Below are 115,089 nucleotides of genomic sequence, written 5' to 3' on the forward strand. Positions count from 1 at the left end.
GTCATGCTGGAGGAGAAGGGCCTGTTCGTGGGCGACCTGGGCGAGCAGCGCCGGCATATGCAAGACGTCGTGGGACGCATCGGCTCCGACATGCGCCTGCTTGAGGAAAAGGGCCGCAACATGGTCGCCCGCCTCTCCGAGATGCGCGGGACCCTGTCCGGCTCCGAGCATCAGCGCCGCCGCACCGTCGAGGAGCTCTCCGATGTCAACCGCCAGCTCGATGAGGAGCGCGCGGCGGCAACCGTCGCCTCCGATGACGTGGCCGCCCTCGAGCCCGCCTCCGATGAGCTGCATGCGCGCCGCGTCGAACTGGACGAGGCGATCTCAGCCCTCGTCCGCGAGCAGCGGGAGGTGCAGCGGACGGCCGATGCCGCCTCGCTCGACCTCGTCAAGGTCAAGGAGACGCTTTCCAACGCCGAGATCGAGGACGGCATGTACGCGCGGCGCCTCGAGCAGATCGATGAGGAGGCCGACGAGCTGCAGGCGTCCCTCGATTTTCGACGCACGCGCGTCGAGGAGCTGGAGGCCGAGCTCGAGAGTGCGCGCGACCGGCGCGATGAGGCGAAGGGTGCCGTCGATGTGGCGCTCGCCGCCCTCGATGATCTGCGCGACAAGGAGGCGCGGGCGCGCGAGAAGCTCGCGGACGTGCGGTCCGAGCTCTCCGGCCTTCGCAAGGTCGACGCGAGCCTGAGCGACGCCTCGCCGCTGACGGCGCGGGTGGTGAGCAACCACCCCGATGCGATCGCGGCGCGCCTGGGCGACGTGATCGAGGCGCCCGTGGAGCTCGAGGGCCTGGTGGAGCAGCTGCTCGCCGGCGATATCGACGCGCTCGTGTGCATGAGCGGTCCGGCGTTGGCGCGCGCCGCGTCGTTCGCGCTCGAGGCGGGCGACGCCACCGGCGAGGCGCTCCTGCTCGCGCGCGACGTCGACGCCCCCGCCGCGTGCGATGGCGCGCCGGGCTATCGCCTGGTCGAGCGCCTTCAGGTGCGGGACGGGTACGCGCCCGCGGTGGCTGCGCTGTTGGGCCACGTGTACGTGGTGGACACGCTTGACGAGGCGCTTGCGGCGCCCGCCCTTCCCGGCGTCCTCTACGTCACGCCCCAGGGCGCGCGCGTGCGCGACGGCGGCGTGGTGCGCGTGGGCGCCTCGAGCGGCGCCGCGGCCGGATCGCTCGAGCGCAAGCGCCGCATCCGCGAGCTTGAGCGGTTCGAGCCCGAGCTCGTGGCGGTGTTCGACCGGGCCGTCGAGCGCGTCGCCGAGGCTGCCGACGCCATCGAGCAGGCCCGCGCGGCCGAGCGCGACGCGGCGGGCTCCATCTCCCGCCTGGAGGGCGAGCGCTCCTCGCTGCTCTCCGAAGTCGGGCGCATGGAGCACTCGCTGTCCGTCAAGCTCGGTGAGCGCTCAAACCTCGCGCGGCGGCGCGAGGAGGCCGCCGCGGCCGTGCGCGAGGCTCAGCCGCGCGTCGACGAGCTCGAGCAGACCCGAGACGAGGCGCGCGAACGCCTCGATGACCTGGGGCGGCGCATAGCAGAGGCGCAAGACGACCTCGAGCGCGTCCGACGCGATGACGCCGAGGCCGGCTCAAAGCTCGCCGATGCCAAGGTGCGCTTGGCGCGCGCCAACGAGCGCGTCAAGAGCCTCTCGGCCCGCGTGCCCGAGCTCGAGCGCCGGCTCGAGGGGATCGACCGGCGCATTCGCGGCACTGAGCAGTCCGCCCGCTCGCTCGAGGTGCTCCGCCTGCGCGTCGACCCGCTGCACGACCGCTACCAGGCGCTGTCCGAGCGCGCGATGGACTGGGCGGCGCGCCTGCGTGATCGCGCCTCGCTCGAGGAGGCCGATTCGGCCTCGCTCAAACGCACCATCGAGGACGCCAAGGGCGAGGTCGCCCGCGCCAAGGTCGAGGTCGATCTGGCCACCGCCGCCGTCAACGACGCCAAGGTCGCGCGCGGCAAGCTCGAGGTGCAGGTCGAGGCGGCCGTGCGCGCCATCACGGCCGATGGGACCACCGTGCTCGAGGAGGCGCTGCAGCTTCCCGCCCCGGACGACCGCGCGGCCGCCGAGCGGGAGCTCAACAGCCTCGTGCGTCAGATCAACAACCTCGGCCCTGTGAACCAGGTGGCCATGGAGGAGTACGAGACCCTCAAGCAGCGCGCCGATTACATCGCGACGCAGCTGGAGGACCTCGAGAGCGCGCGCAAGGCGCTCACCAAGATCACCGCGGCGATCGACCGCAAGATGCGCACGAGCTTCCTCACGACCTTCGAGAAGGTCGACGAGAACTTCCGCGAGGTCTTCTCCATGCTCTTCCCGGGCGGTCAGGCCCACCTGGAGATGACCGACCCCGAGCACCCGGCCGAGACGGGCATCGAGGTCGTCGCCCAGCCGCGCGGCAAGCGCATCACCAAGATGATGCTCATGAGCGGCGGTGAGAAGAGCCTCACGGCGCTGGCGCTGCTGTTCGCCGTGTATCGCACGCGCACCGTGCCGTTCTACGTGCTCGATGAGGTCGAGGCGGCGCTGGACGATTCCAACCTCTCCAAGCTCATCGGCGCCATCGACTACCTGCGCAAGACGACGCAGCTGCTCGTCATCTCTCACCAGCGCCGCACCATGGAGGACGCCGACGTCCTCTACGGCGTGTCCATGCAGGCCGACGGCGTGAGCCGTGTGGTCAGCCAAAAACTCGATCGCGAAACCGGAAAGGTCGTGAATGCCTAATGGGATTGTTCGATTCGCTTAAGCGCGGGCTCGAGCGCAGCCGCGAGGCCCTGAACGAGGTCTTCTACTTTGGCGGCGAGGTGGACGAGAGCTTTTGGGAGGAGCTCGAGGACACGCTCGTGATGGGGGACATGGGCGGCGAGATCGCCATGCGGGTCACTGACGACCTGCGCGAGACGGCCGCCCGCAAGAACCTCAAGACCGCCGACCAGCTCCGCGCCGCCCTCGCCGAGCGGCTGCGGGAGTTCTTCGTCGAGCCCGAGAGCGACATCTTCGATGACACGCCGAGCTGCGTGCTCTTCGTGGGCATCAACGGCGCCGGCAAGACCACCACGGTGGGAAAGATCGCGAGCGCCGAGGCCGAGGCCCATGCGGGCAAGCGCGTCGTCATCGGCAGCGCCGACACGTTCCGCGCCGCCGCCATCGAGCAGCTGGACGTGTGGGGGCAGCGCGCGGACGTGCCGGTCATCAAGCGCGACCGCGGCAGCGATCCCGCGAGCGTGTGCTACGACGTCCTCGACGAGGCCGACAAGCGCGGCAGCGACCTCGTGCTCATCGACACCGCGGGGCGCCTCCACTCCAGCCCGGAGCTCATGCGCGAGCTCGCCAAGGTCGTCAAGGTCACGCGCAAGCGCGCCGAGTCGTGCGCGGCCGGTCCCATGCCCGTGCACGTGGTGCTGGTGATCGACTCCGCGACCGGCCAGAACGGGCTTGTCCAGGCTGAGGAGTTCAACGATGCGCTCGGTCTTGACGGCATCATCATGACCAAGCTCGACGGCACGGCCAAGGGCGGCATCGCGCTCGCCGTCGCCGAGAAGCTCAAGCTTCCGATCTACCGCATCGGCGTGGGCGAGCAGGTCGAGGACCTGCAGCGCTTCGACGCCGCGGACTTCTGCCGCGCGCTCGTGGGGCTGGACTGAGCTTCACGTCGTCGGCCTCAGATTAGGGACAGGCGCTAATCTGAGGTCCTCATCGCCGTTGTTTTGTCTGACCTCAGATTGGTGCCTGTCCCTAATTTGAGGTTTGTGAATGTTGGGAGTATCCATGGCAGCTTTCGGCTCGCTTTCCGACCGCCTCAACGACACCTTTGACCGCCTGCGCGGCAAGGGCAAGCTCACGGAGGCCGATATCAACGTCGCTATGCGCGAGATCCGCATGGCGCTGCTCGAGGCCGACGTCAACTACCGCGTGGTCAAGGACTTCGTGACGCGCACCAAGGAGCGCTGCCTCACCGCCGAGGTCCTCGAGTCGCTCACGCCGGCGCAAAACGTCGTCAAGATTGTGCTCGACGAGTTGACGGAGCTGCTCGGCGGCACTGAGAGCAAGCTCGTGCTCTCGAGCCGCATCCCCAACGTGATCATGCTCGTGGGCCTGCAGGGCTCCGGTAAGACCACCGCGGCCGTCAAGCTCGCCTACATGCTCAAGAAGCAGGGCAAGAGCCCGCTTCTGGCGGCGTGCGACGTCTACCGTCCCGCCGCCGCCGACCAGCTCGCCACGCTCGGCGGCGAGATCGGCGTTCCCGTTTTTCGCGGCGACGGCGCGCATCCGGTCGAGATCGCCCGCGCGTCCATCCGCGAGGCCGTCGACACCATGCGCGATGTGGTCATCGTCGACACCGCCGGCCGTCTGCAGATCGACGAGGAGATGATGCAGGAGGCCGTCGACATCAAGAAGGCGGTCAAGCCCGATCAGGTCCTCATGGTCGTCGACGCCATGACGGGCCAGGACATCGTCAACGTGGTGTCCACCTTCGCCGAGCGCACCGACTTCGACGGCGTGATCATCTCCAAGCTCGACGGCGATGCCCGCGGCGGTGGCGCGCTCTCCGTGCGCGAGGTCACCGGCAAGCCCATCAAGTTCGTCTCCATGGGAGAGAAGCCCGATTCCCTCGAGGTGTTCAGCCCCGAGCGCATGGCCAAGCGCATCCTCGGCATGGGCGACGTCATCGGCATCATCGAGAAGGCCCAGGAGGCCGCGACCGCCGAGCAGCTCGCCTCCGCCGAGCGCATGCTGCGCGACGGCTTTACCATGGACGATATGCTCGAGCAGATGAAGGCCGTCAAGAAGATGGGCGGCATGAAGGGCATCCTGGGGATGCTGCCCGGTGGCCAGCGCGCGCTCAACCAGATGGGCGGCAACCTCGATGAGGCGGTCTTCGACCGCAACGAGGCCATCATCCTCTCCATGACGGCCGAGGAGCGCCGTCGCCCCTCCATCATCAACGGCCAGCGCCGCGCCCGCATCGCGCGCGGTTGCGGCCTCACGCCCACCGACGTCAACGCCCTCATGAAGCAGTGGGGCGAGATGAACAAGATGATGGGCAAGGTGCGCGCCATGGCCCAGCAGCAGACCGGCGGCAAGAAGGGCAAAAAGGGGAAGAAGGGCAAGAAGATGCGCATGCCCGGCATGGGCGGCATGAACATGAACCAGCTCATGAACCAGATGGGCGGCATGGGCGGTATGTCCGATATGGACAAGCTCATGCAGATGAACGAGCAATTCAAGCGTAAGTAGGTTGCCATGAGCAAGGCCGACAAGCTATTTGTGACCATGTGCCGCGACATCTTGGATCACGGCACCACGACGGAGGGGGAGAAGGTCCGTCCGCGCTGGGAGGACGGCACCCCCGCCTATACCATCAAGAACTTCGGCATCACGAATCGTTACGACCTGCGCGAGGAGTTTCCCGCGCTCACGCTGCGCCGCACGGCGCTCAAGTCCGCCATGGACGAGATCTTGTGGATCTACCAGAAGAAGTCGAACAACATCAACGACCTCAATTCCCATATCTGGGATCAGTGGGCCGACGAGACCGGCTCGATCGGCAAGGCGTACGGCTACCAGATCGCGCAGAAGTCGCACTACAGGGAGGGCGACTTCGACCAGATGGACCGCGTGCTCTACGACCTGACGCACACGCCGTACTCGCGCCGCATCATGACGAACATGTACACGTTCTCCGATCTCTCGGAGATGCACCTGTACCCGTGCGCGTATTCGGTGACGTACAACGTGACCTCCGAGCCCGGCTGCGACAAGCCCGTGCTCAACATGGTGCTCATGCAGCGCAGCCAGGACATCCTCGCCGCGAACAACTGGAACGTGTGCCAGTATGCGATCCTGCTCATGATGGTCGCGCGCCATTGCGACATGATTGCCGGCGAGCTGCTGCACGTGATCGTGGATGCGCATATCTACGACCGTCACGTCGACATCGTGCGCGAGCTCATCGAGCGCCCGCAGTTCCCCGCGCCCAAGGTGTCGCTCAATCCCGAGGTCACGAACTTCTACGATTTCACGACCGACGATCTCATCGTCGAGGACTACAACCACGGCCCGCAGGTCAAGGGCATTCCGATCGCGGTGTAACCTTTATGCGTTGCCTCTGCGCCGCCCCATATCATCCCGTGCTCGAACAGCCCTGCTCGCACGAAGGCCACATGAGGTGGCCTTCGGCTCGTGCGGAACTGCGCGCGGGACGATATGGGGCGGCGCAGAGGCAGCGTGCAGTCGGCACGTGCTTGGTGAAGGAGTGAATATGACCTGTCAATTGAAGGCGATCGTCGCGGTTTGCGACGACTGGGGGATCGGGCGCGATGGGGACATGGTCGTGTCCAATCGCGCCGATATGCGTCATTTCGTGGCGTGTACCAAAGGGCATCCCGTCATCATGGGCCGCAAGACCCTGGAGAGCTTTCCCGGCGGCCGTCCGCTCAAAGACCGCCGCAATATCGTCCTCACGCGGGACGGCTCGTTTGCGCGCGAGGGTTTCGAGGTCGTCCATTCGGTCGATGAGGCGCGTGCCGCGGTCACGGACGAGGAGGTCGCCTGGGTCATCGGTGGGGGAGCCGTGTACGAGCAGTTCCTGCCCTATTGCGTCGAGGCCGAGGTCACGCGCAACCATGTGGTGCACCCCGCAGACACCTTCTTTCCGAACCTCGACGAGGACGCCGCGTGGAAGGCGGCCGAGCGCCAAGGCGAGCGCACGATCGAAGAGGGTCAGGGAGACGCCGGCCTGCGCTATGAGTTCGTCACCTATCGCAAGGTGTCGTCGTAGCTTGTTGGTTGCGTCGGGGCGTCGCGGGGTGGACGGTGCGTGCTTCGCCTTGGTGGTCGCTCTGATTGGTTTTCGGCTTATGTAAGGTTCCCATCGCCAGGGCGCTTGTTCGCCCGTGGCGCTCACCATAGGAAAGGTGCATGATGAATTTCAAGATGGCTCATACGGAGATCCACGTGCTCGATCTTGACGCGTCGCTCAATTTTTACGAGCGGGCGCTCGGCCTTGTGCCCGTCCGCGAGAAAGGACCCGAGGACGGGTCGTGGAAGCTCGTCTTCCTGGGCAATGACTCGTCCGATCATCTTTTGGAGCTCACGTGGAACCGAGGTCGCGTGGAGCCGTACAACCAGGGCGGTCGCGACATCCACCTCGCCTTCGAGGTCGATGACATCGACGCAGCGCATAAGCTCCACGAGTCCATGAGCTGCATCGTGAAGGAGAACCCCTCCATGGGCATCTACTTCATCGAGGACCCGGACGGGTTCTACATCGAGATCGTCCCCGCTCGATAACGATGGGGCATATCGACGTCATTCATGTCGCCAGCCTCGATGATCCCAGGTTGGAGGCCTACACGAAGTTGACCGAGCGCCAGCTTCGATCGGTGCTCGAGCCCGAAAAGGGGATTTTCATCGCGGAAAGCGGAAAAGTTATTGAGCGCGCCGTTGAGGCGGGTCTGGAGCCGGTGAGCTTTTTGCTGGGGGAGCGGTGGCTCGAGCACATGACGCCGTTGTTCGACGTGGTCGCTCGGGAACATCCCGGTTTGGAAGTTCCGGTCTTCGTGGGAGCCATGGAGCTTCTCGAAGAGCTGACTGGCTTTTCCGTTACACGTGGCGCGCTGGCCGCCTTCCGGCGGCCGCCAATGCCCGATGCCCGCGCGTTTCTCGATGGTCTTGTCGATCGTGCCGCCGGACGCCCGGTTCGCGTATGCATTCTCGAGGGCATCGTCGATCACTCCAACGTCGGCGCCATTTTTCGCTCCGCGGCAGCCCTCAACGTTGACGGCATCTTGGCGAGCCCCACGTGCGTCGACCCGCTGTATCGTCGTTCCGCCCGTGTCTCCATGGGAACGGTCTTCCAGGTTCCCTGGACGCGCATTGGCACAGAGGCGAGGACTTGGCCTCGCGACGGCTTGGCGGTTCTGCATGACGCAGGCTTCACGTGCGCCGCGATGGCGCTCTCCGACGACTCGGTTTCACTGGATGACCCTGCGCTCCAGAGCATCGAGCGCCTTGCGGTGTTCATGGGCACCGAGGGCGCAGGTCTGCAGCCAAAGACAATTGCGGGCTGCGACAAGACCATCCGCATTCCCATGGCGCACGGCGTCGACTCCCTGAACGTCGCCGCCGCGAGCGCCGTCGCGTTCTGGCAGCTCTGTCCACATGTGGATAACGGCTATACCTATAAGCCGGGCATGTTCGCATAGCTGCGTCTTGCCTGCGGGTCCTACTCGGGTGGTCCGGGGCCGGCATATTCTCGCAGGGCGTTTTTGTGGAGCGAATCGCAACCGCGCCCGAAGAGATCATGCCGGCCCTGGACCGAGGTGCAGGTCGAGCTATTTTCTTGGCAGATTCCTAGAGTGCGGAGGGGCGCATGGCAAAACGAGCCGCTAACGGGTCAATCGACGTCACGCAGGGCGTGATCTGGCGGCAGCTGCTCGCGCTGTGCGTACCGATCTTCTTCAGCTCTTTCTTCCAGCAGGCCTACGCCCTCATCAACACCTATATCGTCGGTCAGTTCGGTGGAAAGATCGCGCTGGGCGGTATCCAGTCGACGCTCTCGCTCTCCGAGCTCGCCATCGGTTTTTGCGTCGGTCTCGGTGCCGGCTGCGCCGTCATCACCGGGCAGTTCTTTGGGCAGCGCGACGATGAGCGCCTATCCAGGTCCGTGCATACCGCCATGACGCTCGCGCTCGTTGTGGGGGCGCTCATCTCGGTCCTGGGCGTCATGTTTCTACCCGCCATCCTCACCCTCATGGGCACCCCGCGCGAGCTCATGTGGGAGGCCTTGGCGTATTCTCGCTGCTATTTTGGGGCCATGGTGTTCTCGCTCGTGCTCAACATGGGGACGGCGCTGCTCCGTGCCGTCGGCGACACGCGGGCGCCCGCCCTCATCATCGCATCGGGCTGCGTGTTCAATGTCACATTTGATCTCATTTTCGTCGCTGGGTTCAAGATGGAGGCGCTCGGGTGCGGTATCGCCACGGCGCTCACCATCACCATCAATGCCTCGATGGTGATGGTGAGGCTCATGCGTGTCCAAGGCGCGTGGAGGCTCGATCCCCGGCGACTCGGCATCGATCGCTCCATCTGCCGAAGCATGCTCGCAACGGGCCTTCCGCTGGCGGTCCAGTCGTCGTTGTACTCGATCTCCAACATCATCGTGCAGTCGACGGTGAATTCCTTCGGTGCGGATGCGGTGACCGGGTGGGGGCTCGCCGCCCGTTTGGACGGGATCGTCTGGATGGTCACCGAGGCGCTCGGCGTCGCCATGACGACGTTTTCCGCGCAGAACTTCGGAGCGCGCAACTACGAGCGCATGCGGCGCGGATACCACGTCTCGCTCGTCATCACGGTCGGGGTCATCGGGAGCATGGCGCTGTTCCTCCTCGCGTTCGTCGAGCCCCTTGCGCGCTTCTTCATCGACGACTCGGCGGTCGTGTCCTACACCTCCACGATGATTCACTTCATCGCGCCGTTTTACCTGTTCTACTCGATCGTCGACAACACGTCGGGCGCCATTCGCGGGTCCGGCGAGAGCCTGCGCCCCATGCTCCTCACGGTTATCGGTACGGTCGTGTTCCGCGTCGCGTGGCTGCTCGTGGTGGTGCCGTTGCACCACACGCTGCAGACCATGCTGCTGGTCTATCCGGTCACGTGGATCCTGACCGCGGCCCTGTTCGTCGCGTATCATCACTTCGGGCATTGGCTCGCCCATGCCGAGACGCGGCGCGATCGCCTGGAGCTGGACATTTAGCGTGGCTACATGGCTGCTGAGCCGATCTCGCGCCCGCGCCCTCGAGACTCGTGTGGACGGGTGCGGCTCGCGCCCGCGGCAGGGTGTTCGCAATTCCTGCGTTTAGCCGGGGCCTCTCGCGGGTATCCTCTGAGCATTACTGAACGTACGGACGGAGTATCCCCCATGGAGATGGACGACCATAAACGCAGGAGGAACCTTATCCTCTATGTGCTGATCGCTTTTGCGGTCTACCTGGTCTTGAGCAGCGTGCTTTTCCCCAATTTCAAGAACGGCGGGCTCGAGGTCAAAGAGGTGACGTATTCGCAACTGCTCAAGGACCTTGAGAACAAAAAGGTCGATGAGATCAGCTATACCACCGACGACGCGCAGGCGCTCTACACCCTCAAGGGCGAGGAGGACAAGGCGTATCAGACGACGACCATGCCCACCGATGTGGATCTGACCAACCGCATCGAGGAGGCCGGCGCGACCCTCAAGGTCACGATACCCAAGCAAGATTCCGGCATGTGGACGTACCTGTTCATCACGGTGTTCGCGCCCATGCTCATCTTCTTCCTGCTGGGCTGGTGGCTCAACCGTCGCATGAAGAAGGCCATGGGGGACGACAACCCCTCGATGGACTTCTCGGGCGGCGGATTCGGCGGCCTGGGCGGCGGCAACTTGGGCAAGTCCGGCGCGCGCATCGTCGCCTCCAAGGACGTGGGCGTGACCTTTAAGGACGTCGCGGGCCAGGAGGAGGCCAAGGAGTCCCTCAAGGAGGTCGTCGACTTCCTCGAGAAGCCCAAGCGCTATGAGGAGATCGGCGCCAAGCTGCCGCGCGGCGCCCTGCTCGTGGGTCCTCCCGGCACCGGCAAGACGCTGCTCGCCAAGGCGGTCGCCGGCGAGGCGGGCGTTCCGTTCTTCTCCATCTCGGGCTCTGAGTTCGTCGAGATGTTCGTGGGCCGTGGCGCCGCCAAGGTGCGCGACCTGTTCAAGCAGGCCAAGGAAAAGGCCCCCTGCATCGTCTTTATCGACGAGATCGACACCATCGGCAAGAAGCGCGACGGCGGCGGGTTCTCGGGCAACGACGAGCGCGAGCAGACCCTCAACCAGCTGCTCACCGAGATGGACGGCTTCGACAACCAAAAGGGCATCGTGGTGCTCGCAGCCACGAATCGCCCGGACTCCCTCGACGCCGCGCTGTTGCGCCCGGGCCGCTTTGACCGCCGCGTGCCCGTGGAGCTGCCCGACCTCGCGGGACGCAAGGCGATCCTCGAGCTTCATTCCAAGGACGTGAAGACGGAGCCCGGCATCGACCTCACCGCGATCGCCCGCGCCACGCCCGGCGCGTCCGGCGCCGACCTTGCCAACATCATCAACGAGGGCGCGCTGCGCGCGGTGCGCCTGGGACGCACCCGCGCCACGCAGGAGGACTTCGAGGAGAGCGTCGAGGTGGTCATCGCCGGCCAGCAGCGCAAGTCCACGGTTCTGTCCGACCATGAGAAGCAGGTCGTCGCCTACCACGAGATCGGCCACGCCATCGTTGCGGCCCGTCAAAAGGGCTCCGCGCCGGTGACCAAGATCACCATCGTGCCGCGCACGAGCGGTGCGCTCGGCTACACCATGCAGGTCGAGGAGGACGAGCGCTTCCTCACCACCAAGCAGGAGGTCCTGGACAAGCTCGCGGTGTACTGCGGCGGCCGCGCCGCCGAGGAGCTCATCTTCGGCGAGATGACCACCGGTGCCGCCAACGACATCGAGCAGGCGACCAAGCTGGCGCGCAACATGATCACGCGCTTCGGCATGTCCGACGAGTTCGGCATGATGGCGCTCGGCACGGTGCAGAACGCCTACCTCAATCAGGACACGTCGCTCACCTGCGCCCCCGGCACCGCGGAGCGCGTCGACGCGGCGGTTCGCAAGCTTATCTTCGAGGCGCATGACAGCGCGTTGCAGATCTTGCGCGAGAACAAATTCAAGCTGCACGAGCTCGCCCATTACCTCTACAAAAAGGAGACCATCACGGGCGATGAGTTCATGAGCCTGCTCACGCGCGAGAACCCGCTCATGCCCAAACCCACGCAGGAGTAGCGCGATGTCAGGTGCCCAGCGCCTGTCGAGGACCCCGTCGGCGCCAGTCGTTGACGGGGTCCCGGTGTGATGACACCCCCTCCACGCAGAAAGGACCCTATGTTCGAATCGACTTCCGAGCTTCGCTTCGCCGTGCTCATCGATGCCGACAACATCAGCGAGAAGTACGTCAAGGTGGTGCTCGACGAGATCTCCAACGCGGGCGTCGCCACCTACAAGCGCATCTACGGGGACTGGACGAGCCCTCGCTTGGCGAGTTGGAAGAGCTGCCTGCTCGACAACTCGATCATCCCCATGCAGCAGTACAGCTACACCTACGGCAAGAACGCGACCGATTCCGCGATGATCATCGACGCCATGGACATCCTGTACTCGGGGACCGTCGACGGCTTCGCCATCGTGAGCTCCGATTCGGATTTCACCCGGCTGGTCGCCCGTCTGCGCGAGAGCGGCATGGTGGTGATCGGCATGGGCGAGCAGAAGACGCCCAAGCCCTTCATCTCCGCATGCAATCAATTCAAGTACCTCGATCTTCTGTATGCCCAGCAGGTCGAGGCCCCCGAGGAGCCGGCGTCCGCCGCGGCAGACGACGGCGACGAGCAGGCCGGCAGATCATCCCAGCGCAAGCGCCGTCGGCGCCCGGGCGATGCCGGCGGCGTCGCCGCAGAGGCCTGCGCCTGCGATGACCTCGAGGACGACGGCGAGGGGGAGGTCGCCTTTGGCGAGATGAGCCGCGCCGACAAGCGCCGCCACCTGCGCGCCATCCGGTGCGCCATCAACGCTGTCATCGACTCCTTCGCCGACGAGGACGGATGGGTGTCGCTCGGGCAGCTCGGCGATCAGCTCTCAAAGCGCCTGCCCGATTTCGACGTGCGCAATTACGGCTACAAGCGGCTGAGACCCTTCCTCAAATCGCTGGGCGTGTATGAATTCGACGAGCCCACCGGGGAGTCCGGCAAGCGCCAGATCTACCTGCGCGCCCGCGACGCCTAACGGTCGGGTGCCAAGGTGTTGCTCGCGTCGCGATGGAGGCTGGCGGGGTTCGACCGCTTTCGCGCCTGACCGCGCATAGCGCGAACGGGGTATGTGGCCCATGACATGCGCAGGGCTTGTGTAAAAGGGCAACGGCCCACTTTTACGTATCATGCACCGGGTTTCTTGTGTATACTCTCAAACGTTTGTTCAACCTATGTGCCGGCGTACGCGTGCGGCACCTCTAGAAGAGTAAGGAATCTGTCATGGATTACATCCGCGCAATCGAGCGTCAGCAGATCCGCGAGGACATGCCTCGCATCCTCGTCGGCGACAACGTCAAGGTGCACTACCGCATCAAGGAGGGCGACCGCGAGCGCGTCCAGGTGTTCCAGGGCGACGTCATCCGTCTCCAGGGCGCCGGTTCCCGCGAGACCTTCACGGTCCGCAAGGTCTCCTACGGCGTCGGCGTTGAGCGTACCTTCCCGGTTCACTCCCCGAAGATCGCCAAGCTCGAGGTCGTTCGTCACGGTAAGGTCCGTCGCGCCAAGCTCTACTACCTGCGCGACAAGGTGGGCAAGGCTGCCCGCATCCCCGAGAAGCGCTAAGCGCGGCCTCGAGGCTCACAGATCCGTACGGAAGGCGGGCCGCTCGCAAGGGCGGCCCGTTTTTCTTTGAGACGCCGCTTGGGGCGTCTTGCTTGCAGCGCGCCAGAACTTGAAGGGGAGTCGCGTATGGCCAATATGACAAGTTCCGCTTCCGCCGCCCAAGTGGCCGCGGAGCTCGCGAGCGCCTCCTTCGAGGAGATCGACGCGCTCATCGCCCGATACGCGGACGACCCGCGCATGCAGGTCCAGAAGGCCTGCGAACGCGCCCGTCGCCGCATGGACAAGGAGAGGGCCGAGCGCGAGCGCGTCGAGGGCATGTACGAGGCCATGCGCGAGTTGGGAGGCGAGGGCGTCGTCGTGGGCGTCGACGAGGTCGGCAGGGGGTCGGTGGCCGGCCCCCTCACCGTGTGCGCCGTGTGCCTGCCCGATGAGCCGCGCTTGTGGGGGATCAACGACTCCAAGCAGCTTTCTCCCGCTAAGCGCGAGATCCTCGCGGTCCGCATCGCCGAATGCGCCCGCGCGGTCGGCATCTGCCACATTCCGCCGGAGCGCATCGATGAGATCGGCATGGCGCGGGCGCTTCGCGAGGCCGTCGCGGGCGCGGTGGCTGATACCGGCCTGCAGCCCGATTGCGTGCTGATGGACGGCAACCCCTTGGGCGCGGTCCCCCATGAGCGCGATGTGGTGAAGGGCGACGCGACGGTCGCCTGCATCGCAGCCGCGTCGATCGTCGCCAAGGTGACGCGTGACGAGCTGATGGTCGAGTACGATGCGGAATACCCCGGCTACCATCTCGCGCAATCAAAGGGCTACGCGTCCGCCGAGCACATACAAGCCATCAGGGAACGGGGCTTGAGCCCCATCCATCGCGTGAGCTTTTGCGGTAATTTCCTGGAGACCGCGCGCCTTTTCTGACGAGGGCGCCTGCCTTGGCGTCTTGCGACAGGCGCGCTGCCAGCGGGCCTTCTCGCGTGTCAGAAAAGCGCGGAGGATGTGCCCGAGAACGCGGCGACGACGCGCGGTTGTCGTCAGATGCGCCGTGACACACTCCTTTCGTCACCGACGAAGGGAGCATGAGATGGGTGCGGACAAGAACCGGAAACGGGTCGGGGAGATTCTCGACCGAGCCATGGAGGGCGAGCCCGAGCTGCTGGACGCCCGCCATGTGGAGGAGATGCCGCCCAAGGTCCTCGGCGCACTGGGGGAGGAGCTCGCCGCTCGATACCTGGAGAGCCGTGGGTACGAGATCGTCGAGAGGAACTACCGCTGCTGCGAGGGGGAGGCCGATCTCGTCGTGTACGACCCCTCATCGGAGGAGGTCGTTCTCGTCGAGGTGAAGGCCAGGAGGGGCCACGAGGCGGACTGCTATCCCGAGGAGGCCGTGAGTCGCTCCAAGCGGAGGCGGTATCGCAGGATCGCCCATCAGTTCATCGCCGACCACTATCCGTGCCCCTCGATCCGATTCGATGTCATAGCCGTGTCCTTCGACACGGTGAGCGTAGGGGAGATACGCCACCTGTACGGCGCGTTCGACTGGGAGGCAGGTCAGTGAGCGCGCGGTGCGCCACGTTCGCCGTCCATGCGGCGTGCCTGAGGGGCGTGGAGGCCTTCGGGGTGACCGTCGAGGTCTCCGCCTCGGGAACCATACCGAGCCTGACCATCGTCGGCATGGCCGACGCCGCGGTCATGGAGGCGCGCAGCCGCATACGGTGCGCATTGCGATCGAGCGGGTTCGATGTCCCGCGCTGCGCGCTTACCGTGAGCCTTGCGCCGGGAGACATCCGCAAAACCGGGTCGGGCCTCGACTTGCCGATCGCCGTGGCGATCCTCGCGCTCACCGGGCAAATTCCCGTCAACGGGCTCGATGGCTGCCTGTTCGTCGGCGAGCTCGCGCTGGACGGCGGCATCTGCTCGGTTCGCGGCGAGGTCGCCTATCAGCTGCTCGCGCGCGAGCAGGGGTTGGCCTACATCGGCGGTGCCACCGATGGGCATGTGTCTATTCAGGGAACGGACGCATGGCGCCTCGACGACCTCGCGCGCCTTAAGGATGGAATCGAGCAGGCGAGGCGGCCCTATCGCGCGCCCGCGCCCCGCCCCGCGCCGGAGTTGATGCTTGATTTCTCAGACGTCTGCGGACAGGAGATCGCGAAGCGGGGCATCGCGGTCGCGGCGACCGGCGAGTTGGGCCTCATGATGATCGGCGCCCCGGGCTCGGGCAAGACGATGCTCGCCAAGCGCATGACGGGGATATTGCCCGCCATCGAGGACCGTGAGCTCCAGGAGGCCCTGTGTGTCCATTCCGTCGCCGGCGAGCCCGTTGACGGGCTCTTGCGCGGGACGCGCCCCTTTCGAAGCCCGCATCACAGCATCTCCGCCGCGGGCCTCGTGGGAGGGGGCCGACCGGTGAGGCCCGGGGAGATCAGCCTGGCGCACGGTGGGGTGCTGTACCTCGATGAGCTCGGCGAGTTTCCCTCAAACACGCTGCAGATGCTCCGGCAGCCGCTCGAGGATGGGTCGGTCCGCATCGTGCGCGTCGACGGCGCCTACCTTTTGCCCGCGCGTTTCCAGCTGGTGGCGGCGAGCAACCCGTGCCCCTGCGGGTATCTGGGCGATCGCGACGTCGCCTGTCGCTGCTCGGATGCGGCCATCGAGCGATATCAAGCCAAGCTCGGTGGCCCCCTCGCGGATCGCATCGATATCGTGCTGCATATCGCGCGCCCCGATCCCAGCCTCATCATCGAGGGTGCGGAGGGGCTCTCGACCAAAGAGCTTGCCGACATGGTCCGTCGGGGGCGTGCGTTCAGGGCGTCTCGCGAGCGGGCGCGGGGCGGGCCGGCGCAAGGGAGCCTCTCGCTCGAGTCCTCGCTGGCCCCCGCACTCATCGATAGCGAGGCGCGCGAGGTCATGCTCGAAATCGCGAAGCGCACCAACCTGACGGGTCGCGGCATCGCGCGGCTGGCGAGAATCGCCCGCGCCATCGCGGATTTGGAGGAGGCCGATCGGGTGGACGTCGCGCACGTTCTGGAGGCGTCGCAACTGCAAGGGAGGCGAGATGTCGGAGGCGGCTATGGACAGGTTTGAGATCAGGCTCGGCGAGGAGGGCTACCCTGAGAGCGTGGCGGAGCTGCCCGATCCCCCGAGCGTCCTATACGGGAGGGGCGACCCCTCGGCGCTCTCGACGCCGGCGCTATCCGTCATCGGGTCGCGTCGCGCCTCCCCCTACGGTATCGCGGTCGCGGAGCTCACCGGGCGCATAGCCGCCGAGTCGGGCGTCACCGTCGTCTCCGGAGGCGCGCGCGGGTGCGATCAGGCCGCCGGCAGGGCGGCGCTCGATGCGGGCGGCAGGCACGTCGTGGTTCTCGGAACGGGAGCCGACGTCGTGTACCCCGCCACCTCCAGAACGCTTATCGACCGCGCGATCGACGCGTCGGGATGCGCGCTCTCGATCGAGCCCTGGGGGACGCCGCCGCAAAAATGGGCGTTTCCCAAGAGGAATCGCGTCATTGCCGCTCTGTCGAGGGCGACGCTGGTGGCCGAGGCGGGGATGCCTTCGGGGACGTTCTCCACGGCGGAGACTGCCAACGCGCTGGGGCGCGAGGTCCTCGCCGCGCCCGGCTCGATCTTCTCGCCCGAGTCGCGGGGGTCGAACTATCTCATCGCCAACGGGGCGTGCTGCATCGCCGACGACGAGTCCCTCGAGGTGGCGATCTCGAGGATCTACGGAACGTTGCGCTTTTGCCGGGGCGGGGCTCCCGGCCTTTCGGGGCTCGACGGCGCCGAGCGCAAGGCCATGGACATGCTCGTCGCGAACCCCCTGCGTCCCGAGGAGCTGGCCGCGCACTTGCGACTCGACGCCATCGCGTGCCTCACGATGTTGAGCTCCCTTGAGGTGGCGGGTATGGTGACGAGGCTCTCCGATGGGCGGGTTTCGCCGTCCAAGTCGGCTCTTCACGCGCTATCTCGCTTGGGGCACAATAGGTGAGTTAGATCACGAGAGTTGGGAGTCCCGATGACGTTTGAGCGCGTGACGGTTGTGGGTGGAGGCCTGGCGGGGTGCGAGTGCGCTTGCCAGCTTGCCGACCGTGGTGTTTCGGTCCTGCTGCGCGAGATGCGCCCCGCCGTATCCTCGCCGGCGCACCGCACCTCGCGCCTCGCCGAACTCGTCTGCTCCAATTCCCTCAAGTCGACTCGCGTCGATTCCGCGGCGGGGTTGCTCAAGGAGGAGCTGCGGCGCATGGGGTCGGTCCTGCTCGCCTGCGCCGAGCGTGCCGCGGTTCCCGCCGGCGGTGCGCTCGCGGTCGACCGCGAGGTGTTCTCGCGGGAGGTCGAGGACGAAGTCGCCTCTCGTCCCCTCATCGAGCAACAGCGTGGTGAGGTGACCTCCATACCCGACGGCCCGTGCGTCATCGCTGCGGGGCCGCTTTGCTCCGCGGCCCTGTCCCGGCAGGTGCTCGACCTGGTGGGCGGCGATGCGCTGTCCTTCTTCGACGCGGCGGCCCCCATCGTCGACGCGACGACCATCGACCGCGACGTCGTCTTTGCCCAGTCGCGCTACGACGAGCGAGGGGGCGGCGACTACCTGAATGCCCCCTTCACCAAAGACGAGTACGATGTCTTCATCGATGCGCTCGTGAGCGCGGAGCGCGTGGTCCTCAAGGATTTCGAGAGGCGCGAGCTCTTCCAGGCGTGCCAGCCCGCCGAGGAGGTCGCGCGCACCGGGCATGACGCCATCAGGTTCGGCGCGATGAAGCCCGTGGGCCTCATCGACCCCCGCACCGGAAAACGCCCCTGGGCCGCCGTCCAGCTGCGCGCCGAGAACGCGGAGTGCACCGCGTACAACTTGGTGGGATTCCAGACGAATCTCACGTTCTCCGAGCAAAAGCGCGTGTTTCGCATGATTCCCGGCCTTGAGCGCGCCGAGTTCTTCCGATACGGCGTGATGCACCGCAACACGTTCGTCGACGCGCCCCGCGTGCTCGACAAGACGTTTGCGGTGCCGGGGACGCGCATCCGCCTTGCGGGGCAGATCACGGGGACGGAAGGCTACACCGAGGCTATCGCATCCGGTCTGCTCGCCGCGCTGAACACGTACGCCGATCTTTCGGGCGCGCCTCGGGTGGAGCTTCCCGTCACGGGGGCCCTCGGCTCGCTCGTCGCCTACGCCACCGACCGCGCGACCGAGGACTACCAGCCCATGCACGTCAACTTCGGCGTCGTCCCGCCGCTTTCCGATGGGGTGCGGCGCAGCAAGCGCGACCGCTACGCCGCGTACTCGTCTCGCGCCCTGGGCGACCTCGATGCGTACCTCGCGTCCCGGGCGGAACTGTTCCCGTCCAGGGGCTGACGCGCCGTGCAAGGGCGTCTGCGAGCGGCCGCATGAGGGGAGGCGGACACATGGACGACGAGAGCGCCCGCCTGCTGGGGCTCATCGACGACTACATCGCGCACCTCTCCCGCTTCGAGGGCGCCTCGTCCGAGACCGTTCGCGCCTACACGCAGCATCTGGAGGCGTATGCGCGTTGGGCGGCGCGCGCGGGCCGCGATGGTCTTGCGCCCTCGACGCGCGATGTGCGCGCATATCTATCGGAGCTGCGCGCGGCGGGCTACGCGGCGCGGACCGTCGCCGCCCACCTCTCGTCGATCCGTTCGTTTTTCCGCTGGCTCTCGGATGAGGGCCTGGCGGGCGCGGACCCGGTCACCGCGATCGCGAGCCCCAAGCTCGATCGCCCGCTTCCTCACGTCCTGGCGCCCGATCAGCTCGCGCGCCTCATGGACGCGCCCGACCTCGCGAGCGCCGGCGGCAAGCGCGACGCCGCGATGCTCGAGCTGTTCATAGCCACGGGCGCGCGCATCTCCGAGCTCGCCGCCTTGGACCTGGCCGACGTCGACGTCTCCCGCGCCTCGGTGCGCCTGTTCGGCAAAGGCTCCAAGGAGCGGTTGGTCCCCCTGTACGACCGCGCGTGCTCCGTATGCGCGCGCTATCTCGAGGAGGGCAGGGGGGAGCTGCTGGGGCGGGGAGCCGCGTCGTCTCGCGAGGCGAGCTTTTTCATATCCGATAGGGGGCGACCCATGAGCGCCTCCTCGCTGCGCCATCGCTTCGACGCCTTGAAGCGCCGCGCTGGGATCCCCGCGGACATCACCCCGCACGCCATGCGCCACACGTTCGCCACCGAGCTGCTGATCGGGGGAGCCGACCTGCGCAGCGTCCAGGAGCTTCTGGGCCACGCGAGCCTGTCCACCACGCAGATCTACACCCATCTCACGCCCGACCGCCTCAAGTCGGCCGTGCACCAGGCCCATCCGCGCGCGTGATGCGCGGGCCGCTTGACGCTGAGTTTGTGAAGGCTTGGCAATGCGTGCGCGACCTGCTATTATTCATCAGGTTGCGAACACGCAACATTCCATCACACACGCACGGCTACGCGCCGGCCGCGGTGCCCGGGCACTGGTAGCCCTTGCTCGGGTGGTCGACGCGGACGACACCGTGCGAAAGACAAACCGGGAGGTAAACATGGCTACCAAGATCAACATCCGTACCCTGCTCGAGGCTGGCTGCCACTTCGGCCACCAGACCCGCCGCTGGAACCCCAAGATGAAGCCGTTCATCTTCGGCGAGCGCAACAACATCTACATCCTCGACCTCAAGCAGACCATCGTCGAGGCCGACAAGGCGTACACCTTCCTCAAGGAGACCGCTGCCAAGGGCGGCAAGGTCCTGTTCGTCGGCACCAAGAAGCAGGCTCAGGAGGCCGTGAAGACCGCTGCCGAGCGCGCCAACATGCCCTACATCAACCAGCGCTGGCTCGGCGGCATGCTCACCAACTTCGTGACCATCCGCTCCCGCATCAACCGCCTCGAGGAGCTCGAGGGCATGGTCGCCGACGGCTCCATGGCCCTGCGCGGCAAGAAGGAGCAGGCCGTCCTGGGCAAGGAGCTCGCCAAGCTGCAGGCCAACCTCGGTGGCGCCCGTGAGCTCAAGAGCACCCCTGCTGCCCTCTTCGTCATCGACACCAAGCGCGAGGAGAACGCCATCAAGGAGGCCAAGCGCCTCGGCATCCCCGTGGTCGCCCTCATCGACACCAACTCCGACCCCGACGTGGTCGATTACGGCATCCCCTGCAACGACGACGCCATCTCCGCGATCCAGCTCATGAGCGAGCTCTTCGCCGATGCCTGCCTCGCCGGTTCCGGCAAGGAGCAGATCTCCGAGGCCGAGATGGCCGCCGCGGCTCCTGCCACCGAGGCCGCTGCCGAGTAGCATCCCCTTCGACCCCATTGGTTATCCTCCTTCGAAAGGAATGAACATGGCTCAGATCACCGCCGCTATGGTCAAGCAGCTCCGCGAGATGACCGACTCCCCGATGATGGAGTGCAAGAAGGCTCTCGTCGAGGCTGAGGGCGATATGGAGGCCGCTGTCGACATCCTCCGCAAGAACGGCCTCGCCGCCGCCGCCAAGAAGGCCGGCCGCGACACCAACGAGGGCGCCGTCGCCGCCTACATCTCCGAGGACGGCACCAAGGGCGCCCTCGCCGAGATCGCCTGCGAGACCGACTTCGTCGCCTCCAACCCCAAGTTCACCGGCTTTGCCGCCGAGGTCGCCCAGGTCGTGTGCGACAACGAGCCCGCCGACACGGACGCGCTGCTCGCCCTCGACATGAACGGCGAGACTGTCGAGGCCGCCCTCACCGAGATGATCCACATCATCGGCGAGAACATGAAGATCTCCCGCACCGTCGTGCGCAAGCCCGCCTCCGGTGCCGTCGCCAGCTACATCCACATGGGCGGCAAGATCGGCGTCCTCGTCGAGTTCTCCTTCGAGAAGCCCGAGACCGCTTCCGCCGAGGCCTTCAAGACCTTCGCTCACGACGTCGCCATGCAGGTCGCCGCGACCGCTCCCATCGCCGCCGTGCGCGAGGACGTGGACCAGGACGTCATCGACCACGAGGTCGCCATCTACAAGGCCCAGGCTGCCGAGTCCGGTAAGCCCGAGGCCATCCAGGAGAAGATGGCCGTCGGCCGTCTCGAGAAGTTCTTCAAGGGCTTCGTCCTGAACGAGCAGGAGTTCATCAAGGATTCCAGCCTCACCATCAAGGGCTACGCCGAGAAGGTCTCCAAGGAGCTCGGCGACACCGTCAAGGTCGTCGCCTTCGACCGTCTGGTCTGCGGCGAGTAAATTGGCGCATTAGCATGAGAGCAGGTCGTGGGGTGCAGCCTCACGGCCTGCTTTTTCATGTGCAACGCAGGCGAGTATGCGCGGGGTGCACAACCCTGTTAGAATAGGTGAAATTGCGTCATAAGGAGGATTCCTTGTCTGAGTACCAGTACAAACGCGTTCTGCTCAAGATTTCCGGCGAGGCCCTCATGGGCAACGCGGAGTACGGCATCGATCCCGACGTCGTCGAGCGCATGGCGATCCAGGTCAAGCAGTTGCACGATGAGGGCATCGAGGTCGCGGTCGTCGTGGGCGGCGGCAACATCTTCCGCGGAGTCGCGGGTTCCGCCAAGGGCATGGAGCGCGCGCAGGCCGATTACATGGGCATGCTCGCCACGGTCATGAACGCCCTCGCCCTGCAGGATGCCATCGAGCGCATCGATTGCCCCTGCCGCGTGATGAGCGGTATTCAGATGAACGAGGTCTGCGAGCCCTATATCCGCCGCCGTGCCATGAGGAGCCTGGAGAAGGGCGACGTCGTCATCTTCGCCGCCGGTTCGGGCAACCCGTATTTCACCACCGACACCGCCGCCGCGCTCCGCGCCTGCGAGATCGGTGCCGACTGCCTGCTCAAGGCGACCAAGGTCGACGGCGTCTACGACATGGACCCCGTCAAGAACGAGGACGCCGTGCGCTTTGACAGCATCAGCTATCACGAGGTGCTCGTGCGCGGCCTGCAGGTCATGGATTCCACCGCTACGGCCCTGTGCCAGGATAACCACATGCCCATCATCGTCCTCAACATCGATGGGGACGACAACATCAAGCGCGCTCTGGCCGGAGAGCCGGTGGGCACCGTCGTCATGGAAGAGGAGTAAGACATGTCCGACATCCGCGAGAACATGGACAAGGCCCTTGAGAGCCTGAAGCACAACTTCGCCAAGGTCCGCACCGGCCGGGCGAACGCCAATGTCCTGTCCGACATCACCGTCGACTACTACGGCGTGGCCACCCCCATCACGCAGGTCGCCGCCGTCAAGGTTCCCGAGGCGCACATGCTCGTCATCGAGCCCTGGGACAAGGCGCTCGTGAACGCCATCGTCAAGGCCGTCACCGCGTCGGATCTGGGCATCACCCCCAACTCCGACGGCATCGTCGTCCGCCTGCCGTTCCCCGCGCCAACCGAGGAGCGCCGTCGCGAGCTCGTCAAGGAGTGCCGCGAGCTCGCCGAGCACGCCAAGATCGCCATCCGCAACACCCGCCGCGATGCCAACAACAAGCTGGAGCGCGATGAGGAGCTGACCGAGGACGAGGTCCGTCGCGAGCAGGCCAAGGTCCAAAAGGCCACCGACGAGTACGTCTCCAAGGTCGACGAGATGCTCAAGGCCAAAGAAGCAGAAGTGATGGAGATCTAGCCCATGCGTTATGACGTGGAAAAGCTCGGCGAGTTCTTTGCCGAGCATCCTGCGGACATATCTCTCGACGACATCGACATGGCGCGCATCCCGCGCCATGTCTCTTGCATCATGGACGGCAACGGCCGATGGGCGACGGCGCGCGGCCTCGGCAGGGGAGAGGGGCACAAGGCGGGCATCGTCGCGTTGCAGGACGTCATCACCGCCTGCGTGCGCTTGGGCGTCGACGTCTTGTCCGCCTACGCGTTCTCGACCGAGAACTGGAACCGCCCGCAGACCGAGGTCAACCTCCTCATGCACCTGTTCGCCAAGACCTTCGTCGACGAGCTGCCGCTGCTCAAGCGCGAGAACGTCCGCGTCGAGTTCCTCGGCGACATCTCCGTGCTGCCCAAAAAGACGCGCGAGGTGTTCGAGTACGGCCTGGAGCAGACGAGCGACCATACGGGCATGACGCTCGCGCTCGCCGTCAACTACGGGGCGCGCGCCGAGCTCGCGCGCGCCGCGCGGCTGCTTGCGAAGGAGGTCGCCGCGGGCCACCTGTCGCCGGACGATATCGACGAGTCCGCGATCGCCGACCACCTGTACACCGCGGACCTGCCCGATCCCGAGTTGGTCATCCGCACCTCCGGCGAGATGCGCCTCTCCAATTACCTGCTGTGGCAGGTCGCGTACGCGGAGTTTTACCTTACCGACACCTATTGGCCCGATTTCGATCGGTGGGGCCTGCTGCGCGCCATTGCGGCGTTCCAGGGCCGCGATCGTCGCTTTGGAGGCCTTTCCGCTCGATAGCGAGCGGACTGTTGAGGAGATTCTTGATGAGTTCCCAGGTACCCGTTACACCCGATTCGCAGGAAGGGGCGCCGGCTGGACGGGCGCACGCCTTCTTGGTCCGGTCCATCGCCGGAATCATCTACGCCGTCCTGTTCATCGGGTCGCTGCTGCTCGGCGTCGTTCCCACCGCCCTGTTCACCGCCGCGATGGCCGGGCTTTGCTGCTATGAGTTCTACCGCATGGTGCGCATCGACGGCAAGGTGCCCAATGAGTTCGTGGGCCTCGTCGCGGCGGTCCTGTTTCCGCTGTCGGCGCTCGTCGACGCCGTGTGGCTCACGGTCCTCAACTTCCTCATGGTGCTCCTGGTGGGCCTGTGGTACGTCCAGAACCCCCGCACCCGTATGGCCGACGTCGCCGTCACCGTCTTTGGACCGCTGTATACCGGCTACATGCTGTCGGCTATCGTCCTGCTGCGCGAGGCCATTCCCGGCATGGAGGGCGCCCTGCTCTCCATCGGCGTCTGCGCCTCGCTGTGGCTCTCCGACTCCTTCGCGTACATGGTCGGAAGCAAATTCGGCAAGCACAAGATGGTCCCCAAGATCTCGCCCAAGAAGAGCTGGGAGGGCTTTTTTGGCGGGCTGCTCGGCTCCGTCGCCGTCTGGCTCGTTCTCTGGTCGACCGGGCTCTATGAGATGAATATCTGGTTCGCCGTGCTATGCGGCGTCGTCATCTCCGTCATGGGCGTCTTTGGCGACCTGATCGAGAGCCGCATCAAGCGCGGCGTAGGCGTCAAGGACTCCGGCAACCTGATTCCCGGGCATGGCGGCATGCTCGACCGCTCCGACTCCCTCATCATCGGCGTCATCACCGCCTATCTCATGCTGCACCTGGGTGGTGTTCTGTAATGCGGAAGCGCATCGACTCTCACGCGCGCACGCCCGTCGCCATCCTCGGCTGCACCGGCTCCATCGGCACGCAGGCGCTCGATGTCTGCCGTCAGCATGCCGACCGGCTCCAGGTCGTCGCGCTCTCCGCGCACAGCAGGACCGAGGAGCTCGTTCGCTACGCCCGCGAGTTCGACGTCGCGCACGCCGCCGTCACCGATCCCCGCCATGCGGCAGACCCGATTCTCTCCGAGCTGCCGCACGGCTGCGATTTGTTGACGGGCGAGGACTCGGCCGCCGAGCTCGCGTGCATGGATGATTGCGATGTCGTGCTCGTCTCGATCGTCGGGGCCGCGGGACTCGCCGCCAGTCACGCGGCGCTCACGAGCGGCAAGCGCCTCGCCCTCGCGAACAAGGAGTCCCTCGTGGTGGGCGGCGATCTTCTCATGCCGCTCGCGCGCCCCGGTCAACTCCTGCCCGTCGACTCGGAGCACGGCGCGATCTTCCAGTGCCTGATCGGGGAGGACGCGCGCGAGGTCCATTGCATCTGGCTCACCTGCTCCGGTGGCCCCTTTTACGGCCGCAGCCCGCGTGAGCTCGAGTCGGTGACGCGTCGCGACGCCCTGGCTCACCCCACGTGGAACATGGGGGCCAAGATCACCATCGATTCGGCGACGCTCATGAACAAGGGCCTCGAGCGCATCGAGGCCATGCATCTCTTTGGTATGGGCCTTGACCGCATCAACGTCCTCATCCAGCGCGAATCCAAGATCCACTCCATGGTCGAGTTCGTGGACGGGTCCGTGATCGCGCATCTGGGCGCCTCCGACATGCGCATTCCCATCCAATATGCCCTCTCGTATCCCGAGCGCTGGGATTCCCCCGCGCCACGCGTTGATTTTCGAGAGCTCGGGTCCCTTTCCTTCGGGGCCCCGGATATGGATGCCTTCCGATGCCTCAAGCTCGCCGAGATCGCCGGCGAGATGGGTGGGACGATGCCATGCGTGCTCAACGCCGCCAATGAGGTCGCGGTCGACGCCTTCCTGCACGATCGCCTCGGATTCAACGACATCGCCCGGGTCGTCGATGCCTGCATGAACGCCCATGAGCGCCTCGATGTCGTCTCGTTCGAGCAACTCGCAGACGTCGATGCGTGGACGCGCCGTCGCGCCGCGCAGGCGATCGCGTCGCTCGCATAACGTGGATTAGGGATATATGGACTCCGTCATCGCTTTCATCGGCCCCTTGTTCTGGGGCCTCGTGCTTCTTTCCGCTCTCGTCTTCGTCCACGAGGGCGGACATTTTCTCGCCGCGCGCGTTTGCGGCGTTCGCGTGCTCGAGTTCTTCCTCGGCATGCCCTGCAGATTCAACCTGCATCACGTCTCCAAGCGCATAGGGACCAAATTCGGCGTGACGCCCATCCTGTTGGGAGGCTACGCCGAGATCTGCGGCATGGACCCGACCGACGTCGCCTGCGCGCCGCGGGTCCTCGGCTCCATCCATCGCAGCGGCGTCGCCCGCGTCTCCGACCTCGCAGCCGAGCTCGACGTTTCCCAGTCCGAGATCGAAGACGCCTGCTCGCTGCTGTACGGCTGGGGATCGATCGTTCCCTGGGACGTCGAGCCCATGCAGGGCGAGGAGGGGTCCCAGGGCTCCAAGGGCTTCCCGACGGCATTCGCCGCCGTCGCGCGCGATGCGGCGGGCAACACCCTGTACGATGGGCGGGCCTTCGACCGCGCGCATGCCACCAAACAAGGTGAGCCCTGGAACCCGCCCATGGACGATCAGGCGTTCTTTGATGCCGAGCGGTCGCATACGTATGTGGGAAAGGGTTTTTGGAAGCGCGCGCTCATGCTCGTCGCCGGTATCGCCGTGAACATCCTCACGGGGTTCCTGCTGGTAATCGCCGTGTATTCGGTGCTCGGTGTTTCAACGCCGGTCGACGCCAACGTGGTGGGCGGCGTCGTCGAGGGCTCACCTGCCGACGAGGCGGGGCTCAAGGTCGGTGACCGTATCCAAGGTGTCGATGGAACGTCCGTCGACTCGTGGATGTCCCTGCTTGAGGCGCTTGATGCCCACGGCGACCAGGACGCGATCTCGCTGGAGGTATGGCGCCCGCGCGATCAAGCCGATGCGTTCGAGCACGTCATGCCCGACGATCTCGACAGGGCCGACGCTTGGTTCGACGAGCATGGCGATTTCAAGACGATCGAGGTCTCCTTTGATGAGGACGGGATGCTCGGCATCAACGTCCCGACGCAAGTCGTGCGGCTCGATCCCCTCCAGTCGTGCCAGATCGCCATCGACAACATCGTCGCGACGGCTCAGTCCGTGATGAACCTGTTGAACCCCCGTCACACCATGGAGGTCCTTGATAACTCAACGTCCGTTGTCGGCATCTCGGTCATGTCTGCTGAGGCGGCGGCTGCGGGCCCGGCGACCTTCCTCAACCTCGCCGCGCTCATCTCGTTCTCGCTCGGCTTCATGAACCTCCTGCCCATTCCGCCCCTCGATGGCGGCAAGCTGCTCATCGAGGTGATCCAGGCGGTGACGAGGCGCGAGGTCCCCATCAAGATCCAAAGCGCCATCTCGGTGGTGGGTATCGTGCTGTTCGGCTTGCTGTTCATCTACATGCTGCGCGCCGATTTCCTGCGGTTCTTCTAGAAGGGAGAGGGATATGGCTCCATGCGCCCGTGAGCTCACGCGTCCCGTTGTAGTCGGAGATGTCCAGATCGGCGGGGGCGCCCCCGTCGTCGTGCAGTCCATGACGTGCACGCCCACCACCGATGTCGCCTCGACGCTCGCCCAGGTCCGCGCGTTGGCGGAGGCCGGATGCGACATCGTTCGCGTGAGTGTTCCCACCAAAGAGGCCCTCGGCCCCTTCGGTGTGGTCTGTCGCGAGTCGCCGGTCCCTATCGTCGCAGATATTCATTTCGACTATCGCCTGGCGATCGGGGCCGTTCAGGCCGGGGCCGCAAAACTGCGAATCAACCCCGGCAACATCGGCGATTGGGATCGCGTCGACGCCGTGATCGATGCGGCGGGGGAGGCGGGAGCCGCCATTCGCATCGGCGTGAACGCCGGCTCGCTCGACCGCACCATCGCCGAGCGCGATGACTTGACGCAGCCCGAGAAGCTCGTCGCCTCCTCTCTTGAGTTCATCGAGCATTTCGAAAACCGCGGCTTTGCCGATATCGTGCTTTCCGCCAAGGCCCACAGCGTCCTCACCACGCTCGACACGTATCGCGCCCTTTCCCGCGAGATCCCGCATGTGCCGCTGCACCTGGGCGTCACGGAGGCCGGAACGGTTCAGCAGGGGACGATCAAGAGCTCCGTCGGCCTGGGCATCCTGCTTTCCGAGGGAATCGGCGACACCATGCGCGTCTCGCTCACCGCTGACCCTGTCGAGGAGCCCCCCGTGTGTTGGGGCATCCTTTCCGCCTTGGGGCTGCGCCGTCGCGGCCCGGAGCTCGTGAGCTGTCCCACCTGCGGCCGTACGCAGGTGGATCTCATCGGTTTGGCCGAGTGCGTGTCCGACCGGCTCAAGACCTGCGACAAGCCCATCTCGGTCGCCGTCATGGGCTGCGTGGTGAACGGTCCCGGCGAGGCCAGCGACGCCGACGTGGGCGTTGCGTGCGGCAGGGGAGTGGGCATGGTCTTTCGCCATGGCGAGGTCATTCGCAAGGTCCCCGAAGCCCAGATCGTCGACGCCCTCATGGAGGAAATCGACAAGCTCTAGTCCGTCCCAACGCCTCGTTCCAGACATAATTCCTTCAAGTGTTGTTCGCGTTCCGCTCACGGAAACACCGTACGGAAATATGTCCGGCACGAGGCTGCGCCGCCATCATGCCTTTGGGGTTGGGCAACTCGGATAACCTGCTATCATCTGTAACGTTTAACTGGAAAAGACTGAGGAGGTCGCCGTGTCAAAGACGCGCGCCATGAAGATGTCCAAGCTGTACGCCCCCACGCTCAAGGAGGATCCCGCCGAGGCCGAGCTCGCGAGCCATCGCCTGATGCTCCGCGCGGGCCTCATCCGCAAGCAGGCCGCCGGCCTGTACAGCTACCTGCCGCTCGCGTGGCGCTCGCTGCGCAAGATCGAGGACATCGTGCGCGATGAGATGGATGCCGCCGGCGCCCAGGAGCTGCTCATGCCCATCATGGTCGATGCCCAGGTGTGGCGTGAGTCCGGTCGTTACAACGCCTACGGCCCCGAGCTGATGCGTATCGACGACCGCCACGATCGCGAGTTCGTCTTGGGCCCCACGCACGAGGAGACGGTGACCGACCTCATCAAGAACGAGCTCAAGAGCTACAAGCAGCTGCCCGTCAACCTGTACCAGATCCAGGACAAGTTCCGTGACGAGATGCGTCCCCGCTTTGGCCTCATGCGCGGTCGCGAGTTCATCATGAAGGACGGGTATTCCTTCAACGCCACGCAGGAGTCGCTGCAGGAGACCTACGACGAGATGAAGCAGGCCTACGCCAACATCTGCGAGCGTTGCGGCCTGAAGGCGCTGCCCGTCGTGGCTGACTCCGGCCAGATCGGCGGCGACACGTCCGTCGAGTTCATGGCGCTCGCCGACGCCGGCGAGGCCGCGCTCGTCTACTGCGACGCCTGCGGCTACGCCGCCGACGATGAGGCGGCCTCCACGCAGGTCGTCGTGACCGAGGGCCCCGGCGACGGCACGCTCAGCAAGGTGCATACGCCTGGCATGGGGACCATCGCCGCGGTCGCCGAGTTCTTCGGGTTCCCCGAGAACGGCACGCGCAAGGCGCTGGCCATCATCGACGCGGAGGGCAATCCCGTCGTCGCCATCGTCCCGGGCGACCACGAGCTCAACGACTGCAAGGCGGAGCATGTCTTCGGCGAGGGCTACCGCATGATGACCGATGAGGAGCTCGAGGCCCACGGGCTGTTCAAGGGCTTCATCGGGCCGGTCAACCTGCCTGAGGGCATTCGCCTGGTGTGCGATGTCACGCTCAAGGATTCCCAGAAGTGGGCCTGCGGCGCCAATGAGGTCGACTACCACTTCACCGGTGCCTGCCCGGGGCGCGATTTCACGCCCGATGCGTGGGAGGACCTCATCACCGTCATCGCCGGCGACCCCTGTCCCCACTGCGGCGCCTCGCTTGCCGGCGCGCGCGGTATCGAGGTCTCCCAGGTGTTCCAGCTCGGTACCAAGTACTCCGAGGCCATGGGCGCCACGTTCGCCGACGAGAACGGCGAGGAGAAGCCCTTCCTCATGGGTTGCTACGGCGTCGGCGTGTCCCGCACGCTTGCCGCGTCCGTCGAGCAGCATCACGACGGGCATGGCATCATCTGGCCCGTCTCGATCGCGCCGTATGAGGTCTCCATCATGCCGCTCGATCCCACGATCGAGGAGTGCGCCGAGGTGTGCGCCCGTCTGACGGACGAGCTGTGCGCAGCGGGCATCGAGGTCATCGTCGACGACCGCGACATCCGCCCCGGCGTGAAGTTCGCCGACAACGATCTCATGGGCTTCCCGTATCAGATCGTGCTCGGCAAGCGCGGGCTCAAGAACGGCACGGTCGAGCTCAAGGACCGCGCGACCGGCGAGCGCGAGGACGTCGCCATCGATGAGGTCGCGGCCAAGGTCGCCGACCTCGTGATCTCTCAGCGCCGATAAGGTCGTTGCTTTCTGAGCGTTTGCAATAGCGGCTATTAGTTAGTTTGCACGCCTGTACCGTGCATGGATGCTCGCGGCCCCGCTACAGCGCGGGGCCGCTCTTTGACTGTATGCCTCCAATGATGCTCTATTGCACGGCCATCGGGCCCCAACGCGTCTTCATCGAATTCCAATCCGACTCTATTGCGTCTGCTTTCACTCCGACTCGTTCGGTTCAAGCCTTCCTCGAAAGACTGTGCGTAACCGGCCTTTTGAAATAAGCCGATTCGTTTCAAAAGGCCGGTTACGCACAAAAATAGCCATGATAATGTGCTTTACCATAGGTTTGAAAGATACGGCGCGTTTTCAAAGCAGCGGTTACGCACACGAAGTCTATTCGTGTCAGCACCGTGCATTACGGCTCTTTATGTACTTGAGCGTGATTTCAATGACGGGTTTCGATTTCGGATAACGACTATCGAAAAGAAAAGCCAGAGACAATGTCCCTGGCTTTTAAGTTTGATGGTGGGCGATACAAGATTCGAACTTGTGACCCCATCCGTGTGAAGGATATGCTCTACCCCTGAGCCAATCGCCCGTGCTTTTCAGCAAGGAGAATATTAGCATCGAGTGTGCCTCGAACGCAACAACTTTTTAGAAAAAGATTCGACTCGCTTGGGCAAAACTTTTTTGAAAAAGTAGTTGCGCCTTTCGGATTCTTCCCGTATAGTACTTTTTCGTTGCACGGGGGCGTAGCTCAGCTGGGAGAGCGCTTGACTGGCAGTCAAGAGGTCAGGGGTTCGATCCCCCTCGTCTCCACCATGCAACTCTTTCCCAAAGTGGGGGCGTAGCTCAGCTGGGAGAGCGCTTGACTGGCAGTCAAGAGGTCAGGGGTTCGATCCCCCTCGTCTCCACCACTTGAACTTTCAAGCCTCGCTAAGAGGCTTTTTTCATAGGGAGCGAGACTGCATGAGCGCAGCAAGGGCTCTTGGCGCAACGGTTAGCGCAGGGGACTCATAATCCCTGGGTTCTGGGTTCGAATCCCGGAGGGCCCACCATTGTTTGCTAAGACCTCGGCCCCCGGGGTCTTTTTGATATCGAGCGTTGCCTTCGGAGGGCCACAGCATGATTCTCCTTGTCGACAAGATCGAAAAGTCATTTGGCGCACGCACGCTCTTCTCGGGCGCCACGCTGCAAATCAACGCGGGCGAACGCTACGCGCTTGTGGGGCCCAACGGCGCGGGCAAGACCACGCTGCTCAAGATCATCATGGGCATCGACAGCCCCGACGCCGGGTCGATCACGTTCGCCAAGGACGCGAACGTGGGGTATTTGGAGCAGGAGACCAAACTCGCCTCCGATACGACCATCATCCAGGAGGTTATGGACGCCGCCATCGAGATCAAATCGATGGGTGAGCGCGCTGAGGAGCTGCAGCTCAAAATCGCCGAGGCGGGGGAGAGCGTGGACGTCCCGCGCGCCCTTCTCGATGAGTACGGCCACGTCCAGGACCGCTTCGAGCGTCTCGGCGGGTACGAGCTCGAGAGCAACGCGCGCCAGATCCTCGCCGGCCTGGGTTTCAAGCCCTCTGATTTCGATCAGCCCTGCTCGGAGTTCTCCGGCGGCTGGCAGATGCGCATCGCGCTCGCCAAGCTGTTCCTGCGCCACCCGGACGTCCTGCTTTTGGACGAGCCGACGAACCACCTCGACCTTGAAAGCGTCCAATGGCTGCGCGGCTTCATCTCCGCCTATGAGGGCGCCGTGCTCATCGTCTCCCACGACCGCGCCTTCATGGACGCCTGCGTGGACCACGTCGCGGCGCTCGAGAACCGCCGTATCACCACCTATACGGGCAACTACAGCTCGTATCTCAAGCAGCGCGAGGACAACCTCGAGCAGATGCGCGCCAAGCGCGCGGCCCAGGAGCGCGAGATCGCCCACATGCAGGTGTTCGTGGATAAGTTCCGCTACAAGCCCACCAAGGCGGCTCAGGCCCAGGAGCGCATGCGCCGCATCGAGCAGATCAAAAGCGAGCTCGTTATCCTGCCCGAGGGCCACAAGCACGTGCACTTCAAGTTCCCCGACCCGCCTCGTTCCGGAGATATGGTGATCAAGCTCGAAGGCCTCACCAAGCGCTTTGGCAGCAAGACGCTCTACGAGAACGCCGACCTCACGCTCTACCGCGGCGACCGCGTCGCCCTGGTGGGCCCCAACGGCGCCGGCAAGTCGACGCTGCTCAAGCTGCTGCTGGGTAAGGAGGCGCCGAGCGAGGGTACGCGCGAGCTCGGCGTGAACGTGGGCGTCGCGTACTATGCGCAGCACCAGCTCGAGGGCCTCAACGAGGCGAACACCGTCTTGCAGGAGATCGACTCCGTCGCGCCGACGTGGACCGTCCCGCAGCAGCGAAGCCTTTTGGGCGCGTTCCTCTTCGCCGGCGATGACGTCGATAAGCGCGTGGGCGTGCTCTCGGGCGGCGAGCGCGCGCGTCTGGCGCTCGCCAAGATGCTCGTGGCCCCCGAGGCGCTGCTCTGCCTGGACGAGCCCACCAACCACCTCGATATCGATTCGGTCGACATGCTCGAGGAGGCGCTCAAGAACTTCCCGGGCACCATCGTGCTCATCAGCCACGACGAGCATCTGGTGCGCTCCGTCGCCAACCGCGTGGTCGATATCCGCGATGGCAAGATGACCGTCTACGATGGCGATTACGAGTACTACCTCTTCAAGCGCGAGGATTTGGCACAGCGTGCGGCGGCGGCTGCTGCTGCGAACACACCGGGTCCTTCCGCACCCGCAAAGTCCGCGGTTGCCGAGCGCTCGGCGGATGCGGCCCCCGCCGTTCGAGAGGGCAAGAAGACCAAGGAGCAAAAACGCGCCGAGGCGGCGGCTCGCGCCGAGCTCAACCGGCGCCTCAAGGGCACCAAGGATCGCCTCAAGAAGGTCGAGGCCGCCCTCGAGGTGAAGCGCGCCCGCTACGACGAACTCATGGCCCTCATGGCGAGCGAGGAGCTCTATGCCGATCAGGACAAGTTCAACGAGGCTCTTGCGGAGTACAACGCGCTCAAGCAGGAGCTCCCGGGCCTCGAGGACGAGTGGCTCGAGCTCTCGACCACTATCGAGGAGGAGACCGCCCGTGGACTCGCGTAGGGCCGCCGCCATCGCCTTGACGGTCGTCGGCATGGCGTGCCGCGTCATCGCGCTCGTGCTGTGCGCGCTCACGGTGGCGCTCTGCTTCAACGGCGTGGCCACCAAGCTCAACATCGTCACGTTCGTGGTCGAGCTCACGCAGACGCTGCCCGACGTCATCGCCGGGTACGGGTTGATCGCCACGCCGTTCGGGGGCGTCTTCAGGTTCGATTTCGCCTGCATGGCCGTCGTGTTCTTTGCGCTCGACTACCTGTGCGCGCGTTGCGCCCGCACGCTTCGATAGGATCATTACGATGAACATACCGTATCTGGTGAGCCTTCTCTCGAGCGCCTGCGCGCTCATCATCGGCATCGTCATCCATGAGAGCGCGCATGCCCTCGCGGCGTATGCGCTCGGGGACCGCACGGCGCGCTCACGCGGCCGCGTCTCGCTCAACCCGCTCAACCATATCGACCCCTTTGGCACTGTGCTGTTGCCGCTCATCATGATCTTGGCCGGCGGTCCGGTCTTCGCGTTCGCCAAGCCGGTCCCGGTGTACGTGAACAACCTCAAGAACCCGCGGCGAGACGAGGTGCTCATCTCGCTTGCCGGGCCCGCCTCCAACATCGTCCTCGCCTGCATATGCGCGCTCATCCTTCGCGGCATGCCGGGCGCCACGCTCGTGAGCCCGCTTTCGAGCGACGTCGTCAACCTCCTCGTGGGCTTCCTGTTCACGGCGATGTCGGTCAACCTGTCCCTGGCGTTCTTCAACCTCATTCCCTTGCCGCCCCTGGACGGCTCGTCGATCCTCGTGCTGTTTCTCAAGGGCCGCGCACTGCAGACGTACTACGAGGTTCAGCGGTACGCCATGCCCATCCTCATCGTCGTCCTCTACGTGTTGCCCAGCGTGCTCCACATCGACCTGCTCGATTGGTATTTCGGCGTTACCGTCGACCCGCTGTTCCTGGGCCTGCTGCGCTTCGCGCTCGGCGCGTAGTGCGCTACACTAACCTACGTATGTGCGTCGACTGCCAAGGGGGAGGATCGTGTCCTATCGAGTTTCCACGCAAGGGTACTCGGGTCCCTTCGACCTCCTGCTGCAGTTGGTGAGCAGGCAGAAAGTCGATATCGGATCGATTTCTATCGCCGAGGTCGCCGAGCAGTACCTTGCGGAGGTCGAACGCCTCGAGGCGCTCGATTTGGATGTCGCGAGCGATTTTTTGCTCGTCGCGGCCACGCTTTTGGACATCAAGGCCGCGTCCCTCGTCCCCGAGGACGCCGATCGCCCGCGTTCGCGCGCCGATGAGGAGCTCGATGACGAGTTGGAGGGCCTTGACGCCGACTCCCTGCGCGAGGTGCTCATCCAACGCCTGATCGCGTACAAGCAGTTCAAGGGCGCCGCCGCGGCCCTGGGCGCGCGCATGGAGGCCGAGTGCCGCATGCACCCGCGCGTCGCCGGGCCCGACCCGGAGTTCCTCAACCTCATGCCCGATTACCTCGCGGGCATCACCTTGAGGGGCCTCGCGGTCATCTGCGCGGACCTGGACGGCAAGCGCGAGACGTTCCTCCTGGAGGCGGAGCATGTGGCCCCGCACCGGATTCCCATCGAGCTCACCGTCGCATCCGTCGACCGCGTGACCATCTCACGCCCCCATACGACGTTTCGCGAGCTTCTGGATGGGGATGCCACGACCGAGCAGGTGGTCGCCACCTTCCTGGCCATCCTCGAGCTCGCCAAACGCGGGTCGCTCGTCCTCGAGCAGGACGAGAACTTTGGAACCATTCGCATCGACCGCGTGGAGGGCGCGCCGGAGTATCATCCCAGCGACGGATCCCTCTTTGACGAGGAGGACTAGATGAACGATCTCGAGTCGCTCGAAACCGACTCCCTCAAGGGCCCGCTGGAGGCGCTGTTGCTCGTCTCCAGCGACCCGGTGAGCGCCAGCCAGCTCGCCTCCGTCCTGGATGCGACCCCCGGCGAGGTGGCATCGCTTTTGGCCGAGCTCAAGGTCGAGTACGAGGAGGCCAACCGCGGCTTCCAGCTGCGCGAGGTGGCCGGCGGGTGGCGCCTGTTCACGCATCCCGCCTATCACGAGCAGGTGGAGGCCTTCGTCCTCTCCTGGGACACGCAGCGCCTTTCCCAGGCCGCCCTCGAGACGCTCGCCGTCATCGCGTATCACCAACCCGTCACCCGCGAGATGGTCAAGGGCATCCGCGGCGTCAACTCCGACGGCGTGATCTCCTCCCTCGTCGACAAGGGCCTTATTCGCGAGATGGGTCGCGACCCGGAGCGCGGGCAGGCCATTATCTACGGAACGACGAATGCCTTTTTGGAGAAGTTCGGCCTGCGCAGCACGCGCGATTTGCCCGACCTCGAGCAGTTCGCCCCCGATGAGCAGGCGCGTCAGTTCATTCGCGAGCGCTTGAGCGGCAGGACGATCCAGTCGACCCTCGACGAGGTGGACGAGGACCTCGAGGAGGAGCGTGAGCTCATCGAGGGGAGCGATCCCGACGAGGGCCATGTGATCGGCGGCGATGCGTCCGATGGGGATCTCGATGCGTAGCGACCGGGATATCGAGCGCACGCCTCTCAAGGTCCACCCGGACGACGAGCGCGTGGTGCCCATGCGGCTGCAGCGGTTCCTGGCTCGCGCCGGCGTCGCGAGCCGCCGTGGGTCGGAGGCCCTCATGAGCGCGGGGCGCGTGAGCGTGAACGGTGAGGTCAAGACTGAGCTGGGCACCAAGGTCGACCCCGCCATCGACCAGGTGGCCGTCGACGGGGTCCCGGTCGTGTTGGGGGTGGGCGCCGCCTACCTCATGCTCAACAAGCCCGCTGGCGTTCTCACCACCATGAGCGATCCGCATGGGCGCCCGTGCGTGGCGGACATCATGCCCGTCCGTTCGTATCCCGGGCTGTTCCCCGTGGGGCGCCTTGACATGGACACCACCGGGCTGCTGCTCTTCACCACCGACGGCGACTTGGGCCACGCCCTGCTGCACCCCTCGCGCCACGTGTGGAAGACCTACGTCGCGGTCGTCGACGGCGTGTGCCGCGAGGGCGATCTGGAGCCGTTGCGGCGCGGCATCGTCTTGGATGACGGCCCGTGCCAGCCGGCGCGCTGCGCGCTGCGCGACGAGCGAGACGTGCGCGACATCGCCCCCCGCGGCCTTCGAGCCGGCACCACCGCGGTGCGCATAGAGATCCGCGAGGGCAGGAAGAACCAGGTCAAGCGCATGCTCTCCAAGATAGGCCATCCCGTTCTCCGCCTGCACCGCCTGCGCTTCGGCCCGCTCGAGCTCAACGACCTGCCGTGCGGCTCGTGGCGCGAGCTCACGCCCACCGAGGTCGCGGCCCTGCAATCAACCCCTGCTGTAGAGGAGATTTCCGCATGATCATCGCAATTGACGGACCGGCCGGTTCCGGCAAATCCACCATCGCCCGCGAAGTCGCCCGCCGCTTCGGCTTTGCCAAGCTCGACACCGGCGCCATGTACCGCTCGGTCGCGCTCGCCGCGCTGCGGCGCGGCGTCGACCTCGACGACGCCGACGCCGTTGTCGCCCTGGCTCGCGGGCTTTCCATCACCTTCGGCTCCGAGTGCCATGGCAACGTCTCCGTCTTCGTCGACGGCGAGGATGTGAGCGAGGCGATTCGCACGCCCGAGGTGGACCGCAACGTTTCGGCCGCCGCGGCGAACGCCGGTGTCCGCGCCGCCATGCTCGCGCCGCAGCGCCTGTTCGCCGAGGGCCGCGATGTCGTTGCCGAGGGCCGCGACATCGGCTCGGTGGTGTTCCCCAACGCCGAGCTCAAGGTGTTCCTGACCGCCGATCCGCGCGAGCGCGCCCGTCGCCGCGTGCTGCAGCGTCATGAGGGCGAGCATGTCGATGCCGCCCTGCTCGATGCGGAGATCGAGCAGACCCTCGCCGACATCGAGCGTCGTGATGCCATCGATTCGCAGCGCGCCGCGGCGCCTCTCGTCTGCCCTGTAGACGCGGTGCGCATCGACTCCACGAGCTTCACCGTCGAGGAGATCGTGAATCGGATCGAGCGCCTCATCGCCGAGCGGAGGTAGCGCATGGCACGCGAAGGCAAGGTCTCGGGCCTCAACGCCGCGTCCCACTACGATGCGGCCATGAGCGTCTTTCCCTGGTATGAGCGGGCCATCTACGCATTGGTGATGGCGGTGCTCTGGGTGTTCTCCAAGCTCATGTGGCGCTGGAGCGTGGAAGACCCCTCAAGGCTCCCCGAGCGAGTCGGGGGTTCCACCGGTTCCGTCGTCATCTGCAACCACACCTCCATGGCCGAGGTCGTCGCGCTCGTGCCGTATCTATGGGCGCGCGGGCACCGCGTTCGCCCCATCTTCAAGTCCGAGTTCAACAAGATCGGCATCGCCCGATGGGCCTTCGCGCTCGCGGGCGGCATTCCCGTCGAGCGCGGCGAAGCCGACATGGCGGCGCTGCGGGCGGCGCAGCATGCGCTCCAGCGCGGCGAGGACGTGCTCATCTTCCCTGAGGGCACCCGCATCCGCACCGATGACCAGCCCGTCGAGATCCATGGCGGCTTCGCGCTCATCGCGCAGATGGGCAAGGCCCGGATCCTGCCCATGGCCGTATGCGGGTTTCGCGATGTGACTCCCGAGGGCAAGAGGCTCATGCGTCCCGTCACCTGCTGGATCGCGGTGGGCGATGCGCTCGACGCGAAGGATGCGCCCCAGGGCCTCAAGCGCCGCGAGCGCGCGCAATGGGTCGAGAACGAGGCGATCTGTCGCATGTACGCCCTGCGCGACGCCCTGCGCGCCGCTCACCCCGGGAGGTTCTGACAATGGCGCTCACCATCGAGGTCGCTCGCCATGCCGGCGTGTGCTACGGCGTCGAGCGTGCCCTGACCCTTGCGGCGGAAGCGGCGCGCGAGTCGCGCGGCCCGGTCCGCACGCTCGGCCCGCTCATCCACAACCCGCTGGTCGTCTCCGAGCTCGAGCATGCCGGCGTGACGGTGGCCGATCGCGTCGAGGAGGTCGATGCCGGCACGGTGATCATCCGCGCCCATGGCGTCGTGCCCCAGGTCGTCGATCGGGCCGAGCGGTTGGGGTTGACGGTGCTGGACGCCACATGCCCCTACGTCAAAAAGGTGCACATGGCCGCGGAGAAGCTCGTGCGCGAGGGGTATCAGCTCATCGTCGTGGGGGAGAGCGGCCACCCGGAGGTCGAGGGCATCATGGGGCATGCCGATGAGCGCGCCCGCGTGGTCTCCACTCCCGCCGACCTCGACGCCATCGAGCTGTCGCGCAAGGTAGGCGTCGTGGTGCAGACGACGCAGACCGTGGGCGCGCTGAGCTCGATCGTCTCCGCGCTTCTTTCGCGCACGTCGGAGCTGCGCGTCATCAACACCATCTGCGCCGCCACGCAGGAGCGCCAGGACAGCGCCGCCGAGCTCGCCGCGCGCGTTGACGTCATGATCGTCGTGGGCGGGAAGAACTCCGGCAACACGCGCCGACTTGCCCAGATCTGCCAGATGGGTTGCGCCCATACGCACCATATCGAGGACTCCTCCGAGCTCGAGGCCTCCTGGTTCACCGGCGTCGAGCACATCGGCGTCACCGCCGGCGCCTCGACGCCGGCCGCGCACATCGACCGCGCCGTCGAGAAGATCCGCGCGCTCACGGAGGCCCGATGAGCGAATCGACCCCTATGCCCGCCGCTCTGGGCGATGGGGGTTCCGCTTTCGACGTGCCCCCGTCGTCACCGACCGTCCCGGCGTACGCATCGACCACCGCGCCGTACGGGTCGCTCGCGCCCGACGACGGCGAGGGTGCCCTCGTCATAGCCGTCGCCCCCGAGTCGCCCGCGGACGACTTGGGCATCGAGTGCGGGATGCGCGTGCTCAGCGTCAACGGCAAGCCCCTCACCGACATGATCGTCTGGCTGTGGGAAAGCGACGGGGACGACGTCGAGATCGAGGTGTTCGACCCGCGTGACGACACCGTGACGCCTGCGATCCTTGAGCGCTTCCCCGGGGAAGAATGGGGCTTGGAGTTCGACGGCGCGGTTTTTGACGGCATGAGGACGTGCGTGAACGCCTGCGTGTTCTGCTTCATGAACATGTTGCCCAGGGAGAGCCGCAACACCCTCACCATCCGCGACGACGACTATCGGCTCAGTTTTTTGCAGGGCAACTTCGTCACCCTCACGAACATGACCGACGCCGAGGTCGACGACGCGATCGACAAGATGCTCTCGCCCATGAACGTGAGCCTGCACGCCATCACCCCGGAGTGCCGTCGCAAGCTGATCGGCCGGAACGCCCCCCGGGGCATCGAGGTGCTCGAAAGGTTCCTCGACGCCGGCATCGAGATCCATGCGCAGATCGTGCTCTGCCCCGGCTTGAATGATGGGGACGAGCTGCTGTCCACGCTGAGATACGTCGAGGCGCACCCCGGCATCACGAGTCTCGCCATCGTGCCCCTTGGATTCACCAAGCACCAGAAGCGATTCACGACCTCGTATTCCGACGACGTCGAGGCGTCTCGCGCCGTCGTGCGGATGCTCGAGCCCTTTCAGCGGCGCGCCCGCACGACGCGCGGCGCGACGGTCTTTCAGCTCGCGGACGAATTCTACATCGACGCCGAGCTCCCCGTCCCCCCCGCGGAGACCTACGACGGGTTCCCTCAGTTCTACGACGGCATCGGCATGCTGCGCAGCTTCCTCGACGAGGTGGACGCGCTGCGCTGCGATCGGGCCGAGGACCTTTCCGTCGTAGGCGAGCGGCTTGCGGCTGACGGCCGCCGGGCCCTCGTCATCTGCGGCGAGGCCGCCCAAAGCACCTTCGACGCGTTCTGCGCGGCCTTCGCTCCCGCGGGCGCCGTCTCCTCCCGCGCCATCAAGAACGAGTACTTTGGCGGCAACGTCAACGTCACCGGCCTCATCTGCGCCTGCGATCTTTTGGCGCAGCTCCCGCGGGATCTCGCCGCCATCACGGTCCTCATCCCCGACGTGATGTTCAACTACGACTCCCTCACCCTTGACGGAGTTGAGAGGCGCTCCATCACCGTGGAGCTCGAGCGTCGCGGCGCCACCGTCCGCTATTCGACCCCCGCCCCGTCCCAGCTCCTCGATGCCCTGTTGATGGGCTAGTCTTTGCTGCTGCAAAGCGAAGGGATTCTCCCTTGCAGGTCGCCTGCCGTTCTGTCGAAGCCGCGCCGCTGTGCTTCGGGAAGAAACGGGTGGCGCAGCGTGGGCACGCGCAGTTCCGGGGCCCGGCATGTCGTCCGCCGCGAGTTCCGCACGAACCGAAGGCCCCTTATGGGGCCTCCGTGCGAGCAGGACTGTCCGAGCGCCGGACGACATGCCGGGCCCCGGGACGGTGGGTTGCGAGGCTGCGCCCAACATACGGAGGTTCTGGGACGGACCGCGAGCGCGTGGGACCGCATGGTAAAATTCTTGCAGTTATGACTACTCAAGGAGTACGTATGTCTCGACCCATCGTAGCGATCGTCGGCCGCCCGAACGTGGGCAAGTCGACGCTCGTCAATCGTATCGCCCAGACCTCCGACGCCATCGTGCACCAGAGCCGCGGCGTCACCCGCGACCGCAGCTACCACGTGGCCGACTGGAACGGTCGCGAGTTCACGCTCGTCGACACCGGCGGCATCGAGCCCATGAAGAGCGACGACGTGTTCGCCACCTCCATCCGTGACCAGGCGCTCGCGGCGGCCGAGGAGGCCGCCGTCATCCTGTTCGTCGTCGACGGCTCGGTGGGCGTCACCGAGGAGGACGAGAGCGTGGCGCGCATGGTGCGCAAGCTCAAGAAGCCCACGTTCCTGCTCGTCAACAAGCTCGACAACCCTGCCCGCGAGAACGACAACCTGTGGGAGTTCTACTCCCTGGGCGTCGGCGACCCGGTCGCGGTCTCCGCGCTGCACGGCCATGGCACGGGTGATCTGCTCGACGAGGTCGTCGCCCTTCTGCCCGAGGATGCGGGCGAGGAGGACGAGCCCGACACCCTGCGCGTCGCCATCATCGGGCGCCCCAACGCCGGCAAGTCCTCGCTCTTCAACAAGATGATCGGCAACGACCGCTCCATCGTGAGCAACATCGCCGGCACCACGCGCGACGCCATCGACACGGTGGTCGAGCGCGACGGCAAGCGCTACCGCATGGTCGACACCGCGGGCATCCGCAAGAAGAGCACCGTCTACGAGAACATCGAGTACTACTCCATGGTCCGCGGCCTGCGCGCGATCGATCGCGCCGATGTGGCCTTGCTCGTGGTCGACGCGTCCACGGGCGTTACCGAGCAGGACCAGAAGGTCGCGAACCTCGCCATCGAGCGCGGCTGCGCGCTCGTCGTCCTGCTCAACAAGTGGGACCTGCTCAAGGACGACTACGAGCGCGATGCCGTCATGGAGACGGTCGACCGCCGCCTCACTATGGCCCCGTGGGCCGAGTACCTGCGCATCTCCGCCATGACCGGGCGCAGCGTGCATAAGATCTGGGACATGGTGGACGCCGCCGCCGAGCGCCGCGCCTGCCACATCACCACGTCGCAGCTCAACCGCCTGCTCACCGACATGCGCGAGTTCGGCCACACCGTCTCCGACGGCAAGCGCCGCCTCAAGATGCACTACGTCACGCAGACCGGCGAGAAGCCCCCGGCGTTCACGTTCTTCGTCAACCACACGGACCTGGTCACTGACAACTACAAGCGCTATATCGAGAACCGCATGCGCGCGACGTTCGATTTCAAGGGCACGCCGATCCGCCTGCGCTTCCGCGCCAAGAAGTCCGACAAGGACAAGGAGTAGGGAATGGGTTCCACGTCCATGCATGTGTGGCTTTGCCTCGCATTGGCCTGCGTGGTCAGTTACGCGCTTTGTGGCATTCCGTTTGGCAAGTTCTTTGCCAAGTGTCTTGCCCATGTGGACTTGCAGAAGGTCGGATCGGGCAACATCGGTACCACAAATGCGCTGCGCGCCGGCGGACCCAAGGTGGCCATCCTCACGCTTGTGTGTGATGTCCTCAAGGCGGTCATCAGCATCAACTGTGCGCTTCCGCTCCTCTCTTGGGCGTTCGGCTGCTCCGTCGCGTCGTTCTACCCCGGCGGTTCACATGATTTCGTCATTGCCGTTCTCGGCATCTCGTGTGTCGTTGGCCACATGTTCAGCTTCTATCTGCGCTTCAAGGGCGGGAAGTCCATCGCCACCGGAGTCGGCGTGCTTTTTGCCATCAACCTGCCCTGGGCCTTGCTGCACCTCGGCATCTTTATCGTGCTCGTCGCCCTTACCAAGTTCGTGAGCGTCGGCTCGATTGCGACTGCCGGGTTGGTCGGCATCACGGCCTGCCTGCTGTTTCCGCACGCGTCCCTCGCGTTCAAGCTCATCATGGGGGCCCTCGGCCTGCTGGTGGTGTGGGCGCATCGCTCCAACATCAAGAAGCTCATGAACGGCACCGAGTCCAAGCTTTCATTTACCAAACGCGTCGACAAGATGGATGAGTGATATGCGCATTGCACTGATAGGCACCGGCTCGTGGGGCACCGCCATGGCGGGCCTCGTCGCATCGCATGGCCATGACGTCGTCATGTGGTCCTACGATGCCGATCCGGTCATCGAGATCAACGAGCGCCATACGAACGCCTGTTACCTCAAGGACTACACCCTGCCTGGCAACGTCACGGCGACCAATTCGCACGAGGAGGCCCTTACCGGCGCGGACGCCGCGATCTTCGCCGTGCCGTCCGCGTTTCTACGCGGCGTGGCGCGGGATTGCGCGCCGTATGTGAGCGACTCGCTGCCCGTCCTCTGCCTCGCCAAGGGCATCGAGCTCGGTACCGGTCTGCTCATGAGCGACGTCATCGCCAGCGAGATCGGCCATCCCGAGCGCATCGCCGCGCTCTCGGGCCCCAACCACGCCGAGGAGATCTGCCACGGGTCGCTTTCCGCCTCGACCATCGCCTGCGAGAGCGTCGAGGTCGGCGAGTTCTTCAAGGAGCTCACGCTGAGCCCCGCGTTTCGCGTGTACCTGTCCTCCGATATGGTGGGCGTCGAGCTCTGCGGCGCCATGAAGAACGTCATGGCCATCATCTGCGGTATCGCGGCCGGTTCCGGCATGGGCGACAACGCCCTCGCGCTCATCATGACGCGCGGCCTGGCCGAGATCAGCCGCCTGGTGCACGCCTGCGGCGGCGAGGCGATGACCTGCATGGGTCTTGCCGGCATGGGCGACCTCATCGTCACCTGCACCTCCCGGCACTCGCGCAACCGCACGTTCGGCGAGGCGTTCGCCCACGGCGAATCGCTCGAGGAGTACCAGAGCCGCCGCCGCATGGTCGTCGAGGGCGCCGCCGCCGCGCGCAGTGTGAGCGAGCTCGCCCGCTCCAAGGGCGTCGACGTGCCTCTCACGTTCGCGCTCGAGAGCGTCCTGTACGGCGGCGTCACCCTCGAGTCCGTCCTGGAGACGCTCGTCAACCGCATCCCCAACGAGGAGTTCTACGGCCTCGACGAGTAGCGCCTACGGGTGGCCCGCTGCCCTGCGCACAGGGGTCGCCCGCTGCGGTCCGCCGCCGGCCGGGTCCTTTTGGCCCCCGTCCACATCCATCAATCGCATATTGTCCGTTCGAAAGGAACACGCCATGTCCGCACCTATCAAGATCTCGCCCTCGATTCTTTCCGCCGACATGGCGCATCTGGCGCGCGACCTCGACCTCATCGCCTGCGCGGACCTCATCCATGTCGACGTGATGGACGGGCACTTCGTTCCCAACCTGAGCTACGGCACCGCCATCGTGAAGGCGTGCAAGGGCGCGACGGACATCCCGCTCGATGTGCACCTCATGGTCTCCAACCCCGATGACACCATCGACTGGTACATCGATGCCGGCGCCGACCTCCTTACCGTGCACTACGAGGCCTCGACGCACCTGCACCGCACCATCGCGCACATCAAGGAGCGCGGGTGCAAGGCAGGCGTCGTCCTCAACCCCGCAACCCCCGTCTTCGTCCTCGAGGACATCATCGAGGATGTCGATATGGTCCTGCTCATGAGCGTCAACCCCGGGTTCGGTGGCCAGGCGTTCATTCCGCGCACCATCGAAAAGCTACGGCAGCTCACCGCCTTGTGCGCCTCGCATGGCGTCGCGCCGCTCATCGAGGTCGACGGCGGCGTGGGCATCGCCAACGCGGAGGGGATCGCTGCCGCGGGCGCCACGGTGCTCGTCGCCGGGTCCGCGGTCTTTGGCGCGAAGGACCCGGCGGCAGCCGTCGAGGCCATCCGCTCCGCGGCCGAGCTCGGCCGCTCTCGGATCGGCGCGTAGCCCATGTCCACGCAACGGTATGTGAATCTCGACTACGCCGCATCCACGCCGATGCGGCCCGAGGCGGTTCGGGCGCAGGCCGACTACGACGCCTCCCGTCTCGCGGGGGTCAACCCCAATTCGCTTCATTCCCTGGGACGTCAAGCCGCCATACGGCTGGAGGAGTGCCGCCGTGCCGTCGCGGCAAGCCTCGGTACGCGCGTGCGCGCGAGCGAGATCGTGTTCACGGGCGGCGGCACCGAGGCGAACGTCCTCGCCCTTCTGGGCATCGCCCAGGCCGTGCGCGAGCGCGATCGCGGCAGGTCGCGCGTCATCGTCTCGGCGATCGAGCACGACTCCATCCTCGACAACCTGCCCCTGCTGCGCGCCGATGGGTTTACGGTCGATGTAATCAAACCCGACTCGACGGGTCGCATCGACCCATCGTCGCTCGAGCGGCTCATCTCGAGCGACGTCGCGCTCGTGTCGGTCATGCTCGCCAACAACGAGACGGGCGTCGTCCAGCCCATCGCTGATCTTGCGCGCATCGCGCACGGCGCGGGGGCGCGCATGCACAGCGACGCGATCCAGGGGTGGCTGCACATCCCCTTCGACGTGTCCGCGCTCGGCGTCGATGCGCTCTCGCTTGCCGGCCACAAGGTGGGCGGCCCGGTCGGTATCGGCGCGCTCTACCTCAAGTCGCGCACGCCCATACGGGCGAGGAGCTTCGGCGGCGGACAGGAAGGCGGCCTCAGGCCCGGCACGCAGGACCTGCGCGCTATCGTCGCGCTCGCCGCGGCGGCGAGCGCCCTGCGGCCCCTGGTCGCGCATCACCGCGAGCAGGTCGGCTCCCTTGCGAACGGGCTCTACACGCGCCTGTGCGCCCACCCGCGCATCCATGCGACGATGGGCGATTGGACGTCCGTCGAGCGGCTGCCGGGCATCGTGAGCATCTACGTCGACGGCATCGACTCCGAGGAGCTCATTCTCCAGCTCGATGGGCTCGGCTACGAGGTCTCGGCGGGCAGCGCGTGCTCCAGCGCGAGCCTCGACGCGAGCCATGTCCTGCGCGCCATGGGCATTCCGCGCGAGAAGGCGCTGGGGTCCTTGCGGATCTCCTTCGACGACCGGGTGGAGCCCGACTCGCTCGAGCGGTTCGCACAGGCGCTTTTCGAGGTGGTGGGCGCATGAACGTAGGGGAGTTGGAGCGCGCGCTCTTCGAGGCGTTCCCTGCCCGGGACGCGGAGCCCTGGGATCGCGTCGGGCTCTCGGTGGGCGATCCGGACGCCGAGGTGGCGGGCGTCGCCTGCGCGCTCGACGCGACGGTCGCCTCGCTGGATGAGGCCGTCCGGCGCGGAGCCAACGTCCTGGTGACGCACCATCCCGTCTACCTTTCGGCTCCCGACCGGTTCTGCCCCGCCGCGCCCGGCAGGCCGAGCTCCTCGGCGACGGTGTTCGAGGCCGCCCGCCGCGGCGTGAGCATCATCTCGATGCACACCAACCTCGACCGCTCATGTGCCGCCCGCACGCTGCTTCCGCGGCTCATGGGGCTTGCGGCGCGCACGTCGCTGGAATGGGCGGAGGAGCCGGAGCGCACGGGCATCGGGGGGATCTGCGAGACTGACCCCATCACGGTGAAGGAGCTCGCTCTCCGCGCGCAAGAGGCGTTCGCGACATGCGCGCAGGCGTGGGGGAGACCCGACGCCCTCGTGCGGCGCATCGCGTTCGTGGGCGGCTCGCTCGGTGACTTCGGTGAGCTTGCGCTCGAGCACGGCTGCGACGCGGTCGTGACCGGGGAGCTGGGCTACCACCGCGCGCAGGATCTCGCGCTCCGTGGGCTTTCTGTCGTGCTGCTCGGCCATGACCGGATCGAGCAGCCGTTTTGCCGCATACTTGCCGATGCGACCGCGCATGCGGGCGTCGCGCAAGACCGTATACATATCATTCCGCTCCCCCAGCAGTGGTGGGTGCCGTCGCAAGGAGGACATGCATGAGCCAAGGTTCCGATCTGATCAAGCTCCAGGAGACCGATCTCGAACTCGACCGCGAGCGCAAGACGCTCAAGGACCTGCCGCTCATCGCCGAGCTCGCCAAGAAGCGCGCCTCCTACGCCAAGCTCAAGTCCGAGGCGACGCGCCTGCTCGCCGATCGCAAGGACGCCCAGATCGCCGTCGACGACCTCGACGAGGCGGAGCGCTCCTGCCACGAGGCCATCACCGCCGCCCAAGAGCGCCCGATCGACGCGAGCGACTATCGCGCCGTCCGCGATTTGGAGGAGGAGCTCTCGCTGCTCGCCAAGCGCCTGGACAAGATCGCGTTCGACCGACCGGCCGCCCTTGAGAAGCTCGAGGCGGCGCGCGAGCGCGAGGACAAGCTCGCCGGGTATATCAAGCGCTTCGAGGCGTCCATCATCGAGGACACCAAGGCCGCCCGCGAGCAGGCAGCCGGTCTGCAGGCCTCCATCGATGAGCTCACGCGCCGCCGGGAGCATCTCCTGGGGCGCCTGCCGCAGGAGACCCGCGCGATGTACGAGCGCGGTCTCGCGCGCTTTCGCGGCCTGACCGTCGAGCGCATCGAGGGCAACGTCCCCACGGTGTGCCGCACGGCGCTGCAGCCCGCCTCCATGGACGCGCTGCGCCACGCGGGCGATATCGCCGAGTGCCCCTACTGCCACCGCATCATCGTCTTGAATGCCGAGGAGTAGACCGTGCAAAAGACCGTCCTGCTCTGCGTGACGGGGTGCATCGCCGCCTACAAGTCATGTGAGATCGCGCGCGCCCTGCAAAAGGCCGGCGTTCGCGTCAAGGTGTGCATGACGGAGCACGCCACCTCGTTCGTGGGCCCCACCACCTTCCGCGCGCTTACGCGCGAGGAGGTCGCCGTCGACCTGTTCGACAATCCCAGCGACCCCATTCACCACATCTCGCTGGCCAAGGAGCCCGATGTGGTGCTCGTCGCCCCCGCGACGGCGAACGTCGTCGCCAAGGTCGCGCACGGGCAGGCCGACGACCTGCTCACCACGACCGTCCTCGCCACCGATGCGCCGGTGGTCGTCGCGCCCGCCATGAACGTCGGCATGTGGCAGGCGGAGGCCACGCAGAAGAACATCGCCACGCTCGAGCAGCGCGGCTTCGACATCGTGCGCCCCGCCACGGGTTACCTCGCGTGCGGCGACACGGGGGAGGGCAAGCTCGCCGACGTCGACGACATCGTCGCGCGAACGCTCGTCGCCCTGAAGACCTCCCAGGCGCTGGCGGGGGAGCGCGTGCTCATCACCGCGGGGGGGACGCGCGAGGCGATCGACCCCGTTCGCTACATCGGCAACCGCTCGTCGGGCAAGATGGGCCACGCGCTCGCGCGGGCGGCGCGCGCCATGGGGGCCGAGGTCACGCTCGTGACCGCCTCGACCCAGCTCTCGATCCCCTTTGGCGTCGAGGGCGTCCGCGTCGAGAGCGCGGCGCAGATGCTCGATGCCGTATCGCAGCGCTTCGATGCGTGCACCATGCTCATCTGCGCCGCCGCGGTCGCCGATTACGCCCCCGCGCACCCGGCGTCCCATAAGTTGAGCAAGGCCGATGGCGAGCTCACGCATATCGACCTCGTCAAGACCGCCGACATCCTCGCCGAGATGTCCCGCGTCAAGGGAAATCGCGTGGTCATCGGCTTCGCCGCCGAGACCAACGACCTGGTGAGGCGTGCGCGCGCCAAGCTTGAGCGCAAGGGATGCGACGCCATCGTCGCCAACGACGTGTCGCGCGCCGAGTCGACCTTTGGCTCCGACACGAATGCCGTGACGTGGGTGAGTTCTCAAGGCGTTGAGGAGCTGCCATGCACCGGCAAGCAGGCTCTCGCATTTGAGCTGCTCAGACGTGCCGTCGCCCTAAAATCTTAGGAAGTTTCAAAATTCTTCTTGCATACGGGGCGGGCTTTGGGTAAAGTACTTCCTTGCTTCGGGACGTAGCGCAGCTTGGTAGCGCACTTGCATGGGGCGCAAGGGGTCGCTGGTTCAAATCCAGTCGTCCCGACCACGGAGCATGAGAGGGCGGCTGTATGGCCGCCCTTTTTGTTTAGCGTATGGGTTAGCCATCCGCAAAGCGGGTATCATCCTTCCAGTGTTTTTCATCGACCAGGGGAGTCACGCGTGGCAGCAGGCAAGATCAGGAAGAAGATCAAGAAGGAGCTCATCGGCACGTCCGATTATCCGTCCAACAAGATCTTCACCATCTCCAACTTCATCACGTTCACCCGCCTGATCCTCACCGGCGTGTTCCTGTACCTGTTCGTCACCGATTTCAATCGATACGTCGCACTCGTCATCTACGCCGTCGCCGCGTCCACCGACTGGCTGGACGGCCAGATCGCCCGCATGACCAAGACGGTGAGCTGGCTGGGCAAGCTGCTCGACCCCATCGTCGACCGCGCCCTGCTGTTCTGCGGCGTCGTGGGCCTCGTCGCCCGCGAGGAGCTGCCCCTGTGGATCTGCCTTGCCATCGTGGGGCGCGACATCTACCTGTTTTTGGGTAACTTCGTGGTCAAGCGCTACCATAAGCGGCCCATCGACGTCGTGTTCGTCGGCAAGCTGGCCACCGCGCTGCTCATGAGCGGGTTCACCCTCATGCTGCTCGGCCTGCCCGTCCTCGACGGCCTGGGCATCGTCCCCGATTCGCTCACGTGGCTTCCCGGGCTCAACTGCACGCCCGTCCCGCTCGGCATCTTCTTCGTGTACGCGGGCGTGTGCTGCTCGCTGCTCACCGGCCTCGTGTACACCGTCAAGGGCCTGCAGGCCATCCGCAACGCCATCGCCCATCCCGAGGACGAGGACGAGGACTTCCTCAACCCGGATATCGATGAGGGTGAAGAGGCTTCTGCGGCGGAGACTGCGTGATTGCTCCTGCACGCCCGTCGCTTGCGGTAGAATGAATGAATCAGTGACGTTTTCCCGGATGGTAATCTGGGGTATCCAATAGGGGGTTCCCATGGCCAACTTCGAGCAGAATGAGACGACGCGCATCTTCCGCATGCCGAGCAGCGACGCAACGGCACCCGATTTGATGAAGAGCGCCTCGCTCGTCGTTCCCGTGCTCTCCATCATCAAGGGTCCCCAGACCGGCAACGTCTTCGAGATCGACGCCCCCGAGATCACCATCGGCCGCGATCCGGCCAACACCATTTTCCTCAACGACATGACCGTCTCGCGCAGCCACGCCAAGATTCTGCGCAACGAGGCGGGTGTCCTCATCGAGGACCTGGGGTCCCTCAACGGCACCTGGGTCGATGGCGCGATCGTCAACTCCGCCCCTCTGCACGACGGCTCTTCCGTGCAGATCGGCACCTTCACGCTGATGTACCACGAGAGCACCGTGGAGCGCATCGAAACCGGTGAGTAGTTTGGCTGAGCGCAGCTACCTCAGCATCGGGCAGGTGGTGAACCTGCTCCGCGGAACGTACCCCGACCTCTCAAACTCCAAGATCCGCTTCCTCGAGGACGAGGGGCTCATAACGCCGCACCGCACGCCCAAGGGCTACCGTCAGTACTCCAAAGCGGACGTCGATCGGCTTGAGGTCATTTTGCATCTGCAAAAAACGAGGTACATGCCGCTCTCGGCCATCAAGCAAAAGCTTGACAGCGCCTCCGACCTCTCCACGCTCGCGTTCGAGGTCGGCTTGCTCACCGATGCCCCCATGAAGGTTGCCTCCAAGGAGACCCGCCAAAAGCTCCATCTCATCGAGGACGTCCCCGATATCCTGGGCGTCGACATCGCGTTTCTGCGCCAGCTGGCCGACAACGACCTCATACGCATCGTTCGCAGCCCCCAGAATCGCGAATTGATCGACGGCCGCGACTTCGAGATCATCCGTCACTGCGCCGAGCTCTCGCGCTTCCACATCGAGCCGCGCAACCTGCGCCAGTACGTCATCGCGGCGAACCGCGAGTCGGCCCTCTTCGAGCAGGTGCTCATCGGCATGCTCGGCACGGACGATTCGGATGACGACCGTGAGGCCAAGCTCGACCGCGCGTTCAAGACGCTGCACGACCTCACCGACGGGGTCCGCACCGCGCTGTTGCGCAACCGCGTCTTCGAATCGCTCAACGCGGTCGTCGAGGACGCCGACGTGGACGCCATCGACGACGAGATCACGCGCGCGGAGCAGGCGGCCCAGGGGCGCGCAGCCGCATCGTACGCCTCCTCCATCTCATCCTCAGGCATCTCTCCGCTCGACGCGAGCGAACTTGCAGCCCAGCCCATTCGCGTCCTGCCCTTGGACGCAGAGTAGAAAGCGCATACCATGGCAAGCTTCGATTACGAGTCCTACATCACCGACATCCCTGACTATCCCGAGCCGGGCGTCGTGTTCAAGGACATCACGCCCCTGTTCGCGGACGCCGAGGCCATGCGCCGCACGGTCAAGGACATCGCCGATCATTTCCGCGATGCGGGCGTCACCAAGGTCGTCGGCCCCGAGGCGCGCGGCTTCATGATCGGCGTGCCCGTGGCCCTCGAGCTCGGCGCGGGCTTCATTCCGGCGCGCAAGCCCGGCAAGCTCCCGCGCGAGACCTATGCCGTGAGCTATGAGCTCGAGTACGGCACGGACACGCTCGAGATCCACCGCGACGCCATCCAGCCCGGGGATCGCGTGCTCATCGTCGACGACCTGATCGCCACGGGCGGCACCGCCGCGGCGACCGGAAAACTTGTGCAAGATGTGTCGGGCGTACTAGTAGGGTATGCTTGTATCTTGGAGCTGACGTTCCTCGAACCGCGCAAGGCGCTCGCCGCCGCCGGCGACCAGGAGCTGTACAGCCTCGTCAAGGTCCAGTAACCGAGCGCGCGTCATGCGCGCATCGAGGAGTTTCTCATATGACGCACTCTAAACGTAGCCTTACCGTTCGCCGTGCGATCGTCTCGGGCCTTACCGGCCTCGTGTTGTTCTCCGGCGTTCCCACCTTCGCCTTCGCCGATACCGAGTCCGATCTCGCCGCCGCCCGCGCGCAGCTCGAGGCCATCGGTCGCCAATCCGAGCAGATCACCGGCGAGCTCGCCGAGCTCACGGGTGATCTCGAGCGCACGCGCGGCGAGATCGATCAGAAGAACTCCGAGATCGCCGAGCGCCAGGAGCTTCTCTCCACGTTCGCCTCCTCAGAGTACAAGGGCGGCCTTGCCGGGCTGCTCGAGATCGTGATGGCCTCCGAGTCGTTCGATCAGCTCGTTTCGAGCGTGACCTACATGAACAAGGTGGCCAACACGCAGGCCGAGACCATCTCCGAGGTGAAGACCCTCAAGCAGGAGCTCACCGACAAGCAGGCCGAGCAGGAGAAGAACGTTCAGGCGACGCAGAAGAAGGTCGATGAGCTGAACGAGCAGCGCGCGAGCGCCTCGTCGCTGGTCAACTCCCTCGACGCCAAGCTCCAGGAGGAGTTGGCTGCCGAGGCGGCCGCCAACGCGGCATTGCAGCAGGGTCTCAACGCCGGCTCGAGCGAACAGATCCAGGACGTCGAGAACACCGAGACGCCCGATTCCGGTACCGGCAACCAAGGCGGTGGGACGCAGGGCGAGACCCCTTCCCAGCCCACTCCGACCCCGCAGCCGCAGCCGCAGCCGCAGCCGCAGCCGCAGCCGCAGCCCGAACCCGATCCCGAGCCCGGATACAATCCCGGCACCGGCAACGCCATCGTCGACCGCGCCTACAGCTGGGTCGGCAAGGCCGATTACGTGTGGGGCGCCTGCGCTCCCGGCCAGTTCGATTGCTCCGGATTCGTGAGCTACTGCCTGACGGGCAGCTACACGCGTCTGGGCACGACGTACACCTTCCTCCGGTGGCCGCGCGTGAGCAACCCCCAGCCGGGTGATGTCGCCGTGAATTCCGGCCACTGCGGCATCTACATCGGCAACGGCCAGATGATCCACTCCGCCACGTATGGCGTCGGCGTGGTCGTCGGTCCCGTGCAGTCCGGCATGGTGTTCGTGCGCTACTAGCGCCCGAACAATACATAGAGCGCGCAACGGCGGGGGAGCAGACCCTCCGCCGTTTTATTTGGGTAGAAGGTGTCTTGACGTGGCAGATGGGTGGACGCCCGCGCCGGCGCAATAAGGTATATACTCTGAGCACTCGCATATGGGCGAAAGGAATATGAATGACTTGGGCACTCATCGCTGATTCAAGCTGCAACCTCCGCGAATATCGACCGACCGCTCCCGACTGCATCTATGCGGTCGCGCCCCTCAAGATCGAGGTGGCAGGGGAGGAGTTCATCGATGACGCGTCGCTCGATGTCGAGGAGCTCAACCGTCGCGTCGCCGCGGAGAGCTCGGCATCGGGCAGCGCGTGCCCGAGCGCGGGGGAGTGGGCCGATCTTTTCCGCAGCGCCGATAACGTGATCGCGGTGACCATCTCGTCCAATCTCTCGGGAAGCTTCGACGCCGCCGAGATGGGGCGCAACCTCGTCATGGACGAGTACGCCCGCGAGCACGATGGCCAGATAGCCGGTAAGAACATCTACGTGCTCGATTCGCACGCCGCGGGCGGAAAGCTCGAATTGATCATCGAGCTATTAGATAGGCACCTTAGCAATAATCCTGACTGCACGTTCGATGAGGCGGTGGCCTACGCCGATCGCCTTGCCACCCATTCGCAGGTGCAGTACTCGCTGAGCAGCTATGACAATCTCACCAAGAACGGACGCATGCCCAAGCTGGTGGGGGCGTTGGCGAGCGGGCTTTCGATTCGCATGCTCGGAACCGCGAGTGCGCAGGGCACGATTAAGGTGGTGGCGCCGACGCGCGGTGACCGCAAGACGTATCGCAAGATCATCGATGTGATGCGCTCGGATGGATTCCGTGGCGGCTTGGTGTACATCGATCACGTCTCAAATGTGGCCGGCGCACAGGCCCTCAGCGATGCGATTATGACCGAATGGCCGCAGTCGCAGATTCGCGTTCTTCCATGCGGGGGGCTCTGCTCGTACTATGCCGAGGCGACTGGACTCATCATCGGCTACGAATGGCTCGGAGAGTAGGCCGAGTGGCCTCCGTTCCGCGCGTATTCCACGTGAGAACTATTCGTTGTTTCGCTCCATGCTTAGGCCTCCCGTTCCTTGGGACAAATAACGCCCAAGGAACGGGAGGCCGTTCATTATCGCATCGTGGCGTCAAATATCCTATGAAGTACGGTAAAAAGTCAACTTTACATAATATATATTATCAACAGATTAGGTTTCGCAAAGGAAGTAACTGAACTGGAGGCAAAGACAGGATGCCATCCATGGCATTTCGTCTCGATACGACAGCAGGTGCCCGCCGTGCGCCTCATCGAAGTCAACGAGCTCGACGAACCGACCGCGGGTGCGGCGGCTTCGGCTCGAGCGGTTTGAAACATTGAGTGTAGCTACGGATAGCACCTCATCGGGGTGTAATCAATTGTGCTGCTCGATGTATTGATACGCGCTCATGGCCGCGATGGCGCCGTCGGATGCGGCGGTGATGACCTGCCGCAAGGTCTTTGAGCGCATGTCACCGGCGCAGAACAGTCCCGGGGTGCGCGTGGCCATGCCGTCATCGGTCAGGACACCGCCGTCGGCCCCAAGATCCACGAGCGGTTCGACCAAAGCGGTCGCCGGATCATGACCGACCGCGACGAAAATGCCGACGCTGCCCTCATCGAATCGTTCAACATGGGTTTCGCCCGTTGCATTGTCACGGAAGGTGATGGCGTTGATGAACGTCTCGCCCTCGACATCGGTAATGCTAGTTTGGTACCTAACCGAGATATTCTCTCGTGCGAGAAGTCGATCGGCCATACCGCGCGAAGCGCGAAACTCATCGCGCCTGACGACCAGCTCGACCGATGAGGCGATATTGGACAGATACAGGGCCTCTTCGACGGCGGAATTCCCGCCGCCTATGATAAAGACGCGTTTTCCACGGTAGAACATGCCGTCGCAGGTGGCGCAATACGATACTCCCCTGCCCCGGAACGCGTCCTCGCCGGTAAACCCACCTTGGCGGGGGGTCGCGCCGGTCGCGACGACGACCGCGCGCGCGGTCAGCTGCTCCATGTCCGTCGTGATGACAAACGAGCCCGAATCGTCCTTCTCAATGGCTTGCACCCAGCCATAGGCGCTGTGCGCCCCGGCCTGCTCCGCGTGCGCCTGCATCTTCTGCCCGAGCTCGGCCCCCGAACAGCTTGGGATTCCCGGGTAGTTGTCGATGACATCGGACGTCGCGATCTGCCCGCCGGGCATACCGTGTTCCAGGACGAGCACGTCAAGACTGGCGCGTGCTGCGTACAGGGCCGCGGAATACCCTGCGGGGCCGCCTCCGATGACGATGAGGTCGTGCTTGGTTGCCATAGGTTAATCATCCTTTCGTACGTCATTTCTTTGCTCATACCCGATTGCGGATGACACTTACACGCCAAGCAATACAATGCTGATAGCTCAACGACTCTGGAGACTCTTGCCATGCCGACTGACACCCGCGCCCCTGAACTCGACCCCGCGGATCGCCGCACCGATTCCGAGGCTTCCGTCGCCGCATCGTCGCGACGTCCCGTCATCACCATCATGCATGCCTCTGTGGGATCTGGCCATCGCGCCGCCGCGATGGCCATAGCCCAGGCGGTCGAGCAGCTCCGGGGCGATTCGGGCGTACCCGCGGACGTGGAGGTGGACGTCCTCGATGTCCTCGACTTCGGACGCATCCATTTTGACGGGAACAAGACGGCTGCGGCATTCACGGGGGCGACGCGCCCCATTTACGACGTCACGTGGCGCTATACGCTCACCGGGCGGTTCCTTTGGGGTGGAGGCTCGGCATGGTCGCGCATCATGTTCGGGTCGTTCAATGAGTACGTTGAGCAAAAGCGGCCCCTTGCGGTCATATGCACGCATATCACCGCCGCCAATACCGCGGTCGGCGCGCGCATGATGACGGGTATCGAGTTTCCGGTGATTTGCGTTCCAACGGACTACGAGATCGAGGGATGGTGGCCCCACAAGGAGACGGACCTGTTTTGCGTGGCGACGGAGTTTATGGCGGAGACGCTTCGTCCCCGCAAGGTACCTGAGCGCTGCATCGAGGTCACCGGAATCCCCATTCGTCCGGGGTTTAGCGAGCAGCGCGACCGTGCGCGGGATTGCGCCGCCTTCGGATTGCCCGCCGAAAAAATGCTCGTGCTCGTCATGGCGGGCGCCGCGCTGCCGCAACCCTATGTGAGGTTTCGGGCCGCGATGGAGGAGACGCTTCCCTACCTGAGAAGTTTCGAGAACATGCATTTCGTGTTTCTCCCCGGCAAGGACATCGCCTATGCGAAGCACCTCAATTCGGTGTTCGAGGGCATGAAGCTCCCCAACGCGAGCGTCCTCGATTACGTCGACGATATGGCCGCGCTCATGAGGACGTGCGATCTTGCGATTCTCAAATCGGGCGGGCTGACGGTCACGGAGTGCCTCTGCGCCGAGCTCCCCATGATCTTGCTGGGAAAGTCGTACGGGCAAGAAAAGTCCAATACAGTCATGCTCACCTCGTTTGGCGCGAGCATGCACGCGACGACCTCTCGAGAACTGATCATGCAGCTCAGGCACCTCCATGACAACTCCGAGGCGCTGCATGGGCTCCTGGTCAATGCCAACGCCCTGCGACGCCCCGATGCCGCGAAGGACATCGTGCGGGCGACGATGCGGCTGACCGGCGTTCCCTGCGAGCGTGAACGTCATTTTGCCGAGTTTTACTGGGGAGGAAAGCCGGCGCACACGAGGTGATGCGCCGTGGCATCTTGCAATGTGCATGATACGATGCGAGGTCTTGTAAAAAGCCGCCCACAGACAATGGTTCTGCAGGCGGCTTTTTCCGTTGTGGCGCGCTATGCGCGTCCCGTTGGTTGCGTCAGCTCGGCTTACACGAGCAGGAAGTACGCGAGGAACGCGGCGGCGGCGACCCACATGAGCGGGCGCACCTTCTTGAGGTTGCCGGTCACTGCGGCGACGATGACATAGGCGATGAAGCCCAGGCCGATGCCATTGGAGATGGAATAGGTGAACGGGATGCCGATGATGATCATAAAGGTCGGGAATCCCTCGAGGATATCGGACCAATCAACCTCGGTGACCTCGCTCATCATGAGGAAGCCCACGTACACGAGCGCGCCGCAGGTGGCGGCGGAGCTGATGCAGCCGATCAACGGCGAGAAGAACGCGGCGAGCAGGAAGAGCACGCCGGCGGTCACGGAGGTGAGACCGGAACGGCCACCGTCGGCGGCGCCAGATGCGGACTCGACGAACGTGGTGATGGAGGAGGCGCCAAAGACGCCACCGGCTGCCGCGGCGACGGAGTCGACGATCAAGATGGGCTTGATGTCCTCAACCTTGCCGTCCTCCGTGAGGAACTCGCCTTGTTTGGCGACGGCCATGGCGGTGCCCATGGTGTCGAAGAAGTCACTCATCATGAGCGAGAACGCGAAGAGCAGCAGCGCCGGGGTGGTCAGGGCCTTGACGACGCCCATCACGCCATCGGCGTCGGCCATGAAGGGCGCGCCGAAGGTGGTGAAATCGAGCGGTGCCACGATGCTCGTCGGAGCGGCGGTGACGCCCAGCGGGATACCCAGGACGGAGGCGATCACGATGCCCCACAGCAGGGCTCCCTTGACCTTCATGGAGGACAGAACGACCGTGGCGACGATGGAGATGAGGCCGACGAGGAAGACCGGGTCGGTCACCTTGCCGAGCGCCACCATGGTCGCCTCGTTCGCGACGATGATGCCGCCGTCCTTGAGGCCGATCATGGCGATGAAGAGGCCCAGGCCGATCGAGATGCCGTGGCGCAGGGACACCGGAATCGCGTCCATGATGGCCTCGCGCAGGCCGCAGAGCACGAGCAGCAGGATCGCGATGCCCTCGACGAAAATGATGGCCATGGCGGTCTGCCAGCCGAGGCCCATGGCACCGCACAGCGTGTATGCCACGATGGAGTTGATGCCCATGCCGGATGCGCACGCGAGCGGACGGTTGGCGATGAGTCCCATCGCGATCGTCATGACGGCGGCGCCGATGCACGTGGCGGTGACCGCAGCGGAGACGGGAACGCCGCCCGCGGACAGGATGAGCGGGTTCACGACGATGATGTAGGACATCGCCAGAAACGTGGTCAGGCCCGCGCGCAACTCAGTTGCGACGTCGGACTTGCGCTCCCCCAACTTGAAAAACTGGTCCATAGATTATCCCCCTCTATGTCTGGACCGACTATTTCGAACCGCTCGACCCGAAACCGCCGCATCCGCGGTCGGTTTCGTCGAGTTCGTCGACTTCGATGAGGCGCACGACGGGCACCTGCTGGACGACGAGCTGGGCGATACGCTCGCCGCGCTCGATGTGAATGGTCTCATGTGGGTCGATGTTGACCGCGATGACCTTGAGCTCGCCGCGATAGTGGGCGTCGATAAGGCCCGGGGTGTTCGCGATCGTGAACCCGCGTTTGAGCGCCATGCCGCTCCTGGGCTGCACGAATCCGGCGAATCCGTCGGGGAGCGCGATAGCGAGGCCCGTCGGGATCAACACGCGCGAAAAGGGCGGTATATCGACGCTCTCGTTGGCGCGAAGATCGAGACCGGCATCGCCCTCGTAGGCATAGGAGGGCAGCTCGACGGTGGGGTCAAGGCGCTTGACGGTTACGGTAAGCATGGGCATGGGTTCACCTCAATTTGTCGAGTTCGGAAAGAAACTCATCGATGTCTTGAAAATCGCGGTACACGGACGCGAAGCGGATATACGCGACCTTGTCGAGCTTCTCAAGGCGCTTGAGCACCATATCGCCGATGTCATGAGAACTCACGGCGGTGCGGGTGCCGCCTCGCAGCTCAAGCTCGATGTCGTCGATGAGCGCATTGAGCTGCGGCAGGTCGATGTCGCGCTTGGAGGTGGCGCGCATGAGGCCCACCATGAGCTTATTGCGATCGAATGGCTGCGTCGTGCCGTCGCTTTTGAGCACCTCGATGGGGTCCTCGCAGCGCTCGAAGGTGGTGAAGCGATACCCGCAGGAGCGGCACTCCCGACGACGCTTGATGGCGTTCGTCGACTCCTGCATGCGTGAATCGATGACGCGCGTATCGCCATGTCCGCACTTGGGACAACGCATGTGGACACTCCCCTCACAACGACAACTGATTAAGCATACCACATATGGCGACTCACGCTCCGCATGCCACTAGATACGGGATACTTGTATGCTTACAGAGATTCATGCGGCCTGAGCTGTGACGGGGACCTCGATCTCCATGCCGGCGTGCAACGTGGCGGATGTGAGTGAGTTCATGGTGCGCATGAGCTCGACCTCATCGTCGATGGACATGCCCTCGACGTCATGCTCCGCGGCGATGCTCCACAGCGAATCGCCGGGTTCCACGGTGACCGTTCGCGTGTTGAGCTGGTCGAGGGCCAGCTGATGCGAGGCGCTTCGCGCAGCGCCATGGAACGCGGAGGCGCCAAGGGCCATGAGGAACAGGCATGCGGCGACGAGGCAAAGGACGCCCTTGCGCGGACGTGCGGACTCGGCGACTTGTGAGAGCGCGTAGGTATCGGGTGCGGCGACTTGCAGGGCCCCCGTCTGGAGCATGGGCTTGGAACCGGGTATGACGCGCAGCGCGGTGGCGGCGGCGGGCTCGACCTCAAGGGCAAGGTTTCCATAGGTGCATGCGGTGGACTTCATGAGTGCTCCTCTCGCTCTTCTTCTTGATGCACCAGTTATATCCGAGCGTCCAGACAAAACATGTGGCACAAGAACGAGTGTTCGTGTATTATTATCTTCGAACAGTTGTTCTTGTCAAGAAAAATACGAACAGATGTTTGTATTTGGAAGGAGCGCCCATGGCACGCAAGATCTCCAAGCGCCAGCAGCAGATCTACGACTTCATCCGCTCATACCAAAAGGAGAAGGGCTATCCTCCGAGCGTGCGCGAGATGGCCGCCGCCGTCGGCCTCTCCTCCCCTTCGACGGTCCACGCCCATCTCAGCGCACTCGAGGACCTGGGGCTCATCAAACGCGACGCGACGAAACCGCGTGCACTCGAGGTGTTCAATTCGGACGGAAGCTCATGTGCCGTGACCGAGACGGAGCGGCCGGCGTCCCGGGGCACGGTGTCCCTTCCCTTGGTCGGGCGCGTCGCCGCGGGTCTGCCCATCCTCGCAGAGCAAAATATCGAGGACACGTTCACGCTGCCCACCGAGATCGCGACCGATTCCAGCTCCTTCATGCTCGAGGTGCACGGCGAGTCGATGATCAACGCGGGGATCTACAACGGCGATTACATCGTTGTACGCGAGCAGAAAAGCGCCATGAACGGGGAGATCGTCGTTGCCCTGATCGACGGTGAGGCCACGGTGAAGACGTTTTACAAGGAACAGGGCAGGGTTCGCCTACAGCCCGAGAACGACGCGATGGAGCCGATTTACGCCGAGAACCCCACGATTTTAGGTAAGGTCGTCGCGCTGATGCGGCGCTTCTAGGCCGCTGGAACATCTCATCTATGATGGATCGACATGAGGACGGAAAACCTGGTTCGGGAAAACGCCTTCACGCGCTCGATGAGTTGAGGGGCGCCGCGGTTCTCTCCATGGTCGCATTCCATGCGGCATATGATTTGGCGTATCTGTACGGCGTCGATATGCCTTTATTCACCACCGGATGGATTCAGGAGCTCTGGAGGGTTTCGATCAGCTGGACGTTTCTCGCGCTGGCCGGTTGGATGACGTCGCTGAGCCGGAGCAATCTCAGGCGCGGCTGCCAGTACGCCGCCATAGCGGTGGCTATATGGATTGCGACCTCATGGGCCGCCGTCGATACGCCCATCTCGTTTGGCATCATCTATTGCATGGCGGCGTGCACGTTGCTGTGGTGGTGCCTGGAGCATGCGTTTCCCCAGGCGCTCACGCGATGGCGCGTGCCCGCGGCGTTTCTCTGCGCCGTCCTTTTTGGTGCGCTCTATCAAGTTCCCAGGAGCCGTTATGCCGTGGGGGGCCTCGCCTGGCTGGGCTTTCCCGGTCCCGGCTTCTCGTCGGGCGACTACTACCCGCTCGTCCCCTTCTTTTTCCTCTATGCGGCGAGCGCGCTCATGGCACGCGGATGGACTCAATCCCATCGAGCATATCCGCGCTGGATGTATGGACGGCACGTGCCGGCGCTCGCGTGGTTAGGTAGGCATGCGCTGGTCATATATGCCGTGCACCAGATCGCCATCCTGCTGGCGCTCGAGATCATATTCATGTGATAACGTCGCGCATGCCCCTTGGGCTCACATGTTCATCGCGTACAGAGAGAAGTCCTGAACGACAGAAATTCTAAACTCGCGAGGAATCTACGATCGATGAGGTGAAGGCTCCCTCTGCTGTTGACGCTCGGTGACGGCACGCCCCTATTCGGTCTGAAACGGCCGTACGAGTGCGGCGATATGCGCGGGCACGCGGCACACCATGCACACGTGATCGGACTCGAAGGATTCGGACAAGATGCTTCCCTGTTGGCGAATGGCCGCCATGAGTGCGCCTTCACCGTAGGGAATCTCACAGGACATGAGCTCATCGGTCAGCGCCGCCTCTCGCGCGATGCGCTGGCGAAGCTCCTCGATGCCCGCACCGGTGCGCGCGGAAAAGAACAGCGCATCGGGATGTCGGCGCTTGAGCCGCTCGACCTCAGAGGGATCGAGAAGATCTATCTTGTTGTATACGGTGAGCGCGCGCTGCGACTCGGCGTGCACATCGCACAGGACCCGGTCGACCGATTCGATCTGGCGGTCACGGTCCTCGTCCGACACGTCGACCACTTTGAGGATGAGATCGGCATCCCGCACCTCAGACAGGGTCGATTTGAACGCCTCGACCAGCCCATGGGGAAGCTTTTGGATAAACCCCACGGTATCGGTTATCGTGATGGCGCGACCGCCGGGCAGCTCGTAGGAGCGCGTGGTCGGATCGAGCGTAGCGAACAGCTTGTCTTGGGCAAGGACGTCCGATCCGGTCAGTCGGTTGAGCAGGCTCGATTTTCCCGCGTTGGTGTATCCGGCGAGCGCGATGCGAAAGGCCAGCGATCCGGTTCGTGATTTGGACTGGACGGCGCGCCGCCGCTCCACCACGGCGAGCTCCTTGCGAAGCGAGGCGATGCGATTGCGGATCATGCGGCGATCGACTTCGAGCTGACTTTCGCCTTGGCCAAATCGGCTTCCAATGCCGCCGCGCGTCTGCTCTTTCGCAAGGTGGGTCCACATGCCCCTGAGCCGCGGGAGAAGATACTGGAGTTGCGCCAATTGCACCTGGAGCCTTCCCTCGCGTGTGCGGGCGTGGAGGCCGAAGATGTCGAGGATCAACGCGGTCCGGTCGATGATCTTGATGGGCTCACCCAGCGCGCGCTCGAGGTTGGACTGCTGCGAGGGGCTCAGGTCGTCATCAAAGATCACCACGTCGGCATCGAGGCGTTGCACGAAGCCGCGCAGCTCCTCGACCTTGCCCGAACCGATGTACGTTTTAGGCGAGGGACGATCGAGCCGTTGGGTGAGTCGCGCCACCACGACGGCTCCGGCGGTGTCGGCGAGGCGCTCAAGCTCATCGAGCGAGCGCTCCGTGGGCCACAGGCCGTCACGCGTGTCGACGCCCATGAGCACGGCGCGCTCCGCGACCCGTTCAGTCGAGATGGGTTGGAACCGGCTCATGAGGCGGTCGCCTCGGAAGCGATGCGCTCGACGGCGCCGTCGATCCCCAGCTCGTCCATGTCGAGCCAACGAATCCGCGAATCGCGGCGACACCATGCAAGCTGGCGTTTGGCATACCGGCGCGATCGCCGCTTGATGAGGTCCACGGCCTCAGCAAGCGAGCAGCGGCCTTCGAGGTAATCGATGAGCTCCTTGTAGCCGATCGCCTGTCGGGAGGTCAACGCATCTCCCGCCCCCGCCGAGACGAGACGGCGGACCTCGTCCAAGAGTCCCTCGTCCATCATGATGTCCACGCGATCGTCAATGCGCGCATACAGGCGCGCGCGATCCATGGTGAGCGCGAAGGTGAGGTGGTCGTAAAACGGACGGGGATGGGAAAAACCCGATGCCTGCTCGGCATACGACACGCCCTCATCGTGCATCTCGAGCGCGCGGATCACGCGTTTGACGTTGTGGGGGTGCACGAGCTGCGCGCTTCTGGGGTCACGCTCGGCAAGGAGGGCGTGCAGCCCCTCGTCGCCCAAGCGCTCATACAGCTCGATGTAGGAGGCCCTGCGTTCGTCTTCCAGCTCGCCCTTGGGAAACTCCATGACGTCGAGGGCGGCCCTGAGGTAGAGACCGGTTCCCCCACATACAACCGGAACCCGGCCGTCTTGCAGCAGGCGATCGATGTGCGCCCGAGCATCGCGTTGATAGAGAGCTGCGGAATACGCCTCGTCGGGCTCGACGAGGTCGACGAGGCGCAAGGGGACGAGCCGCTCGGACTCGGGCGTCTTTGCGGTGCCGATATCCATCCCGCGGTACACCTGCATGGCGTCGGCGGAAAGCACCTCGGACCTCAAGGCGAGCGCGACGCGATCCGCCACGGCGCTCTTCCCCACCGCGGTGGGGCCGGTGATGGCGAGAACGGCGATCATCGCGGGTCGCCCAGAGAGCTTCCCGAGAGATACCATGTGCGCGCGGCGTCGACGCGAACATCGAGTATCTTGCCGATGAGCTGACGGGCGTCCATGCCCTCGGGGACCGGGCAGTGGACCGTCTGGTTCCAGGGGCTTTTGCCTTGAAGCACGGCGTCGTTCTTCTTGGACGTGCCCTCGATGAGCATGGGGACCGTGGTGCCGAGAAAGCGCTGGTTGTAATCGAAGGCCGTCGTCTCCACATGGCGGACCAATCGGTCGAACCGCTGCTGGATGACGGAACGCGGCGTGGGATCGTCGATCTCGGCGGCCGGCGTTCCCGCGCGCTTGGAGTAGATGAACGTGAACGCCTGGGCGAATTTGGCCTCATCGACGAGGGTGACCGTCTGCTCGAAGTCCTCCTCGGTCTCACCGGGGAACCCGACGATGATGTCGGTGGTGAGCGCGATGTCCGGGATGCGGTCGCGAACGCGATCGACGAGGTCGAGATACTGCTCGCGCGTGTACTTGCGGTTCATCAGCTTGAGGATGCGCGAGGAGCCGGATTGCACGGCCAGGTGAAGCTGCGGCATCACGGCGGGAACCTCGGCTATGGCGTCAATGGTCTCGGGCAGGAGGTCCTTGGGGTGCGAGGAGGTGAAGTAGATGCGCTCGACGCCCGTCTCACCCACGCGCCGCAGGAGCTCGGCGAAGCGCGGAGCGGAACCATGGTCGCGACCGTATGAGTTGACGTTTTGGCCCAGCAGCGTGACGGAGCGCACGCCCTGGCGCACAAGTCCCGTCACCTCGTCAACGATCTCCTCCATGGGACGGCTCTTCTCACGGCCCCTGACGTACGGGACGATGCAATAGCTGCAGAAGTTATTGCATCCGGTCATGATGGGGACCCAGGCGTGGTAGGCCGTCTCGCGATGCCACGGCATTTCGGTCGCGGCGCCCGAGTCGATCTCCTCGACGCGAACGTGGCGATCCCCATCGGCGAAGGCGTCTGCGAGCAGGTCGCCCACATGGGCGATGGAGTGCGTGCCAAAGATGACATCGACGTTGTCCAGGTTGGTGAGAAGGCCCTCCCCGTCGCGCTGAGCGATGCAGCCGCCCACCGCGACGACACGGCGGCCGCTCGGCGATGCGGGAAGGCTCTTGCACGAGGAGCATTGCCCGTAGAGGCGCGTATCGGCCGCCTCGCGCACGCAGCACGTCATGAAGATGACGATGTCGGCGTCTTTGGGGTCGAGCGCCTGCAGGCAGCCGAGCGAATCGAGCAGTCCGCTGACGCGCTCGGAGTCGTGAAGGTTCATCTGGCAGCCAAACGTACGGATGAAGTACGTCTTGCCCGAAAGAATGGAGAGATCAGTCATCAGCAGACCTGCTTGAAATCGTCAGTGAACTCGGAGGCGTCGAAGTTTGACACGGAGATGCGATGTACATACACGGATAGGCGGATGGCGGTGCGCGACTCTCCGTTGATGAGGATATCGGAGAAGACGGGTGCGCACGAGATGTCATAGCCCGTCGGGATCAGGAAGCCTCGCGCGATGGCCATGGCCTTGATGGCCTGATTGACGGCACCGGCGCCGACGCACTGCATGTTCACCGGGACGCCGTCCTTGACCATGCCCGCGATGGCGCCGGCCACGGACGCGGGCGAGGACTTACTCGAGACCTTGAGGAATTCCATGTACGTTTCTCCAGCATATAAAGTGCATATAAAGGTGCGTGACGAAACGATACCGCAGGCGGCACCGCGGGACAAGGGCGCTGACCCTAGGTCTCCTCCTTGCCGATGTCGAACGTGACGGTGATGCGATCGCGGGTCACGCGGATCTTGGGGTCGCGTGCGAGTGTGAGGTAGTACCGGGATGCGAGGTCGGAGAACTCGCGCTCCATCGAACGCGAGAACGCCGCCAGGTCATCCTTCGCGATCTTCAATCCGCGCCGGTCGCGGGACAGGTCGACCTGAGCCGGGGCGTTGGGCATATCGGACTTTTCCCGCAACAGGCGCGAGGCGGCGCTGCGAAGCGGGGCGATCGAGCCCCCCAAGATACGATGCGCGGTTCGCTCCGAGATGTCGATGCCCATGGAGGCGGCGATTCGAATGAATTCGACGGCATCGGACGCGCACGCGAGGCGGTCGACCACGGGGAGTCGGTCCTCGGAATCGATGAAGAGCAGCCGCGTGGTGTCGACGCGCGCCAGGGAATGCGCGTACAGGGTCGCAGCGATCTCGGTGGGCGAACCAAGATACACGTCGCAGCCGTGCAGCTCCTCGCAGGCGAATTCGCATACGGCGCGCGCGATGTTATGGGGTCCGCGCACGCAGCTCAACGCGCCCTCTTCGTCCTTGGCGGTCTGCGGCCACGTGGATTGGTCGGCGCGCTCGGGCAGCGCATCGGTATCGACCGTCACGCGAAAGGCGGATCCGAGCTTGAGGCCCGATGCGACCACCTCGGAGCTCAGGGTGTTCTGTCGGATGGAGAAGAGCGCCATGCCGCGCCCATGGACTCCCCATCGGTCCATCTTCATGGACTCCAATTTGGAGGTGACGCGCGCATCGAAAATGCGCTCCCGCATCTCCTCGGGCACACCGGAGCCGTCATCGATGAAGAGGAGGGTGCGAACACCCTCCTCCTTGCTCGTCGCGATGTATATCGAACGGGCGCCCGCATCGCGGGCATTTCGCAGCATCTCGACGACGATGTCCTCGACATGCTGGATATCGTGCTTGGCTTGACGGCGCTCGGCCTCGGACACGCGCAGACGGACGAACCCGTCGCCCAGGTTCTCCTCGACGCGGAGGTTCCCCTCCCCCGACATGGAGGCGATGAATGAGATGAGATCGTTTCCGTCCGCCATGAGACGCTACCTACTTGGCGACGTCGACGGCGCGGCTCTCGCGAATGACGACGACGCGCACCTGACCGGGGTACTCCATCTCCTCCTCGATCTGCTGCGCGATATCGTGCGCGAGCACGGCGGAATCGGCATCGGATACCTTGTCGGGCTGAACCATGACATGGACCTCGCGGCCGGCCTGCATGGCGTACGTGCGCTCGACGCCCTCGTGGGAGTTGGCGATCTCCTCGAGCTTCTCCAAGCGCTTGATGTAGTTCTCGGCGGATTCACGACGTGCGCCCGGGCGCGAGGCGGAAATGGCGTCGCCGGCCTGAACGAGCACGTCGAGGACGGTGTTGGGGTCGGTATCGCCGTGATGGGCCTCGATGGCGTGGACGATCGCGGGCTTCTCGCCATAGCGGCGGGCGAGCTCGGCGCCGATCACCGCATGGGGACCCTCGACCTCGCGGTCGATGGCCTTGCCGAGGTCGTGCAGCAGGCCGGCGCGCTTGGCCGTGAGCACGTCCACGCCGAGCTCGGCGGCCATAATGGCGCACAGGTCGGCGACCTCGAGGGAGTGGCGCAGCACGTTTTGACCGAACGAGGTGCGGTACCTCAGGGCGCCGAGGGTCTTGATGATCTCGGGGTGCAGATCGTGGATGCCCATGTCGAACGCCGCCTGCTCACCGGCCTCGCGGACGCGCTGCTGCACGAGGTCGGAAGCCTTTTGATACATCTCCTCGATGCGGGCGGGGTGGATGCGGCCATCGGCGATGAGGTTCTCAAGCGCCACGCGCGCCGTCTCGCGGCGCACGGGGTCGAAGCTCGAGAGCACGACGGTCTCGGGGGTGTCGTCGATCACGAGGTTGACGCCGGAGACCTGCTCGAACGTGCGGATGTTACGGCCCTCTCGACCGATAATGCGGCCCTTGAGCTCGTCGGAGGGAATGTGCACGGACGTGACCGTGACCTCGGCCGTGTGGTCGGATGCGCACCGCTGGATCGCGAGGGAGATGATCTCCTGGGCGGTCTTGTGGCACTCCGCCTTGACCTTCTGCTCGGACTCCCGAATGATGGTCGCGGCCTCGTGCGTGACCTCGCCGCGCACCTTGTCGAGCAACTCGGCATGCGCGTCCTCGCGCGTGAGCTCGGCGATGCGCTCCAGCTCGCTCGTCTGGCGGGCATACATCTCATCGAGCTCGCGAGAGCGCTTCTCGATTTGGCCTTGCTGGCTGGACAGCTGGTGCTCGCGCTTGTCGAGCGCGTCGTTGCGGCGGTCGAGCGACTCCTCGCGCTGCATGACGCGGTTCTCGAGAACGCGAATCTCCTTCTTGCGCTGCGCCTCCTCAGCCTCGGCGGCCTGCTTGTTCTGGATGATCTGCTCCTTGGCCTCGAGCAGGGCCTCCTTCTTGAGGGTTTCTGCGGCGCGCTTGGCATCAGCGACGACCTGCTCGGCTTCGCTGTGGGCGCTCTGAATCTTGGATTCCGCTTCGCGCACGCTGCCGTTCTTGGCGTTGCGCATGACCAGAACGGCCACGATGGCGCCAAGAGCGAGACAAGCGATGCCGACGAGCACAGACACGACGGACATGGCTACTCCTTAGGGTGTTTTAAGTGCATGGAACCACCGCCCGCCCAAAGCGGGAGGTGGGACATTTGCCGGATATGGTCCACCAAGGGGGATTTGAAATCGGTCCGATAGAAGATATCGTCAATCTCATCGCCAAGGATGAGCGCATAGCAAACAAATGACAAACCCATCCTACGTTGAAGCAGGGATTTTGTCAAAAACTCAATCAACGGGAGTCATCGATGCGCCGGCGAGCGGCTTGCGCCGCGACGCCGTAGGAGAAGCCCTTGCCCATGAGGTGGCGAACGAGCTTTTCGAACGCCCGGTCATCGGGCAGCGATTTGCGCGTAAGGAGGGCGCAGGCGCGCTCCAGATCGTCCTCATCGGTGAAGTACTCATCGGGATATCCGGGGATGTCCTCGATCGAGACGCCGCGCAGCGAGAGCTCCCGCTCGATCTTTCTCTTCCCCCACCCCCGGCGCTTTCGCTCCTCGATGAAGTAGCCGGCAAAGCGGTTGTCGTCAATGAAGCGCAGATCCGCCGCCTTGGCGAGGCAGGCGTCGATCTCCTGGTCGCGATACCCGTACCGCTTGAGCTTGTCGCGCAGCTCGCCCGTCGCGTAATCCCTGCGCGAGAGCATCTCGGTCATGACGGAAAAGCAGATGCGCCCCTCAAGGGCGTGAATGGCGTCGAACGCCTCCTCCTCGGGCAGGGGCAAAGGTAGAGGGTCCGTCATGAGGACCCTGCCGACGCGCACGGGGACGACGATTTCGCGAACACGGCCACCGTCCATGATGCACGACACCTCGGCCATGGGCTTGTTGAGGGAAAACGAGCTCGAGGCGCGCTTCCGGTCGGGAAGACGCACCTCGAGCTCGACCATGCTCAGCGTCATGAGGGGCTTACACCGAGAGGGGCGCGTCGTCGCCCGGATCCACGACCGTGCCCACCGGCTCGTCCTCGAGCTCGAGACCGCATGCGACGCGAACCTTGTGGTCGAGCTCGTCCAGAAGCTCGGGGTTCTTGCGCAAGGTGTCCTTGGCGGCCTCGCGACCCTGGCCGAGGCGCTCGCCGTCGTAGGTGTACCACGCGCCAGATTTAGTGGCGATCTCATACTCGACGGCCATGTCGAGCACGGAACCCTCTTTGGAGATGCCGGTTCCGTACATGATGTCGAACTCCGCCGTGCGGAACGGGGCCGCCACCTTGTTCTTGACGATCTTGGCGCGGACGCGATTGCCGACGATCTCGTCCTTGATCTTGATGCTCTCGATGCGTCGGATGTCGATGCGCACCGAGGAGAAGAACTTGAGCGCGCGTCCGCCCGTGGTGGTCTCGGGGCTGCCGAACATGACGCCGATCTTCTCGCGAAGCTGGTTGATGAAGATGCACGTCGTGTTGGACTTGGACAGTGAGCCGGCGAGCTTGCGCAGGGCCTGGCTCATGAGACGCGCCTGGAGGCCGACCGTGGTCTCGCCGATCTCGCCCTCGATTTCGGCACGGGGCACCAGCGCGGCGACCGAGTCGATGACCACCACGTCGATCGCACCGGAGCGCACGAGCATATCGCAGATTTCGAGGGCCTGCTCGCCCGTATCGGGCTGCGAGATGAGAACCTCGTCAATGTCCACGCCGATGCGGGCGGCGTATGTGGGGTCGAGTGCATGCTCGGCGTCGATGAACGCCGCGACGCCGCCCATGGCCTGCGCCTCGGCGAGAATCTCCAGGGACAGCGTCGTCTTGCCGGACGACTCCGGGCCGAAGATCTCGATGATTCGCCCGCGGGGCACGCCGCCGATGCCCAGGGCGGCATCGAGCGAGATGGCGCCGGTCGGGATGGCCTCGACTTCCAGTTCCGGCCCGCCGTCTCCATAGCGCATAATCGAACCGTCGCCGAACTTCTTGATGATCTCGGCCTTCGTGACCTGGATCATCTTCTCGCGCTCTTCGCCCGTGGTGCGCTCGTGAATGACACGCGCGGGCCCTGAACTCTTGGCCATTGCTCCTCCTTGATGTTGTGTGCCTCGATAGTACGCGAACGGGTGTTCGTGGTCAATACCCTTGAGGGAATCCTAAGCCCCATCGTCCTGAAGTCCGTCCGTATGGTCTGCGAGACATCTGACACGCGTGAGACGGCAATCGAACACCCGCAGGTCAGGTATCGCGCGGCTCGGCATCAACCGCTTGTGTGGACGCAGGTTCTGCACGTAGATCACATATCATCGCAGCGCTTGAGGAGCATCTGCAGCGCGCACAGGGCGGCGTGAGCGCGCACGTCGTTGCGAGAGCCCTCAAATGAGCACCGTGCGCATGTCGCGCCGCGCCCGTCCGCAAGGCCGATGTACACGGTGCCGGCGGGGTCGTCGAGGGTGCCGCCCCCCGGCCCGGCGTACCCCGTGAGGCTGACCGCCATGTCCGCTTCGAAGAGCCCGCGCGCGCCGACGGCCATCTCGCGTGCGCACGGGTCGCTCACCGCGGAATGCAGGCGCAGCGTATCCTCGGAGACGCCGAGAACGCGCCGCTTGACGGCGTCGCAATACGTCACCGCTCCCCCGCGCAGCACGTCGCTGGCCCCGGGGATATCGGCGATACGCGCCGCGACGAGACCGGCCGTGCAGGACTCCGCCGTGGCGAGTGTCAGGCCGATACCTCGGGCGCGATCGACGAGCTCGCGTGCGGCGCACTCGATGCGCTCTTCCAACGTCATGGCATCCATGCCGTTCGCTCCTTACATGAAAAGCCCCGCGACCATGCAGGTGGGTCGCGGGGCGGTGGCGTGCATGACCGCGCGCTACACGCGGAAAATGATGTGGCGGGCGTTCCAGAAATACTGGGCACCCGAAACGACGGTGAGGATGACCGCTGCGAGCATCGACACACGGCAGAACGCGAGCAGGCCGCCCACGATGCCCGTCGCCACGCCGCCCTGGACGGAAAGGGCGATGAAGAGCAGGTAGGCGCACAGCGACACCATGGTGACCGCGGTCTTCCACTTTCCGAGCTTGTCGGCGGCGATGACCTCGCCGTTCGCGCTCGCCACCATGCGCAGCGCGCTGACGAGGAACTCGCGGAACATGATGATGAACACGAACCACACGTTCACCAGGCCGTGCTCGAGCAAGATCAGCAGAGCGGAGAACACGAGCAGCTTGTCGGCGATGGGATCGAGGAACTTGCCGAAGTCGGTGACCTCTCCGCGCTTGCGCGCCAAATCGCCATCGACCTTGTCGGTGGCGCTGAGGACGAGGTACAAAACGAAGGCGACCCAGGCGAGAACGCCGGACGTCCCCGCGCCGCCGTTTGCCGACAGGCCGAACGACCACTCGCTCACGATCATGAACAGCGGGATGAAGACGATGCGCACGCAGGTGACCACATTGGCCGGCGTCCAGATGCTCGTGATCTCCCTGCCCTTGGCGTTGACGGCCATCTTCTACTCCTCCACAACCTCACCGATGAGCTCATAGCAGAAGCTGTCGGTAAATCGAACCTGCAGGATATCACCGACGGCGGCATCGGTCGCATCGAGGTGCACGGCACCGTCGGAATCGGGGGCCTGGAACCACGCGTGACCGATCAGCTCGAGGCCCTCGTCGGTCTCCTCGACGCCGTCGACGATGACCTCGGCGACCTCGCCCACATGGGCGGCCGTCGCCGCAAAACCGAGCGACTCCGCTAGGTCCATGGCCGCCTGGGTGCGCTCGAGCTTGACGTCCTCGTCGACCTGCCCGTCCATCGCGGCGGCACGCGTGCCCTCCTCGGGTGAGTAGGGGAACACGCTCGTGTAGTCAAAGCCCTCGCGATCCATGAACGCGAGCATCTGCTTGGCCTCATCGTCGGTCTCGGAGGGAAAGCCCACGAGGCTCGTGGTGCGGATGACCATGCCGGGGATCTCGGCGCGCAGCTTGGCGAACAGCCGCGTCAGCTCCTCCTCCGACCCGCTGCGATGCATGGCCTTGAGGATGCGCGCGTTGCAGTGCTGCACGGGGATATCGATGTAGGGAAGGACCTCGGGCGTGTCGCGGATGGCCGCGATGAGCTCGTCCGTCATGCCCTCGGGCTGCAGGTACAGAACGCGGATCCACACGTTGGCGGGACGTACCGCCTCGCTCACGGCGACCATGAGCTGGGCGAGGTTGGCGGGGCCCTCGACTCCCTCCGTGAAATCGGTGCCCCAGATGCCGGTGTCCTGGCCTATCAGCACGATCTCACGCACGCCGCCGGCCACCAGCTCGCGGACCTCGGCGATGATGTCCTCAGCGGAGCGGGAGTGGTACCGACCGCGGATGTAGGGGATGGCGCAAAAGCTGCAGAAACGGTCGCACCCGTCGGAGATCTTGACGTAGGCGACGGCGCTCTCGACGGTGCGCTTGATGCGCGGGACGTGCGGCAGGACGTCGCGCTCGACGCCGAGCACCCCGTCCATGACGGAGACGATCCCGTCCTCCTCATCGGCACGGACGAAGGCGGCGACCTCGGGGAGCTCTTCGGGCAGGTCGGCGCCATACCGGGATGGGACGCAACCGCACATCACGATGCGCGTGTCCCGCACGCCCTCGGCGACCTCCTCGGCGAGGGCGAGCGTCGTCTCGATGCTCTCCGACGTCGCCGACGCTAAAAACGAGCAGGTGTTGATGATGACGGCATCGGCTTGATCGGCCTCGAAGACCTCGTTGTAACCGGCGCCGTTGAGCAGGGAGCGCATGCGGTCGGTGTCGACCTCGTTCTTGGCGCATCCGAGCGTCACGTACAGAATGGAGGCGTGTGGCATACCACGTTCCTAACGGTAGTTGGTGAACTGGAGCGGCTGACCGTAGTCCTGCTCGCGCAGGAAGGCGATGACCTGCTGCAGGGCGTCCTTCGAGGCGCTCGACACGCGCAGCTTGTCGGCCTCGATGGTCACCTTGACCTTGAGCTTCTGGTCCTTGATGTCCTTGTTGATCTTTTTGGCGGTGGCCTGGTCGATGCCCTCGACGATGCGGCCGGTCAGGCGGACGGCGCCGCCGGAGGCGGCTTGGGGATCGTCCCAGGAGACGGTCTTGACGTCGACACCGCGCTTGATGAGCTTAGACGACAAGATGTCGATGACCTGACGCGCCACGAAGTCCGCGGGGGCGTGCAGGGTGAACAGCTTGTCGGATTTGGAAAGCTCGATGGTCGCGCCCGAGTCCTTGAGGTCGTAGCGCTGCGAGAGCTCGCGGGCGGCCTGCTGGAAGGCGTTGTCGACCTCCTGCATGTTGACCTCGGACACGACGTCGAAACTGGAATCTTTTGCCATGGTGTGCTCCTTGCTGCTCGGGCTCTCTCATGCGCCTATGCGGCATTCGAGGCCGTATCGTTGCCTGCATCGCCGGCGGGTACGTCTATGCCCGCCGCCTCGGCCTCTGCGGCGGTCATATCCGGCGTGCCGTCGCCGTCGCTGTCGACGACCTTCTCATCTGATGAGTCCTTTTTGGGCGCGACGATCGAAACCTTGCCGACGCCCGAGACCTTGGTATCGTAACGCACCTTCTCGCCGTTCTTTCGCACCGTGACGTCGCTCGGCGAATCGGTGGTGATGTCGATTTGGCTCGTGACGGTGAACTCCTGCTCGAACGGACCGAGGACCTGCTTGCCCAAGACGATCTTCCCGTCGAGCTTGACCTCGACCCAGGCGACGGCGCCCTTCTCCTTCACCGAGACCTTGACGATCGTCTCCTCGGGCTCGTCATCCGCCTCGGCGGAGGCGTCCTGGCCGTCCTCGCCGGCCTCGGGGTCCTCCCCCGCATCCTCGCCCTCGTCTTCTTCTGCAGGATCGTCGTTTGCCTTCTTGTCGACCTGCGAGACGGACGCGTCTGACGAGCCCGCGCGATCATTGGGAGCGGGCGCGCAGCCGCGCATCGCGAAGACCGCCAGGAGCACGAGGACGAGAAGGGCGATGACGCCGCCCGCAATCAGCAGACGGGGGTCGGTAGGAGGCGTCGGCGCGTTGCGCGCCCCGCCCCTCCCGCGGGGCGGGCGGGTTCCTCCCTGCCCGTAGTGCTCCGGGCGAACGCCGTGCGCATCGCGACGCGTACGTTCGTCGAATCCGTTCCCGTAGCGCTGGGCGGAGCCGCCGCCCGCACGGCGTGAGTCGCGCGCGGCGGGGCGGTTCTGGGCGCGAGGTGCGGTGCGAGGGTCGCCGCGGCGTGCGGGGTCATATGCGGCGTCACGCCCGTTCGTGCGCGATCGAAGCGTGGGGTCGTACCCGCGCGAGGAGGACCCCCTCCCCCCTTGCGCGGGGCGCAGGCGGGCCGAGGCCATGGGCTCGTGCGGCGAGGTCGATTCGGAAACGTATCCTGCCTGCTGCGGCCGGGAGCCGTATCGGGAGGGCGGGACCGAGTTGACCATCATGTAGCGCGCCGGCGCATTGGAGCTGCGCGGGCTCGCGTCGGCGGCCGCCTCCTGGAACCTGCCCACGCGCCTGCCGCTGCCGTGCTCATATTCATGCAGCGCGTCAAAATACGCGTCGACGACGTCGTGGGGGTTGAGGCCGAGGTAGCGCGCGTAGCTCGAGATCATTCCCTGGGCGTAGCCGCGAGGCGGCATGGCCGCGAAGTTCTCCGTCTCGAAGTACTCGATAATCTGCGGGCGGATCTTGACGATGTTCGAGACCTGCTGGATGGAGACGCCCATCTGACGACGGCGCTCAAGCAGCATGTCGCCGAAATGACGGCTCATTTACATCCCTCCAAAGATCTCTTCGTCGCTCAACGGCTCCTCGACGGCGCGCAGAGCCGCGAGACCCTCCTCATCGTAGAGCACCTCGCGCGGCTTTGAGCCGTCGGGCGGGCCCACGATGCCCTTCTCCTCGAGCATGTCCATGATGCGCCCGGCGCGGGCGTACCCGACTTTGAGACGGCGCTGAAGGCCGGAGGTCGAACCGAGCTGCGTCTCGACGACGATCTGCGCGGCATCCCACAGCAGGGGGTCGTCCTCGCTGGGGGCCTCGTTGTAGAAGCCCCCGCCTGTGCCGGACATCGTAGCGGGCGCGACGGCGGAGAGGATCTCCTCGTGGTAGTCGGGCGCACCCTGCTCCTTGACGAACTCGGTGACGGCGCTGATCTCGTCGTCGGACACGAAGCAGCCCTGGATGCGCTTGGGCTTGCCCCAGTCCACCTTGGAGAACAGCATGTCGCCGTAACCGGTGAGCTTTTCAGCGCCCATCTGGTCGATGATGACGCGGCTGTCGATGCCGGTGGCGACGTTGAACGCGATGCGGTTGGTGATGTTGGCCTTGATGAGGCCGGTGACCACGTTGGAGCTCGGGCGCTGCGTCGCCACGATGAGATGGATGCCCGCGGCGCGGCCGAGCTGGGCGATGCGCACGATCGACGCCTCGACGTCCTTGCCGGCGACCATCATGAGGTCGGAGAGCTCGTCGATGATGATGACGAGGTAGGGCATCTTGGCCGGCGGGTTGTCGTAGTGCTCGAACGCACCGGAGGCCTGCTTCTCGTTGAACGTCGAGATCTTGCGCACGCCGATGCGCTCGAACACCTTGAGCCGGCGCTCCATCTCGGAGACGGCCCATTGCAGGGCGCTCGCCGCCTGCTTGGGCTCGGTCACCACAGGCACATAGAGGTGCGGCAGGCCGTTGTAGCCGGAGAGCTCGACGCGCTTGGGGTCGACCATGATCAGGCGCACGTCCTCGGGCAGGCTGCGCATGAGCAGCGCCATGATGATGGAGTTGATCATGACGGACTTGCCCGAGCCGGTGGTGCCGGCGATGAGCAGGTGCGGCATCTTGGCAAGGTCCGCCACGATGGGTTGACCCTCGGCATCGCGACCGATGGCCAGCTCCAGCGGGCCTCCCTGGACATAGGGCAGCACGTCGCCGAGGTTGACGTTTTGGCGCTTGGCGTTGGGGATCTCGATGCCCACGAGCGAGGTGCCGGGAATCGGCGCGAAGATGCGGACCGATTGTGCGGCGAGCGACAGCGCGATGTCGTCCTCGAGGTTGGAGATGCGGCTCACGCGCTCGCCCTCCCCCGGCTGCACCTTGAAGGTGGTCACCGTGGGGCCGGAGATCCAGCCCACCACGCGGGAGTGCAGGCCGAACTCGTTCAGGGTGGACTGCAGCGAGTGGGCCGTCTGCTCGAGCTCCTTTTCCGAGGAGGCGGACGAGGCCGAGTGGGGGTTATGGCGAAGCATGCTCAACGGGGGGAGCTGCAGCTCCCCCTCCCCCTTCTCGCCGTCGACGTCGGCGGCATCCTCGTCGGAGACGCGCGTGGCGGCGGGTTGGGAGGGCTTCTGCCGGCGAGCGAGGAAGTCGGGGATCGCCGGGGCCGCGGAGGACGCGTGGTCGGCTGTGGTGCGGTCGGGTGTAGTGCGATCGGGGCCATACTCTTCCCCGTCATCGGCGTCAAGCGCGGCGATGTCATCGGCGCTGGGCACGTCGAGCGGCGGCGTCTCGAGGTCCTCGGAAGGGCTTTCGGCCTCCTGGGTGCCGCGTCGATCGGGAACGGGGATCAGCGTGGTCTTTGCGCGTTCGGCGGCGAGCTGGTCGCTCACGTCGACGAAGGGGTCCTCTTCGGGCTCGTCATCGAAACGAGACGGCAGGACCGTCGTCTCGCGCGCGCCGAGGAAGGTGGTCTCGGCGGCGCCGTCCTCGTCGAACAGGGTGTCCTGGCGTGCGGCGGCACCGCCGTGTGACGGCATCTCCACAGGAGCGGGCGAGCCCGAACGAGCCGGGGCGGCTGCGGGATCCTCGCCCCAGGGCATGGCGTTGACGTCGACGCACCGGCGCTCCGCCAGACGCCGCGCGCGCTCGGCCGCGGCCTGGAAAAACGCGCTGACCGAAAAACCGATGATGACGAGGCCGACAATAACCAGGCCGACGAGGACCACCATCGCGATGGTCTTGCCCAGCGCCTGCTGCAGCATGCTCGCGAAAAACGCGCCGAGGTAGCCGCCGGACGCTGCCAGGGCGTGGGGCTCGAACATGCCCGCGGTGGAAAAGTCGGTGCCGGGCACCATGAGGGACAGCATGGAGAGCACGCAGGTGAATATGATGCCGCCGCCCGCGAGCGTACGGGCGTTCAAGGGGGCCCGATCGCGCAGGAAGAGGCCCGCGGCGAACAGCAGCAGGCAAAACGGCAGCACGTAGGCGCCCAGCCCGAAGCCCAGGTGGTAGAACCCCGCGATGGCGTTGGAGACGGGCGCGGAAGTCGGCGAGACGACCGCGATGAACGACACCACGGCGGCCACCGCGATCACGATGCCCGCGATATCGCGACCGGCGGAGACGCCCATCAAGGGCTCGAGCGACGGCTCGGCCTGCGCCTGGCGGGCGGCGTTGGCGCGCAGCTTCGCCGCGGGCTGCTTGGAACCCGCGGCGCGGGCGCCGGATGCGGCCTTCTTTTTGTTGGAAGCGGCGTTTGCGCGAGGCAACCTACACCTCCATGACGACCGGGATGATCATCGGTCGCGTGCGGTTGTTGTTCCAGATGTAGTTGGACAGGGCGTCGCGAACCGCCTTGCGGATGGCGTCCGTGCCGGAGCTCGAGAAGTTGAACTTGCCCTTCTCGATGGCGCGCTGCACGGCGGCGGATGCGTCGGCGGAGAACTGGTCGTCGATGGGGAACGAGACGCCGCGCCCGGAGAACTCGATGTCGCCGATCTGCTTGCGCTTCATGTCGAGCATGGCGACGACGGTCACCATGCCGTCGCTCGCGAGCTTCTGGCGGTCGCGCAGGACGATGGGGTCGGTGTCGCCGATGCGCAGGCCGTCGACGTAGACGACGCCGGACTCCACGGAGCGCCCGCGCTTGACGCGGCCGTCGCGCATCTCGAGCGTGTCACCGTTGTCGATCACGAAGATGTTCTTTGCGGGGATGCCCATCTTCTCGCCCAGCGCGGCGTGCGCGCGCAGATGCACAGCCTCGCCGTGGACGGGCATGAAGAACGTCGGCTTGGTGAGCGCCAGCATGAGCTTGAGCTCCTCCTGGCTCGCATGGCCCGACACGTGCACGAGGGCACGGCTCTTGTCGTACACGTCGCAGCCGAGCTTGGCCAGGCTGTTGATGACCTGCTGCACGGCCTTCTCGTTACCGGGGACCGGCGTGGCGGAGATGATGACCGTGTCGCCCTCGTGGATGGAGAGCGTCTTGTGCTCGCCGTTGGCCATGCGGGAAAGCGCGGACAGCGGCTCGCCCTGGGAGCCCGTGCACATGACCACGATCTTGTCCTCGGGGAGGCCGTTGATGTCGAAGGCGTCCACCAGGTCGGACTCATCGACCTTGAGGTAGCCGAGCTCGCGCGCTACGCGGGTGTTCGTGAGCATGGAGCGCCCCGTCACCACGACCTTGCGGTTGCAGGTCTTGGCGGCGTTGCAGATCTGCTGCAGGCGATGGATGTGGCTGGAGAAGGACGCGACGAACACGCGGCCCTTGGCGTTCTTGATGATGTGCAGCAGCGACGGACCCACCTCAGCCTCGGATTTGGTGAACCCGGGGACGGTGGCGTTGGTGGAGTCGGACATGAGCAGGTCGACGCCCTGCTTGCCGAACTTGGCGATGGCGCCGTAATCGGGCGTCACGCCGTCGATGGGCGTCTGGTCGAGCTTGAAGTCGCCGGTGTGGACGACGGTGCCCGCGGGGGTCTTGAGGAACACGCCGAGCGCGCCGGGAATGGAGTGCGTGGTCGAGAAGAACTCGATGGAGAAGCACCCGAGGTTGATGTGGCTACCGCCCTTGACCTCGCGGAACTTGGGCGCGCGGATACGGAACTCCGAGAGCTTGCCCTCGATGAAGCCCAAGGTGAGCTTGCTCGAGAAGATCGGCACCTTGTTGTTGAGGTCCTGGAGCAGATACGGCAGGGCGCCCGTGTGGTCCTCGTGGCCGTGCGTGATGATGATGCCGCGCAGCTTGTGCTCGTTTTCCAGCACATAGGTGTAGTCGGGCAGCACCAGGTCGATGCCGGGCTGGTTGTCGTCGGGGAACATGAGGCCGGCGTCGATGAGCACCATGTCATCGCCGCACTCGAAAGCGGTCATGTTCTTGCCGATGCCGTCAAGGCCGCCCAGGGGGATGACCTTGAGCGCGGCGGAGGCCTTCTTGTTGGTAGTCGCCATAGGTTTGGTAGTTCCTTTCGGTTGCGTTTCATACAAAAACGATGGGACTCCCCCATCGCACTGGTCTAAAACCACGGCCGGTTCGAGAGGTCCGGCACATTCCGTTCCATTGTAGCGGGCGCGCACGGCAAGGACGATGTGTAATTTGGGGTCAGACCCCAAATTACACATCAGGCATGGGTGTATCGCGAGATGATGCCGCGCCCAATACCAGTCACTCTTTCAACTTGCTTGAGCGTTAAGCCTGCGTCTCTGAGCAGCTGCAGACCATGGGCTCGCTGTTCCGTCGGCAAAGACCGAAGCTTGGACAACTCGTCTGAACCCAAGAGCTGCTTGGCGACAATGATCGCATCCTCGTCTTTCAGACGAGATGTCCCCCTAAACACATAGACTCCGTACGAATCGTCCGACAAGAAGGCCTCGTACCGCTCTTTTCCTCCTATGAGGTCAAAGAGGACATCGGTTTTGACTTGAGACGACTCAGGATGCAGGTACTCGCCATAGCTGCTCCAGGGGTAATCCGACGCCGAACAGATCGATGCCCTTTGCGGATTGTCGTGCACATAGCGGACGGCGGACAAGAACTGCTCATCGGACTCGATGAGCACGCTATGGAACCTGCCATCAAACACGGGGCCCGAATGCCCGTTGCACCTATTGAAGTGCACGGCATAGGCCGTCGCGAGGTCGTGAATGCATGACGAGAGCGCCTGGGCAGTGTCGAGCACAACCAGATGGACGTGATTGCTCATGAGACACCAGGCGATAAGCTGGAGCTTATGACGGGCGGCAAATTCGTAGAGATACGAGAGGAACTTACGGTAGTCCCCCTCAGATTCAAAAAGGATCTGATTTCCAGATCCTTTTAAGACGATATGATAATAACCAGTATCCAGAAGCCTCCTCGGTTTTCGCGGCATCGCAATCCCCTCCCCATCCTCTTGATACGCCATTCATACCCAAACGAAATCAGGTTGAGACGCGAGCCCACGATGTGCGATTTGGGGTCTGACCCCAAATCGCACAAAGCCCCGGACCTGTCGATTGCAGGTCCGGGGCGAAAGCTACACACTGCTTTGCAGATGTGTCGTTTGGGGTCTGACCCCAAACGACACATAATGACACATTACTTGCGGGCCATCGCGCCGAGGTCGGCGATGCCGGAAAAGACCGCGGCGAAGCGGTTGAGCAGAGCCAGGCGGTTGGTGCGCAGGCGCTCATCCTCGTCCATGACCATGACCTCATCGAAGAACGCGTCGATGGGCTCGCGCAGGGCGGCGAGGGCGGAGATGACGCCCGGGAAATCCTGCGCGGAAAGGGCGGACGCGACGGATGCCTCGGCGGCGTCGATCGTCTCGAGCAGCACGCGCTCGGCGTCACCCAGGAGCGCCTCATCCACCTCGCATCCGACGGAGGCGTCGGCCAGGTGGGCGGCGCGGGCATAGGCGGTTGCGAGGTTATCGAAGGCCGCGCGGTCATTGGCGCGCGCATGCTCCAGCGCATGGGCGAGCTCGAAGTAATGCGCCGGCGTCGTCACGGAGCCAGCGGACACGGCGGCGACCGTGTCGGGCGCGATCTTCTCGTCGCGGGCCATCTGCTCCATGCGGCCCTTGATGAAAGCGCACACGGAAGCGGCAACCTCGGCCTTGTCAAACTCAAGACCCTGCTCGGCGTAAGCGTCGAGCGCGGCGTCGACGAGCGCCTCATAGCCGCAGCCCAGGCGATCGCGCAGGATGTTCAGCACGCCGATGGCCGAACGGCGCAGCGCGAAGGGGTCCTTGGAACCGGTCGGAGGCTCGCCGATGGCGAACATGCCGGCGATGGTGTCGAGCTTGTCGGCGACGGCCACGATGCAGCCGGCCGTTCCCTCGGGCAGGGCGTCACCGGCGAAGCGCGGGCGATAGTGATCGCGGATAGCGGCGGCGACCTCGGGTGCCTCTCCGGCGGCCGCGGCGTAGTAGCCACCCATCACGCCCTGCTGGCTCGTGAACTCGACGACGGCCGAGGACACGAGGTCCGCCTTCGCCAGGTGCGCGGCGCGCTGGGCGTCGCTGGCCGCATCGGCGCCGATGCGCGCCTCGCGGGCAATGGCGAGCGCGAGGTCCTCCATGCGCTCGGACTTCTGCAGCACCGTGCCGAGCTTCTTTTGGAAGCCGACCTTGGCCAGGCGCGAGCGGAACTCCTCAAGGTCGATCTTGAGATCCTCGTCATAGAAGAACTTGGCGTCGTACAGGCGGGCGCGAACCACGCGCTCGTTGCCGTCGATGACCGTCTCGCTGACCGCAGGGTCGGCGTTGGAGACGACCACGAAGGCGCGCGTGAGGTTGCCCTGCGCGTCGTACGTGGGGAAATAGCGCTGGTTGGAGAGCATGGACTCGCAGATGATCTCGGAGGGGACGGCGAGGAACTCCTCATCGAAATGACCCACGAGGACGGTCGGCCACTCGCAGAGGTTCACGACCTCGTCGAACACCTTGGCGGGCGTGTCGACATGCACGCCAAGCTCGGCCTCGACCTGCGCGATGCCCTCGCGGATGACGCTCTCGCGGCGCTCGGCGGAAAGCACGTGCGCGGACTCGAGCACCTGCTCATACACGGCCGGGCAGGCGACCTCGTGCTCGCCTGGGGACAGCACGCGATGGCCGCGCGTCGTGCGGCCGCTCACCACGTCCGCGTAACGCACCTCGACAACGTCGTCGCCGAACAGGCAGCAGATCCAGCGAATGGGGCGGACGAACGTCGCGCGCTCCGCGCCCCAGCGCTGGCTACGGTAGTTGGGCCACTCGATTTGAGCGATGACGGCCTCCGCCATGCGGGCGAGCATGGGCGCCGCGGGCTCGGAGGGGGTGTTCTGCTCGGCGAACACGTACTCCGTGCCGTCGGTATCCTCGCGACGGATGAGCTCTGCTGCGGTCAAGCCGTTCTTGCGGGCGAAGCCCTCGGCGGCCTTGGTGGGGTTGCCGTCCGCATCGAAGGCGATCTTGGCGGAAGGCCCGCGCAGGACGGAGTGGATCTCCTCGGTGGCCTCGGCGACATCGCTCACGAGCGCGGCGAGGCGGCGCGGCGAGGAGACGATGCGGACGTCCCCGTGGGACAGGCCCGCCTCGTCCAGGCCCTTGGCGACGAGCACCTTGAGCTGCTTGACGGCGTTATTGAGCGGCGCGGAGGGCATCTCCTCGACGCCGATCTCGAACAGGAAATCACGCGTGGACGCCATTTACGCCACCTCCCCCTTCTGGGCAACCTCAGCCAAATAGGACTCGCAGCACGCCTTGGCGAGCGTGCGGACGCGCAGGATGTAGGCCGCGCGCTCCGTGGCGGACAGGGCGCCGCGGGCGTCGAGCACGTTGAAGCTGTGCGAGCACTTCATCACGCAGTCGTACGCCGGCAGCGGCAGCTTGGCCTCGAGGCACGCATGGCACTCGGCCTCGAAGTCGTCGAACTTCTGGCGCATCATCTCGACGTTGGCGACCTCGAAGTTGTACGCGGAGAACTCGCGCTCGTTCTCGAGGAACACCTCGCCGTAGGTCATGGGCGTGCCGTCGGGCAGGTAGGACCACACGAGGTCGTACACGCTCGTGACGCCCTGGGCGTACATGGCGATGCGCTCCAGGCCGTACGTGATCTCAACGGGCACCGGATCGCACTCGATGCCGCCGACCTGCTGGAAGTACGTGAACTGCGTGACCTCCATGCCGTCGAGCCAGACCTCCCAGCCAAGGCCCCAGGCGCCCAGCGTGGGGCTCTCCCAGTCGTCCTCGACAAAGCGCACGTCATGCTCCGCCGGATCCAGGCCGATGGCCGCGAGCGAGTCGAGGTAGAGCTCCTGCGAGTTCTTGGGGCTGGGCTTGATGAGCACCTGGAACTGGTAATAGTGCTGCATGCGGTTGGGGTTCTCGCCGTAGCGACCGTCGGCCGGGCGACGACAGGGCTGCGGGTAGCAGGCGCGCCACGGTTTCTTGCCCAGGCTGCGCAGCAGCGTGGCGGTGTGGAACGTGCCGGCACCCACCTCGGAGTCGTAGGGCTGCATCACGGTGCACCCGTGGCTGGCCCAGTAGGCCTCCAACTTGAGGATCATGTCTTGGAACGTCAACGCATTCGGGTTCATCTTGGCGTTGCTCCCCTTCTCCGTAACGGCTCATACATTCGAAATTGTACCAAGGATTGTCGACGACGGGGCCGGCGGCCACGGCTCCGGGCGCGGGCGAACGGGCCCCGTGGCGCCTCAGGCGATCACAGCAGGCCGATGCGGTCGAGCGGCCAGTACCGCAGGAACGCGACGCCGATGAGGTTCTCTTGCGGAACGGCGCCGAAATACCGCGAATCGGCCGAGTTCTCGCGATTGTCGCCCATGACCCAGATGCACCCCTCGGGCACGGTATAGGGAAAGCTGACCTCGACGCCGGGCGCCTGCATCGACAAGGGGTAGCTCGACCCCTGAACATACGTCTCATCGAGCGCCACGCCGTCCACGTACACGACGCCGTCGACCATATCGACCGTCTGGCCGCCTTGCGCGATGACGCGCTTGACGAGGATGTCGTGCTCGGTGTCGGCAACCGGGTTGTCGAACACCACGATATCCCCCGTTGACACGTCGCTCCCCATGCGGACGCTGACCTTTTGAGCGAGCACGTTGTCACCCACCTGGATGGTGGGCTCCATCGAGCCCGTCGGGACCGTGAACGGCGCCACGATGAACACCCGCACGAGCGCGAAGACCGCAAACGCGATCAGGAAGACGCCCACCCATTCGGCGAGTGACGAAAACGATTCACGTACCCGCGTCATGCGCGACCACCCCCATCGGCATCATGGAAGCGCGCGATGAGCGCCTCCGCTCGCGCGCGCTCCTCATCGCTCAAGCGCGCATCGGCGATGAGGTCCGGACGCCAACGGCACGTGCGCTCGATGGCGTTAGCGCGTCGCCAGGCGTCGACCTTGGCATGGTCGCCGGAAAGAAGGACGTCGGGAACGGAGCGCCCATTGAACTGAGCGGGACGCGTGTACTGCTCGTATTCGAGCAGCCCGCCGTCCTCGGCGGTGGAGAACGACTCGTCCACGCTGCCCATGTCGTTTCCCAGCGCGCCGGGGAGCAGCCGGACGATCGCGTCGCTCACCACCATGGCGGGCAGCTCGCCGCCGGTGAGGACGTAGTCGCCGATGGAAAGGCGCTCGTCGGCCATGTCGTACGCGCGCTCGTCCATGCCCTCGTAGCGCCCACACACGAACAAGATGCGCTCCGCGCGGGAGAGGCGCTGTGCGACGCCCTGCGTGAACGTCCCGCCGCAGGGCGTGAAGAACACGACGCGCGGCCGCACCTCACCGCGCGAGGCGATATCGGAAATGGCCTCATGCAGGGGCTCGACCTTCATGAGCATGCCGGCGCCGCCGCCAAACGGGGCGTCATCGACCGTGCGATGGCGATCATGGGTCCAGTCGCGCAGGTCGTGGGCCATAAAGTCGAACAGACCGCGCCGTCTGGCGCGCCCCATGATCGACGTGGACATATAGGGTTCGAAAAGCTCGGGAAAGACCGAGAGGGTCTCGATGAGCATGAGGACTCCCCTCGATTGCCTACAGGTTGAGCAAGCCGTCCATCAGACGGACGGGGATCGGCCCTTCAGACGGAATGGCCTCGACGACATCGGCGATGACGGGAATCAGGACCTCGCCATAGGCGCCGCTGCCGACGACCCACACGTCGTTCGCCGGGGTCTCCATCACCTCGCCGATGACGCCGATCTCGCCGTGGCGCTCATCGACGACACTGCGGCCGATGAGCTCGTCGAACGCGGCGTCGAGGGCTCCCAGCTCGAAATCATCGCAATTAGCCAGCACGTAGCACCTGGCAAGCGACTCCGCCTCATCCAGGTTGCGCGAGCAGGAAAAGCGGACGCGTGCGCCCTCGGGCACGGGCGAGACGGCCTCCACGGTGGAGACGCGCTCACGCTTGAGGGCCGGGGGCGTCAGATGCACCTTCATGCCACGGGACAGCAAAAGAGGAAGGCCCCGCAGCGGCGCCACGAGGACCTCCCCCTTCGTGCCGTGCGGACGGACCACACGGGCGATGTTCTTATAAGCGGCCGGCACGTGCCTACCCCATGACCTCGACCTCGACGGAAGTGTCGAGGCGGGCGGCAAGGGCGCGCGCAAGCGTGCGGATGGCCTTGATGGTGCGGCCGTGACGACCGATCACCTTGGCGACGTCGCCCTCGGCGACCGTCACCTCGATGGTGGACGAGCTCGCGCCGTCGATGACCTCGAGGCTCACACCGTCGGGATCGTCGACGATGTTGACGACCAGGTACTCGACGAGGTCGGCGATGCGATCGGAGACCAGCTCCTCGCTCTCGTCGAGCTCAAGCGACTCGTCGTCCATTGTCTCAGAGATCAGCTCCTCGGACACCGTTACTCCTCGGTGGCCTCGGCAGCGGCAGCGGCCTCTTCCTCGGCCTTGCGGGCGGCCTCCTCGGCCTCCTTGGCAAGCTGCTTCTTGGACTTCTTAGGCGCGGCGGCGGCCTTCTCGCCCTCATTGGCGGCCTTCACCAGAGCGGCGACGGCGTCAGTGAGCTGGGCGCCCTTGGACTGCCAGTCGGCGATCTTCTCGAGGTCGAGGGAGATGGTCTTGGGGGTGGTCATCGGGTTGTAACGACCGACCTCCTCGATGGGGCGACCATCGCGACGCGTGCGAGAGTCGGCGACGACGACGCGGTAGTACGGACGCTTCTTGGAACCATGACGAGCGAGGCGGATCTTGACAGCCATGCAAACTCCTTCTTTTCGCAGCCTTATGCTGCATTCCCAACCAGGACAAATACCGTGTGCAAGGACTCGACGGGAAGCATTTGAGACCGGCTTCATTTGGATAAGTCGCAAGCAAATCCATATCTTATCTGAGATTCGCGCGAATGCAAGTAGGTTCATGCAGCGTACACGGGTAAAAATCGATATACTTACCGCATGGACACATGCGAACATACATACGGTTTTGATGAGGGCCTCTTCGGGGCCTGGCGTGGTCCCGCGATAGGGCTTTTGGACCTGGATGCCTTTTTTGCCAGCGTCGAGCAGCTGGACCATCCTGCGTGGCGCGGCAAGCCCGTCATCGTGGGCGGATCGCCCGACAAGCGGGGCGTGGTCTCGACGGCCTCGTACGAGGCGCGCGCGTTCGGCGTCCGCTCCGCGATGTCCTCCGCCCAAGCCAAGCGCCTCTGCCCGCAGGCGATCTGGACGCCGGGTCACTTCGACCGGTACCGAGCGGTGAGCTCGCAGGTGATGGCGATCCTCGCGGACGAGACGCCGTTCGTCGAGCAGGTTTCAATCGACGAGGCGTTCTTCGACATCACACCCGGGCGCTTCAATGCGGAGAGCCCCCTCGCCATCGCGCAGCGAATCGCTCGGCGGGTCTCCAAGATCGGCGTGACGTGCTCCATCGGCCTCGGCTGCAACAAGACCGTCGCCAAGATCGCGAGCGAGCGCGAGAAGCCGCGCGGGCTCACCGCCGTGCTTCCGGGAACGGAACGGACCTTCCTGGCCCCGCTGCCGGTCCGCGCCATGAGCGGCATCGGCTCCTCAGCCGACGCGGCCTTGCACCGCATGGGCATCCGCACGCTCGGACAGCTCTCCGCCGCCCGCGACGATGTGCTTTCGCCCATCTTCGGCGTCAACGCCGCCCGCATGCGCGAGCGCGCCGCGGGCCTCGAGAAGAGCACCGTGTTGCCCATCGATGCTCCCGACGAGGTCAAATCCGTGAGCAACGAGCGGACGTTCACGCGCGATTTGACCGATTTGGAGGACGTGCTCGCCGCGATCGAGCTGCTCTCCGAGTCGGTCGGCGCGCGGCTGAGGCGGCGCGGCCTGGCGGGGCGCACCGTGACGCTCAAGCTCAAGTTCTCCTTTGGGGAGGGTCGCAGCGCTCAGCGTCGGTTGGCCCACCCCACCGACGACGAGAACGTGTTCGGCCCCGTGGCCTGCGAGCTCATGCGGGGCATCTGGCACCCGGGCATGCGCGTGCGCCTGGCGGGCGTTGGCGTCAGCGATTTCGGAAGCGATGCGGCCGGCATCCAGACCGACCTGTTCTGCGAGGTCGATGAGCGCGGGGCCGTCGCGAGCGATCGGCGCGCCCTGGCGGTCACGATGGACGCGGTGCGAGAGAAGTTCGGCCGCGAGGCGGTGAGCTTCGGGCGCGCGACGCGCTTTGCCGGCGACCTCGTGGACCCGGCAAAGTTCCTCACCCAATCCAAGACAAGCGACTAAAGAGTTACGCGCGGGACGGCGCCCATCCATGAGCATATGGCGATCCTGCACTTTTACCGCAAGGACAAACCGTGGGCCCCTCGTACCGGGGGCAGTTCGCGGCGCTCTACAAGCATTACGCCGCGCTCGCCCGCCGCATGTGAAAAAACGCCCCTTACACGCGGGGGGCGTCGCCCCAGAGCTTCTCGAGGCGGTAGTACTCGCGCGCCTCGGGCGTGAAGGAGTGCACGACGACCGAGCCGTAATCCATGAGGATCCACGAGCGCTCCTCGCGCCCCTCGATGGAGAACGGGTGCTCGCCGCATGTCTTGGCGACCTTCTCCTCGACCTCATCGACGATGGCGTCGACCATGCGCGTGTTGCTGCCCGTGGCGATCACGAAGTAATCGCAGACGTCGGAGAGCTCGGTCAGGTCGACGATGCAGACGTCCTCGGCCCCCTTGAACTCGGCGGCGTCCGCCGCGGCGCGAGCGACCTCGATCGCCGGGACACCGGCGGAGGAAAGCGACGCCGCCGCGCGGTCCACGGAGGCGGATCCCTCGTCGAACTCGTCGGATGAGGGAGCGGCGGAAAGCCCCGCGGCGTAATCGAGCAGCTGGGCGTCAGTCATATCGGACATGGAAAACCTTTCTCAAGATCATCGGCGCGCTCGGCGCGCCGCGTACGCATTATAGATGTCAATCGCCGTGGGGTACAGGTAGCGCCCGCCCGAGATCACGTAGACGAGGCCCTGGGCGAAGGTTTGGAAGAACAGCTCCTCCAAGGGCTCCCGGCCCACCATGGCCCGAAGGCGCTCGGCGTAATCGCCCCGGCGACCGGGCTCGATGGCGTCCGCGGTGAACACGACCATATCGAGCGGCGTCATATCGCGTGCTCCCACGGTATGGCGGGCGACCGCCTGGCACACCGTGGCGGAGATGCCCTCGAAGATATGGGGGAGCTCATGGGCCGCCACGGGACCGTGCAGCAACCCGACGGCGAGCGTGGGCGAGCCGCTCACGCGCACCCCGTATTGGGCGGCGCGGGCGAGAAGCTCATGGTCGTCGAGCACCTTATCCCAATCGTGCACCAGGCCCGCAAGCGCGGCGTGATACTCATCGACCCCGTATGCGCGGGCCAACTCGACCGCCGTGCGCGCGACGCCGAGGGAGTGCTGATAGCGCCTCGGCAGCTCCCTCATGCGAACCTGGAGCATCTCCTGCACATCCTGCAGGACAGCGATCTGCTCATCGGACAACGCCATGGTCATTCACCCTCTCGAAGATACAGGCCGTTCTTGTGGATATATCCCATCACCGACTCGCTCGTGAGGTACCGAGGGCTCTTGCCGGCGGCGACCAGATCGCGAATGCTCGACGAGCTGATGGCGAGCGCGGGAATCTCGATGTAGCGCACGTCGAAATCGATTCCGGAGGCGGCGATGCGGGCCTTCGCCGTATCGATGTCATACCCGGGGCGTGTGGCCGCGATAAGCGTGGCGAGAGACGCCAGGCGTTCGGCGTCGTGCCAGGCGAGGATATCCATGATGGCGTCCGCCCCGGTGATGAAGTAGAGCTCGACGTTGTCCGGGTAATGAGCCCGAAGGTCACCAAGCGTGTCGACCGTGTACGTGATGCCGGGGCGATCGATCTCGAACCTGCTCGCGTAGAACGCGGCATTCGCGGCGGTCGCCAGCACCGTCATGGCATAGCGGTCCTCGGGGTCGCTCACCCGTTGGTCCTGCTTGAACGCGGGCGATCCGGCGGGCATGAAGAGCACCAGGTCGAGGTCGAGCGCCTCGCGCGCCTGCTCGGCGGTGACGAGATGCCCGTAGTGGATGGGGTCGAACGTGCCGCCCATGATACCCAGGCGATACGTCCTCGCGGGGTCGGATCCCAGCGCGGGCAGCAGGCGACGCGAAGCGCTCGGCATCGCCTACTCCCCCTGCGCGCAGTCCGCGCGGCCCGGCTCGTCGCGCGGCTCCTCATCGATGGCACCATCGCCGGCGTCGAGGTCGACGGCTTCAAAGACGCCCTCGTGCTCGTCGAGGTCCGGCTCGTCTTCGACGTCCTCCTCGATCCCCTCGAAGTCGAAGGCGTACCCGAGGATGCGCACCTCGTCGCCGTTTCGACAACCGGCCTTCACGAGCGCGTCGTCGACGCCCATGCGCGCCATGCGGTGCTGGAGGTAGATGATGGCCTCCTCGTTCTCCCAATCGGTCTGCACCACCATGCGCTCCACGTTCGTGCCGTGGACGCGCCAGGCGCCGGGCTCCTCCATGACGACGTCGAAACGCTTGTCACGGGCCTTGCGGGCGCGCTCCCACTTCTCCTCGTCAAATGCGGGGGCGGCGGCCTGTTCCTCGGCGATCGCGCGGCGAAGCTCGCTCACGCGCTCACCGCAGGCGAGCATGAGGGTCTGCAGGCCAGCGCCGGTCAGCGCGGAGACCGCGAAGAACTCGTGACCGTCGGCGAGGGCTGCCATCTTGAGGGCCTGGACGCGATCGGAGACGCCGGACGCGTCGCATTTGTTCGCCACGACGATCTGCGGGCGATCGGCGAGCTCGGAGGCGTAGCGGCGCAGCTCGTCGTTGATGATGCGGTAGTCCTCGAGCGGATCGCGCCCTTCGTAGCTGCCCGTGATGTCCACCACGTGCAAGATGAGCGCCGTGCGCTCCACATGGCGCAGGAACTGATGGCCCAGGCCCTTGCCCTCCGCGGCGCCCTCGATGAGGCCGGGAACATCGGCGACCACATAGGAGTACTCCCCCGCTCGGACCATGCCGAGATTGGGGACGAGCGTGGTGAACGGGTAGTCGGCGATCTTGGGGCGGGCGGCGCTCATGCGCGCGATGAGGGAGGACTTGCCGACGCTGGGGAAACCGACGAGCGCCGCGTCGGCCATGAGCTTCATCTCGAGCTCGATCCAGTGCTCGATGGCCGGCTCGCCCTTTTGGGCAAAGGCGGGGGCGCGGCGCGTCGAGGTCACGAAATGGGGATTGCCCAGGCCGCCCGTTCCGCCGGGCGCCACCACGACGCGCTCGCCGTCGTGCGTGAGGTCGGCGATCTCGTAGCGCGGCTCCATGGTGGAGCTGTCGAGCTCGCGGATCACCGTGCCCATGGGGACCTTGAGCACGAGGTCCCTGCCATCGGCGCCGTCTTTCTTGGCGCCCTTGCCGTGCGTGCCCGCCTCGGCGCGGAAGTGATGCTTGAATCGGTAGTCGATGAGCGACGAGAGCTGCGCATCCGCCTGGATCACGACGTCGCCGCCGTGACCGCCGTCGCCGCCGTCCGGTCCGCCCTTGGGGACGAAGGCCTCGCGTCGAAACGACATGCAGCCGGCGCCGCCGTCGCCGCCCTTGACGTTGATGCGGCAGATATCGGTGAACTGGGACACGATGTCCCTCCTCAAACGTAGAATCAGATCGGTGCGCGAGCGCATGTGTAAATTGGGGACGGACCCCAAATTGCACATGGATGCGGAGCGTAATTCGGCATCTACCTTACCAAAGGCCTATGTGCAATTTGGGGTCCGTCCCCAATTTACACACAGAGAGACCCTCCGAGCGCATGCCCAGAGGGTCTCCAATGATGCGAATGCAAAAAGGGTGATTTACGCCTCGACGGCGGGGTACACGTTCACGCGGTGCTTGAGACCCTTGGTGAACTTGACCTTGCCCTCGACGAGCGCGAAGAGGGTGTCGTCCTTGCCACGGCCGACGTTCTCGCCGGGGTGGATGTGGGTGCCGTTCTGGCGGACGAGAACCTCGCCGGCCTTCACGGTCTGACCGTCAAAACGCTTGGTGCCCAGACGCTGGCCGCGGGAGTCGCGACCATTACGGGAGGAACCGAGACCTTTTTTGTGTGCCATGTCAGGTACCTGCTCTCTAACTACTTACAAATGGTGCGTCTACTCGGCGACGGGAGCCTCGGGCTCCTCGACCTTGGTGGTCTTCTTGGCGGCACGGGACGTGGCCTGGACCTTGGTGATCTTCAGCTTGGTGAGCTGCTGACGGTGGCCCTTGAGACGGTGATAGCGCTTGCGCTTGTGGAACTTGTAGACGAGCTGCTTCTCGCCCTTGAACTGCTCCAGGATCTCAGCAGTGACCTTAGCCTTGGCGAGCTTGGCAGGATCCGTGACGATCTTCTTGCCATCGTTGAGGAAGATGACCTCGAGCTCGACCTTGGAACCGGCCTCGCCCTCGATCTTCTCGACGGTGATGACGTCATCGGTGGCGACTTTATACTGCTTGCCGCCCGTGGAAACGATTGCGTACATGTTCTTGCCCTTCATGCATCAGTTGTGCAACAGTCGGATATGGTATCAGGTGGTTTGTGGCACGTCAACGGATTACTTCAACGTTTTCCCTGCATATTCACAGGTTCGACAAAGCCTCCGCTGCGCTACGCGCCGTAAGGCTCCCCTGTGGTGCCTCAAGCTCATGGCCCAGCGGGTGGACCTCACTCGCGTCGTCTATGCGGATACGCTGTGAGCAGCGCTCGACATTATACGATGAAATAGTCATGAGCTTCTGAATACCGGTGGAGACGATCTCCTCGTCGACGCCCGGCTCAAGGCCACGTAGTGCCTGATCGAGGGCAGCCACGATAATCTCGGGGCGAAGCGAGCCCTCGTTGTCGCAGCGTGTGTTGAGCTCGAGCCAGATACGACCATCGGGCATAACGCGGTGGCTGCAACCTTTGAGCAGATGGCGAACGTCCAGGGATTTGGTCTTCTTGCCTCGACGATACGGGATCTCGGCGCTTTGGTCATACCATCCAGAGAAGACCTGCGAGAGCGCCTCGTCCGTCACAGAAAACCCGGGGTTGACGAAAACCTCAAGTAGGTAGTGGACTTCGTTGATCTCCGCCGTGAGCGCCGGGCGGCGAAGCTCGACATAGCCGGCGGCCAGGGGCCGCATGTCGACGGGCGCCGCCTCTTGCAGCTGGCAAAGCGCCTGCTCGGCGGGAACGAGCTCAGTCAAATACACGTCGAAGTACTCGGCGGCGGAGGAGGTCCCCACCGGCAGCGCGGAGGTGTAGGCGATGCGCATGTGCGGCGAGAAGCCCTGCGTGACCGCATAGGGCAGCTTGGCGCGGCGCACGATCTGCTCCACGGTGTGGATCAGCTCCAAGTGTCCGAGGTACTTGAGACGCCCCAGCTTGGGATAGGCCACGCGCAGGCGAAAGAGCGTGGGTTCGGTCACATTCGTCATGAGCGCTCACCTACCAGGACGTTCTCGACGTGCAGGGTCGGGCAGATACCGCAGCCCGTGCAGGACGTGCGGGTGCAGTCGGGCGTCGTCACGCCCTCAAGCGAGCGGCGGTACTCGCGCAGCAGGAATCCGCGCGACACCCCGGGGCTCACGTGCTCCCAGGGAAGACGCCAGTCGAGCTCGTAGGGGGTCTGCGCGATCTCGCGCAGGTCGAGCCCGCATTCCCGCGCGGCCTCCTCCCAGCGGTCGAGGCTGAACTGCTCGGTCCAGGCGTCGAAGCGCTGGCCGCGGCGCCACGCGGCCTCGATGAGCGGCGCGATGTCGCGCCCTCCCCTGCTCATGACCGCCTCGATGAGCGAGGTCTCGGCGTCGTGGTAGTGCACGCGCACCGCGCGGTTGCGCACGCTGTGCAGCAGGAGCTGCTGGCGGCGCTTCACCTCGTCCTTGGGTGTCTGGCCGCACCACTGGAACGGCGTCTGGGCCTTGGGGATGAACACCGAGACCGAGACGGAGACGGAGATGCCGCCGCGCTGCTCCTTGGGCACGACCTCGCGCGCGACCTCGAGGGTGTGGTCGGCGAGGTTCGCGATGGCGACGATGTCCTCGTCCGTCTCGCCCGGCAGGCCCATCATGAAGTAGAGCTTGACGCGCCGCCAGCCCTGCTCGAACGCCGCGCGGATGGCGCGCTCGAGGTCCTCCTCGGTCACGTTCTTGTTGATCACGTCGCGCAGGCGCTGGCTGCCGGCCTCGGGGGCGAAGGTGAGCCCGCCCTTCTTCTCCCCCGCCACGGCGGCGGCCATGTCGACCCCGAAGGAGTCGAGGCGCTGCGAGGGGACGTTGATGGCGATGCCGGTGTCGCCCAGGCGCCTGTTGAGCCGGTTGAGGATCTCGGCGCACTTGGAATGGTCGGTGGAGGAAAGGGAGTTCAGCGAGACCTCGTCATAGCCCATGGAGGCAAGGCCGCTCGTGACGGCGGAGACCACCTGGTCGGCGGAGCGCTCGCGCACCGGCCGGTACGTCATGCCGGCCTGGCAGAAGCGGCAGCCGCGCGCGCAGCCGCGCAGCACCTCGACGCACAGGCGGTCCTGGACGATCTGGGCGTAGGGCACGATGCTCTGCGGGACCGGGTTGGTGGCACCGAAGTCCTTGACCACGCGCTTGTACACGACCGGCGGGACATCCTCGCCGTCGCGCGGGACCGTGTACCCGTGCTTGGAACAGGGCTCGTCGTGGCGAACCTCGTAGAGCGAGGGCACGTAGGCGCCGCCCACCTTGGAAAGCTCGCGCAGCATCTCGGCGCGGGGGACGCCCGCGTCGCGCAGCTCGCGATGGCGTTGGCAGAACTCGACGATCTGCTCCTCGCCCTCGCCGATGAGCATGACGTCGAAGAACGGCGCGATGGGCTCGGGGTTGTAGACGGATGGGCCGCCGCAGATCACGATGGGGTCGTCCTCGCCTCGATCTGACGCGTGCAGCGGGATGCCCGCGAGGTCCAGGCCCTCGAGGTAGTTGGTGCACGCCATCTCGTGCGGGACGTGAAAGCCCACCACATCGAACGAGGCGATGGGCGCGGCGCCCTCGAGCGACAGCAGCGGCATGCCGGCCTCGCGCATGGCGTCCGCCATGTCGATCCAGGGGATGTACCCGCGCTCGCAGGACAGCCCCGGCGTCTCGTTGAGGTTGCGGTAGAGGATGGCGATGCCCTGATTGGGAAGGCCGACCTCGTACACATCGGGGTAGATGAGCACGCATCGGTGCTCCGCCTCGGGCTTATAGAGCGCGCCCCACTCGTGGTCGATGTAGCGCGTTGGCTTCTCCACGCGCGCGAGCAACGGCTCGAGCTCCGAGAAGCGATTTTCGTAGACGGCTCTCATGGGCGTCGAACTCCAATCGGTCGTTGAGGTGCAAGGGGGGGCGTATGCCCCGTGCGCGCCGCGGGCCGCGGGGACGAAGGCGCGACGCGCGCGGGCGCCTTTTACGCATGCCGCCGGGTGCACGCGGCGCGGATGAATCGATTCGCGCGGTCGTAGCTGACATCGCTCGCGTACCACCAGGCCAGGGCGCGTCCAAGGGCATAGGTCCCGGCCCCGCCGATGAGGGTCTTGGGAACGAAACCGAGGCGCCCCGCCCGACGAGATGCCATGCGGGCCCCGGCGCGCATGGCGCAGGCCGCCGCGAGGATCGCGACCGCCTCATAGGCGCGCTCGGGACGCAAGGGCTTACCGAAAACCGCCGCGAGGCGCAGCATCATCCCGAGCTGCGCGAGGGTCATCACCGGAAAGTCCGCACCGGGCACGAAGAACAGGGCTCCCGTCGCGAGGTTGCCAAGAGAGGTCGAGACGATGATGCGGTTGGCGGCGGCGATGCGCATGAACGGGAAGTTGGCGGCGAAGGCGGTCTGCTTGTCGGTGCGCTCCAAGATCCAGCGCGCGAGCGACGCAAGGAGGTGGACCTTGTCCGTCGCGGCGACCAGCCCGAGCATGCGGCTATCCCGCTCGATGAAGGGGACCTCGACGCTCGACTCGGCCAGCACCACGACCGGAGGCCCGCACACAACGAGCTCCTGCACGCGCGCCTGCAGCACGGGGCTGCCGCAGGAGAGCACGATGGCGATGTCGGTATCGGGCTTGGCGGTTGCCGGAAGAGACCCCAGGCGCTCAACGCGCACGAGCGCCGAGGTCGTCTGCGGCACGAAGGCGTCGCGAACCGTCTCGATGAGAAACGGGGTGGCGGTTGCATCCACGTACACGCCCACGCGGATCGCAGCGTCCATCTCGCCGCGCACCGACGCGCCGAGCTTGACCGTGTTGAGAATCGAATCCAGGGAGATGCCCATGCATGCCCTCCTCACCGCGCCCGCATCCCGACGGGCGACGGTCGCAAACGTGTACGAGATGCGGGCATACGGCCCGCGTTAGGCGGCGTGCCCACCGCAATCGGTCACGCGACCTTGCCGCGCGAGCGCCAAATCGACTGCACGATGCCGAACGCCGCGCACTGCATCAGCATAGACGATGAGCCGAAGCTGATAAAGGGCAGCGGGATGCCCGTGACGGGCATGAGGCCGATGCACATGCCCACCTCCTCGAGCAGCTGAAACGTCCACATGCCCACGATGCCGATGCAGGCCAGCTGCAAGAACAGCGAGTCGGACTGGTGCGCCACGCGGATGGTGGAGAAGATCAGGAGGGCGAACAGCGCGAGGAGGATCAAGGCTCCCAAAAACCCGAACTCCTCACTGAGGAGCGCGAACACGAAGTCGGTGTGCGCCTCCGGCAGAAAGCCCGCGCCGCTTTGCGAGGCATTGCCGATGCCCTTGCCGAAAAAGCCGCCGGAACCCACGGCGATCAGCGACTGCAAGACGTTGTAGCCGGCATCGGACGTGTCGGACTCGGGATCGATGAAGACGAGGAGACGGTTCATCTGGTACTGCTTGAGCAGCACGTCTTTTCCCAGGACGCCGTCGAGGACCGAGTCGAGGGTCAGCACCACCGAGACGGCGCCCACCAGCACGGCGATCGTGCAGAGCACCCATTCCTTCTTGGGACCGCTCATCATGATGATGCAGGCGCCGGAAAAGAACACGACGAGTCCGCTGCCCAGATCGCCCGCGACGACGGCGGCCCCAAAGGGGATCGCGAGCATCCCGCAGAGCTTGACGTATTCGCGCACGCTGTCGATCCGCCCGTTGTACTGCGCCCCCAGCGACGCCATGAAGAAGATCGTGATGAGCTTGGCGAGCTCGACCGGCTGAAAGGTGAGGCCGATGAGGGGGATCTTGATCCAGCCCGTCATGCCCTTGGCGTTATACGACAAGCCGGGGATATAGGGGCTGAACAGCACGATCAGGTCGAGCACCAGCAGCACGGTCGTCATGCCCGCCAAGCCGGAGAAATCACGCCTCCAGCACAGGAACGCCAGCACGGCGCCCAGGCCGATGCCCACGAGCTGGCGCGAGAACGAGGCCTCCTCGATGGTGAGCGAGGCGGTCCATATCACCAGCGCGCCGTACGCGATAAGGCACACCCACGCCACGAGCACCGGGATGCTCACCTTTTGCCGAAACCCGCCCTTGCCCGAGCTCATATGCTTGTTCACGCGCTTGAGCGTGTCCTGACCCATGCTAATCACCTACCTCGTGCTGTCGCCGCTCGTGTACGTCTGGTCATCGGGCGCGTCGTACAGGGCGCCCAGGACCGTGCGCACCGCGGGCATGGCGCACGTGGACCCGTAGCCGCCGCGCTCGACCATGGCGCACACCACATATTTGGGGTCGTCGAAGGGGGCGTACGCGATGAACCAGCCGTAGGGGTCCTCGCCGTCCTTCTCGCCGGTACCCGATTTGCCGGCGACCTCGACGGGCAGATTGGTGAAGTGCGCGGCCGTCACGGGGGACTCCTCGTAGATCATCGAGTGGACGCCGCGATACACGACGTCCATCGCGCCCTCCGTCTCGATCTTGGCCGTGAGGCGCTTCTTGGGCTCGTATGCGTACGCGTCCCCCTCGCCGTCGCGCGCGACGGCGGACAGCAGGACATGGGGCGTCCACTCGACCCCGCCCATCGCAAGACCGCAGTACGCGACGGCCATCTGAAGGGGCGTGACGAGGATATCGCCCTGCCCGATGGCGATGTTGGTCATGTCGCCGGCGTTCCACGCGCGCTGATCGGCGCTCCAGTCCTTGTGGTACTCCTCCTTCCAGGCCGAGTCGGGCACGCGGCCCGCCGCCTCGGAGGGAAGGTCGATCCCGGTCTTCGAGCCCAGGCCCCAGCGCCGGTACATCTCCTGCAGGCCCTCGGGGTTGTCCTCGTCGTAGAAGAAGTTCTTGCCCAGATCGTAAAAGACCACGTCGCACGAGTCGCGGATGCCCGTCTCGAGATTGCGTACCCCGTGGCCCGACTCGAGCCAGCATTTCTTGCCCCACGCCTCGCCCAGGCCGGTCCACCATCCGGTGCAGGTGGAGGACATGGCCGCCGTATAGACGCCGTACTCCATGCCGGCGAGCGACGTGAAGGGCTTGATGGTGGAAGCGGACATGTATTGACCGCCGATGACGCGGTTGAGCAGCGGATGCCCGCCCTCGTCGTCGTTGAGCTGGCTCCAGGCGTCGGATGACACGCCGCCCACGAATACCGAGGGGTCGAACGTGGGCGCTGACGCCATGCCCAGCACCTCGCCGTTGGTGCAGTCGATGCAGACGCACGACCCGCCCGAAGGGCTGTTGCCGGTGTTCTCGGCGACCTCGAACGCCTTCTTGAGCCCCTCCTCGCATGCGCGCTGGACCTTGAGGTCGATGGTGAGCTTGATGTCGCTGCCGGGTTTCGCGGGCACCGCGCCCGCCTGGCCGGTCACGTTGCCGTCGGCGTCGACCCTCACCGTCTGCTCGCCGCGGATGCCCTGCAGCAGGTTCTCGTAGTAATACTCGACGCCGGATTGGCCCACCTGGTCGCCCGACTGGTACACGATCTTGCCGGCGCGCTCCTCGTCGGACAGCTCGTCCTGCGCGTCCAGCTGCTCCTGGGTGACCGTGCCCGTGTAGCCCACCAGGTGGCAGGCGAGCGTGCCGTTGGGGTAGGAGCGCTCCGTGCGCGCGGCGATGCTCACCCCGGGGAACTGGTCGATGTGCTCCATGATGTAGCCGATCGTCGAGCGGCGCACGTCGGAGGCGATGGTGTGCTGGCTTTGAGCGCCCTCCGTGTTATCCTGGATGTTGCGCAGCACCGCCATGTAGGGCATGCCCAGCACGTTGGCCAGGTGACGGACCACGACCGTGTTCTCCGCCAAGTCGCGGTAGGCGACGATCGCGAGCGAGGAGCGGTTGTCGACGATGGGCTCGCCGTTGCGGTCCAAGATCCTGCCGCGCGGCGCGGGCGTGGTGACCACGCGCGTGCGGTTCTTCTCGGCGAGCTCGTCGTAGTGGTCCGAGGAGACCATCTGCATGCTCCACAGCTTGGCGACGATCGCCGCGAACACGGTGCCCACGCCGGCCGTGAGCAACTTGAAGCGCCCGTTGGACTTGACGCCCGAGGTGCTCCCCTCGCCCTCGGAGGCCCGCGGGCGCGTGCCGGTCGACGTGTCGAACGTGAACTTGCCCGAATACCCCCTCAAAAAGAGCAGGGCGCCGATGATCGCCGCGGCGAGAATGCACCCGGCGATGATGACGATGAGCTGAGCGTTCATATGGCCTACCTCAGGCCCTTATACCGCGTGCCGCCATAGGACAGGCCGCGGCGCCCGCGACCCGTGCGTCCGTGGGCGCCGCCCTGGCCGCCCAAGATGAGCAGCGGCACGCACGCGACCAGGTCGAGAAGGCTCGAGGCGAGGCCGTGGACGCCGACCGAGATGAGGACGTTTGACTCGATGCCCATGAAGAAGAGGCCGAGGCCGTAGAGCACGTTGACAGCGATCACGGCGAGCACGACCACGCGGACCGTCTGCATGCCGAGACCGGACGAGAGCCCACGGGACATCAGCGCGACGGCGTACCCCATGACCGCGAGGAGCAAAGCCATGAAGCCCACCGGTGAGGTGGTGGTCAGGTCGTAGAACAAACCGGAGAAAAACCCGATGTAGACGAGCGCGCGCGAATCGCCCGAGATGGCGAGCGATGCCGTGAGCACGAGCATGAAGTTGAAGCGCCCGCCGAACAGCGAGATCTGGGGCGCAAGGGCCACCTGCAGAACGGCGCATGCGACGATCGTGGCTATGAATGCGGAGCGCGTCCGCCCCGAGTTGTTCAGTTCGAGTCCCATGCCCTCCCCTATTCGTCAGTGCCGGACGATCCGTCTTGACCGCCTGCGTCCTGGCCCGCATCGCCCTGAGCGTCCGAGCCGCCCTGAGGCACGCCGTTGGCGGAGTCGACCTCCTCGTCGGACGCTATCTGGTCCTCCGAGACCGAGGTGATCACCAGCACCTCCTCGTTGCTTTCCGCCGAGGAGGCCGCACGCACGACGATGGTGTAGTACACCGCGTTGGGCGCGCGGTCGATCGACGCCACGGTTCCGAGCGGCAGCCCCTTGGGGAACGTGCCGCCGATGCCGGAGGTGATGACGATATCGCCCGTCGCCACCTCGGCGTCGGACACGACGTACTCGAGGCGAAGGGTACCGTCGGCCTGCCCCTGGAGCACGCCCTGGGCGCGCGAGCCCTGGATCATGGCCGAGACGCCCGACTGGTCATCGGTGATGAGCCGGACGGTCGAGGTGTTGGCCGAGACCTCGATGATCTGCCCGATCACCCCGCCCGCGCTGCACACGGGCATCCCGACCTCGAACCCCGAGGCGGAGCCCTTGTCGATGATCACGGAGTCGGTCCAGGCGTCACCCGTCGAGCCGATGATGCGCGCGGCCGTAGACTCGAGGCTGTAGGTCGACTTGAGGCCCACGAGCTTCTCGAGGCGCTCGGCGGTCTCCTGCGCCTCGGAGAGCTCGGCGACCTGGGCGGTGAGTTCCTCGTTGCGCTTCTTGAGCTCGGAGAGCGTCTCGGAGGACGCGGTCGCGTTCTGGGCGATGTTGCCCAGGGCGCCGAACGGCGCCGCCACGGCGCTCCCGAGCATGCGCACGGGCGAGGTGACGGTCATGACGCCCCCGCGCACGGCATGGATGGGGCCCGTATCGCCCTCGCGCAGGTAGAACGTGAGCAGCAGAAGGGAGATGACGCATAAAACAATCAACGGGCGTCCACCCGTTGATTGTCGCGCGTTATGCAGGTTTGAGGAGTACTTGGGTTTGCTTCCCACAAGACGCCCTTTCGTCGCAGTTAGGCGTTGCTCTGGACGAACCCGCCGTCGAACGCGTTGGCCTCGAGCACGCGGGCACAGCCGTTCACCACGTTGTCCAGGGCGGTCGGGCTCACGTTGACGGCGACGCCGGTCTCATCGCGCAGGCGAACATCCAGGCCGCGCAGCATGGCGCCGCCGCCCGTGAGCAGGATGCCGTAGTACATGAGGTCGGAGGCGAGGTCGGGCGGCGTCGCGTCGAGCGCGTCCTTGACGGCCTTGGTCATCTCGTCGAGCGGCTTGTTGAGCGCGCGGCGGATCTCCTCGCTCTCGATGCGGACCGTCTTGGGCAGGCCGCTGATCACATCGCGTCCATTGACCTCGACGTCGAGCTCATCTTTGAGGGGGACGGCGGAGCCCACCTTGATCTTGATGTCCTCGGCCGTGCGCTCGCCGATGGCCAGGTTGTACGCGTCGCGCACGTGCTGCAGGATCGCCTGGTCGAATTCGTCGCCGGCGATGCGTATGGACTGCGACACGACGATGCCGCCCATGGCGATGACGGCGACCTCGGTGGTGCCGCCGCCGATATCGATGACCATGGAACCCGTGGGCTCCTCGACGGGGAGGTCGGCGCCGATCGCGGCCGCCATGGGCTCCTCGATGAGGTAGGCCTGGCGGGCACCCGCCTGGATCGTCGCCTCGAAGACGGCGCGCTTCTCGACGGACGTCACGCCGGAGGGAACGCAGACGACCACGCGGGGGCGCGGCGTCCACGGATAGCGCTTCTCGCTCGCCTTGTCGATGAAGTAGCGCAGCATGGCCTCGGTCACGTCGAAATCGGCGATGACGCCGTCCTTGAGCGGTCGGACGGCGACGATGTTGCCGGGCGTGCGGCCGAGCATGCGCTTGGCCTCGATGCCGACGGCCAAGATGCGCTCGTCGTTCTTGTCGATGGCGACGACGGAGGGCTCGCGAATGACGATGCCCTTGCCGCGAACCGAGACAAGCGTGTTGGCCGTGCCGAGGTCGATCGCCAGATCGCCGTCATATTGGCCGAAGAACATGTCCATCAAAGAAAACAAGTCTGCTCCTACGTCAAACTCAACGTGCCGGTTCTCAAAAGTGTACCGTGCGAGCCCCGCGCGCCGAACGGCGGCCGCAAGGAACGCACGGCTTGCACATCTTCCTACTCCGCAGAGGTCTCGACGTCGAAGTCGGTGGAGATGCTCGAGACGGCCCACCCGAGGCCCTCTCGCACAAAACCGACCTCGTACGTCATCTCGCCGCCCTGCTTGAGGGTGACGTTGACCGTGGCGGTGGTCTCGCTCATGCCCGCGTCCATGCCCTCGATGGTCGCCGTGGCATCGAGCGGGATGCTCGCGGAGATGACCGCCTTTTGGCTCTCGTCGAGCCCCGAGGCGAGGTACTCGTCGGTATCGGCGCCGTCCGTCGCGGCCTGGAACAGCTTGGAGAGCACGTCCTGCTGCGAGGGGATGCCAAAGCCGCGCGTGTAGGCGAACGCCGCCCCGCCGCCGGCGATGAGCAGGACGATCAGGATGACGATGAACACCTTGAGCCCGGTGTGGCGATGCTTGCGGCGCACCTTGGTCTCGGCGCGATCCTGCTGCACCATCTCCTGCTCGGAAAGGGTGAAAAAGCCCGTGTCGGAGGGGTCGGGCATGAAGTTGCCGGACTGCCCCAACGGGTCGAGCGGGTCGACGCCGGTGGTATAGGAGCCCGTGGACGCGACCATGCTCGAGGAGGCGGACAGGGTGTCCTTTGCGCGCTCGAAGGCGTCGCGCTGGTCGGCGGTGAGTTGGTAGATGCCGTCGGCCGTGGCGTTGTTGAACGCGTCCACCGCGTCGGTGAAGCGGTTGGCGGCGACGTAGGCCTGCCCCAGGCCGGCGCTGATGGCGCGCGAGTCGTCGCGCGGGCCGGCGAAGTCGAGGGCGGTGCGATAGGACTCGATGGCGTCCTCGGGACGCTGGAGTCCCACAAAGCAATCGCCCAGGCTCGCGAGCGCCCCGGCGGGCGCGGGGTTGGTGCCGTCGATGGCGGCCTGGCGGTAGGCCACGCCCGCCTCGGTGAGGTTGCCGAGCTTCTTGAGCGCGTCGCCCAAGCCCAAGTACGCCTTGTAGGGGGTCGCGTAGCTGGCGTCCTGCGTGGCCGCGGAGAACGCGGAGACCGCCGAGCGCACGTCGCCGGAGGACATGAGTGCCTTGCCCTGGTTGGTGAGCAGGGCGCCGCGCTTGCCGTAGGCGTCGTCGCGCAGCGCGGCGTCGTAGGCCTCGACCGCGTCGGCATAGCGGCCCAGGCGCATGAGGGAGTTGCCGCGCAGGTGGTCGGCCTCACCGGCGAGCTCGGAGGGGTCCTTGGCGGCGGCGAACAACTGCGCGGCGGCGGCGAAGTCACCGGTGCGGTACGCGTTGCGCGCCTGATCCAGAACTTGGGTGTTCACGTGTGCTCCTCTAATTGTGCGTGCGATACATGGGTGATGCCCGAACGGCTATGCCTCGTGGACGATCTCTACGCTCACGATCTCGTCCCCGGCGCGAAGCGCGGAAATGACGTCCTTGCCCTCGAGCGTGGAACCGAAGACGGTATAGCCCGAGTCGAGGTTGTGCTGCGGCCCCAGGCAAAAATAGAACTGGGAGCCCGCTGAGTTGGGGTCCATAGAGCGCGCCATGGCGAGCGCGCCGTCCACATGGCTGTTGCGGGGGTTCGTGGAGAACTCCTCCTTGATGCACCAGCCGGGACCGCCGGTGCCGGGCTGGCCATCCGGGCCGGGCAGCCCGGCGGCGACCTGCTCGCACGTCATGTCGCGCGTGTTGGGGCACCCGCCCTGGATAACGAAACCGGGAACGTAGCGGTGGAACTTGAGGCCGTCGTAAAAGCCCATGGTCGCGAGCTCGCAGAAATTGGCGACGTGGATGGGAGCGCCCTCGCAGTCCAGCGCGACGCGGATGGCGCCCTTCGAGGTCTCGAACACGGCGGTCTCGTCACCGACGAGCTGGTACTCGGGCGTGCGGGTCTTCCTATTGAACATGGGCGTCCTCCCCTGTCATCGTTGCATACAGGGTACATAGTAGCACGCGACCGGACGTACGGGCCGGGTGCTTTATTTCTCTACCGGCTTCCACGCGGAAACGTTCTGCTCGTACTGGACCACATCGACGGCCTTGCCGTCGACTTTCTCGACCTCGCGCAGGGGGGCCAAGATCTCGTCCTGGTGGTCAGCGGGCCGCTCGTCCTCCCCCAGGGCGAGGTTGATGTCCCACGAGCGGCACAGGACGTCCACGCGGTTGTACGTCCACGTCGCGAGCTGCCGCATGTGCTCGACGTCCTGCGCATAGGCGGTGTCGTCCGACAGGACGAGCGCGTCGATGTCGTCGAGCACGCCCGTAAGGGAGTCCCTCAGATCATATGCGCCCCGCGACGCCTCGCGCCGCTGCGCCGCGTCCTTGACGAGGTACTGGCCGTTGTAGGTTTCGACCACGGGGCCGATCTGGTCTTGCAGCTCCACGATGCGCGCGTAGATGGCGCTCAGGCGCTGGTACGCCTCGGCCTCGGAAAGCGTCGAGTCGTTCACCTGGGCGGAATCGGCGGACTCGTCATCCTCGACATCCGCGGGCGCATCCTCGGCATCGGCGTCGTCCTCGGGAACCTGCCGGCTGGGGAACATGTCGCTCGCCGCGCTCTCGAATGACGCGTAGAAGCCGGGCATCACGCCGAGGGGGTCGGTGCCGACAAACCATGCGCCGCCCGCGACGAGCGCGACGCACGCCGCCAGGGCGATCCAGCGTCCCCGACGGGGCTTGGCATAGGGGTCGGCGCCGTCAGCGGCGTCCTCGCCCTGCTGGGGAAGGGGGCGCCGGGAGCCCGAGCGGGAGGAACCCGAACGAGGGGCCACATCCACCGCGGAGCGAACCTCGTCGGAATCGATCACGCTCGTGGCGTCCCCGTCAAACGCGCCCAACACGGGGCCCGCGTCGCTCGTCGCCTCGGGAGCGGACACCGCACCGGCGATCATGTCCGACGTCAGGCGCGGGAAGCTCGCCGTCTTGCCTGCGGCGAGATCCAGGGCGGCGGAATTCTGGGAGAGGATGCCGGGCGCGGGCCTGCCGCACTTGGGGCAGGTGCGGTCCTCGGCGCTCAGGCGGGCGCCGCAGCCCTCGCAGAAGATGAACTCAGAGACGGAGTCGCATGCGGGGTCGTGCGCCGGCGAGACGCCGTCGGGGCCGGTAAGAGCGGCGCCGCACGAGGGGCAGTGCGTGGACTCATCGGGTGCGGTGGAGTTGCAGATGGGGCAGATCACTGGTCCTTCTTCCGGGTGGTCTTGGGCATCTTCACGCGGATGCCGCCATGTGCCTGCTCAACACGATACCGCTTTTTGCGGACATCCTCGCGCTTGCCGGCAGGCTCCACGCCAACCCGACGAGCGCCATCGGGCCGCGCCGTGCGATCTTCGGCGCCGAGCGCCCCCTCCTGGGCGTGCTCCTCCGCACGCGCCAGCTCGCGCGCGGTGGCGCGGCGCTCCATGCGTGTGCGCGCGGCCTCGATGGCCCGGCGCGCGGAGCTCCCTGTCGAGTCGACGCGCGAGCTCCGGGAGCGCCGCCCACCGCGGAGGCTCACGCGCACCCCGCGGCCAAAGCCCGTCGCCAGACGACCGGAGCGCGCGGAAGATAGTTCCATGGCGTCCGCCAGGCGATAGAAGATCGCGCACCCCGCAAGCGAGAACACCGCGGTGAGCAGGCTCGCCCATATGGTGGGGCGTGCGATGGAGAAGAACCCGGGAAACACGGTGACGCCCACGGCGAGGCCCGCGGCGACGAACGCGAAGAGCGCGCGCCGCAACGGCGTGAACGGCACCGAGATGCGCCAGATCAGGCACAGGCCCACGGCGCACGTGGTGATGAGGCACATGGTGGAGAGCAGCTCCTGCCCAAACCCGAACGCACCCGCCGCGAGGATGCACAGCAGCGAGGTGGCGAGCACGCCGACGGCGGCGGGCAGCGCCTTTTTGAGCACGTTGGCCAAGAAGGTCCCCCGCACCCGCGCGCGATTGGGCTCGAGCGCGAGCACGAAACTCGGAAAGCCGATGCAGAAGAAGTTGATGAGCGTCATGGTGATGGGCTGGAAGGGATAGGGCGGCGCCACGATGCATATGGCCGCGAGCCCCATGGAGAAGAGCGTCTTGGTGAGGAACAGCGCGGCGGAGCGCTGCAGGTTGTTGATCGAGCGCCGCCCCTCGGCGACGACCGCGGGCATGGCGGCGAAGTCGTTCTCGACGAGCACGATCTCGGCGACGTTGCGCGCGGCGTCCGAGCCCGCCGCCATGGCCACGGAGCAATCCGCCTCCTTGAGCGCGAGGACGTCGTTCACGCCGTCACCCGTCATGGCGACCGTGTGCCCGCGGCGCTGCAGGGCGACCACGAGCTCGCGCTTCTGCTGCGGGGTGACGCGGCCGAACACGTGATAGCGGTCGACGGCGGCATCGAGCTTGGCGGGGGTGTCGAGCGTCGTGGCGTCCACGAACGCCTCGGCGCCGGGAATGCCCACCACGCGGGCGATGGAGGACACGGTGCGCGGGTCGTCACCCGAGATGACGTTGAGCGTCACGCCCTGCTCGCGAAAGTACCCGATGGTCTCGGCGGCGGAGGGGCGGATCTCGTCGCGGATCGTCACGAAGCCGATTGGACGCGCGTCGCCCACCATGTCGCCCTCATCCGTGAACCCGTCGACGCGGGCGACCACGAGCACGCGGCAGCTCGACGCCAGGCGGTTGACGCTCGACTCGAAGAGCTGGAAGTCCTCGCGGCCCAGCACGAACTGGGCGGCCCCCATCACGTAGGAGGCCTCACCGTCCGCGCACGCGAGCACCGCGCCGCTCCACTTCTTTGCCGACGAGAACGCGATCGCGCGGACGGCGGAGGGGACGTGCGGGGCGTCCGCGAAATGGTGCAGCAAGGCGGTGCACGTCTCGTTGGCGTCGGCGGACGTCGCGCGGGCGATGCCCGACAGCGCGCGGTCGAGTTCCTCGGCGTCCTCGCGGCGATAGGAAATCGCCCCCGCCCGGTCTTCATCCGCGCCGCTACGGGCGACCGAGCCGTCGCGAAGGGCGACGTAGGTTCCCTCGACCTCCATATGACCAGAGGTGATGGTCCCCGTCTTGTCCAGGCACAGCACGTCGACGCGCGCAAGCGTCTCGATGCAGTAGAGCTGCTGCGCCAGCACCTTGCGGCGTGCCAGGCGGATGGTGGCGATGGCGAGCACGGACGACGTCAGGAGCACGAGGCCCTGGGGGATCATGCCCAGCAGGGCGCCGACGGTGGAGAGGATCGCCGAGGAGAGCGCGGCCCGCGCCTCCCCGGATGCGATCCAGGACACCACCGTGGCGGAGGAGTCCGGGGCAAGGTCGCACCAGGCCGTAAACGACGTGCGCGCGCTCGCGATGAAGAGCGCGAGCCCCAAGGGCACCATGAGCACGCTCGCGAACCGCACGATGGCGTTCAGCGCGTTCATGATCTCGGAGTTGACCTTCTTGACGTATTTGGCCTCGTTGTTGATGCGCGCGACGTAGTTGTCGGCGCCGACGTGGATCACGCGCGCGACCACGAGGCCCGCGTCGATGAAGCTGCCGCTCATGAGCTCATCGCCGGGCCGCTTGTGGATGGGGTTGCTCTCTCCGGTCAACAGGCTCTCGTTGACGTGGCACTCGCCCTCGAGCACGACGGCGTCCGCCGGGATCTGGTCCCCGCGCCCCAGGCGAATCGCGTCACCGAGCACGATCTGGTCGAGGTCCAGCTCCACGAGTGCGCCGTCGCGGAGGGCGACCGCCTTTTTCGAGGCGAGCAGCGTCAGCTTGTCGACCATGCGCTTGGAGCGCATGGCCTGGATGATCCCGATTGCCGTGTTGAGGAACACGATGCCCAAAAACGTGAGGTTCTTCCACGCGCCCGTGATGATGACGAGCACCGCAAGGACGACGTTGATGAGGTTGAACAGGGTGCACACGTTCTCGATGACGAGCTCGCGCACCGACTTGGTCTTGAGCTCCGTGTTGACGTTCACCTTGCCCGCAGCGATGCGCTCCTCGACCTCCGCAAACGAAAGGCCCCGCTCGTCAAAGGGGTTGTCGACATTCGTGCTGTCCATGCGACTCCCATCACAACGCCCGACCGAGACCGGTCGGAGGCACCGTAAAAGAAAGGTCACGAGCGACGAGCGCCCGCGACCCCAAGACCCGAACCCATACGCGGGTTCGAGGAGCATTAGAATGGTGCGCCATATAGGGTTCGAACCTACGACCTTCTGCTCCGGAGGCAGACGCTCTGATCCACTGAGCTAATGGCGCGCGACGGCAAGCATTATACCCAAGGGCGCCGCATCGCGCCGAGTGAATTTGAATCTTTCAGATTCGTGAGGCGCGCCGCTTGATGAATCGGGCGCACCACTTGATTTCCAGCCCGGGCGAAACGCACGCAAGGCCCGGCGGATATGCTCAGCGGCACATGTCGAGTCGAGCGTGGCGTGACGGTGGACGTGGGCGGAATCCGCCCCAGATGCGATATTTGTCGCGCTTGTTACCTTTGTTCGCGCAAGGCGGCCCACCGCGGCCGGTGGGGTACACTCCTACATTAAGAAAAAGAGCATGACGAGTCGCGAGCCGGGACCCTTCCGGCACGAGCATCGGAAAGGACCGGCACATGATCGCCATCTTGCGTAAAAACGCCTCGGACGAGGCCGTCTCCAGTATCGTCTCGTGGATCGAGGGCAAGGGCCTCACCGCCCATGTGAGCCGCGGCTCCAACGAGACGGTCATCGGCCTTGTGGGCGACACCACCAAGATCGACCCGTTCCTGCTCGAATCGATGGACGTCGTCCAGCGCGTCCAGCGCGTCTCCGAGCCCTTCAAGAAGGCCAACCGCAAATTCCACCCCGCCGACACCGTGATCGACTTCGGCGGCGGCGTCAAGATCGGCGGCGGCGCGTTTCAGGTCATAGCGGGTCCCTGCTCGGTCGAGGGCGACAACCTCATCAAGATCGCCCGCCGCTGCAAGTCGGCCGGCGCGACCATGCTGCGCGGCGGCGCCTACAAGCCCCGCACCTCCCCGTACGCCTACCAGGGCATGGGCGAGCGCGGCCTCGACCTGCTGCTCGAGGCGAAAGCCGAGACCGGCATGCCCATCGTCACCGAGGTCATGGACGTCCGCGACGTTGAGCTCTTCGTGGACCGCGGCATCGACGTCATGCAGATCGGCGCCCGCAACGCCCAGAACTTCAACCTCCTCAAGGAGGTCGGCAAGACGAGCACGCCCGTCCTGCTCAAGCGCGGCATCGCCGGGACCATCGACGAGCTGCTCATGGCCGCCGAGTACATCATGAGCGAGGGAAACGACAACGTCATGCTCTGCGAGCGCGGCATCCGCACGTTCGAGACGCGCACGCGCAACACCTTCGACCTCAACGCGGTGCCCGCGCTCCACTACCTCACCCACCTGCCCGTGGTCGCCGATCCGAGCCACGCGACCGGCTACACCCGCTACGTCGAGCCCATGGCGCTCGCCGCGTGCGCCGCCGGGGCCGACGCGCTCGAGATCGAGGTGCACGACAACCCCGCCGAGGCATGGTCCGATGGCGCGCAGGCCCTCACGCCCGACCAGTTCGATCGCACCATGGAGCGCATCCGCGCCATCCGCTCGGTCGTCGCCGACATGGCGCGCGAGGAGGCGTAAGGGCAGATGGACGAGCAGATGCGACCGGCTGAGTGCTCGCGTCCCGGCGTCGAGGCGCAACGCGTCGCCGCCGAGCCCGCGAAGGGATCCTCCCCCGCCGTGGGTATCGTCGGCCTGGGGCTGATCGGCGGCAGCTTCGCGCGCGCCTACGCCGCGGCGGGCTGGCGCGTGCGCGCATGGGACACCGATGCCGACACCCTGGCGATCGCCCGCATCGATGTCCTCGACGGGCTGCTGCGCTCAGCCGAGGACCTCGCGCAGTGCGACCTGGTCGTGCTCGCCGCGTACCCCGAGGCCTGCCTGCAATGGCTCCGCGGCCATGCCGAGATCCTCGGCCGGCTCGCCCGCGAGGGTAAGGCGCCCATCGTCATCGACGCCGCCGGCGTCAAGGGGCGAGTGTGCACAGAGGCGTTCGACCTCGCCGCCGAGCACGGCTTCTCCTTCTGCGGCGCCCATCCCATGGCGGGAACCGAGTTCTCGGGCTTCGCGCACGCGCACGCCGACCTGTTCCGCGGGGCGCCCATGGTGCTCACCCCGCCCCCAACGAGCGACATCGAGCGGCTCGACCTGCTCGACCGCATCCACGAATTCCTCGAGCCCTGCGGATTCGGCTCGTATTCCGTCACCACCCCGCAGGCCCACGACCGCGTGATTGCCTTTACGAGCCAGCTCGCGCACGTGGTGAGCAACGCCTACGTCAAGAGCCCCACCGCGCGGGAGCACCACGGCTTCTCGGCCGGCAGCTACCGTGACCTCACGCGCGTGGCCCACCTCAACCCGCACATGTGGTCCGAGCTCATGATGGACGACGCCGACGCCCTCGGCTTCGAGATCGAGACGCTCATCGACAACCTCGCGGCCGTTCGCCAGGCGCTTGCCAGCGGCGATCGAGACGGGCTCGAGCGGCTGCTCGACGAGGGCGATCGCATCAAGCGCGCACTCGACGACGCACCGCGCCGTGCATGACGCTTCGCACGGCGACACCGTTCATCCCCTGAGCCCGGCGCTCGCCCCATGCGCAGGCGCCGGGCCGCACCCATCCACGAAACGAAAGGCGCAGGACATGACAGCTTCCGCCTACACGCTCGACATCCAAACAGCGCAGCCCTATCAGGTGCACATCGGGACCTTCCTGCTCGAGCAGGTGGGCCAAATCGCGCGCTCCGTCGCCGAGCGCGCGCGGCGGGCCCTCGTCGTGACCGACTCGAACGTGGGCCCGCTCTACGCCGCCCCCGTGCTCGACGGTCTCAACGGGGCCGGATGCACGGCCAGTCTCGTCACGTTCGAGGCGGGTGAGGAGCACAAGCGCATCGAGACGCTCTCACTCATCCTGGAGCGCGCCGCGCTTGACCACCTCACGCGCGACGACGTCATCATCGCGCTCGGCGGGGGCGTCGTGGGCGACGTGGCGGGCTTCGCAGCCGCCACGTACATGCGCGGCATCGCCAACGTGCAGGTCCCCACCACGCTCCTCGCCATGGTCGACTCCTCGGTGGGCGGCAAGACCGCCATCGACCTTGAGAACGGCAAGAACCTCGCCGGCGCCTTTTGGCAGCCGCGCGCCGTCATCGCCGACGTCGGCTGCCTGGGCACGCTCAGCGACGAGCAGTTCGCCGACGGCTGCGGCGAGGTCGTCAAGCACGCGATCATCGCCGATGCGGAGCTCTTCGAGGAGCTCGAGCGCACCCCGCTCACGCCGGACCTGCTCAAACGCGACCTCTCCCGCGTCGCCTGGCTCATCGCGCGCAACATCGACATCAAGCGCGCGGTGGTGGAGCAAGACGAGCGCGAGGCCGGCCTGCGCAAGCTGCTCAACTTCGGCCACAGCATCGGCCACGGCATCGAGGCCGCCGAGGGGTACCGCCTGGGGCACGGCGCCTGCGTGGGCATCGGGATGGTCGCAATCGCCAGCGCCAGCGTGACCGCCGGGCTCTGCCCCGAGGACGTCCCCGAGCGCGTCGCCCGCCTCCTCACGGCGCACGGCCTCTCGCTCGCCTTCGAGGCGGACCCCGGGGAGGTGTATCGCGAGGCGCTTCACGACAAAAAGCGCTCCGGCGACACCATCGACCTCGTGGTGCCGCGCGGCATCGGCGCCGCGGCGCTCGCCCCGACGCCGATCGAGGAGTTCCGCCGCATCCTCGAGGTCGGGCTCGCCTGCACCCGCGCCCTCGCCGAAGAGGCCTGCCAAACCGCCCCGGCGCCCGCGACGGACCCTGACGCCGACCCGAATTCTCGCCCGTAAGGAGGACCGATGCTCGCCCGCATCAACCCCAAGCCGCTCTCCGGCACCGTACCGGCCATCGCATCCAAGTCGATGGCGCACCGCATCATCATCGCGGCGGCCCTCGCCAACGGCGTGACGCGCGTGGCGTGCGACACCACGTGCGCGGACATCGACGCCACCATCCGCTGCCTGACCGCCTTGGGCGCGCGCATCACGCTCATCGAGGGCGGCTACGAGATCCACCCCGCCCCCAAGAGCCTGGAGCACGGCCTGCTGCGCGCGCTCGCCGGGGCCACGCTCGACTGCGGCGAATCGGGCTCCACCCTGCGCTTCATGCTGCCCGTCGCCTGCGCCCTTGGGGCCGACGCGACGTTCGTGGGCGCCGCCCGCCTGGGCGAGCGCCCGATCGCCCCGCTCTCGGACGAGCTCATCGCCGCCGGCTGCACGCTCGAGGGCGTCGGGGGTTTCCCCTTGCGCGCGTCGGGCCGCATGCGCGCCGGTCGATTCGAGCTCCCCGGGAACGTGAGCTCCCAATACATCTCCGGCCTGCTGCTCGCCGCGCCCCTGCTCGACGGCGACACCGAGATCGCGGTCACGGGCACGCTCGAGAGCCGCCCCTACGTCGACCTCACCATCGACGTGCTCGCCTCCTTTGGCGTCACCGTCGACATCGAGGAGGGCGCCACGCCGGGGGGCCTCCCCCTCACCGTGTTCCGCGTGCCGCGACAGGGGTATCGCACGCCCGGCACCATCGCGGTCGAGGGCGATTGGTCCAACGCCGCCTTCTGGCTGTGCGCGGGAGCGCTCGGGCGCCACTCCGTGACCGTGCGCGGCGTGAGCCCCACCTCCATCCAAGGCGACCGCGCCATCAGCGCCGCCCTCATGCTCTTTGGGGCCAAGGGGCAGCGCAACGCACGTGCGGCCACCATCCGACCCGACAGGCTGCACGGCATCGAGCTCGACGCGCACGACATCCCCGACCTGGTTCCCGTGCTCTCCGCCGTCGCGGCATGCGCCGAGGGGACCACGCGCTTCACCGGCTGCGCGCGCCTGCGCATCAAGGAATCCGACCGGCTGGCCACCACGGCGGCCGAGCTCGCCAATCTGGGGGCATGCGTGCGCGTGGATGGCGACGGCCTTCTCATCGAGGGGCGCGAGCGCCTGAGCGGCGGGCGCGTGGAGAGCCACAACGACCACCGCATCGCCATGATGGGGGCCATCGCCGCCGTTCGCTGCGAGGGGCCCGTCGAAATCGCGGGCGCCGAGGCCGTGAACAAGAGCTACCCGGCGTTCTTCGACCATTACCGCCTGCTCGGCGGCGACGTCGAGCTCTTCGACGAGTAAGGGGGCACCATGGCATCCGTGTACGGCAACGCGCTGCGCCTCTCCATCTTCGGCCAGTCGCACTCCCCCGCCATCGGCTGCTCGATCGACGGGCTGCCCGCCGGCATCGCCGTCGACCTCGATTGCCTCCAGGCGCTCCTGGACCGGCGCGCCCCGGGCCGCAGCGCCACCTCGACCGCGCGGCGCGAAGCCGACGCCCCCGAGTTCATCGCCGGCATCACCGACGGCCACACGAACGGCGCCCCCGTCGCGGCGATCATCCGCAACGGCAACACGCGCAGCCGGGACTACGACGAGCTGCGGCGCAAGCCGCGGCCCGGTCATGCGGACTGGCCCGCGGACGTCAAGTACCGCGGCTACCAGGACGTCGCGGGCGGCGGGCACTTCTCCGGTCGCCTCACCGCGCCCCTGTGCGTCGCCGGCGGCATCGCCCTGCAGGCGCTCGAGGCCCGGGGCATCCGCATCGCCGCGCACATCTCGAGCCTGGGACCCGAGCCCATCTGCGACACGCCGCTCGACCCCATGAAGCCCAATCGGGTGCAACTCGACGCCGTTCTCGCAAACCCGCTGCCCTGCGTGAGCGCTTCCGCCGCGGCGCGCATGCGCGCCTGCATCTTGGACGCCAAAAACGACCTGGACAGCGTGGGCGGCATCGTCGAGTGCGTGGCCTACGGCGTTCCCGCGGGGCTCGGCGACCCCATGTTCGATGGCATCGAGAACCGCATAGCCAAGATCGCGTTCGGCATCCCCGCCGTCAAGGGCGTGGAGTTCGGCGCCGGCATGGCCGCCGCCCGCCTGCGCGGCAGCCAGAACAACGACCCCTACCGGATGGACGGCGACGCCGTCCGCCCCCAGACCAACCATGCCGGAGGGATCCTGGGCGGCATCACCACCGGGATGCCCGTCGTGTGGCGCATGGCCGTCAAGCCCACCCCCTCGATCGGACGGCGCCAGCAAAGCGTCGACCTCGAGGCGCGCAGCAATGCCGAGTTGGTGGTCCACGGCCGGCACGACCCCTGCATCGTCCCGCGCGCCGTTCCCGTGGCCGAGGCCGCCTGCGCCCTCGCCCTGCTCGACGCCCTCCTCGAAGACGCGTAAAGACGGCGACGCAACTTTTTACGCGCTCGCGCACCGACAAGGAGAACCTCATGGACCTCACGGACGTCCGCTCACAGATCGACGAGATCGACGCCCAGCTGCTTGATCTCTTTGGCCGTCGCATGGCACTCGCCCGCGACGTCGCGCAATCCAAGCTCGAGACGGGCAAGGCCGTCTTCGACCCCGCGCGCGAGCGCGAGAAGCTCGCCGACGTCGCCGCGAAGGCCCCGGACGGCCTGCAAGAGCAATCCGTGGCGCTCTTTTCCCTGCTCATAAGTATGAACAAGGCCGCACAGCTCCGCATGATCAACGCGGCGCGCAAAGACAGCCCCTCTCATCGGATGCGCGCCTCGTTCCTGCCGCTCGAGACCGCCTTCCCCGCCAGGGCGACCGTCTGCTGCCAGGGCGTCGAGGGCGCGTACAGCCAGATCGCCGCATGCAAGCTCTTCTCCATCCCGAGCATCACGTTCGCCCCCACCTTTGCGGGCGTGTTTCGCGCGGTGACGGAGGGTGCCTGCGAATTCGGCGTGCTGCCCATCGAGAACTCCACCGCCGGCTCCGTGAACGCCGTGTACGACCTGCTCGGCTCCCACGGATGCTCGATCGTCCGCGCGGTGCGCCTCAAGATCGACCATAACCTGCTCGCCAAGCCGGGCGCGACCCTCGCCGACATCCGAGAAGTCGTCTCCCATAGCCAGGCCCTCAACCAATGCGCCGCGTACCTCGAGCGACTCGGGGTGCGCACCACCGTGTGCGAAAACACGGCGCGCGCCGCCGAGCTCGTCTCGACATCGGGCCGGACGGACCTCGCCGCGCTCTCCTCGCGCGCCTGCGCCGACCTCTACGGGCTTTCGGTGATCGAGCGCGCGGTGCAGGACTCGGACGCCAACTACACGCGGTTCGCGGTCATCTCCCGCGAACCCGCCATCTACCCAGGCGCCGATCACTCATCGATCCAGCTCACGCTCAAAAGCGAGCCCGGCGCGCTGTATCGCGTGCTCGAGCGCATCTACGCCCTCAACATCGACCTCGTCAAGCTCGAGAGCCGACCCGTGCCGGGCAGCGACTTCGAGTTCACGTTCTACTTCGACCTCGCGTGCCCTGCGGTGAGCCCCGCTTTCGCCACGCTGCTGGACTCGCTCGACGACGTGTGCTCTGAGATGCGCTACTTTGGGAGCTACACCGAGGTCCTCTAGCCTCACCGCCTTATCGGGGTCAGCGCGCAACAGCAATGGCGGCTTCCGCACATCCCGCACGCGCTCTCCCTTACACACAGCCCTCCTCATACATGACGGCGGGCGCAGAAGATTCACCCCCACCCTCACATACCACCCCAAGCAGCATGGATCAGCCCATGTTGCCCGCAAGAAAGGTCACGAACATGGAACAAGCCCCGCGCCCCTACGGAGTCCTCGGCCGCGTGCTGGGGCACAGCTACACCCCCACCATCTACCGCGAGCTCGCCGGACTCGACTACCGCAAATTCGAGCGCGAGCCGGAAGACCTCGAAGCATTCGTGCGTTCAGATGAATGGGAGGGCTTCAACGTCACCATCCCCTATAAGCGCGACCTCGTCCCCTACATGGACGAGCTTTCAGAGGTGGCGCGGCGCATGGGCAACATCAACACCGTCACGCGCCTCGCCGACGGGCGACTGCGCGGCGACAACACTGACTACTACGGCTGCAAGGTGCTCGTCGAGTCGCTCGGGATCGATCTTGCGGGTAAGAAAGCCGTGGTGTTCGGCG

108 protein-coding genes and 6 tRNA genes (2 of these 114 running past the window's edge) are annotated in these 115,089 nt (G+C 65.7%); 66 read left to right on the plus strand and 48 right to left on the minus strand.

Translation table 11 applies throughout. The annotated features are described in order from the left end of the window. The 27 genes from smc to LK434_RS03290 all read left to right on the plus strand — a co-directional run. Nucleotides 1-2,718, plus strand: the 3' portion of a protein-coding gene (smc, locus tag LK434_RS03160; RefSeq protein WP_227917832.1) for a chromosome segregation protein SMC. 819 nt of this gene lie to the left of the window's left edge; only the last 2,718 of its 3,537 coding nucleotides appear in the window; its start codon lies off the left edge, out of view; it ends in the stop codon at nt 2,716-2,718. Next, nucleotides 2,718-3,638 (plus strand): signal recognition particle-docking protein FtsY, encoded by a 921-nt coding sequence (ftsY, locus tag LK434_RS03165; protein ID WP_006721264.1) that lies wholly within the window; start codon nt 2,718-2,720, stop codon nt 3,636-3,638. Before smc ends, ftsY begins: the two co-directional genes overlap by 1 nt. A gap of 124 nt (nt 3,639-3,762) precedes the next feature. Beyond that, entirely contained in the window at nt 3,763-5,232 is a 1,470-nt protein-coding gene (gene ffh / locus LK434_RS03170; protein WP_040361239.1) for a signal recognition particle protein, read from the plus strand. 6 nt (nt 5,233-5,238) lie between these two features. Beyond that, nucleotides 5,239-6,087 (plus strand): thymidylate synthase, encoded by an 849-nt coding sequence (gene thyA, locus LK434_RS03175; protein WP_006721261.1) that lies wholly within the window; start codon nt 5,239-5,241, stop codon nt 6,085-6,087. A gap of 169 nt (nt 6,088-6,256) precedes the next feature. Then, entirely contained in the window at nt 6,257-6,775 is a 519-nt protein-coding gene (locus LK434_RS03180) for a dihydrofolate reductase (RefSeq protein WP_006721259.1), read from the plus strand. A 140-nt stretch (nt 6,776-6,915) separates the two neighbouring features. Beyond that, nucleotides 6,916-7,287, plus strand: a complete 372-nt coding sequence (locus LK434_RS03185) for a VOC family protein (RefSeq protein ID WP_006721258.1) — start codon at nt 6,916-6,918, stop codon at nt 7,285-7,287. Between the two features lie 2 nt (nt 7,288-7,289). Then, a complete protein-coding gene (locus LK434_RS03190) occupies nt 7,290-8,201 on the plus strand; it encodes a TrmH family RNA methyltransferase (RefSeq protein WP_006721257.1) in 912 nt (303 codons plus the stop codon). Between the two features lie 167 nt (nt 8,202-8,368). After that, nucleotides 8,369-9,751: an MATE family efflux transporter gene (locus LK434_RS03195; RefSeq protein ID WP_006721256.1), complete on the plus strand. Its 1,383-nt coding sequence runs from the start codon at nt 8,369-8,371 to the stop codon at nt 9,749-9,751. A 165-nt stretch (nt 9,752-9,916) separates the two neighbouring features. Next, nucleotides 9,917-11,824 carry an ATP-dependent zinc metalloprotease FtsH gene (ftsH, locus tag LK434_RS03200; protein ID WP_006721255.1) on the plus strand — a complete coding sequence of 636 codons (1,908 nt, stop codon included), beginning with the start codon at nt 9,917-9,919 and terminating at the stop codon, nt 11,822-11,824. Nucleotides 11,825-11,923: 99 nt separating this feature from the next. Continuing rightward, nucleotides 11,924-12,817 (plus strand): NYN domain-containing protein, encoded by an 894-nt coding sequence (locus LK434_RS03205; RefSeq protein ID WP_227917833.1) that lies wholly within the window; start codon nt 11,924-11,926, stop codon nt 12,815-12,817. Between the two features lie 245 nt (nt 12,818-13,062). Then, entirely contained in the window at nt 13,063-13,404 is a 342-nt protein-coding gene (gene rplS, locus LK434_RS03210; protein WP_006721252.1) for a 50S ribosomal protein L19, read from the plus strand. A 126-nt stretch (nt 13,405-13,530) separates the two neighbouring features. Next, complete coding sequence (locus LK434_RS03215) at nt 13,531-14,319, plus strand: ribonuclease HII (RefSeq protein ID WP_006721251.1); 789 nt, start codon at nt 13,531-13,533, stop codon at nt 14,317-14,319. Between the two features lie 163 nt (nt 14,320-14,482). Beyond that, the gene (locus tag LK434_RS03220) at nt 14,483-14,956 is read left to right on the plus strand and encodes a YraN family protein (RefSeq protein WP_006721250.1); all 474 of its coding nucleotides are present in this window, start codon (nt 14,483-14,485) and stop codon (nt 14,954-14,956) included. Then, entirely contained in the window at nt 14,953-16,485 is a 1,533-nt protein-coding gene (locus LK434_RS03225; protein WP_006721249.1) for a YifB family Mg chelatase-like AAA ATPase, read from the plus strand. The genes LK434_RS03220 and LK434_RS03225 overlap by 4 nt, the downstream gene beginning before the upstream one ends. Continuing rightward, nucleotides 16,472-17,386, plus strand: coding sequence for a DNA-processing protein DprA (locus tag LK434_RS03230; RefSeq protein WP_227917834.1), 915 nt, complete (start codon nt 16,472-16,474; stop codon nt 17,384-17,386). Before LK434_RS03225 ends, LK434_RS03230 begins: the two co-directional genes overlap by 14 nt. Before the next feature lie 27 nt (nt 17,387-17,413). Then, nucleotides 17,414-18,748, plus strand: coding sequence for a methylenetetrahydrofolate--tRNA-(uracil(54)-C(5))-methyltransferase (FADH(2)-oxidizing) TrmFO (trmFO, locus tag LK434_RS03235; protein WP_006721247.1), 1,335 nt, complete (start codon nt 17,414-17,416; stop codon nt 18,746-18,748). Between the two features lie 50 nt (nt 18,749-18,798). Then, nucleotides 18,799-19,716 carry a tyrosine recombinase gene (locus LK434_RS03240; protein WP_006721246.1) on the plus strand — a complete coding sequence of 306 codons (918 nt, stop codon included), beginning with the start codon at nt 18,799-18,801 and terminating at the stop codon, nt 19,714-19,716. Between the two features lie 199 nt (nt 19,717-19,915). Further along, a complete protein-coding gene (gene rpsB, locus LK434_RS03245) occupies nt 19,916-20,662 on the plus strand; it encodes a 30S ribosomal protein S2 (RefSeq protein ID WP_040361236.1) in 747 nt (248 codons plus the stop codon). Between the two features lie 46 nt (nt 20,663-20,708). Then, nucleotides 20,709-21,578, plus strand: a complete 870-nt coding sequence (gene tsf, locus LK434_RS03250) for a translation elongation factor Ts (protein ID WP_040361235.1) — start codon at nt 20,709-20,711, stop codon at nt 21,576-21,578. A 134-nt stretch (nt 21,579-21,712) separates the two neighbouring features. Then, nucleotides 21,713-22,435, plus strand: a complete 723-nt coding sequence (gene pyrH, locus LK434_RS03255; RefSeq protein ID WP_040361234.1) for a UMP kinase — start codon at nt 21,713-21,715, stop codon at nt 22,433-22,435. A 3-nt stretch (nt 22,436-22,438) separates the two neighbouring features. Beyond that, nucleotides 22,439-22,972 carry a ribosome recycling factor gene (gene frr / locus LK434_RS03260; protein WP_006721242.1) on the plus strand — a complete coding sequence of 178 codons (534 nt, stop codon included), beginning with the start codon at nt 22,439-22,441 and terminating at the stop codon, nt 22,970-22,972. A 3-nt stretch (nt 22,973-22,975) separates the two neighbouring features. Continuing rightward, nucleotides 22,976-23,761 carry an isoprenyl transferase gene (locus LK434_RS03265; RefSeq protein ID WP_006721241.1) on the plus strand — a complete coding sequence of 262 codons (786 nt, stop codon included), beginning with the start codon at nt 22,976-22,978 and terminating at the stop codon, nt 23,759-23,761. A gap of 26 nt (nt 23,762-23,787) precedes the next feature. Beyond that, nucleotides 23,788-24,648 (plus strand): phosphatidate cytidylyltransferase, encoded by an 861-nt coding sequence (locus LK434_RS03270; RefSeq protein ID WP_006721240.1) that lies wholly within the window; start codon nt 23,788-23,790, stop codon nt 24,646-24,648. Continuing rightward, complete coding sequence (dxr, locus tag LK434_RS03275; protein WP_006721239.1) at nt 24,648-25,826, plus strand: 1-deoxy-D-xylulose-5-phosphate reductoisomerase; 1,179 nt, start codon at nt 24,648-24,650, stop codon at nt 25,824-25,826. Before LK434_RS03270 ends, dxr begins: the two co-directional genes overlap by 1 nt. Before the next feature lie 16 nt (nt 25,827-25,842). After that, nucleotides 25,843-27,291 (plus strand): M50 family metallopeptidase, encoded by a 1,449-nt coding sequence (locus LK434_RS03280; RefSeq protein WP_006721238.1) that lies wholly within the window; start codon nt 25,843-25,845, stop codon nt 27,289-27,291. A 13-nt stretch (nt 27,292-27,304) separates the two neighbouring features. Beyond that, entirely contained in the window at nt 27,305-28,366 is a 1,062-nt protein-coding gene (gene ispG / locus LK434_RS03285; RefSeq protein ID WP_006721237.1) for a flavodoxin-dependent (E)-4-hydroxy-3-methylbut-2-enyl-diphosphate synthase, read from the plus strand. Nucleotides 28,367-28,568: 202 nt separating this feature from the next. Beyond that, nucleotides 28,569-30,278: a proline--tRNA ligase gene (locus LK434_RS03290; RefSeq protein WP_006721235.1), complete on the plus strand. Its 1,710-nt coding sequence runs from the start codon at nt 28,569-28,571 to the stop codon at nt 30,276-30,278. A 502-nt stretch (nt 30,279-30,780) separates the two neighbouring features. Here the strand turns inward: LK434_RS03290 and LK434_RS03295 are convergent. Further along, nucleotides 30,781-30,855 (minus strand) — tRNA-Val (locus tag LK434_RS03295). Nucleotides 30,856-31,003: 148 nt separating this feature from the next. Between LK434_RS03295 and LK434_RS03300 the strand changes: the two genes are divergently transcribed. The 28 genes from LK434_RS03300 (at nt 31,004) to LK434_RS03435 (ending at nt 53,684) form a co-directional block, all read left to right on the plus strand. Continuing rightward, nucleotides 31,004-31,079 (plus strand) — tRNA-Ala (locus tag LK434_RS03300). A gap of 19 nt (nt 31,080-31,098) precedes the next feature. Further along, a tRNA-Ala gene (locus tag LK434_RS03305) sits at nt 31,099-31,174 on the plus strand. A 65-nt stretch (nt 31,175-31,239) separates the two neighbouring features. Further along, a tRNA-Ile gene (locus LK434_RS03310) sits at nt 31,240-31,315 on the plus strand. 67 nt (nt 31,316-31,382) lie between these two features. Further along, nucleotides 31,383-33,404 carry an ABC-F family ATP-binding cassette domain-containing protein gene (locus LK434_RS03315; protein WP_006721233.1) on the plus strand — a complete coding sequence of 674 codons (2,022 nt, stop codon included), beginning with the start codon at nt 31,383-31,385 and terminating at the stop codon, nt 33,402-33,404. Beyond that, a complete protein-coding gene (locus LK434_RS03320) occupies nt 33,391-33,687 on the plus strand; it encodes a hypothetical protein (protein ID WP_006721232.1) in 297 nt (98 codons plus the stop codon). Before LK434_RS03315 ends, LK434_RS03320 begins: the two co-directional genes overlap by 14 nt. Before the next feature lie 10 nt (nt 33,688-33,697). Then, complete coding sequence (locus LK434_RS03325; protein WP_006721231.1) at nt 33,698-34,381, plus strand: site-2 protease family protein; 684 nt, start codon at nt 33,698-33,700, stop codon at nt 34,379-34,381. Between the two features lie 49 nt (nt 34,382-34,430). Continuing rightward, entirely contained in the window at nt 34,431-35,240 is an 810-nt protein-coding gene (locus LK434_RS03330; RefSeq protein WP_006721230.1) for a segregation and condensation protein A, read from the plus strand. Further along, nucleotides 35,241-35,948, plus strand: a complete 708-nt coding sequence (scpB, locus tag LK434_RS03335) for an SMC-Scp complex subunit ScpB (RefSeq protein ID WP_006721229.1) — start codon at nt 35,241-35,243, stop codon at nt 35,946-35,948. It begins immediately after the preceding gene. After that, the gene (locus LK434_RS03340) at nt 35,941-36,777 is read left to right on the plus strand and encodes a pseudouridine synthase (RefSeq protein ID WP_148334576.1); all 837 of its coding nucleotides are present in this window, start codon (nt 35,941-35,943) and stop codon (nt 36,775-36,777) included. The genes scpB and LK434_RS03340 overlap by 8 nt, the downstream gene beginning before the upstream one ends. Then, nucleotides 36,774-37,454, plus strand: a complete 681-nt coding sequence (cmk, locus tag LK434_RS03345; protein WP_006721227.1) for a (d)CMP kinase — start codon at nt 36,774-36,776, stop codon at nt 37,452-37,454. The genes LK434_RS03340 and cmk overlap by 4 nt, the downstream gene beginning before the upstream one ends. 3 nt (nt 37,455-37,457) lie before the next feature. Beyond that, nucleotides 37,458-38,201, plus strand: coding sequence for a lysophospholipid acyltransferase family protein (locus LK434_RS03350; protein WP_006721226.1), 744 nt, complete (start codon nt 37,458-37,460; stop codon nt 38,199-38,201). 2 nt (nt 38,202-38,203) lie between these two features. Next, on the plus strand, nt 38,204-39,055 hold the full coding sequence (locus LK434_RS03355) for a 4-hydroxy-3-methylbut-2-enyl diphosphate reductase (RefSeq protein WP_006721225.1): 852 nt from the start codon (nt 38,204-38,206) through the stop codon (nt 39,053-39,055). After that, a complete protein-coding gene (locus LK434_RS03360) occupies nt 39,052-40,512 on the plus strand; it encodes a DUF512 domain-containing protein (RefSeq protein WP_006721224.1) in 1,461 nt (486 codons plus the stop codon). The genes LK434_RS03355 and LK434_RS03360 overlap by 4 nt, the downstream gene beginning before the upstream one ends. A gap of 335 nt (nt 40,513-40,847) precedes the next feature. Beyond that, a complete protein-coding gene (gene der / locus LK434_RS03365; protein ID WP_006721222.1) occupies nt 40,848-42,182 on the plus strand; it encodes a ribosome biogenesis GTPase Der in 1,335 nt (444 codons plus the stop codon). A gap of 3 nt (nt 42,183-42,185) precedes the next feature. Beyond that, on the plus strand, nt 42,186-42,875 hold the full coding sequence (gene plsY / locus LK434_RS03370) for a glycerol-3-phosphate 1-O-acyltransferase PlsY (RefSeq protein ID WP_006721221.1): 690 nt from the start codon (nt 42,186-42,188) through the stop codon (nt 42,873-42,875). Continuing rightward, nucleotides 42,868-43,884, plus strand: coding sequence for an NAD(P)H-dependent glycerol-3-phosphate dehydrogenase (locus tag LK434_RS03375; RefSeq protein ID WP_006721220.1), 1,017 nt, complete (start codon nt 42,868-42,870; stop codon nt 43,882-43,884). The genes plsY and LK434_RS03375 overlap by 8 nt, the downstream gene beginning before the upstream one ends. A 124-nt stretch (nt 43,885-44,008) precedes the next feature. After that, the gene (gene rpe / locus LK434_RS03380; protein ID WP_040361230.1) at nt 44,009-44,689 is read left to right on the plus strand and encodes a ribulose-phosphate 3-epimerase; all 681 of its coding nucleotides are present in this window, start codon (nt 44,009-44,011) and stop codon (nt 44,687-44,689) included. A gap of 3 nt (nt 44,690-44,692) precedes the next feature. After that, nucleotides 44,693-45,859, plus strand: coding sequence for a cysteine desulfurase family protein (locus LK434_RS03385; protein WP_006721217.1), 1,167 nt, complete (start codon nt 44,693-44,695; stop codon nt 45,857-45,859). Next, nucleotides 45,856-46,662 (plus strand): Nif3-like dinuclear metal center hexameric protein, encoded by an 807-nt coding sequence (locus LK434_RS03390; RefSeq protein ID WP_006721216.1) that lies wholly within the window; start codon nt 45,856-45,858, stop codon nt 46,660-46,662. The genes LK434_RS03385 and LK434_RS03390 overlap by 4 nt, the downstream gene beginning before the upstream one ends. Next, entirely contained in the window at nt 46,659-47,372 is a 714-nt protein-coding gene (locus LK434_RS03395; protein WP_006721215.1) for a zinc ribbon domain-containing protein, read from the plus strand. Before LK434_RS03390 ends, LK434_RS03395 begins: the two co-directional genes overlap by 4 nt. A 3-nt stretch (nt 47,373-47,375) precedes the next feature. Further along, the gene (gene coaBC / locus LK434_RS03400) at nt 47,376-48,560 is read left to right on the plus strand and encodes a bifunctional phosphopantothenoylcysteine decarboxylase/phosphopantothenate--cysteine ligase CoaBC (RefSeq protein WP_006721214.1); all 1,185 of its coding nucleotides are present in this window, start codon (nt 47,376-47,378) and stop codon (nt 48,558-48,560) included. A gap of 59 nt (nt 48,561-48,619) precedes the next feature. Beyond that, nucleotides 48,620-48,696 (plus strand) — tRNA-Pro (locus tag LK434_RS03405). Between the two features lie 113 nt (nt 48,697-48,809). After that, nucleotides 48,810-49,553, plus strand: coding sequence for a CDP-alcohol phosphatidyltransferase family protein (locus LK434_RS03410; RefSeq protein WP_006721213.1), 744 nt, complete (start codon nt 48,810-48,812; stop codon nt 49,551-49,553). 91 nt (nt 49,554-49,644) lie between these two features. After that, nucleotides 49,645-50,055, plus strand: a complete 411-nt coding sequence (locus LK434_RS03415) for an FHA domain-containing protein (protein ID WP_006721212.1) — start codon at nt 49,645-49,647, stop codon at nt 50,053-50,055. Further along, nucleotides 50,048-50,944, plus strand: a complete 897-nt coding sequence (ftsR, locus tag LK434_RS03420; protein WP_006721211.1) for a transcriptional regulator FtsR — start codon at nt 50,048-50,050, stop codon at nt 50,942-50,944. Before LK434_RS03415 ends, ftsR begins: the two co-directional genes overlap by 8 nt. 12 nt (nt 50,945-50,956) lie before the next feature. Next, nucleotides 50,957-51,490: an adenine phosphoribosyltransferase gene (locus LK434_RS03425; protein WP_006721210.1), complete on the plus strand. Its 534-nt coding sequence runs from the start codon at nt 50,957-50,959 to the stop codon at nt 51,488-51,490. Between the two features lie 38 nt (nt 51,491-51,528). After that, complete coding sequence (locus tag LK434_RS03430; protein ID WP_006721209.1) at nt 51,529-52,644, plus strand: coiled-coil domain-containing protein; 1,116 nt, start codon at nt 51,529-51,531, stop codon at nt 52,642-52,644. Nucleotides 52,645-52,802: 158 nt separating this feature from the next. Further along, on the plus strand, nt 52,803-53,684 hold the full coding sequence (locus LK434_RS03435) for a DegV family protein (protein ID WP_006721208.1): 882 nt from the start codon (nt 52,803-52,805) through the stop codon (nt 53,682-53,684). Nucleotides 53,685-54,080: 396 nt separating this feature from the next. Here LK434_RS03435 and LK434_RS03440 read toward each other — a convergent pair whose 3' ends face one another. Further along, nucleotides 54,081-55,016, minus strand: a complete 936-nt coding sequence (locus tag LK434_RS03440) for an NAD(P)/FAD-dependent oxidoreductase (RefSeq protein ID WP_006721206.1) — start codon at nt 55,014-55,016, stop codon at nt 54,081-54,083. Nucleotides 55,017-55,127: 111 nt separating this feature from the next. Here LK434_RS03440 and LK434_RS03445 point away from each other — a divergent pair, with 111 nt between their 5' ends. Further along, the gene (locus LK434_RS03445; RefSeq protein ID WP_006721205.1) at nt 55,128-56,426 is read left to right on the plus strand and encodes an MGDG synthase family glycosyltransferase; all 1,299 of its coding nucleotides are present in this window, start codon (nt 55,128-55,130) and stop codon (nt 56,424-56,426) included. A 134-nt stretch (nt 56,427-56,560) separates the two neighbouring features. On the opposite strand, the gene LK434_RS03450 is transcribed toward LK434_RS03445, so the two are convergent. The 4 genes from LK434_RS03450 to LK434_RS03465 form a co-directional block, all read right to left on the minus strand. Beyond that, nucleotides 56,561-57,874: an NCS2 family permease gene (locus LK434_RS03450; protein ID WP_006721204.1), complete on the minus strand. Its 1,314-nt coding sequence runs from the start codon at nt 57,872-57,874 to the stop codon at nt 56,561-56,563. 28 nt (nt 57,875-57,902) lie between these two features. Next, entirely contained in the window at nt 57,903-58,346 is a 444-nt protein-coding gene (dut, locus tag LK434_RS03455) for a dUTP diphosphatase (RefSeq protein ID WP_006721203.1), read from the minus strand. A gap of 4 nt (nt 58,347-58,350) precedes the next feature. Beyond that, nucleotides 58,351-58,794 (minus strand): transcriptional regulator NrdR, encoded by a 444-nt coding sequence (gene nrdR / locus LK434_RS03460; RefSeq protein WP_040361228.1) that lies wholly within the window; start codon nt 58,792-58,794, stop codon nt 58,351-58,353. A 102-nt stretch (nt 58,795-58,896) separates the two neighbouring features. Beyond that, the gene (locus LK434_RS03465; RefSeq protein ID WP_006721201.1) at nt 58,897-59,364 is read right to left on the minus strand and encodes a LysM peptidoglycan-binding domain-containing protein; all 468 of its coding nucleotides are present in this window, start codon (nt 59,362-59,364) and stop codon (nt 58,897-58,899) included. Between the two features lie 158 nt (nt 59,365-59,522). On the opposite strand from LK434_RS03465, the gene lexA reads away from it, so the two are divergent. Further along, nucleotides 59,523-60,161 (plus strand): transcriptional repressor LexA, encoded by a 639-nt coding sequence (gene lexA / locus LK434_RS03470; RefSeq protein WP_006721200.1) that lies wholly within the window; start codon nt 59,523-59,525, stop codon nt 60,159-60,161. Between the two features lie 20 nt (nt 60,162-60,181). Continuing rightward, nucleotides 60,182-60,922, plus strand: coding sequence for a heparan-alpha-glucosaminide N-acetyltransferase (locus tag LK434_RS03475; protein ID WP_006721199.1), 741 nt, complete (start codon nt 60,182-60,184; stop codon nt 60,920-60,922). Between the two features lie 144 nt (nt 60,923-61,066). Here LK434_RS03475 and hflX read toward each other — a convergent pair whose 3' ends face one another. The 23 genes from hflX to rpsP form a co-directional block, all read right to left on the minus strand. Further along, nucleotides 61,067-62,356, minus strand: coding sequence for a GTPase HflX (hflX, locus tag LK434_RS03480; RefSeq protein WP_006721198.1), 1,290 nt, complete (start codon nt 62,354-62,356; stop codon nt 61,067-61,069). After that, entirely contained in the window at nt 62,353-63,273 is a 921-nt protein-coding gene (gene miaA, locus LK434_RS03485) for a tRNA (adenosine(37)-N6)-dimethylallyltransferase MiaA (protein WP_006721197.1), read from the minus strand. Before miaA ends, hflX begins: the two co-directional genes overlap by 4 nt. Then, complete coding sequence (miaB, locus tag LK434_RS03490) at nt 63,270-64,631, minus strand: tRNA (N6-isopentenyl adenosine(37)-C2)-methylthiotransferase MiaB (RefSeq protein ID WP_006721196.1); 1,362 nt, start codon at nt 64,629-64,631, stop codon at nt 63,270-63,272. The genes miaA and miaB overlap by 4 nt, the downstream gene beginning before the upstream one ends. Further along, nucleotides 64,631-64,951, minus strand: coding sequence for a stage V sporulation protein S (locus tag LK434_RS03495; RefSeq protein ID WP_006721195.1), 321 nt, complete (start codon nt 64,949-64,951; stop codon nt 64,631-64,633). Before LK434_RS03495 ends, miaB begins: the two co-directional genes overlap by 1 nt. Before the next feature lie 86 nt (nt 64,952-65,037). Continuing rightward, on the minus strand, nt 65,038-66,126 hold the full coding sequence (locus LK434_RS03500) for an ATP-binding protein (RefSeq protein ID WP_006721194.1): 1,089 nt from the start codon (nt 66,124-66,126) through the stop codon (nt 65,038-65,040). 10 nt (nt 66,127-66,136) lie between these two features. Continuing rightward, nucleotides 66,137-67,696, minus strand: coding sequence for a ribonuclease Y (gene rny, locus LK434_RS03505; RefSeq protein ID WP_006721193.1), 1,560 nt, complete (start codon nt 67,694-67,696; stop codon nt 66,137-66,139). A 205-nt stretch (nt 67,697-67,901) separates the two neighbouring features. Continuing rightward, complete coding sequence (locus LK434_RS03510; RefSeq protein ID WP_006721191.1) at nt 67,902-68,570, minus strand: regulatory protein RecX; 669 nt, start codon at nt 68,568-68,570, stop codon at nt 67,902-67,904. A 7-nt stretch (nt 68,571-68,577) separates the two neighbouring features. Beyond that, entirely contained in the window at nt 68,578-69,675 is a 1,098-nt protein-coding gene (gene recA / locus LK434_RS03515; protein ID WP_006721190.1) for a recombinase RecA, read from the minus strand. A gap of 212 nt (nt 69,676-69,887) precedes the next feature. Then, nucleotides 69,888-70,391 (minus strand): CinA family protein, encoded by a 504-nt coding sequence (locus LK434_RS03520; RefSeq protein WP_006721188.1) that lies wholly within the window; start codon nt 70,389-70,391, stop codon nt 69,888-69,890. 75 nt (nt 70,392-70,466) lie between these two features. After that, nucleotides 70,467-71,105 carry a CDP-diacylglycerol--glycerol-3-phosphate 3-phosphatidyltransferase gene (gene pgsA, locus LK434_RS03525; protein ID WP_006721187.1) on the minus strand — a complete coding sequence of 213 codons (639 nt, stop codon included), beginning with the start codon at nt 71,103-71,105 and terminating at the stop codon, nt 70,467-70,469. A 3-nt stretch (nt 71,106-71,108) separates the two neighbouring features. Beyond that, nucleotides 71,109-72,446 (minus strand): 30S ribosomal protein S12 methylthiotransferase RimO, encoded by a 1,338-nt coding sequence (rimO, locus tag LK434_RS03530; RefSeq protein ID WP_006721186.1) that lies wholly within the window; start codon nt 72,444-72,446, stop codon nt 71,109-71,111. 9 nt (nt 72,447-72,455) lie between these two features. After that, the gene (locus tag LK434_RS03535) at nt 72,456-72,953 is read right to left on the minus strand and encodes a YajQ family cyclic di-GMP-binding protein (protein WP_006721185.1); all 498 of its coding nucleotides are present in this window, start codon (nt 72,951-72,953) and stop codon (nt 72,456-72,458) included. A 35-nt stretch (nt 72,954-72,988) separates the two neighbouring features. After that, complete coding sequence (locus tag LK434_RS03540; RefSeq protein ID WP_006721184.1) at nt 72,989-74,374, minus strand: helix-turn-helix domain-containing protein; 1,386 nt, start codon at nt 74,372-74,374, stop codon at nt 72,989-72,991. After that, nucleotides 74,375-77,086: an FtsK/SpoIIIE family DNA translocase gene (locus LK434_RS03545; RefSeq protein WP_317134209.1), complete on the minus strand. Its 2,712-nt coding sequence runs from the start codon at nt 77,084-77,086 to the stop codon at nt 74,375-74,377. A 1-nt stretch (nt 77,087) separates the two neighbouring features. Beyond that, nucleotides 77,088-78,767 carry a ribonuclease J gene (locus tag LK434_RS03550; protein ID WP_006721181.1) on the minus strand — a complete coding sequence of 560 codons (1,680 nt, stop codon included), beginning with the start codon at nt 78,765-78,767 and terminating at the stop codon, nt 77,088-77,090. A 170-nt stretch (nt 78,768-78,937) separates the two neighbouring features. Continuing rightward, nucleotides 78,938-79,720: a transposase gene (locus tag LK434_RS03555; protein WP_006721180.1), complete on the minus strand. Its 783-nt coding sequence runs from the start codon at nt 79,718-79,720 to the stop codon at nt 78,938-78,940. Nucleotides 79,721-79,893: 173 nt separating this feature from the next. Then, entirely contained in the window at nt 79,894-81,984 is a 2,091-nt protein-coding gene (glyS, locus tag LK434_RS03560) for a glycine--tRNA ligase subunit beta (RefSeq protein WP_006721179.1), read from the minus strand. Further along, a complete protein-coding gene (locus tag LK434_RS03565) occupies nt 81,985-82,875 on the minus strand; it encodes a glycine--tRNA ligase subunit alpha (protein WP_006721178.1) in 891 nt (296 codons plus the stop codon). A 125-nt stretch (nt 82,876-83,000) separates the two neighbouring features. Then, nucleotides 83,001-83,558, minus strand: a complete 558-nt coding sequence (gene lepB / locus LK434_RS03570) for a signal peptidase I (protein ID WP_006721177.1) — start codon at nt 83,556-83,558, stop codon at nt 83,001-83,003. Continuing rightward, a complete protein-coding gene (gene trmD, locus LK434_RS03575) occupies nt 83,555-84,325 on the minus strand; it encodes a tRNA (guanosine(37)-N1)-methyltransferase TrmD (protein WP_006721176.1) in 771 nt (256 codons plus the stop codon). Before trmD ends, lepB begins: the two co-directional genes overlap by 4 nt. 19 nt (nt 84,326-84,344) lie before the next feature. After that, nucleotides 84,345-84,860, minus strand: coding sequence for a ribosome maturation factor RimM (locus LK434_RS03580; RefSeq protein ID WP_006721175.1), 516 nt, complete (start codon nt 84,858-84,860; stop codon nt 84,345-84,347). Nucleotides 84,861-84,864: 4 nt separating this feature from the next. After that, nucleotides 84,865-85,149 (minus strand): KH domain-containing protein, encoded by a 285-nt coding sequence (locus LK434_RS03585; protein WP_040361465.1) that lies wholly within the window; start codon nt 85,147-85,149, stop codon nt 84,865-84,867. 29 nt (nt 85,150-85,178) lie between these two features. After that, nucleotides 85,179-85,535, minus strand: coding sequence for a 30S ribosomal protein S16 (rpsP, locus tag LK434_RS03590; RefSeq protein WP_006721173.1), 357 nt, complete (start codon nt 85,533-85,535; stop codon nt 85,179-85,181). A gap of 195 nt (nt 85,536-85,730) precedes the next feature. Between rpsP and dinB the strand changes: the two genes are divergently transcribed. Beyond that, nucleotides 85,731-87,026: a DNA polymerase IV gene (gene dinB, locus LK434_RS03595; RefSeq protein ID WP_006721172.1), complete on the plus strand. Its 1,296-nt coding sequence runs from the start codon at nt 85,731-85,733 to the stop codon at nt 87,024-87,026. 154 nt (nt 87,027-87,180) lie between these two features. Here dinB and rsfS read toward each other — a convergent pair whose 3' ends face one another. The 19 genes from rsfS to LK434_RS03690 form a co-directional block, all read right to left on the minus strand. Next, on the minus strand, nt 87,181-87,645 hold the full coding sequence (gene rsfS, locus LK434_RS03600; protein WP_006721171.1) for a ribosome silencing factor: 465 nt from the start codon (nt 87,643-87,645) through the stop codon (nt 87,181-87,183). A gap of 18 nt (nt 87,646-87,663) precedes the next feature. Continuing rightward, nucleotides 87,664-88,269 carry a bis(5'-nucleosyl)-tetraphosphatase (symmetrical) YqeK gene (gene yqeK / locus LK434_RS03605; RefSeq protein ID WP_148334572.1) on the minus strand — a complete coding sequence of 202 codons (606 nt, stop codon included), beginning with the start codon at nt 88,267-88,269 and terminating at the stop codon, nt 87,664-87,666. 2 nt (nt 88,270-88,271) lie between these two features. Further along, nucleotides 88,272-88,937: a nicotinate-nucleotide adenylyltransferase gene (gene nadD / locus LK434_RS03610; protein WP_006721169.1), complete on the minus strand. Its 666-nt coding sequence runs from the start codon at nt 88,935-88,937 to the stop codon at nt 88,272-88,274. A 3-nt stretch (nt 88,938-88,940) separates the two neighbouring features. Continuing rightward, nucleotides 88,941-90,446, minus strand: a complete 1,506-nt coding sequence (gene obgE / locus LK434_RS03615; RefSeq protein WP_006721168.1) for a GTPase ObgE — start codon at nt 90,444-90,446, stop codon at nt 88,941-88,943. Nucleotides 90,447-90,617: 171 nt separating this feature from the next. Next, nucleotides 90,618-90,875: a 50S ribosomal protein L27 gene (gene rpmA / locus LK434_RS03620; RefSeq protein ID WP_006721167.1), complete on the minus strand. Its 258-nt coding sequence runs from the start codon at nt 90,873-90,875 to the stop codon at nt 90,618-90,620. 39 nt (nt 90,876-90,914) lie between these two features. Next, the gene (rplU, locus tag LK434_RS03625) at nt 90,915-91,283 is read right to left on the minus strand and encodes a 50S ribosomal protein L21 (RefSeq protein ID WP_040361224.1); all 369 of its coding nucleotides are present in this window, start codon (nt 91,281-91,283) and stop codon (nt 90,915-90,917) included. Nucleotides 91,284-91,380: 97 nt separating this feature from the next. Beyond that, on the minus strand, nt 91,381-92,220 hold the full coding sequence (locus LK434_RS03630) for a TIGR03936 family radical SAM-associated protein (protein ID WP_006721165.1): 840 nt from the start codon (nt 92,218-92,220) through the stop codon (nt 91,381-91,383). Beyond that, nucleotides 92,217-94,094 carry a TIGR03960 family B12-binding radical SAM protein gene (locus LK434_RS03635; RefSeq protein ID WP_006721164.1) on the minus strand — a complete coding sequence of 626 codons (1,878 nt, stop codon included), beginning with the start codon at nt 94,092-94,094 and terminating at the stop codon, nt 92,217-92,219. Before LK434_RS03635 ends, LK434_RS03630 begins: the two co-directional genes overlap by 4 nt. A 101-nt stretch (nt 94,095-94,195) precedes the next feature. Next, nucleotides 94,196-95,056: a hypothetical protein gene (locus tag LK434_RS03640; protein WP_006721163.1), complete on the minus strand. Its 861-nt coding sequence runs from the start codon at nt 95,054-95,056 to the stop codon at nt 94,196-94,198. Between the two features lie 104 nt (nt 95,057-95,160). Beyond that, nucleotides 95,161-96,342 (minus strand): FtsW/RodA/SpoVE family cell cycle protein, encoded by a 1,182-nt coding sequence (locus tag LK434_RS03645; RefSeq protein ID WP_040361222.1) that lies wholly within the window; start codon nt 96,340-96,342, stop codon nt 95,161-95,163. A 9-nt stretch (nt 96,343-96,351) separates the two neighbouring features. After that, nucleotides 96,352-98,400 carry a penicillin-binding protein 2 gene (mrdA, locus tag LK434_RS03650; protein ID WP_006721161.1) on the minus strand — a complete coding sequence of 683 codons (2,049 nt, stop codon included), beginning with the start codon at nt 98,398-98,400 and terminating at the stop codon, nt 96,352-96,354. A gap of 5 nt (nt 98,401-98,405) precedes the next feature. Next, a complete protein-coding gene (mreD, locus tag LK434_RS03655) occupies nt 98,406-98,972 on the minus strand; it encodes a rod shape-determining protein MreD (protein WP_006721160.1) in 567 nt (188 codons plus the stop codon). Between the two features lie 8 nt (nt 98,973-98,980). Beyond that, a complete protein-coding gene (gene mreC, locus LK434_RS03660) occupies nt 98,981-99,892 on the minus strand; it encodes a rod shape-determining protein MreC (RefSeq protein ID WP_006721159.1) in 912 nt (303 codons plus the stop codon). Nucleotides 99,893-99,978: 86 nt separating this feature from the next. Continuing rightward, nucleotides 99,979-101,010, minus strand: coding sequence for a rod shape-determining protein (gene mreB / locus LK434_RS03665; RefSeq protein WP_006721158.1), 1,032 nt, complete (start codon nt 101,008-101,010; stop codon nt 99,979-99,981). A gap of 116 nt (nt 101,011-101,126) precedes the next feature. Beyond that, on the minus strand, nt 101,127-102,398 hold the full coding sequence (locus LK434_RS03670) for a tetratricopeptide repeat protein (RefSeq protein WP_006721157.1): 1,272 nt from the start codon (nt 102,396-102,398) through the stop codon (nt 101,127-101,129). A gap of 48 nt (nt 102,399-102,446) precedes the next feature. After that, nucleotides 102,447-102,986, minus strand: coding sequence for a peptidylprolyl isomerase (locus LK434_RS03675; protein ID WP_006721156.1), 540 nt, complete (start codon nt 102,984-102,986; stop codon nt 102,447-102,449). 72 nt (nt 102,987-103,058) lie between these two features. Beyond that, entirely contained in the window at nt 103,059-104,255 is a 1,197-nt protein-coding gene (locus LK434_RS03680; protein WP_006721155.1) for a zinc ribbon domain-containing protein, read from the minus strand. Next, nucleotides 104,252-107,095 (minus strand): HAD-IC family P-type ATPase, encoded by a 2,844-nt coding sequence (locus LK434_RS03685; RefSeq protein ID WP_227917835.1) that lies wholly within the window; start codon nt 107,093-107,095, stop codon nt 104,252-104,254. The genes LK434_RS03680 and LK434_RS03685 overlap by 4 nt, the downstream gene beginning before the upstream one ends. 122 nt (nt 107,096-107,217) lie before the next feature. Beyond that, nucleotides 107,218-107,294, minus strand: a tRNA-Arg gene (locus LK434_RS03690). 352 nt (nt 107,295-107,646) lie between these two features. Here LK434_RS03690 and aroF point away from each other — a divergent pair. The 7 genes from aroF to LK434_RS03725 all read left to right on the plus strand — a co-directional run. Continuing rightward, nucleotides 107,647-108,675, plus strand: a complete 1,029-nt coding sequence (gene aroF, locus LK434_RS03695) for a 3-deoxy-7-phosphoheptulonate synthase (RefSeq protein ID WP_006721151.1) — start codon at nt 107,647-107,649, stop codon at nt 108,673-108,675. A gap of 6 nt (nt 108,676-108,681) precedes the next feature. Further along, entirely contained in the window at nt 108,682-109,641 is a 960-nt protein-coding gene (locus LK434_RS03700; RefSeq protein ID WP_227917836.1) for a prephenate dehydrogenase, read from the plus strand. A gap of 97 nt (nt 109,642-109,738) precedes the next feature. Next, entirely contained in the window at nt 109,739-110,917 is a 1,179-nt protein-coding gene (gene aroB / locus LK434_RS03705; RefSeq protein ID WP_006721148.1) for a 3-dehydroquinate synthase, read from the plus strand. Between the two features lie 9 nt (nt 110,918-110,926). Next, the gene (gene aroA / locus LK434_RS03710) at nt 110,927-112,243 is read left to right on the plus strand and encodes a 3-phosphoshikimate 1-carboxyvinyltransferase (protein ID WP_227917837.1); all 1,317 of its coding nucleotides are present in this window, start codon (nt 110,927-110,929) and stop codon (nt 112,241-112,243) included. Between the two features lie 9 nt (nt 112,244-112,252). Further along, entirely contained in the window at nt 112,253-113,341 is a 1,089-nt protein-coding gene (gene aroC, locus LK434_RS03715) for a chorismate synthase (protein WP_006721145.1), read from the plus strand. 50 nt (nt 113,342-113,391) lie between these two features. Beyond that, on the plus strand, nt 113,392-114,537 hold the full coding sequence (locus tag LK434_RS03720; RefSeq protein ID WP_006721144.1) for a bifunctional chorismate mutase/prephenate dehydratase: 1,146 nt from the start codon (nt 113,392-113,394) through the stop codon (nt 114,535-114,537). A 158-nt stretch (nt 114,538-114,695) separates the two neighbouring features. Next, nucleotides 114,696-115,089, plus strand: partial view of a shikimate kinase gene (locus LK434_RS03725; RefSeq protein WP_227917838.1) — the 5' portion only. It continues 878 nt past the right edge of the window; only the first 394 of its 1,272 coding nucleotides appear in the window; its start codon is at nt 114,696-114,698; its stop codon lies off the right edge, out of view.

Origin of the sequence: Collinsella stercoris DSM 13279 (assembly GCF_020735465.1) — a bacterium.
Lineage (GTDB): Bacteria > Actinomycetota > Coriobacteriia > Coriobacteriales > Coriobacteriaceae > Collinsella > Collinsella stercoris.

Excerpts from the sequence above, each read along its gene's own strand:
- ftsY (WP_006721264.1), top strand. The coding sequence starts at position 2,718 with ATGGGATTGTTCGATTCGCTTAAGCGCGGGCTCGAGCGCAGCCGCGAG.
- ffh (WP_040361239.1), top strand. The coding sequence starts at position 3,763 with ATGGCAGCTTTCGGCTCGCTTTCCGACCGCCTCAACGACACCTTTGAC.
- thyA (WP_006721261.1), top strand. The coding sequence starts at position 5,239 with ATGAGCAAGGCCGACAAGCTATTTGTGACCATGTGCCGCGACATCTTG.
- LK434_RS03180 (WP_006721259.1), top strand. The coding sequence starts at position 6,257 with ATGACCTGTCAATTGAAGGCGATCGTCGCGGTTTGCGACGACTGGGGG.
- LK434_RS03185 (WP_006721258.1), top strand. The coding sequence starts at position 6,916 with ATGATGAATTTCAAGATGGCTCATACGGAGATCCACGTGCTCGATCTT.
- LK434_RS03190 (WP_006721257.1), top strand. The coding sequence starts at position 7,290 with ATGGGGCATATCGACGTCATTCATGTCGCCAGCCTCGATGATCCCAGG.
- LK434_RS03195 (WP_006721256.1), top strand. The coding sequence starts at position 8,369 with ATGGCAAAACGAGCCGCTAACGGGTCAATCGACGTCACGCAGGGCGTG.
- ftsH (WP_006721255.1), top strand. The coding sequence starts at position 9,917 with ATGGAGATGGACGACCATAAACGCAGGAGGAACCTTATCCTCTATGTG.
- LK434_RS03205 (WP_227917833.1), top strand. The coding sequence starts at position 11,924 with ATGTTCGAATCGACTTCCGAGCTTCGCTTCGCCGTGCTCATCGATGCC.
- rplS (WP_006721252.1), top strand. The coding sequence starts at position 13,063 with ATGGATTACATCCGCGCAATCGAGCGTCAGCAGATCCGCGAGGACATG.
- LK434_RS03215 (WP_006721251.1), top strand. The coding sequence starts at position 13,531 with ATGGCCAATATGACAAGTTCCGCTTCCGCCGCCCAAGTGGCCGCGGAG.
- LK434_RS03220 (WP_006721250.1), top strand. The coding sequence starts at position 14,483 with ATGGGTGCGGACAAGAACCGGAAACGGGTCGGGGAGATTCTCGACCGA.
- LK434_RS03230 (WP_227917834.1), top strand. The coding sequence starts at position 16,472 with ATGGACAGGTTTGAGATCAGGCTCGGCGAGGAGGGCTACCCTGAGAGC.
- trmFO (WP_006721247.1), top strand. The coding sequence starts at position 17,414 with ATGACGTTTGAGCGCGTGACGGTTGTGGGTGGAGGCCTGGCGGGGTGC.
- LK434_RS03240 (WP_006721246.1), top strand. The coding sequence starts at position 18,799 with ATGGACGACGAGAGCGCCCGCCTGCTGGGGCTCATCGACGACTACATC.
- rpsB (WP_040361236.1), top strand. The coding sequence starts at position 19,916 with ATGGCTACCAAGATCAACATCCGTACCCTGCTCGAGGCTGGCTGCCAC.
- tsf (WP_040361235.1), top strand. The coding sequence starts at position 20,709 with ATGGCTCAGATCACCGCCGCTATGGTCAAGCAGCTCCGCGAGATGACC.
- frr (WP_006721242.1), top strand. The coding sequence starts at position 22,439 with ATGTCCGACATCCGCGAGAACATGGACAAGGCCCTTGAGAGCCTGAAG.
- LK434_RS03265 (WP_006721241.1), top strand. The coding sequence starts at position 22,976 with ATGCGTTATGACGTGGAAAAGCTCGGCGAGTTCTTTGCCGAGCATCCT.
- LK434_RS03270 (WP_006721240.1), top strand. The coding sequence starts at position 23,788 with ATGAGTTCCCAGGTACCCGTTACACCCGATTCGCAGGAAGGGGCGCCG.
- dxr (WP_006721239.1), top strand. The coding sequence starts at position 24,648 with ATGCGGAAGCGCATCGACTCTCACGCGCGCACGCCCGTCGCCATCCTC.
- LK434_RS03280 (WP_006721238.1), top strand. The coding sequence starts at position 25,843 with ATGGACTCCGTCATCGCTTTCATCGGCCCCTTGTTCTGGGGCCTCGTG.
- ispG (WP_006721237.1), top strand. The coding sequence starts at position 27,305 with ATGGCTCCATGCGCCCGTGAGCTCACGCGTCCCGTTGTAGTCGGAGAT.
- LK434_RS03290 (WP_006721235.1), top strand. The coding sequence starts at position 28,569 with ATGAAGATGTCCAAGCTGTACGCCCCCACGCTCAAGGAGGATCCCGCC.
- LK434_RS03315 (WP_006721233.1), top strand. The coding sequence starts at position 31,383 with ATGATTCTCCTTGTCGACAAGATCGAAAAGTCATTTGGCGCACGCACG.
- LK434_RS03325 (WP_006721231.1), top strand. The coding sequence starts at position 33,698 with ATGAACATACCGTATCTGGTGAGCCTTCTCTCGAGCGCCTGCGCGCTC.
- scpB (WP_006721229.1), top strand. The coding sequence starts at position 35,241 with ATGAACGATCTCGAGTCGCTCGAAACCGACTCCCTCAAGGGCCCGCTG.
- LK434_RS03340 (WP_148334576.1), top strand. The coding sequence starts at position 35,941 with ATGCGTAGCGACCGGGATATCGAGCGCACGCCTCTCAAGGTCCACCCG.
- cmk (WP_006721227.1), top strand. The coding sequence starts at position 36,774 with ATGATCATCGCAATTGACGGACCGGCCGGTTCCGGCAAATCCACCATC.
- LK434_RS03350 (WP_006721226.1), top strand. The coding sequence starts at position 37,458 with ATGGCACGCGAAGGCAAGGTCTCGGGCCTCAACGCCGCGTCCCACTAC.
- LK434_RS03355 (WP_006721225.1), top strand. The coding sequence starts at position 38,204 with ATGGCGCTCACCATCGAGGTCGCTCGCCATGCCGGCGTGTGCTACGGC.
- LK434_RS03360 (WP_006721224.1), top strand. The coding sequence starts at position 39,052 with ATGAGCGAATCGACCCCTATGCCCGCCGCTCTGGGCGATGGGGGTTCC.
- der (WP_006721222.1), top strand. The coding sequence starts at position 40,848 with ATGTCTCGACCCATCGTAGCGATCGTCGGCCGCCCGAACGTGGGCAAG.
- plsY (WP_006721221.1), top strand. The coding sequence starts at position 42,186 with ATGGGTTCCACGTCCATGCATGTGTGGCTTTGCCTCGCATTGGCCTGC.
- LK434_RS03375 (WP_006721220.1), top strand. The coding sequence starts at position 42,868 with ATGAGTGATATGCGCATTGCACTGATAGGCACCGGCTCGTGGGGCACC.
- rpe (WP_040361230.1), top strand. The coding sequence starts at position 44,009 with ATGTCCGCACCTATCAAGATCTCGCCCTCGATTCTTTCCGCCGACATG.
- LK434_RS03385 (WP_006721217.1), top strand. The coding sequence starts at position 44,693 with ATGTCCACGCAACGGTATGTGAATCTCGACTACGCCGCATCCACGCCG.
- LK434_RS03390 (WP_006721216.1), top strand. The coding sequence starts at position 45,856 with ATGAACGTAGGGGAGTTGGAGCGCGCGCTCTTCGAGGCGTTCCCTGCC.
- LK434_RS03395 (WP_006721215.1), top strand. The coding sequence starts at position 46,659 with ATGAGCCAAGGTTCCGATCTGATCAAGCTCCAGGAGACCGATCTCGAA.
- LK434_RS03415 (WP_006721212.1), top strand. The coding sequence starts at position 49,645 with ATGGCCAACTTCGAGCAGAATGAGACGACGCGCATCTTCCGCATGCCG.
- LK434_RS03425 (WP_006721210.1), top strand. The coding sequence starts at position 50,957 with ATGGCAAGCTTCGATTACGAGTCCTACATCACCGACATCCCTGACTAT.
- LK434_RS03430 (WP_006721209.1), top strand. The coding sequence starts at position 51,529 with ATGACGCACTCTAAACGTAGCCTTACCGTTCGCCGTGCGATCGTCTCG.
- LK434_RS03435 (WP_006721208.1), top strand. The coding sequence starts at position 52,803 with ATGACTTGGGCACTCATCGCTGATTCAAGCTGCAACCTCCGCGAATAT.
- LK434_RS03440 (WP_006721206.1), bottom strand. The coding sequence starts at position 55,016 with ATGGCAACCAAGCACGACCTCATCGTCATCGGAGGCGGCCCCGCAGGG.
- LK434_RS03445 (WP_006721205.1), top strand. The coding sequence starts at position 55,128 with ATGCCGACTGACACCCGCGCCCCTGAACTCGACCCCGCGGATCGCCGC.
- LK434_RS03450 (WP_006721204.1), bottom strand. The coding sequence starts at position 57,874 with ATGGACCAGTTTTTCAAGTTGGGGGAGCGCAAGTCCGACGTCGCAACT.
- dut (WP_006721203.1), bottom strand. The coding sequence starts at position 58,346 with ATGCCCATGCTTACCGTAACCGTCAAGCGCCTTGACCCCACCGTCGAG.
- nrdR (WP_040361228.1), bottom strand. The coding sequence starts at position 58,794 with ATGCGTTGTCCCAAGTGCGGACATGGCGATACGCGCGTCATCGATTCA.
- LK434_RS03465 (WP_006721201.1), bottom strand. The coding sequence starts at position 59,364 with ATGAAGTCCACCGCATGCACCTATGGAAACCTTGCCCTTGAGGTCGAG.
- lexA (WP_006721200.1), top strand. The coding sequence starts at position 59,523 with ATGGCACGCAAGATCTCCAAGCGCCAGCAGCAGATCTACGACTTCATC.
- LK434_RS03475 (WP_006721199.1), top strand. The coding sequence starts at position 60,182 with ATGATGGATCGACATGAGGACGGAAAACCTGGTTCGGGAAAACGCCTT.
- hflX (WP_006721198.1), bottom strand. The coding sequence starts at position 62,356 with ATGAGCCGGTTCCAACCCATCTCGACTGAACGGGTCGCGGAGCGCGCC.
- miaA (WP_006721197.1), bottom strand. The coding sequence starts at position 63,273 with ATGATCGCCGTTCTCGCCATCACCGGCCCCACCGCGGTGGGGAAGAGC.
- miaB (WP_006721196.1), bottom strand. The coding sequence starts at position 64,631 with ATGACTGATCTCTCCATTCTTTCGGGCAAGACGTACTTCATCCGTACG.
- LK434_RS03495 (WP_006721195.1), bottom strand. The coding sequence starts at position 64,951 with ATGGAATTCCTCAAGGTCTCGAGTAAGTCCTCGCCCGCGTCCGTGGCC.
- LK434_RS03500 (WP_006721194.1), bottom strand. The coding sequence starts at position 66,126 with ATGGCGGACGGAAACGATCTCATCTCATTCATCGCCTCCATGTCGGGG.
- rny (WP_006721193.1), bottom strand. The coding sequence starts at position 67,696 with ATGTCCGTCGTGTCTGTGCTCGTCGGCATCGCTTGTCTCGCTCTTGGC.
- LK434_RS03510 (WP_006721191.1), bottom strand. The coding sequence starts at position 68,570 with ATGACGCTGAGCATGGTCGAGCTCGAGGTGCGTCTTCCCGACCGGAAG.
- recA (WP_006721190.1), bottom strand. The coding sequence starts at position 69,675 with ATGGCCAAGAGTTCAGGGCCCGCGCGTGTCATTCACGAGCGCACCACG.
- LK434_RS03520 (WP_006721188.1), bottom strand. The coding sequence starts at position 70,391 with ATGGATGCCATGACGTTGGAAGAGCGCATCGAGTGCGCCGCACGCGAG.
- pgsA (WP_006721187.1), bottom strand. The coding sequence starts at position 71,105 with ATGGCCGTCAACGCCAAGGGCAGGGAGATCACGAGCATCTGGACGCCG.
- rimO (WP_006721186.1), bottom strand. The coding sequence starts at position 72,446 with ATGCCACACGCCTCCATTCTGTACGTGACGCTCGGATGCGCCAAGAAC.
- LK434_RS03535 (WP_006721185.1), bottom strand. The coding sequence starts at position 72,953 with ATGGCAAAAGATTCCAGTTTCGACGTCGTGTCCGAGGTCAACATGCAG.
- LK434_RS03540 (WP_006721184.1), bottom strand. The coding sequence starts at position 74,374 with ATGAGCCGTCATTTCGGCGACATGCTGCTTGAGCGCCGTCGTCAGATG.
- LK434_RS03550 (WP_006721181.1), bottom strand. The coding sequence starts at position 78,767 with ATGGCGACTACCAACAAGAAGGCCTCCGCCGCGCTCAAGGTCATCCCC.
- LK434_RS03555 (WP_006721180.1), bottom strand. The coding sequence starts at position 79,720 with ATGGCGTATCAAGAGGATGGGGAGGGGATTGCGATGCCGCGAAAACCG.
- glyS (WP_006721179.1), bottom strand. The coding sequence starts at position 81,984 with ATGGCGTCCACGCGTGATTTCCTGTTCGAGATCGGCGTCGAGGAGATG.
- LK434_RS03565 (WP_006721178.1), bottom strand. The coding sequence starts at position 82,875 with ATGAACCCGAATGCGTTGACGTTCCAAGACATGATCCTCAAGTTGGAG.
- lepB (WP_006721177.1), bottom strand. The coding sequence starts at position 83,558 with ATGACGCGGGTACGTGAATCGTTTTCGTCACTCGCCGAATGGGTGGGC.
- trmD (WP_006721176.1), bottom strand. The coding sequence starts at position 84,325 with ATGCTCATCGAGACCCTCTCGGTCTTTCCCGAGCTTTTCGAACCCTAT.
- LK434_RS03585 (WP_040361465.1), bottom strand. The coding sequence starts at position 85,149 with ATGGACGACGAGTCGCTTGAGCTCGACGAGAGCGAGGAGCTGGTCTCC.
- rpsP (WP_006721173.1), bottom strand. The coding sequence starts at position 85,535 with ATGGCTGTCAAGATCCGCCTCGCTCGTCATGGTTCCAAGAAGCGTCCG.
- dinB (WP_006721172.1), top strand. The coding sequence starts at position 85,731 with ATGGACACATGCGAACATACATACGGTTTTGATGAGGGCCTCTTCGGG.
- rsfS (WP_006721171.1), bottom strand. The coding sequence starts at position 87,645 with ATGTCCGATATGACTGACGCCCAGCTGCTCGATTACGCCGCGGGGCTT.
- yqeK (WP_148334572.1), bottom strand. The coding sequence starts at position 88,269 with ATGGCGTTGTCCGATGAGCAGATCGCTGTCCTGCAGGATGTGCAGGAG.
- nadD (WP_006721169.1), bottom strand. The coding sequence starts at position 88,937 with ATGCCGAGCGCTTCGCGTCGCCTGCTGCCCGCGCTGGGATCCGACCCC.
- obgE (WP_006721168.1), bottom strand. The coding sequence starts at position 90,446 with ATGCGCTCGCGCACCGATCTGATTCTACGTTTGAGGAGGGACATCGTG.
- rpmA (WP_006721167.1), bottom strand. The coding sequence starts at position 90,875 with ATGGCACACAAAAAAGGTCTCGGTTCCTCCCGTAATGGTCGCGACTCC.
- rplU (WP_040361224.1), bottom strand. The coding sequence starts at position 91,283 with ATGTACGCAATCGTTTCCACGGGCGGCAAGCAGTATAAAGTCGCCACC.
- LK434_RS03630 (WP_006721165.1), bottom strand. The coding sequence starts at position 92,220 with ATGACGAATGTGACCGAACCCACGCTCTTTCGCCTGCGCGTGGCCTAT.
- LK434_RS03635 (WP_006721164.1), bottom strand. The coding sequence starts at position 94,094 with ATGAGAGCCGTCTACGAAAATCGCTTCTCGGAGCTCGAGCCGTTGCTC.
- LK434_RS03640 (WP_006721163.1), bottom strand. The coding sequence starts at position 95,056 with ATGGGCATCTCCCTGGATTCGATTCTCAACACGGTCAAGCTCGGCGCG.
- LK434_RS03645 (WP_040361222.1), bottom strand. The coding sequence starts at position 96,342 with ATGGGTCAGGACACGCTCAAGCGCGTGAACAAGCATATGAGCTCGGGC.
- mrdA (WP_006721161.1), bottom strand. The coding sequence starts at position 98,400 with ATGAACGCTCAGCTCATCGTCATCATCGCCGGGTGCATTCTCGCCGCG.
- mreD (WP_006721160.1), bottom strand. The coding sequence starts at position 98,972 with ATGGGACTCGAACTGAACAACTCGGGGCGGACGCGCTCCGCATTCATA.
- mreB (WP_006721158.1), bottom strand. The coding sequence starts at position 101,010 with ATGGACATGTTCTTCGGCCAATATGACGGCGATCTGGCGATCGACCTC.
- LK434_RS03675 (WP_006721156.1), bottom strand. The coding sequence starts at position 102,986 with ATGTTCAATAGGAAGACCCGCACGCCCGAGTACCAGCTCGTCGGTGAC.
- LK434_RS03685 (WP_227917835.1), bottom strand. The coding sequence starts at position 107,095 with ATGGACAGCACGAATGTCGACAACCCCTTTGACGAGCGGGGCCTTTCG.
- aroF (WP_006721151.1), top strand. The coding sequence starts at position 107,647 with ATGATCGCCATCTTGCGTAAAAACGCCTCGGACGAGGCCGTCTCCAGT.
- LK434_RS03700 (WP_227917836.1), top strand. The coding sequence starts at position 108,682 with ATGGACGAGCAGATGCGACCGGCTGAGTGCTCGCGTCCCGGCGTCGAG.
- aroB (WP_006721148.1), top strand. The coding sequence starts at position 109,739 with ATGACAGCTTCCGCCTACACGCTCGACATCCAAACAGCGCAGCCCTAT.
- aroA (WP_227917837.1), top strand. The coding sequence starts at position 110,927 with ATGCTCGCCCGCATCAACCCCAAGCCGCTCTCCGGCACCGTACCGGCC.
- aroC (WP_006721145.1), top strand. The coding sequence starts at position 112,253 with ATGGCATCCGTGTACGGCAACGCGCTGCGCCTCTCCATCTTCGGCCAG.
- LK434_RS03720 (WP_006721144.1), top strand. The coding sequence starts at position 113,392 with ATGGACCTCACGGACGTCCGCTCACAGATCGACGAGATCGACGCCCAG.